The organism is Bacillus sp. KH172YL63, from assembly GCF_011398925.1.
Classification (GTDB): Bacteria; Bacillota; Bacilli; order Bacillales; family Bacillaceae_B; genus Rossellomorea.
On record NZ_AP022842.1, the window covers coordinates 820,738 to 936,080 of the forward strand.

Here is a 115,343-nt window from a genome sequence, read left to right on the forward strand (position 1 = left end):
ACGACGAAATCCAGCATATAACGGCGAAATTTTCATTTTAACGGCGAAAAATCCGATATAACGGCGATTTCCTGATTTTATCGAGCGAAATCACTAATTTAACGGCGAAACGCAAATTTCTCACACCCCTGCCCTTACAAAAGGGTCGCATGAATCAAACAGCCCCCAGCAAAGAACTACCTAAACACACGCAGAAGACCCTGAACTTATCCAGTTCAGGGCCATTCAAATTACCTGTCATCAATTCGTATGCAGTATCCCTTTATTCCCCAACACGCCTTCGACAGCGGCCCTGAAGTCTTCAACCGCTTTCTTTCTCCATTTCGCTTCTGATGGGTAGAACATTTCTTTATATCGCTCATGGACGATTTGTTCAGAGATGTTTCTGCTAGAGCCATTCCAGTACACTTGATTTTCATCAATTGTATTGTGGAGGGACTGGATTCCCGCGAGAGTGCCGTCCCCGAGTGTCCCGAATTCAAAAGTCGTCGAGTAGGCTTGTTTTTCCGGGGCAACCTTTTTAGCAAGCTGATGGAAGTATTCTGTATTATCTCCTTTGGTGACATAGAAGCCTTCCGACTCTGGTGTGAAGACGAGCGGATATTGAAACGCTTTTTCAGCTTCTTTTTCCGTCATCGTTTCATTGCTTGAACTGAAGATGCTCATTTGATATTTCGGACCATAACCGGTATGGAGGTCGATATGGACAATGTTTTCATAGTCGCTCTTGAGCCAGTCTTCGTATAAGCCTTTTAAGATGATGGTACTCGGTTCATCCTGGGCGCCTCCATAGTAAACCCCTTCAGGATGAGAGTATTGACCGGTTAATAACGCCTGTTCAATTTTGTCCGTTCCTGAGCTTAAAGCGGTATAGCCCACACTTGAGTAGAATCCGATCTCTTCAAGTGTCATGTTCCCGTATTTTTCATCCCTTTGAAAGAAGTCTGCCAGGTCAATATAGTCTTTGTTGGAAGCAAGGTTGAATTCGTCCCAGTCTTCAATGAAGTTACGGTTCAGGTCGACATTTTCTTCGTTATATCTCCTTTCGTTTTTCATTCCCCATGGGTTTACAGAGTGGACGAAAATGACTCCTGTTGTATCAGGATCAATGCTTTGAACATATTCGTTTTTAAAAACGTCCAGCATGGCGGAACCAACATAGCCCTCTATCCCGTGAACGCCGGTTGTGAAGATAAGTAAATTCTCTTTTTCTTGATTGGCTTCACTAGTCAGGACGTCGATGGCGAGCCCTGTGTCCCCAACTGGGTATTCGTTCGAACGGGTATCTTTCCAAATTTTCCTGAGCTCTTCTTCATATGTGGAAAAACGGTTCTTTGATTCTTCGTAACTTCCAATATAATAGCCCGTTTCATCCTCTTTGTCCGGCTTTGCGAGTTGTAAGAGAGAATAAGGGATCACCCATTCAATCAATACGCCTATGATTCCCGCAATCATTAAAAAACGAAGCGGTTTTTTCACAATTCATTCCCCCTCTAAAATTCTGGTCTCTAGTATTATCGTAATACATCGAAAGTTATAAAGTTTATGTCGATAATTGTCTTGCGATGTATTAGAATAATATATACCAAAATTATCTATTATTGGAGGTCTTTTGTAGTGGAATCTTCTTTGCAGTTGCAAAATGAACAGAATGTGAACCGAATTTTGTACAAGTTATTCACAATTGCAGCCTTGTTAATGCTCGCCAACAATATTTTGCAAATTGCATTATATGGTGTTCCGGATTTAACCGTCATCTTTTTCTTATATAACAGTTTATTCTTATTCTTTCTGTTACCTGTCCTATACTACAAATGGTCAGAAGCGAAAGATAAATTTAAATCAATGTCGACGTTCTCACTGCTTATCTTTGCGTTTATTCTTCATACTGATTCTTGGGTGAACGTTCCCTTTGTCTGGCTGATTCCCCTCGGGATCGGGGCTCTATATGCAGATTACAAACTGATCAAGCTGACATTCTTCTGGACGATTCCATTATTGGTGCTTGCCCAGTTCATGCACTTATGGTTTGCCGAGCCGATGGTCATCGAATCGAGCCTGTATCGTTCAATCATGACTTCTGTATACTATGGACTGCAATTCACGTTCATCGGGGTCATCTTTATGAACAGCACGAAGCGTTCGAATGATATGCTGAAGCAAAGTGAAATGCTGACAAAGGAAGTGAAGGCGATCCTTTCGAGTGTGGAAAATGCATCGAGCCAACTGCGGGATAATGTGTCAGATCTGAACCTCAATATCTCCGGCTCAACATCTGCCGTCCAACAAGTGGATGCATCCGTTCAGCAGATCAATCATGATAGTCATCTGTTTAGGGAAACCATCCATGAAACGGATCACAATGTCCAAAATATGATTCAAAAGCTGGATGAAACAGCTCAAGAGGCAAGTATCGTCGAAACTTATACGTCAAAGGTGATCAGTGTAGCTGACACGAGCAAGAAAGCCTTATCCCAGTCAATCAAACAAATCGAACGGGTAAAGGACTCTTCATCCAAAAGCAAAGAAACCGTCCAGACCCTGGATCAAAAAATCAATGAAATCAGCATGGTCTTAGCTTCCATCTATCAAATCGCCGAACAAACGAACCTGCTTGCACTCAACGCTGCAATTGAAGCGGCAAGGGCAGGGGAGCAAGGAAAAGGCTTTGCCGTTGTAGCAGGCGAAGTCCGGAAGCTCGCCGAAGAATCGAGCCGTTCTTCTTCCCTTATACAGGACCTATTAAAAGACGTGATGGATTCTAAAAACGAAGTGTTACGCACATTAGAGAATACCGATCACGTCATTGACGACAACGTATCGGCCATCGAGGAAACGACCGGTCATTTTGACGAACTGACCAGCTTGCAAGATGGAATGAAAACGAAACTGTTCGGCATTATTTCTTCCATCGAGTCTTTATCCACAGACAGCAAGAGATTGACAGAATCAATGTCCACACTGAAATACAAACATATGACCAACGATCAAAACATTTCTGAAATCGCCTCAGCCATCGAGCAGGTATCAGCGACATTCCAGGAAATCGGAGCCACAGTGGAAAACGTCCACCAGAGGGCAGAGCACTTAAATGAGCTGAAAGTGACAAGTGAAAAATCTTTTTGATGAGAAAAACAGCGGATCGATGTGGATTCGCTGTTTTTTCGTGGATTTTCACACGAGGATTGGGCTGGGAATAGCGCATGGGGATCGACTGTTTAAAGAGAGTAATGGAGGTGGAAGTTCATTTATCGGCGAAACGCAGCATATAACGGCGAAATCCTGATTTTATCCAGCGAAATCACAGATTTAACGGCGAAACGCAAATTTCATAAACCCCGTCTCGCGAACAAAAGAAAGGGCCTCTTATCTAAGCAACTCGCCCCTTCCGCAATCCTACAATTAAAGTTTTCTGAATATAATGTTGTAATCGTTTTCAACTTGTTGTATCATTCTTTTTAAGGAAATCCGAAACGTTTTGGGAGATGTGCAAGTTGACAACGATTAAAGATATTGCAAGAGTTGCCGGTGTATCCGTTACGACGGTGTCAAGGGCATTGAATGGTTATTCTGATGTAAATGAAGACACAAGGAAGAAGATCAGCCAGGTGGCAAAAGACTTGAATTATAGTCCGAATTCGATTGCCCGGAGCCTGGTGATGAAGAGGTCCAAAACGATTGGTCTGCTGGTTTCCGGATTCACGAAGGAAAGTGTGAAGGATAATTTCATCGTAGAGGTGATGGCGGGGATTAATGATTTCCTTTCCGGTTCTGATTATGACCTCGTGTTGTTCAACACAAATTCATCCAAGCAGCGGGAAAAGACGTACACTCAGCTTTGTAAAGAGCGCAGGGTGGATGGGGTGATCATTCAAGGGATCAGAACGGATGATCCTTATTTACAAGAGGTGGTTGAAAGCGATATCCCATGTGTGTTGATTGATATTCCTCTAGAATCTGAGAATGTCAGTCATGTGACGACGGATAATGCAATGGGGGCAGAAAGGGCGGTCGAGCATTTAATCCGGAATGGTCATACCAAGATTGGCATGATCAATGGTCATGAATATGCCTTTGTCAGCCAGCAGCGTCTGGAAGGGTTTAAAAAAGCGTTAAGGGAAGCACAGTTGGTGATAAATCCTGACTACATTGTGAATGGAGAGTTCACAGAAGAAAGCGGCAAAGATGAAGCACGGGCTTTGCTCTCTGCCCATCCAGAGATTACGGCCTTATTTTGTGCGAGTGATCTTATGGCGATTGGTGCGATGAGTGCAGCCAAAGAGATGAATTTACACATTCCAGATCAGCTGTCGGTCATCGGTTATGATGATATCTTGCTGGCTTCCTATGTAAGCCCGGCACTCACCACGATTCAGCAAAATAAGTTTGCGCTCGGCTTTGAAGGAGCGAGATTATTACTGGACTTATTATCAAACGCTCCTAAATCCCACAGGATGATATTGGAAACGCAGTTGATTGAAAGAGAAAGCACGAAACATATAGAGAAATAAAGGTTGGTGGATTGACAAATGTTAGCCAACTTTTATTTTTAAAAGAATCCGAAACGTTTTGGAATTTTTTGACAGTTTTCCAAAACGTTTCGGAAAAAGAATGGCAGGAGGATCAGCGGATGAACTACAGGGTGATTAAAGAAAATAACTTATTTCTTCTTACTGATGAACAGGGGGATATTTTATCAGAACACAGCTACGGACTTGGATTATATAAGAATGATACGAGGTACCTGAGTAAATTGAATGTCCGCATCAACCAGGATAAGCCTATTCTTTTGCACTCGGATGGGTCAGAGAACTATATGTCTACGATTCTATCAACAAATCCTCATCAGGAAGAGGATGGTGAACTCATTCTTTGGCGGGAGTCTGTGGAAATTGAGCGTAAGCGTTTTATATATGATGATGTCCTATATGAAACGATGACAGCGAAGAACTACTATCCAAAACCAGTTCGCTTTGATCTGAACATTATAGTCGATGCAGACTTTAACGATATGTTCATCGTCCGCGGTTTCCAAACAGGGAAGGTTGGAAAGAGGACTGGTCAGAAAGTGAAAGGGAGGTCGCTGACATTCCTTTATGAAGGAGCTGACGGGATTGACCGGTCGACACACATCCAGTGGGATACCGATGAAAAGACGGTAAATGAAAACGGAGAGATTACCTTCCAGGTCGAGCTGCAACATGGGGAAGAAAAGAGTATCACGTTGATGATTATGCCGATTGAAAATGGAGCGGGCAGGGATGATATTTTACCTGTCGATGAGGCTCTGCAGAAATTGAAAGCTTCCTATAAAGAATGGTCGACTGGTTTAACCAAGGTTGAAACAGATTATCAACCGCTTCAACGGCTGGTGGATAGAGGGTTATCGGATCTCAGGGTATTGTTGACTGATATGGGATACGGCAAATTCCCGGTAGCCGGCTTGCCGTGGTTCGGTGTCCCGTTTGGAAGGGATAGTCTGATCGCTGCACTGCAAATGATTGCCTTCCAGCCTGAAGTTGCAAAAGGAACACTGTTCACCATGGCCAGTCAGCAGGGGACGAAGGTAGATCCCTGGAGGGACGAACAGCCAGGCAAGATCATGCACGAAATCAGGTACGGGGAATTGGCGAATACAAATCAAATCCCGTTTACACCTTACTATGGAACCATAGATGCCACTCCATTATTCCTTGTCCTTTTAACTGAATATGTGAAATGGACGGGTGACTTGGATACATTCCATAAATTAGAAGATCATGTGGATAGAGCGCTCCAGTGGATTGATCAATACGGCGACCGTGATGGGGATTTATTCGTAGAGTATCATCAGGAATCGTCTAAGGGAATTGCCAATCAGGGATGGAAGGATTCTGGGGATTCCATCGTGCATCGTAACGGTGATTACGCAGACACTCCGATCGCTCTCGTGGAAGTACAAGGCTATGTCTATCAAGCGAAAATGGACCTTGCTTCCCTCTATGGTGCAATTGGAGACAGAGAAAAGTCTTCAAGATTAGAGGGTGAGGCAAAAAGGCTCCAAGAACGATTTGAGCAGGAGTTTTGGATGGAGGATTGCGAATTCTATGCGATTGCACTAGATCAGAAGAAAGAAAAAGTCGGCACGATCACATCGAATCCCGGGCATGTATTATATTCAGGCATGATGTCTGATGAACGGGCGAAGAAAGTGAGTCAGACACTGACGGATGATCGCATGTTTTCGGGGTATGGCATCCGTACAATGGGGAAAGGCGAGGCAGGCTATAATCCGATGAGTTATCACGACGGGAGTATCTGGCCCCATGATAATAGCATGACACTTCTCGGTTTAAGCAAATTAGGATTTACCAGGGAAGCGGGGAAAGTGATGAGCGGTCTGATCGATGCTTCCCGTCACTTCGAATATGACCGCCTGCCCGAATTGTTCTGCGGGTATGATGCTGCGATTGGGAAAGTCGTCAAGTATCCGGTCGCATGTTCTCCTCAAGCCTGGGCAGCCGGTACCCCGCTTGTGTTTATTCAATCACTACTCGGGCTTTTCCCTGACAGCCTGGCAAAAGAAATTCACTTGAATCCGACCTTGCTGGATGAAATGGACACCCTGACTGTCCATAACATCACGATCGGTGAAGGGGTGCTGTCACTGTCGTTGACCCGGCATGGGGAAAAAGTGGAGACGAACATTCTGGAGAACTCCACTGGTTATCGCATTGTAAAAGAAAAAGAAACGGTGTAGTCACATTTGGAAAACTTATTTCCAATGTAAATAAATCTAAAGGGGTTGTATGAAGATGGCGAAAAAGAAGTGGATGGCGAGTTTGGGCATTACGACGATGCTGGTGGGGACCGTTTTGGCAGGATGCGGTGGATCAGATGAAAAGGCGAGTTCAGGAGATGGCGGCAATGACGAAAAAGTGGAGGTCACGCTTGCCGGATGGGGTGGAAACCCTTCTGAGCAAAAATTGCTAAAACAGACGCTTGCTGACTTTGAAGAGAAGCATCCAAATATCCATGTCAAGCATGAAGTCATTTCAGAGCAGTATATGGATGTTTTGAAAACGAGGCTCATCGGCGGCGAAGGTCCTGACGTTTTTTATCTGGATGCACTGGAAGCACCTGCCCTGATAGATACTGGTGTAGTAGAACCACTGGATGATTATGTGGCAGAAGACTTTGATGTTGACGACTTCGAGAAACCGATGCTTGAAGCCTTTCAGGTTGATGGAAAGACATATGGCTTCCCTAAAGATTACTCAACCCTGGCTTTATTCTACAATAAAAAAATGTTTGAAGAAGCAGGCGTAGAGGTCCCTGCCACATGGGATGAGCTACGCGAAGTGTCTAAAGCGTTGACGAAAGACGGGGTGTATGGATTTGGTGTCGCTCCGGAGCTTGCCCGTCTTTACCACATCGCACAAGCTGCCGGCGGAGAAGTCGTGAAAGATGATCAGGCAAACTTTGCTTCAGATAAAGTCGTTGAGGCCCTTCAGCCGATTGTCGATCAGCACAACAAAGATAAAACCTCTGCACAGGCATCAGAAGTGGGTGCGAACTGGGGAGGCGAAATGTTTGGGCAAGGGAAAGCTGCCATGGTCATTGAAGGAAACTGGGCGATTCCATTCTTGAAGGACACATTCCCGGAAATCGAATACGGCACGGCTGAATTGCCTACCGTTAATGGGAAGAAAGGGACAATGGCTTATACAGTTGGATATGTGATGAATGCTGCTTCTGAGAAGAAAGAAGCGTCATGGGAGCTGATTTCTTATCTGACAGGGAAAGAAGGGATGGAAACATGGACATCTAAAGGCTTTGCCCTGCCAACCCGCAAATCGGTTGCTGAAAAGTTAGGATACGATCAGGATGAACTGCGCGGTGCACTTGTCGCCGGTGCACCATATGCAACGGTGTGGTCAGAAGGGAAAAATCTTCCGATCATCATGAACAATTTCAATAACCAATTCATAGCGGCATTCCTCGGTGACCGACCGTTGGATGAAGCATTGAAAGAAGCACAGGAGCAAGCGAATAGCGAAGTGCAATAATGTAGTCAACTTTGTACCTGACACGAGAAAAGGTGTCAGGTACAAAGTTACCATTGGCTGTATTCTTTCTTTTGAGGTCCCGGCACGTGGACCTCGGCAGAAAGAATACAGAGAATCGCTCAGGATTTCAGACAGTTAGAAGGTAGGGATGAGGATGAACAAACAATCTTCCAGAAAGAGATTACAAGATGCAGGACAAGGTTACTTATTTATGTCTCCCACACTGCTGGTGTTAGCGGTGTTCATTATTGGACCGATTCTTTATGCAATCTTTTTATCCTTTCATAAAGTACAGCTATTGGGTGAGATGAACTTTGACTTTGTAGCGTTCGAGAACTTTGCCCGGATCATGGAAGACAACCGGGCCATCATTGCGTTGAAGAACACTGCCAAATATGTGCTGATTGTTGTGCCGGCGCAGACCTTTCTTGCACTCATACTCGCAGCCACATTGAATGCCGGTTTAAAAGGTGAGAAGTTCTTCAGGATCGTTTACTTCTTGCCTACTCTGACCTCTTCAGCAGTTTTGACGCTCATATTTATGTGGATGTATAACAAAGAAGGGTTGATCAATAACCTGTTAGATATGGTGGGACTCCCCACATATAATTTCCTCGGTGATCCCGATATTGCCCTTAATGCAATCATGCTGATGAACATCTGGGCGACGGCACCGTTCTTCATGGTCATATATCTTGCAGCCCTGCAGGATATTCCCGATTCTTTATACGAAGCAGCTGAACTGGACGGGGCAAACACAATCCAGAAATTCTTCTATGTGACCGTACCGTTTCTCCGTCCGGTGACCTCCTTTGTAGTGATTATGGGCGTCATCGGTACGTTTCAGCTGTTCGACCAATCCTATATTTTCTCCGGTGGATCAGGCGGACCGAATAACTCAACCTTGACAGTTGTCCTATTAATCTATCAGTATGCCTTCAAATCATTGGGAAGCATGGGGTATGCAGCAGCCCTGGCATTTGCCCTGGCCTTGATCATTCTAGTGGCCACACTGATCCAAAGGAAATTTTCTAAAGAAGAATCACTCTACTAAGGAGGGTGGAAGCATGAAATCTAAGAAAAAGACGTTCGGTAAACGTCTCCTGTATATTGTCCTGATCGGGTATGCCATTACGACGCTTATCCCTTTCTTATGGGCACTGTCATCTTCTTTCAAAACATTAGAAGAAATCATCAGCGGAACGATGAATTTCATTCCGAAGCAGTTCACTCTCGATAACTACAAACAAATCTTCATCGAACAGGAATTGTTCCCAAGATGGCTGTTCAATAGTCTATTTATCGCTGTGATTGGAACGGCCTTGAATATCATCTTCAATTCCATGGCCGGGTACGCACTGGCACGATTAAGTTTCCCTGGCAAAAAAGCGCTGTTTGTCATCATCCTTGCTGTTCTGATGATTCCTGCACAAGTGACGATGATCCCGAACTATTTAATTCTGAAAGAAATCGGCTGGCTGAACTCCTACCAAGGAATGATCGTGCCGGCAATGATCAATGCCACGTTTATCTTCATGATGCGCCAGTTCTTCATCAACTTCCCGAAAGAACTTGAAGAAGCTGCGCAAATCGACGGCCTCAACCGTTTTGGTATCTTTTTCAAAGTCGTGCTGCCATTGGCGAAACCCGCACTTGCAGCCCAGGCAATCTTTGTTTTCATGGGTTTCTGGAACAACTTCATGACCCCGCTCATCGTCATGACCGATACTGAAATGTACACGCTGCCCCTCGGATTGAACACATTCAAGGGCCAATATGTAAGCTACTGGAATTACATCATGGCTGCTTCTATGGTATTTACGTTGCCGGTACTGCTTTTATACGCCTTCTTCAATCGGTATTTTATCAAAGGGATATCGTTTACGGGTGGAAAATAGAATGGAAATGCCTTCTCTATGTGGGAAGGTGTTTTTTTATGGGGATGCCGTACGGGAGGGACGGCTTTGTTTTTCGGCATGATTTTATACCGGGTGAAGCCTTTGTTTTACGGAGTTTTTGACAGTGAAAAGGTGTAATTGAGTGGGAATATGGTGACTTAACGAGTAAATAGATGATCCGGGAACGATTGAAGAGGATTCGGAGGGAGCTATGACTGGCGGAAGATGCGTTTAACGGCGAAATCCAGCATATATCGGCGAAATTTTTATTTTAACGGCGAAAAATCCGATATAACGGCGAAATCCTGATTTTATCGAGCGAAATCACCAATTTAACGGCGAAACTCCAAAATCACATGTCTCGCAACACTGAACTCACAAAGATAGGCCCATCTCAAAGCACGATCACCTAACAATCATCCCATCCCAAATCCCCGCAACAAGCCCCCCCCATAAACAAAAAAAAGCAAACCTGCCTCCACAGGTTTGCTTTCATATGTCTATTTATCATCCTTAACCGACTGCCTTACAACGAGCTCTGTCGTCAATTTATAGGATGGGTCGACTTCTTCCTTCGCGAGCTTTTGGAAGATGAGGTGGACGGCGAGTGCACCTGCTTCGTATTTTGGCTGTCTCATGGTGGTGAGGGGAGGGGAGACGTATTCGGCCAGCTGGATATCATCGAAGCCGATGATGGAGATATCATCGGGAACCTGGATGTTTTTTTCCGAAAGGGCCTGCAAGCCGCCAATGGCCATTTCGTCGTTTGCATAGAAGATCGCATGTGGGATGTCCTGCTGGGCGATGAGCATTTTGGTCGCCTTGTAGCCGCCTTCCCGTGTGAATCCCCCTGACGTTTTCCATTTGGAGCGGTAGGGGATATCGTAGGTTTCCAGTGCTTTTTTGTATCCTTGGAAGCGGAGTTCGTTGTCATGGGAATTATAAGGTCCGCTGATATATGCGATATCCCGGTGCCCGTTTTGAATCAGGTGTTCGGTTGCCATGAATGCACCTTCGACATTGTCGACCTCGACTTGCAAGACGTGTTCATGTTGCAGGTCACGGTCCAATACGACGATCGGGAAGCCTTCCCGGACGGATTCCAGGATGGTTTCATCTGAAATATTGTGGGCGAGGATGATGACACCGTCCACCCGCTTTTCTTTTAAGAACTTGATGGCGGTCGACTGAGGCCCGCCGATCGAGCTGCAGGCAATGAGGTCGTAGCCGTTGGTGGCGGTCACATCCTGGACGCCCTTGATCAGTTCTGAATAATAGGGACCTGACAGGTCGCTCAGTATCAAGGCGATGGTATTGGTGCTCGTCCGCTTCAAATCGGAGGCAAGTCCGTTTTTCTGGTAGTTCAATTGTTTCGCTGCATCCAATACTTTCTTTCGCGTTTTTTCACTTACTTTGGTGCTGTTATTTAAAGCGTAGGAGGCCGTGGAAACGGCGACACCGGACAGCTTTGCTACATCTTTGATTGTTGCCATTTTGTCACATCCTAATATATTCGTACGCAGTTCTCATTATTTTCATTATACCTTCAAGCTGCCGTCAATCATACTGTGGCGGTCGTTATTTGATGCCAGACATCGTAAAGCCTTCAACAATGTACTTTTGGAAGAAGGAGAAGATGATGATGATCGGCACGACCATGAAGGCGGCGCCGGCCATCTGCAGGCCGAAGTTATTTCCATACTGTCCCTGAAGGAGGGATAGTCCCACCGAGAGGGTATAAAGGCTTTCGTCGTTGGCGATGATCAATGGCCACAAGAAACTGTTCCACGCACCGATGAAGGTCAGGATCCCTTGTACGGCAAAGATCGGCTTTGCGATCGGGACAATTAATTTGAAGAAGATATAGAACTCCCCGGCCCCGTCCAGGCGCGCTGCTTCGAGGAGGTCAGTCGGAATCGTCGTCATGAATTGCCGGAACAGGAAAATACTGAAGGCCGCAGCCAGTCCAGGCAGAATGATCCCGGCCATCGTATTCGTCAATCCCATTTCGTTCAAAATCAAATAGACGGGAATCATCGTGACCTGGGCAGGGATCATCATCGTCGCAAGAACGATATAGAAGATTCTTTCCTTCCCTTTGAAATGGAATTTGGCAAAGCCGTATCCTGCCATGGCGTTAAAGAATAATCCAAGGAATGAGAACAGGACGATGATAATCGTATTCCGCAGATAGACACCGAAGTTCATGCTTTCAAACAGGTTGACATAGTTTTCGAGAGTAGGGTTCTCTGGCAATATGCTAGGCGGTATTTGCAGTACTTCACTTTCAGGTTTGAATGAGCTGGAGATCATCCAGATGAATGGAATCGAAACAATGACGCCTCCGATGATCATGAAGAGAATAACCGCTGATTTTTCGATCCGCCGTTTCATTATATTTGCTTTCATAGTTTCAGCCCCGATACTAAGAGATTTTCAGACTTAATATTCTGTATCAGATTTTCTGATTTTGAATTGAGCTAGTGTGATGAAGATGATAAAGATAAACAAGATAAAGGAACCAGCCGCGGCATATCCGAATTCACTGAATTGGAAGCCTTTTTGATAGATGAAGAGGGCCATGGAGATCGTTCCGTCCAGTGGTCCGCCGTTCGTCATGACAAAGGGCTCTTCGAAGAATTGCAGCCAGCCGATCAAGGTCGTGACGGTCACGAAGAAGGTCGCGTACCTGAGAAGGGGGATCGTCACGTTGAATAAGACTTGCAATCTATTGGCCCCGTCCATTTCAGCGGCTTCATAATATGACTTCGGGATTCCCTGTAAGGCAGCGAGAAAGATGATCATATTAATTCCGATACCCTTCCATACAGCTAAAACAATCAACGATAACTTGGCAATCGTTGGCTCTCCTAACCAAGGAATTTTCTCCACATCAAGGAGTGACAGGATGTAGTTGAATAAACCGTATTCTGTGTTATACAGGAAGCCCCATACAACAGCGACTGCAATGATGTTTGTAATGGATGGCATGTAGTAGACGCTTCTGAATACCTTGAAGAGGGAACTTGTCCCGTAATTCAGCAATAATGCAATCCCCAGTGAGAAGACGATGACAAGCGGGACGCCGATCACTACGTAAAACAGGGTATTCAGGATCGACTTATGAAACAGCTCATCCGTAATCAGTTTTGAATAGTTCTCCAGGCCGATAAAGCTGATATTCGACCAATCGGCAAGACCTTTTAAATCCAGATCTGTAAAGCTGATAAAGAATGCCACAATAATAGGGATGATACTGAAGACTGCTAAAATGATGACCGCAGGCGCTATAAACACATATGGATGTGTATTGTTTGTGATTCTTTTGAATCCATTGCTCATAATATCCCACCTCACGAAAACCTCGACTTGCTCAGATTCTAAAAAAATGGAGCTCAGGCTTTCACCGAACTCCATCTCCCTTTCTGTGACTTCCACTGAGAAGCGATTGTTTCACAAATTTAGTTATTGAACGTTAATCTTCCACGATTTCTTCTGCTTTTTTATTGAATGCTTTCAATTCTTTGTCCAAGTCAGCGCCGCCAACCGTCACCTTTTCGATGGTTGAGAGGAATTCCTGTGCAATCTTTTCGAATTCAGTGATTTGTGGTGAAGCGCTTGTTGATTTCAGCTGCTCACCAAACACGGATAACAGTGGATCATCTTTTAATTTCGGTTCTTCCCATGCTTCTTTCCTTGAAGGAAGTGTATTCGACATGTCCAGCCATTCCATTTGTGTGTCCACTTCATTGACGAATGAAATGAATTTCAACGACTCATCCACATTCTCGGAATTATGGAAGATTGAGAAGTTAGCCCCACCCATGCTGGATGTATTCTTTTCTTTCTTAGGCATGACGGCCGCTGACCATTTATCTTTCAGGTCAGGTGCCTGGTCATTGATGATATTGATCATCCATGGACCGCTGAAGAACATTGGCTTCACGCCGTCTTTAAAGGCCTGGATGATATCCATCCCTTCAGTGGTCGGGCTGAGTCCTTCTTTAAAGAAGCTTGTGTAATATTCCATCGCCTCTTTGAATTCAGGGCTGTCAAAGTTCATTTGATCTTTTCCTTCAAACTCATAACCATTTTGCCATGCGAAAATGAATGGAGTGATTTGGTCGTTCCGGTCGATATCAAGACCGTACACGTCATCGCCTCTGTCATTTAATTTCGTCGCAGCGTCCTTTAATTCCTCCCACGTAGCGGGTGCCTGATCGTAGCCGACTTCTTTCAGTAAGTCAGTACGGTAGTATAATACCCGGGTATCGATGTACCATGGGATTCCGACGATTTGATCGTCATACGTCATAGAGTCGGCCGAACCTGCAAAGTAGTTATCAGGTTTGAAATCCGGATAATCCTCCAGGTAAGGGGTCAAATCAAGCAATGCCCCTGCATCAGCGAATTCAGGTACCCATGTGGTGCCAAGCTGCAGGACATCAGGGCCGTTTTTCGAAGCGACAGCGGTCAAGAGTTTGTCATGAGCCGTATCCCAAGGAATGGCCTGTACCTTTACTTTAATATCTTCGTTTTCCTTTTCGAATTGATCAGCGAGCTTACTCAGTTTCTTTCCTTCTTCACCCATTGCCCATACAGTGATCGTTTTCTTTCCGTCTTCAGATTCACCATTTCCGCCGCATCCGGCAAGTACAGCCGACAGGGCAAGGAGGCAGGTCATGAAGACAGCCCATGTTTTCTTTTTCATTCCGTCATCTCCATTTCTATTAGATTATGACACTATTAAAAAATTGAATCAGGGTGGAAATTTCTTGCTTGGTGTTATTGAAACGTTTCGATGACTATATTATAATCAAAGGTGAATCCGCTTTCAATACTTTTTCTGAAAAATACTAAAAATTAAGATGAAGCACCAAAATAACCCAAGTCAACATTTTTATAACCGTTTATATATAAGGTTTTTTGAGGAATATATAGATTTGGATATCCAGTTGACCATTCCCGTTTTTACCTTTATACTTTTCATCAATTGTTTGTCGAAACGTTTCAAATGAATAGCGAAACCCAAATTGGAGGTTCTAAAATGAATAACAGCAAACTGACTCGGCTGCTAGATCAAATGACGCTTGATGAAAAGGTCGCCCAGCTTACCCAACTGGCTACTCCGTTCTTTAAAGGGGCCGGTGATCAAGGGGAAATCACAGGTCCGATGGAGGACATGGGAATTGATGAGGATGCAGTACGGAATTGTGGATCTGTATTGGGCGCATCAGGTGCCAGGGAAGTCAAAAATATTCAACGGGCCCATTTGGAAGATAACCGGCTCGGGATCCCTTTGTTGGTCATGTCGGATATCGTGCATGGTTTCAAGACGATATTCCCTGTGCCGCTTGCAATCGGTTGCTCGTGGGATTTGGAGTTGGCAGAGAAGAGTGCGGAAATTGCAGCTAGAGAGGCTGCCGTGTCAGGGGTACATGTGACGTTTGCCCCGATGGTTGACCTCGTCCGGGATCCCCGCTGGGGCAGGGTGATGGAATCGACAGGGGAAGACCCGTTTTTGAATAGTCAATTTGCAAGGGCGTTCGTAAGAGGATTTCAAGGGAATGATCTCACCGGTGATCATATGCGGGTGGCAGCGTGTGTAAAACACTTCGCCGCATATGGAGCAGCTGAAGGGGGACGGGACTATAACACAGTCGATATGTCTGAGCGGGAACTTAGGGAAACCTACTTGCCTGCCTATCAAGCGGCGTTGGATGAAGGCTGTGAAATGGTGATGACGGCATTTAATACAGTGTTCGGAATTCCGGCCACCGGGAATGAAAAGCTGATGCGTTCGATTCTCCGGGAAGAAATGGGGTTTGACGGCATTCTGATTTCCGATTGGGGGGCGGTCAAAGAAATGATCCCCCATGGTGTGGCAGAGGATGAGAAGGAAGCTGCCCTGAAAGCGATCAAGGCAGGAGTCGATATTGAAATGATGACCGCTGCGTATGTGAAATATTTAAAAACGCTTGTGGAAGAAAAGCAGGTAGATATATCGGTCATTGATGAGGCTGTCATGCGTATTCTGACGCTGAAAGAAAAACTCGGATTGTTCGAAAACCCTTATCGGGGTGGTGATGAACAGCTTGAAAAAGAGTTGATCATGAGCCCTGAACATCGAGCGTCTGCCCGGAAGCTTGCGGAAAAGTCCACCGTTCTGTTGAAAAACGACAATGTGCTCCCATTGAGACCCGATCAGAAAGTGTCACTCATAGGGCCGTTTGCTCAAAATCCTGATATATTGGGGCCTTGGTCATGGCTTGGATCGAAAGAAGAGGCAGTGACATTGTGGGACGGGATGAAAGGAAAAGCTGCCTGTGACTTCCTGAACTCAGCAAAGGGGGCTGACATTGAATCGGTTTCAGAAGAGCAGTTGCAGGAAGCGGAAAGAGCAGCGATGGAAGCAGACGTCATCGTCCTTGCCCTCGGTGAGGATTCTGACATGAGCGGAGAGGCAGGATGCAGGGCAAATATTCAACTCCCTGATGCCCAATTGAAACTTGTAGAAAGAATGAAATCATTGAATAAACCGATGGTCGCTGTTCTGTTTAATGGAAGGCCGCTTGATCTTCACGGGGTGATCGACAAGGCTGATGCGGTCCTCGAGGCCTGGTATCCGGGAACCGAAGGCGGTGCGGCAATCGCTGAACTCCTATACGGGGATGCAAATCCTTCCGGAAGGCTGACGATGTCGTTTCCTTATAGTGTCGGGCAAGTTCCTGTTTACTATAATCATTTCAATACAGGCAGGCCAAAGGGGGCACCGGATGCCCAAGTCCGTTATGTATCCCAATACCTGGACATCCCCAATGATCCGCTCCTGCCTTTCGGTTTCGGATTGAGCTATACCTCTTTTCAGTATCGTGATTTGGCTGTTTCAGGAGATGAACTGACACTGGACGAACCGCTGTCAGTCTCAGTAAACGTTACGAACAGCGGAGATTTAGAGGGAGAGGAAGTCGTCCAGCTGTATATCCGGGATGTGAGCGGTGAGGTCATCCGCCCGATCAAGGAGCTGAAAGATTTCCGGAAAATCTCCCTGAAGCCCGGAGAGACGAAGAAGGTCACCTTCACCGTTTCAGAAGAACAGCTCCGGTATCATCATTCAGATTTGCGGTATGAAAGCGATCCGGGATTGTTCACGTTTTTTGTGGGACCGAACTCTCATGAAGGAATGAGTCATCCATTTACATTGGTAAAATAGAAGAAACGAGGGGAACAGAATGAATGCTACACATCAGCTTGTATCGGGAGATCTTCAATTCACCTTTTTAAATAGTGGTGATATTTTTCAAATCAGCCATTCATCCACGATGGTCAATCAATTATTGACCAATCCGATCGATGGTTCCTTAAATAATCTATATCTACGTATCTATCAGCCTGATGGATACGAATTTATTCCTTTAACCGGGGTAGGCTCACCTGGGGAAGTCCGATTTTCCCGGTCTCAGGTGAAATGGTCCGGGAGCTGGAAACAGCTTCAGTATCATGTCACCTTTACATTATCACAAACCGGTATTTGGTTTTGGGATGTATCTGTAGAGGGAGATGATGCAGAGATCGATGTGATTTACGGCCAGGATTTAGGTCTGGCAGATGCAGGTGCAGTCCGTTCCAATGAAGCTTACATGTCCCAATATATCGACCACAAAGTATTTGCGGATGATGAGAGGGGATATGTTGTGTGCTCCCGTCAAAATCAGCCCCAGTCCAGTGGATTCCCTTATGTCCAGCAAGGATCAATCGGAAAGGCGGCAGGCTACTCAACGGACGGATTCCAATTTTTCGGGCTGTCATACAAGGAGACGAATCAGCCTGAAATCCTGTCGAAACCTACGCTAGCAAATGAGGTTTATCAATATGAATTTGCTTATACGGCACTTCAGTCCAGGAAGGTCAAATTAGCAGGGAAAGAACGGTTTGTCTTTTATGGATTATTTAAGGAAAACCATCCTGAAGCGGTCACCACGCTTGAATTCCAGGAAGAAGTAGAGAGGGAATGGGAGGAAGTGCAGGAAATGAATGAATCTGTCACTGATGTTCCCGGAGGCAAGGTGAGGCGGTCCCTGGAATTGGGAGATCCCCTCTTTACACAAGAAGTGACCAAAGAAGAAATCGAGGAATTGTTTCCTCATCGCCATACGGAGGAGTGGGAGGATGGACGGCTGCTGTCTTTCTTCACTGACACCCATGAGCATGTGGTGTTGAAAGCAAAAGAATTGATTGTTGAACGCCCTCATGGACATATCCTGATGTCAGGGGGGAATCATGAGCGTACGGAGGGCACGATCACATCCACATCTTTCATGTATGGGGTTTTTAATTCTCAGCTGGTGATAGGAAATACTTCATTTAACAAGATGCTGACAAATACAAGGAATCATCTCAATATCATGAAAACATCCGGCCAGCGCATCTATGTTGAAATGGAGGGGGAATATCGTCTGCTGACCATGCCTTCCCTGTTTGAACTGGGCTTTAATTATGCCCGCTGGTACTACAAGACCGGTGACGAGACGCTCATCGTCACCAATTATACGACCGTTGATTCACCTGAAGTCCGCCTGAATGTCAGGTCCAGGACCGGGAAGGAGTACCGCTACCTCGTTTCAAATCAGATCGGGATGAACAACAATGAATATGAAGTACCTTATCAGCTTGATAGAGAAGGAGAAATCCTCACTATCACTGCAGAACCCCAATCAGACAGCGGTACGACTTACCCAGATCTTTGCTATCATATCAAGGTCGATGGCTCATCTATGACAGTAGAGGATGAGGGGAGACTGGCGGAGAATGTCGAGTCTGGCAGTGCATCGCTTTGTGTCATGTCCCTATCAGAGACATCTGATTGGACGATGACGATCCAAGGCAACCTTTGTGGAGGGAAGGCATCGTTCGAAACACGTGATGTGAATAAGGAAATTGAGCGGTACCGTAAGTATTATCATGAGGTGATGAATCGATTCCACCTTTCACAACACGGAGAGGAGACGGCTGGATTGGCGAAAGTCAATGCTCTTGCCTGGTGGTACACCCATAATATGCTTGTTCATTATTCAGTGCCCCACGGGTTGGAACAATACGGCGGGGCTGCCTGGGGGACGAGGGACGTATGTCAGGGACCGACGGAATATTTCCTTTCGACCCATAACTACAAAGCGGTGAAGGATATTATCAAAACGGTCTATTCCCATCAGTATGAAGACGAGGGCAACTGGCCACAGTGGTTCATGTTTGACCGCTATTATCAGATCCAGCAGGATGACAGTCACGGGGATATCATCGTATGGCCGTTGAAAGTCGTCGGTGATTATATTGCGGCGACCGGTGATGACAGTATCCTTCATGAAGAGATCCCCTATACGATCAGGGGCAGCTTTGACTTTTCTGAGGAAGGGGCAACACTCCTCGATCATATTCATAAACAAATCGGCTATATGAAAGGTCATTTCCTTCATGATACATTCCTTTCCTCATACGGGGACGGTGACTGGGATGATACGCTGCAGCCGGCAAATGCCCAGCTTAAACAGTTCATGGCAAGCAGTTGGACCGTCGCCCTGACTTATCAGGTTTTGAATCAACTGGCAGAGGTGCTGGAAGGGAAGCTTGATGAAGAAGCGGCCGGATTGAAAGAACTTGCTGCAGGGATACAGAATGACTATCATCGCTATATATTGCAGGATGAAGTGATTCCCGGCTTTGTCTACATGGAAAATCCCGATCATCCGGAATGGATGCTGCACCCGGCCGATACGAAAACAGGCATAGATTACCGCCTTCTGCCGATGAACCGGAGCATCATTTCTGAATTGTTCACTCCTGAACAGGCAGCATCACATTATCAATTAATCAAGGAGCATCTCTATTGTCCTGACGGGGTCCGATTGATGAACCGGCCTGCAAACTATGACGGCGGGGTCAGTACACATTTTAAGCGGGCAGAACAAGCAGCCAACTTCGGACGGGAAATCGGCCTCCAATATGTGCATGCCCACATCCGTTTTGTAGAGGCGATGGCGAAACTCGGGTACAAGGAAGAAGTGTGGAAGGGGCTTGAAATCATCAATCCTGTCGGGCTGAAAGATGTCGTTCCTCATGCTGAAAGAAGACAAAGCAACACGTATTTCAGCTCTTCGGACGGAAAGTTTAACACGAGATATGAAGCACAAGAACGTTTTCATGAACTACGGGAAGGAACGGTGCCGGTTAAGGGCGGCTGGAGAATTTACTCGAGCGGACCAGGTATCTATATGAATCAATTGATCTCCAACTGTCTTGGCATCAGGCAAGAAGCAGAGGGTCTGATCATTGATCCGGTATTGCCGGATACATTAGACGGGCTGACCTTTCACTTTAGCTGCATGAACCACCCGGTTGTTTTCACTTACCACTTGGGACAGGGGAATTCCCGCATCTTAGTGAATGGTGAACAGGTGGAGACGGAAAACGTTTCGAACCGATACCGCAGTGCCGGGGTGAGGATCAACCGGAAGGACCTTGATCAACTCCTCCATGAAGAAGAAAATAAGATTGAGATATATGTATAAGAAAAAGGAGCAAGCGTTGCGGCGCTTGCTCCTTCCTGCTTTTATTTAACCATTCACCTCAAAATGTCTTCTCCCTGTTCCCCTGGATCCTCTGGTAGGCATGCTTAATTACAAGAATGACACCGGCCAACCCGATGTAAATGAAGAAAAAGACGATATATCCCCATAAACCGATGATGGCATCAATGAATTCCATCTGTCCCCGGTTTGTGATGGCCTGCTGAATTTCGATGGCAAAGACGAGGACAAACATAAATGTCAACGTATAGAAGAAAGCCAGTGCTGTGATGCCGAACCGAAGCTTCGACAGAATCTTAGAGATTACATAAACAAAGAAGAATACAGAAATCCCGATGCCGCCCATAATCCAAAAATGAAGATCTTTGTCCGTAAGTGTAAATCCAAGGTCAGCTGCCAGTACGATGAGCATGTCGTGAAGGTTATTGATGATGTCTACAATAAAGGTAATGCCTTCTTTCATTTTAAATCACATCACTTTTTATGGAATTAATATGTTAAGAGTATAACAGGAATGGAGGGTGAAAGGGCGGAGTGTCTTTTTAACTGTGAAACTCTTTTAAAGTTTTTTATGAAAAAGTGTAGTGATTCTATTATTCCATTCGTCTATTACTATGAGTCAGGCAGAAAGGAGGGGAGAGGTTGGTGGATCAGCTAGTTGAAAAAGCAAGGAATGGCAGTGAGCATGCATTCAGGATGTTAATCGAAAAACATAAGCAGTATGTGTTCACCTGTGTGTATGGGGTTTTGAGAAATCAGAAGGATGCTGAAGATGCGTCGCAGGAAGTATGGATGAAGATCTACTCCTCTCTTCCCCGCTATGAGAATCAAGGCTTCAAGACATGGGTAACAAGGATTGCAGTGAATCATGCGATAGATTGCAAGCGAAAGGTTGGGAGAAAGAGAGCCGAGCTTACAGAAGAGCTTCCCGAGAAGGAAATGAGGGATTCTGTCGAAGTCAGGCTGCTAAAAAAAGAACAAAAGGAGCTTGTGCAGAAGCATCTTGAGGATGTACCTGATTCGTATAGAAGGGTGATCGAAGGGTTCTACATAGAAGACAAAACGTATCAGCAGCTGGCAAAAGAAGAGCATGTCCAGGTGAAGACGATTGAAATGAAATTGTACCGTGCCAGGCGTTGGATCAGGAAGCATTGGAAGGAGGAGGATTTCATTTGATGCATGTAGCGTTGGAAGAATGGAAGCGATATGCGAGAGACGAGCTGGATGAGGACAAACGGGATATGTATGAAGAACATTTGTATGCTTGTGATCAATGCATGGGTCTTTACATGGAAGCAATGGAAGATGTCGAGGATGATCTTCCTTCCATTGAAGGTCCGTCCCTCTATACAGATGAGGTAATGGAGAGGATTCCGTTTGAAAGGGCGGCTGTTGGGAAGCAGTCCCGGAGGCATTGGTATGAAGAGAAGATGTTCCATTATGTGATGGCTGTCGCGATGACGCTGATTTTAATGGCGACCGGTATTTTTGGGGAGCTTGTAAAGGTCACGGCACAGTTTGAACACAATCCGAAAGCGACATCGTTTACACAGTCGATTATGGATAAAACCTCGTCACTATTGGATGAGATCGAAGACATTGAAGAACAGGAGGCAAAATGAAATGGCGAGTGAAAAAAATCCGATTATTGCATTTTTATTGGCGTTCATACCCGGGGGCGGGTTGATGTACCTCGGGAAAGTATTGAGGGGGATCATCCTCTTTATGGTCATCCTCGGTACGATCCCGGCAGCCTTCATCATTTCAGACTTTATGATGAGTCCATGGCCTGCGATTCTATTGATAGGCATGGCATTCCTTGCTTATCTGGTCAGCATCGTATACACAGCCCTGCTTGCATCAAGAGGACTGAAGGATAGGGAAAAACCGGTTACACAGGATGACACTTTGAGCAGGGAAAGATTTTATTCGATCATCCTCTCTATGATTCCCGGGCTGGGTCATTTCCAGCTTGGATTGATGAACCGGGGCGTTACATTCCTGGCAACATTCCTTGGGGTGGCGGCGATGATTCTGTTCGTCACTGCAATGACAGGAAGAGGGGAATTCATGGTTTTCCTGATCGTCCTCCCGGTGATATGGGTATATAACTTTTTCGACACCATGCAGCTGCTGAATAAAAAGCAGGCAGGCGAGGTGCTGACGGATCGGTCCGTATTGGAAGACCTTGAAGCACAGCATGAGGGAGGAAGGAAAAGTAAGGCATTCGCCACTTTCTTATCGATGTTCCCAGGGGCTGGCCATTTATATCTGGGCTTTCAACGGAGGGGCATCCAGCTGATGGCTGCGTTTTTATTCTCCATATATATATTGGATGTCCTCAGGTTGGGGATCTTTCTTTTCCTGGTTCCAATCATCTGGTTTTACAGTTTCTTCGATGGCCTGCAACGGGCATCGAAACATGGGAAAGAGCCTCAGGAAGATACGCCGATCGTCTCATACCTGATCAATCAGCAGAAATGGGTAGGGATCGGACTGATGGTGTTAGGTGTGTATTATTTGGCAGTGAATATCCTGCTGCCCCTCTCATACCCGTTGTTGGACGTATACGGCATCGATCCTTATCATGTTATGAACAGTTATATTCAGCCGGGCATCGTCTGTCTTCTCCTGATCGGCGGAGGAATCAAATTAATTGCAGGAAGTAAAAGAGCCAATTCTGAAAGGGAGGTGTCTGAATGAGGACGTGGAGAGTCGGATCGATATCAATGGGGACCCTGCTCCTATTCCTGGGAGTGCTATTGCTGCTTTCCCAACTGGCTGGGTGGGATTCATCCCATGTGCTGGCAGGATGGTGGCCGGTGCTCCTGATCGTGTTGGGTGCGGAAATACTGGTGTATCTGTTTCAATCGAAGGAGGAAAAGCCTCTATTAAAATATGATTTCCTGAGCATTCTTTTTGTAGGATTCATCGGGATGATTGGAATCGGATTCACAGTCCTGCAGGCGACCGGACTGATGGATCAGGTGCACAGATTGTATGAATCTGAAGTGAAAACCGGGAATCTCCCTGTTTATGAACACAAAGTGGGGGATGACATCAAGCGGATTGTCGTGCGTGCAGAACATCAACCTCTGACAGTCGAAACGAATACAGGTAAAGAATTGAGCGTATTCGGGACGTACCGTTCCGATCAAAGCGGAAAAGGTTCACTGCTGTCCGGCCCGGAAGATTATCTCATGGCGAAGGAAAAAGGGGACACGCTTTATATCACGTTAAAAAGTCTCCCAGAAACCAATGGGTGGATACAGGCAAGAAATGAAATGGAACCGACTCTTATTGTACCGGCTTCCGTGTCCCTTGAAATTTCCGGTGACTACAACGAAATCACCCTGAAACCGAGAACTCTTTCAAGCTCATGGGCGGTATCGAGTGTATCAATCGTCAACCTGCTCCTCTCCTCAACAGAAAATGCAAACATCTCTGCAGAAAATGTAGGTAGCATTCACGGGGAAGACGAGAATTGGCAGCCTGCACAAACCGCTGAAGCCGAAGCAGGCGAAGGCGACTACAGTGATGGCAGTGGATACCACAGCGGTACCCTCACACTCGGGAATGGCCAACACCCCATCACCATCACCAACGCAGATCAGCTGAACGTATCCATTAAAGACTGACGTGAGGGACGGACCTCCACACAGCAATCATTTCCGGAAGGTGGGCGGGGGGAAATCCCTTTAGAATAAGGATTCTGATAAGGGGACGGACCTCAAGCACGGTCCCATTTCCTTCAAAATGACCCTATTTCAGAGGTCCGTCCCTCATCCAAATGGGCTAAACCATATCTTCCCATGGGGCTTCTTTTGTGTTAGAATGGGGATAATTTATATGAAATGGAGGTTTTCCTGTTGATTTTAATCAGACTTCGCATCCGCAATTTGAACGCATAATTGAATATGTTCAAAGGCTCTGCCTGTGCGCAGGGTAAATGGGATCGGTCTGACTATTTCTATGGAAAGCTTCATTTGACGTGGAAGGGGGAAGGGATGCTGATTGGCTCTCTTCCTTGTCTTTATAGAGATAGAATTGAATAGTTGACGGGTGATCGTGATGGGTGCATTCACAGGATGCGCCAGAAGAGATGCGGGCTTCTTCATGCCACCTTGATGATTCAATACCATTTACAAAACACAGGCAGATGTCTGTGTTTTTTTCTGCGCTAATAAATGAAATGAATGGGAAGTGACGAAATGATGGAAGAACGTTTAAAAGCGATAGCAATAGGCGTCAATACAAAAGATAAAAATAATGACTTCGACTACTCCATGCTTGAATTAAGGGGACTTGCCGAAGCGAGACATATGGATGTGGTCGGTGAACTGACTCAGAATCTGCCAAGACCGAATCACGTTCATTATATCGGGAAAGGGAAGATTGAAGAACTGGAGCCACTGGTGGAAGAATGGGAGGCGGATGTACTTATCTCGAATGATGAACTCTCACCTTCGCAGATCCGGGTGCTGGAAGAAAAGCTTGATATCCGGGTCATGGACCGGACGATGCTGATCCTGGATATTTTCGCTGAGCGCGCAAATACGAGGGAGGCCAAACTGCAGGTCGAGGTCGCCCAGCTTCAATATATGCTGCCGCGCCTGATCGGCCGCCGGGAATCACTTGGACGCCAGGGAGGCGGATCGGGACTTTCCAACCGTGGAGCCGGTGAAACGAAGCTTGAACTTGACCGCCGCCGGATCGAGGATAAGATCTCTGCGCTCAATAAAGAACTGGATTCACTCGTCGACCTCAGAACGACTCAGCGCAAACAGCGCCAGAAGAGTGAAATCCCGGTTGTATCCCTTGTCGGTTATACGAATGCTGGGAAATCGACGACGATGAATGCATTCGTGGAAACATTCCATCCGAATGAGAATAAGCAGGTATTCGAAAAGGATATGTTGTTTGCCACGTTGGAGACATCGGTGAGAAACATTACTCTGCCGGACAAAAAGGCATTCCTGCTCACAGATACAGTCGGGTTTGTGAATAAGCTTCCCCATCAGCTCGTGAAGGCGTTCAGGTCTACCCTTGAAGAGGTGGTCGAAGCAGACCTCATCATCCATGTGGTCGACTATTCTGATCCCCATTATGAGAAACTGATGGAAGTGACAGAGCGTACCCTTTCAGACATCGGTGGCGGCGATATCCCTGTTATTTACGCTTTCAATAAAGCTGAGCTTGTAGACGAAAATGTCCCTCGTGTCGAGAAGGACCGCATCTATTTCTCAGCTAAAAATAGAATCGGCATCGATGAACTGCTGACTGCTGTGAAAAGTCATATTTTTAAAGATTACAAACGCTGTGAAATGCTCATTCCCTTTGACAAAGGACACTTGATTTCATATTTCAATGAGAATGCCAACGTGCTGGACACCCAGTATGAAGAGAACGGTACAAAGCTGACCCTTGAATGCAAGCTGGTTGATGCTGAGAGGTATCGGGAGTTTATCGTTTAATACAATGAATGGAATAACCCATCCCTGCAAGAATGAGGGATGGGTTATTTCGTTATGTAATTGAAAATACTGTCGTTGGAATTAGCATGGGCGGCATAGTCAGGACGAAATCAGTTTATAAAAACCCCAGCGTGAACTTCACACCGGGGACCTGTTAACTTGCTTTTCTATGCGATTTGACTTCCATCATAGGCAGATATTCGTTAAAGTAATGGTTCGTTTCAGAAACGATCACTTTATAAAGCAACAATAAGGCGATCAGGTTCGGGATCATCATCAATGCGTTGGACATATCGGCAAACGCCCAGACAAGTTCGAGGTTTGCAACGGCTCCTAGTCCGGTCGCAAGAATGTAAATGACCCTGTATGAGTTGGCGAATCGATAATCGGTTAAATACTCGAAACATTTTTCTCCATACATATACCATCCGACGATTGTTGAAAATCCGAAGAAGATGACCGAGAATGAGACGATATATTCACCGACGACACCAAGGGCATGTCCGAAAGCTGCGCTTGTCAGGGCACCCCCATCAAGGCTCGGGGCATGCTCGACACCTGAAATCGCTCCGCCCGTCGGATCCCAGAAGCCTGTCATCAATAGGACAAGCCCCGTCATCGTACACACGACGATCGTGACGATGAACGTACCTGTCATCGCAACCAGCGCCTGCTTGACCGGGTGATCCGTCTTGGCGTTTCCGGCGATCAGTGCTGCTGTACCAAGGCCTGCTTCATTTGAGAAGATCCCGCGAGATACACCGCTCCGGACCGCTTCAGATATAATGATACCCGTGAACCCGCCGGCAGCTGCGACAGGGTTGAAGGCGTAATAAAAGATCATTTCAAACGCAGGGATGATCATATCGTAATTGAGTACGATGATGATCAATGAGCCTCCTACATACAGAAATGCCATGATCGGCACGAAGAAAGACGCGACCGTAGAAATACGCTGAATCCCTCCGAAAATGATGAGTCCTGTCAGGACGGCGAGGGCAATCCCGGTGACCAGGTTGTCAATGTGAAAGCTTGTGGTCATGACATCTGCAATCGTGTTCGATTGGACGCTGTTTCCGATGCCGAGCGCGGCAAATGCCCCGAAGGAAGCGAACGCCACGGCCAGCCACTTCCATTTGCTGCCCAGTCCTTTTTCGACATAATACATCGGGCCTCCGGAATATTCCCCGTTTTTATTCTTTACACGGTACTTCATGGCAAGAAGGGCTTCGGCATATTTCGTCGCCATTCCAAGCAGCCCCACGATCCACATCCAGAAGATCGCCCCGGGTCCCCCGATCGTCAGGGCCGTTGCGACGCCGGCGATATTCCCGTTCCCGATGGTGGCAGAAAGCGCCGTCATCAATGTCTTGAAGTTACTGATGTCCCCTTCGGATTCCGATGAAGACTTCGCAGTAGCATCCTCTTTTGTAAATGCCAGTTTAAAAGCATACATCAACTTTCTGAACTGAAGCCCCTTCAGCATGAAGGTTAAAAAAAGGCCCGTCCCGAATAACAGTACTAAACTTGGTGTTCCCCATAAGAATGAATTAATCTTGTCTAGCACATCTAACATAAAATCCTCCTCGTCATCTCTAGTTGTAAACGTTTTCTTGAGTGATTCCATCTACTATTTATATAGTATTCCGAACAATCTGTCCATAAAAAATACCTTCATTTCCAGAGATTGAGCCTTTTTCAGTAGGGACGGACCTCTCACTTTGAGTGTGGCAGCCTTGTAGAATAAGGGTTTTGGAGAGGAAAGAGGGCTAAAAATGGGGACGGACCCCCTAAATCAGCTCCTGGCCGCAGGCCAGCGCTGATTTTGGAGGTCCGTCCCTACAATTATAGAAGTGTGATGAGCAATATGACGAGAAGCGGTCCGAATAGGATGAGGTATCCGAGCGGACGGGCGAAGTTCAGGGTCCAGCCGACTCCGAAGCGCTTTTCGACGAAGATGGAAGGGTCTTCGGGATTGTAGTAGATGAGCCCGCCTTTCCAGTAGCGGTCGTCGTCTGCATTGATCACTTCACCGTTTTCTTCTTGTATGACTTCTACATCGAAATCTGAATCCTTCTTTCCAACTTTTACAGCCATCAAAACGGTGCCGATCAGGACAAGGGCTGTGAAGGCGAGCGGCACGGTCAACATCAGCAGATCACTTACGCTATTTTCATAAAGTGTCGTGAACTGCAGGAAGGTGAACAGCATGGACATCAGGATGGAAATGAAGAGCAGTAGCCAGCTTGTGTATTTACGAAGCCGAAGCTGACGGATCCGTGAGGCCTTTACATTCCCTGCGCTCAGCTTGATCCCTGAATTCCTTGTCAATTCATTGATGCCGAGGAACATTCCGCTCATGAAGAGCAGCACAATCGGCAGAGTCAGAGCAGACAGATATGTTTTCGTTGTGAACGCATCAGGCTTTCCGTCTGGTCCCCAATGGGTAGGGAACTTATCAGGAAATCCATTATAGTTAACGAGCGTAAATACAATCAGCCCGATGGCGATGACCATCGGAATCGTAAGTACGAACCAAGGCAGCATCTCATCTTTCGTCCGTAGGTTCAATTCTGATACATTCACCTGCCGGCGGTCTTTGAACCATTGCTGCTGCTGTTTGTAGGCAGTCACTTTCATGTGAAAGTAGAAATAGAGCGCCAGCGATATAAAGAGAATCACAAAGGGCAGGAATAAACCTGCGAAGATCAAGTGATTTTCGGTCATATCCACAGTGGATGACCAGATAAAAAAGATTGCGAGAACGAGTAGTGACAATATACATGTTAAGATAGCATAGATTTTTTTGTATTGTAAAAGCTGTTTGTTCCTTACTTCATCGACCGGTATGGTGACGCCGAACACGACCGTCCGTTTTACGATGAAAGGAACGGCGATCTGGATTGCCATGAGGAAACCGACCGTGATGAATAAGAGCAACATTTCCATTTATTTCTCCCCCTTAACTTTCAAAATGATGGACGTTACGAATTCTTGAATGTCCTGTTCGCTCATGCCGATCACCAGTGATTCAACCAAGAGCGGCCGCAGTTCTTCTGACAATTGATCAAGGCGGGAAGGAGCGATTTCTCCTTCGGCAGGAGGACAGATGACAGCCCCTGATTTCGGGACGATCCGGATTACGCCTTTATCTTCCAATTCGTGATAGCTTTTGTTGACGGTGTGCATGTTCACCCCAAGGTCTCCTGCCAGGCTCCGAACCGATGGCAGAATGTCTCCTGGAGACAGCTCTCCCCTTACAATTCCTTCCATGATGCCGTTTTTCACCTGTGCATAGATGGGTATATCCGACTGAGGTTCTATTTGGATAAACAAGATTTCACCCCCTACTTTGTTATATGTTAAGTATAACAGAATTGTTCTATAAAACATATAACAAAATGTTTCTTTTTTCAAATGACCCAGAAGTGACAAACAGCGTGATAGTATAGAAAGAACGGAAGCATACGTGAAGAAAGAATGTGAAGGTGACACAAACATCAGCTTCACGATACATAGATAAATAGAATCCTAGTTGAGGTGAAAGAGATGGTTGAAAACTTGAAGATTGAAGAAATAACGGATATCGGGCCACATGTGAACGAACTTTCCGAATTGCTGTGCAAAGTGGTGGAGGACGGTGCATCGATTGGTTTCCTGTCACCAATAGCCCGTACGACGGCCACAGACTATTGGGTGAATGCGTTGGAATCTCACGTCATACTCTTCATCGCAAAGGTCGGTGATCACATCGCAGGTACCGTCCAGCTACACCTCTGTACCAAACAAAACGGAACCCACAGAGCCGAAATCGCCAAAATGATGACCCATCCTCACTTCCGCCAAAAAGGAATTGCTCGCCGCCTCATGCAAGCAGCAGAAAGCAGAGCAAAAGGTGAGGGACGGACCTTGCTCATCCTCGATACGGTGGAAGGGGCGCCATCAAACCATCTCTACACGTCACTCGGCTATATAAAGGGAGGGCGCATCCCGGATTACGCTGCATCCCCACAGGGGGAACTGGAAGCAACGATTCTATATTATAAGCGGTTTTGAGGGTGAGGGCTGGAGAGGGACGGACCTCGAAAATATCCAAATTCAAGAAAAAATACAGGTTTAGAGGTCCGTCCCCCAAGGGAATTAAATGATAGGAAAATAGAATCAGAAACCCTATATAGGTTTGGTACGTATGGATAGGCAGGTTATTTTTTGGAGGAGGAAGAGATGGAGAAGAGAAGAAGTGTGTTGTTGGTGAGTTTGTTGTCGGGGTTTTTGTTTCTGACGGGGTGCAGTGATTCGAGTGCCGGCGGCGGGGAATCACAGGCTGAGAAGAAAGAAGATCCTTATGAAAAAGAAGTGAAGAAAAAGAACGAGGAAATCGGGGAGCTTGAGCCTCTGCTTCTCACTTCCTACAGTGAAGAAATCGGTGTTTCCTTAGATGAACCTGTTTATAAAGAGTTCGCCGCGAACGGGCAAGTGACGGTCGACGGGGAAATCGAACAATATACCGAGCTGAAGTCAGATTATGCCTGGATCAAGGTCAGGGCAGAAGAGGAAGGTCCAGCAGGCAGGCAGCTGGAATATTACACACCGATTGAAGACGGAAAGTTCAAGCAGGATATCCATTTCTTCAATGGTGAAGGTGAGTACAATGTGTCTGTGCAACTGCCGGATAAGGACCGTGAAAATTATTACTACGACACGGCAGCCTTCACCGTTCATAATGTGAATCCTGAAGGGAAGCGGGATGTGACCCTCACCCCGTTCGGACATGATGCAGGACTGCGCTTTCAGTCCGATGCAAGTTTTGTCCAAGGGGATGAAGTCTTTTCCTTAAGGGGAGAGGCAGATAACCTGAAGGATGAGGACACTCTCATGATCAGATTAAGAAAGGATTCGGATGTTTATACCCATGTGATTCCTGTCGCAGGCGGACAGTTCAGCTACGATGTTCCGCTGTTTTATGGAAAAGGAGTCCATGAGCTTGAGGTCCTTGTCCCCGATGAAAAGCGGGAGGGTTATTATCAGACTGCAAGCACACTCCTTATCGACAATCAATCGGACCGTCAAATGAGCCCGATCGATTACGGGGAAACCTATCGCGAACGGGGTGTGACGCTCGAATCCCCGAGGTTTGGCGGTGAAAAGGCAGACGGAACCTATTCAATCAAAGGGAGCATCGATCCACAAGCGCAGTTCGGTCCGGAAACCACCCATATTTACATTACGACGAAAAAAGGTGACGATGAAGCGCTAGATGTGATCCCTGTCGAAGATTTCACCTTTGACGATTCCTTTTATCTCCGCTTTGGTCCAGGTACATACGAGGTGACTCTGAGCGTACCTGAAATCAAGGAAGAGAACAGTGACTATTTCAGATATTTCGGCTTTGCGAAGTTTGAAGTGGAATCAACCGGCGAAGACAAACGGGATCTGCTGCCATCCCGCGGGGTACAGTCGGATGCACCTGAAATAAAGGAAAAGGCAAACGAAGTCACGCAGGGAATGGAGACTGACCGGGATCAAGCGAAAGCGATCTACGACTATGTGGCGAAAAACGTCTCCTATGATGTAGAAAAGTATGAAAACGATGATTTCAACTGGGATGACAGTGCGATGAAAACACTGGAGACAAAAACAGGTGTGTGTCAGGATTACGCATACCTTGCGATTGCCATGCTCCGGGCAAGTGACATTGAATCGAGGTTCGTCGAAGGCCGTGCAGGCGGAATCTTCCCTGGGAGACACGCGTGGGTGGAAGCGAATCTCGACGGGGAATGGGTCACCCTTGATCCGACCTGGGGATCGGGATATTTAAAGGACGGGAAATTCGTACCGGCCTTTAATGAGGATTATTTTGATCCAAGTATGAATGAATTTAAGAAGACACATACCCGTACGGGCGTGTCATACTAAAGGAAAAAGGTGTCAACTCCTGTAAAAGGGGATGCCGCCTTTTTTACTATGTGAAAAAACATCATGACATTGTCGTCGATAGTCAGAAATAGTACACTTATAATATGAAAAATGACATAGAGATCATAGGAGAAGATGGAATGGATTTTATTCGGAATAAGAAAACCCTCATCCTACTTTTTATGACGATGATTGTACTAGAATTAGCCGAAATCGTGTGGAAGGCCACCAACCCCGATCATGAAGGCATTTCTTCTTTTCTTCATGTTGGATTAGTAGTCTGTATGCTTGCAATTCTGCTTCTATTATTTAAAGGGAACTCCCTTGCTTCAAGGGAGCTTACCCAAACGAATAGAAATTTAAATAACATTTTTGAAACGCTGGATGTGGCGATATGGTCCCACGATATGAAGGAAGATGTCCTGTTGATCACGCCTGGTATCGAAAATTTGTACGGATACTCGTTGAAGGAATTTTACCGTGATTCACTTCTTTGGAAAAAAGTCATCCATCCAGAAGACAGCGACGTGTTAAAGGAAAGGGAAGAAACGCTTGCATCCGGACAGTCATGTGTGAGTATTTATCGCATCATTAAACCTGACGGGCAGGTCCGCTGGATCCAGGACAGGGGGATTCCGACATTTGATGAAAGTGGAGAGATGGTGTCCTTTACAAGTGTACTGTTTGATATCACAGACCGAAGGGAAAGTGAAGACAAGTACCGGAGTTTAGTGGAAATGTCCCCCGATATCATCGCGGTGATCAGTAATGAAAAGTTTGATTACATCAACGAAGCCGGCAGCAAGTTGGTCGGTGCGGAAAGTCCGCAGGATATCATCAATGAAGATGTGGCCCTATTCACAAGGCCGGAGGATATTATCACAGTCAGGGAAAAGGCCTACGGCTCCATGACGGGCGAACGGTTTGAGCTGACAATCAAACGGCTGAACGGCGCAGAAATAGATGTGGAGGTATCAGCCATGCCCATCCTGTATGGGGGCCGGACTGCCATCCAATTGGTTGGACGTGATATTACGGATCGGAAAAAAGCAGAAAAGACGATCCACACCATGGCCTATTACGACACGTTGACCGGCCTGCCGAACCGGAATAAATTCAAGCAGTTCTTAAATGAATCGATCTCCATGTCCCCGGAACAATCCATTGCGATTTTATTCCTGGACTTAGACCGATTTAAGGTCATCAATGACACAAAAGGGCATTCTACCGGTGATATTATCCTGGAGCAGGTTGCTCTTCAGTTGAAAGCTGTAGTCCTTGATCATGGGACCGTCTTTAGGCAGGGCGGGGATGAATTTATCATACTTCTTTCAAATTTAAATGTAGCTGCTGTTGAAGAAATTGCCGGGGATATTCTTGAAAGCTTCATAAGTCCGATCACGATTGATGAACAGGAATTCTTCGTGACGCCAAGCATCGGGATCAGCATGTACCCATTCGATGGGGAGGATCAGGAAAATTTGATCAAACATGCCGATACAGCGATGTACTTGGCGAAAGAACGTGGCAAGAACAATTACCAGTTTTATTTTCCTGAGCTTGAAACAAATTCGTCACGACATATGGAAGTGGAAAATGGTTTAAGGAAAGCGTTGGAATTCAACCAATTCACTCTTTATTATCAGCCTAAGGTGGACTTGGAGACTCATACTGTCCTGGGTGTGGAAGCGTTGATCCGCTGGGTACACCCTGCGTTGGGATTGATTCCGCCAACGGAATTCATCCCCTTGGCAGAAGAGACGGGGCTGATCAATCCGATCGGTAAGTGGGTGCTCCGGGAAGCTTGTCAGCAAAGCAAGAGCTGGGAAGAGCAGGGACTCGGCGTCATTCCCGTTGCCGTGAATATATCCGTCAGACAGATTAAAGATGACGGATTCGTTGATATGGTGAAAGAAACGCTGGCTGAGATGGCATTCCAGCCAAGTCGTCTGGAACTTGAAATCACCGAAAGCATCATGCAGGATTTCGAAAGATCCACCGAAGTGCTCAACAGGCTGAAAGAGGTCGGGGTGACGATTTCAATGGATGACTTTGGAACGGGCTATTCCTCTCTCAATAACTTAAGGCATTTGCCGATCGACAGCATCAAGATTGATAAATCCTTCGTTGATGATATCGCGAAAGCTTCCCCTCAAGTATCGATCGTCAAAGCGATCATAGACATGAGTCAGAACATGAACTTTACGACCATTGCAGAAGGAATCGAAACGGCTGAACAAGTGGCATTCCTGAGAGGAAACGGCTGTCAGGTGGGGCAAGGGTATCATTTCGGAAGGCCAATGCCTGCATCAGAGCTTCATTCGTACTTGCTTGACAGGAAAAATCTATAACCGTTCCCGCTGGTCCTGTATAATAAATGACGAAGTGTCACAACGAAATCACTATTGGAGGATCAACATCATGTCACAATGGCCAAATTGTCCTAAATGCAACTCAGCATACACGTACGAAGACGGAAGCCTGTATGTTTGCCCAGAGTGTGCCCACGAATGGACCACAGAAGTGGAGCAATCGGACCAAACTGAAAAAATATTCAAAGACGCCAACGGAAATATTCTGACCGACGGCGACTCCGTCTCAGTCATCAAAGATTTGAAAGTAAAAGGAAGCTCATCGGTACTCAAAATGGGAACCAAAGTCAAAAACATCCGACTCGTCGAAGGCGACCACGACATCGACTGCAAAATCGACGGCTTCGGCCCCATGAAACTCAAAACCCAATTCGTTAAAAAGATATAGTAAAGATGAGGGACGGACCTTCAACAGGCTTTTCAGATGGAAAATGAGCCCTGTTGGAGGTCCGTCCCTCTTTTCCGATTTTATTTCAAAGGAGGGTTTCGATATGAAAGATGTTTCAATGGAGCCAACTATACACGTTGGCGATCGAATCATTGAAAGGAAAGTCCAATATGACGGGAAAGTGGTAGAACATGATTGTCGTGTGTTGAAGGCAGATCATGGTGGCCTGGTCCTTTTTCATGAAATCGCTGTTCCATTTACGATGATGGCGAATGGGGAAAGCCTGACCATACCACAGGGAAGTTACACCATTGCACATTATTGGTTTGACCGACCGTATAATCTGTATATTTGGAGAGATCACAAAGGGGGATATTTAGGGTCCTACTTTAATATTGTAAGAAATACAACGTTGCATGCTGGAGTGATATCGTTTGAGGATTTGATTGTGGATGTGTTGGTAACCAGTGACGGAGAAGTTGCAGTGCTCGATCTGAATGAGTTGCCGGAACCGTTGCAACAATTTGAAAAAGGCGATGTTTACCGAGCTTTGCAGGAGTTGGTAGAATCACTTGACATACTGCTTCTTCAATTACGTAATGAGGCAGACGCGGATTTTGAACATGAAAAGCTGGTTCAGTGGTTGGCATAATCATGTGGGAATGGTAAAGAGAGGGTAAAAAGAGGGACGGACCTCCGACAGGGCTTTTCAGGTTGAAAAAAGCACTGCTGGAGGTCCGTCCCTCATTACGTTAAGATGCTAAAGACTGGTCGGAATATTCATCCCGGCTTTTTTTATTCCCAATATAGATGAAGCGAAGGGCGATCATCATAAGGATGATGGCTGCGATTCGTTTGAAGTCGAAGGGAACGTGAAGGCCTCCAAACCAGCCAAAGTGGTCAATCAGCATCCCCATGGACAGCTGTCCGATCACGGTTGAGACGTTGGCGGCGATGACCCCGATCTTTGGAACGGCGAGAATTGTCAGGAACAAATACCCCACTCCGAACCAGACGGCACTTAGCTGCCAGGTTGGGGCATCCAGTATCGCGAGGATATCTCCGTGACCAAAGAATAAGACAATGATTGATAACATCAGGGCCCCGGTGCCGAAAGTCAAAAAGGTGCTTTCATAGGTCCCGGCTTTTTTGCTGAATGCACCGTTGATGGAGGACTGTGCACTCAAGGTGATACCCCCGATGACGGATGCAAGTAAAATCAAGATACTCATGTTGTCAACTCCTTAATAGATTAGGACCAATGAAATGGCCATCAACACTGCGGCCGTGATTTTTTCTTTGTTCATTTTGACTTGGCGGCTTCCGAGCCATCCTTTATGCTCGATCACCATGCTCATCACCATCTGACCGACAATGACGCTGATCATCGACAACCCGACACCTACGATCGGTACGCTGATGATGAGGATGGTAAGGTAGATGATTCCAAGGAACCCACCCGACAGCTGCCATTTAGGGGCCTTGAATGTATATGATAATGAACCTCTTCCAAGAAAAAGCAACACGATGGAAAGAATGATTGTCCCGACAAAAAAGTTGTAGAAACTGCTCTCCAATTTTCCAATCGATTTGCCCAGTTCCCCGTATATCGCCCCTTCAATGCTCAAGGACGCACCTGCCAATAATGCTACAATGTAAACCCAAACTTTCATTTGGTATCCCTCCTGTTTTATATATCTATAATTCGAAAAACATCGATATGTTATCTAAAAAAAAGAGAGCTTAAAGCTCCTTTTTCATAAACTCTGCGACTCGTTGGATGTTGGCTTCATGTCGTCGGTAATAGGTCCATTTTCCATGGCGCTCCGACTCCAATAACCCAGCCTTTTGCATCATCGATAAATAATGAGAAACCGTGGATTGTGACATATTCGCTTTTTCCTGAATGTCACCTACACACACGCCCCCTTTTTCATTTATGGTCCTTGAAAGATGTGCAGAAGATTTGTCGAAGTGGACATAAGGCTCCTTCAACCACAGTAACATTTCCAAACGCGTCTCGTTTGCCAGCACCTTAAAAACATCTACGTAGTTTTCCATGACTGTATACTAATCGATGATCATCGATATGTCAAACGGAAGGGGGTGAGGTTGATGAGGGACGGACCTCCAACAGGGGCAGAAATGCCACTTTTATACCCTTTTGGAGGTCCGTCCCCATAAAGACTCCCCCAAAAGGTTTCCCACAAATCCCTCAACAAACCGTCAAAAATCCCCATGCTCCATCCCCCATGAATGCATTTGTTTCAGGATCGGCATGAGGGTCGTTCCCAACGGTGTCATGGAGTATTCAACTTTTGGCGGGATGGTGTCGTATTGGGTGCGGAGGATGAAGCCGTCTTCTTCGAGCTCCTTTAACTGCTGGCTGAGCACTTTATGGGCAACGCCGGGCAATAATTTCCGCAATTCGTTGTAGCGAAGCGTTCCGTCGGTCCCGAGGTGCCAGAGGATGACGGTCTTCCACTTGCCGCCGATTTTCTTCAGTGTATATTCAATGGAACATTTTAGTTTCCCGTTGTGGTCGGTCGGTGTATTCAAGTCTCTCAGTCCTTTCTTACTTCCAGGTTAGTTTCTCACAAAAAAGTGCATTCTTACATCGGGAAGTCCTGACCCGTATAATGGGGGCATGTTAGATTACACTAAACGAAAACAGGAGTGATGAACGATGTTACCATATCCACGATCTTTTTCACATATCGGACTATCGGTCCCGAATTTAGAAGAGGCGATTTCATTTTATACGAAAGTGTTCGGATGGTATACGATCATGGAACCTTCCGACGTTGAAAACGATGATACGGCAATCGGCCAGATGTGCCGTGATGTATTCGGTGATGATTGGGAAAAGTTCAGAATTGCCCACCTTGCAACCGGGGACAAAATCGGGGTGGAACTATTTGAGTTTCCACATAATGAAAAGCCAGAAAACAACTTCGAGTATTGGAAAACAGGATTATTCCATTTCTGTATCCAGGATCCGGACGTAGAAGGCATGGTGGAGAAAATCAAAGAGCATGGCGGGAAACAGCGCATGCCGATCCGTGAGTATTATCCAGGTGAAAAGCCTTATCGGATGGTCTATGTGGAAGACCCATTCGGCAATATATTTGAAATCTACTCCCACAGTTATGAATTGACATACTCTGACGGAGCGTATTAACAGCACGATGGCATGTTCAACAAAGAACATGCCATTTTTTTTATGAAAAAGGGTTTCCACTTCATTTGGAGAACATATTAACGAGACACAAGCATCGAGGGAAGAGGGGAGACGCAGTGAAGATATTGGAACTGGAAAGAACATCTGCATGGTTTGAGGAAGCGGTGAAAACATTTTGGGGACAATGGGGGAATGAGGACAACTATCCATTCTACTATGACTGTATGTTTCAGTCGTGCCGTACAGATGAAGACCTTCCGCGATTTTATATCGCGCTGAAAGATGATGTCATCATCGGTACATACGCCCTCCTCAGGAATGATTTGAACAGCCGGCAGGATCTTTACCCCTGGCTTGGCTGCCTTTACGTGGAAAAAAGTCAAAGAGGCAGCGGGGTCGGTCCCATGCTGATGGATCATGGCCTGCAAGAAGCACGAAAAAAAGGTTATCACCAGCTGTATCTTTCGACTGACCTAGACGGCTTCTATGAAAAATATGGGTGGATTCACGATGGGAAAGCGATTGGACTGGGCGGCGGAGCTTTAAAGGTATACCGGAAATCGACTGATTAAGAAAGGGGGACGGACCTCACATTAACAATGTGAGGTCCGTCCCCCTTCTTTCAGGTCTGCCCTCCCTGCAACTAGAATAAACATGAACAAAGGAATGCAATAGGGAGGGGAGACTTTGAAACAAGTAGCGGCGGCGGTTTATTTATCTTTTGGGATGCTGTTCGTATTTTTGCAGGGGTTTGACGGATATACGGCTCCTGACAATATGAATTTCATTATTTTCCTTTTCTTTATGGCCGGTATTTTGAATGTGTATCATGAGGTGAAAACCCACTTTGAGAACAAAATGAAAGAAAAATAAGGCACGCCTGAGAAACAGCGTGCCTTACTCTTTTTAAAGTCCCACGGAAATGTACTTCACTTCTAAATACTCCTCGATTCCATGGTGACCGCCTTCACGGCCGAGTCCGCTTTGCTTGAATCCGCCAAATGGTGCCTGCGGGGTGGAAGGCAAACCGTCATTTAAACCGACGATGCCATATTCCAACTGTTCGCTGATGCGGATGCCGTTGGTGATGTTTTCGGTGAATACATAAGCAGCAAGTCCGTAAATGGAGTCATTTGCCCGCTGAATTGCTTCCTCTTCCGTTTTGAATGAGGTGATCGGAGCGACTGGACCGAACGTTTCGTCCTTCATGCAAAGCATGTCGTCATTAACGTTGGTAAGGACGGTCGGTTCGAAATACAATCCGTTTTTTCCATTGCCGCCGCAGGCGATGGAAGCTCCTTTGCTCACGGCATCTTCCACATGTTTCTCCACTTTCTCAACTGCATGCTCATCGATCAACGGTCCGATGTCGACCCCTTCTTCCAAGCCGTTCCCGACTTTCAGCTCCTTGACCTTTTCCACGAGCTTTTCTGAGAAGGCCTGCTGGATTGATTCATGAACGTAAATGCGGTTGGAGCACACGCATGTCTGTCCGGCGTTCCGGAATTTCGAGGCGACGACGCCATCCACTGCTTTATCAAGATCCGCATCTGCCATCACGATCACAGGCGCGTGACCTCCGAGCTCCAGTGAAATCTTCTTGACCGTCTCAGCAGATCCCTTCATCAGCACCTTGCCGACTTCGGTTGAACCGGTGAAGGTCAATTTCCGTACCCGGGCATCTTCCATCCACGCTTCGCCGATCGCTTTCGAATCACCGGTCACCACGTTGATGACCCCTTTGGGGATTCCCGCTTCTTCCGCAAGGGCCGCCATTTTTAAAGCCGTCAGAGGTGTTTGGTTGGCTGGCTTGACCACGACGGTACATCCTGTAGCAAGTGCAGGCGCCACTTTTCGTGTGATCATTGCAGCAGGGAAATTCCAAGGTGTGATGACTGCCACGACCCCAACCGGCTGCTTGTGGACAAATAACCGCTTGTTTCGCTGAGTGGCCGGAATTTGTTCACCATACACCCGTTTCCCTTCTTCGGCGTACCAGGAAATGAAGCCGTTGGCGTATTGGATTTCACCGCTTGCTTCTTTTAACGGTTTTCCTTGCTCGATAGTCATGGTACGGGCAAGATCTTCCTTGTTTTCGTTAATCAGATCATGCCATTTGCGGATAAGTTCACTCCGTTCGTATGCTGAGTACTGGGACCAGTCCTTAAACGCATCATATGCTGCGTCGACGGCACGTTCCGCCTCCTTTTTCCCGCCGTATGGAATCGTAGCGACGACTTCAGAGGTGGCAGGGCTCGTCACATCCCTCTGCGACAGATCCGATCCGACTTGTTCTCCATTGATAATCATATTGTAATGTTGCATCGTGTTCCTCCTTTTAAAAAATAGATTCCCATATGCTGATGACTATGTAGGTTTGTCTTAAATTTACAATAGTGGAAAGCAGGAATCCAGCAATTCACCCTTTAATCATATATACGTCCTTCCTACAGTTAAATTACCCACATCGGATGGGGATATAAACAGAGGAGGGGGACGGACCTTTGTGTCAAAGGTCCGTCCCCCCCGTTCTGCTTATTTATGGATCAGTAAATAACGTTGTACACCCCTTGAAGCACTGATTGCGTTTTGTCTGTGAAGACGTGCTTGATCGTGCCGGCCTTTCGCTTCTGCTGCCGTGGATAAGATGTCCTCTTTCATCCATTTCTTTGAGAGGGAATTCGCGATTTGCTCGGCTTCGGTCATGTGATTTTCTTTTATTAGAAGCAAAGCTTCATAGTAAGCCCTCACATGTTCTTGTTTAATCTTCGAGATTTCTGCTTTCACCGTTTCTAATTGAGACTGAAATGCAGCATAGGTAACGATCAAAGGGGCCTGGATGTGAGGCGATGTGTATTTTTTCTTTGCCACATCTAAAGCAGCTTTTAATGCCGTTTCATCTTTTTGAGCCAGCTGTTAATAAAAGTCAAAGTAAGGGTGCTTCTTTCTGCTTTGTAAATAGCGTTTTACCGTTTCCGTGTTTTTGGTAAGGTACACGGCCCACACAAGTGGGAGGATGACGATCCCAAGGATACCGACGAAAATGGTGACGCCGATGGTCCAAAAAGGCAGTTGCATGATTCCGCCAAGCAATCCTGCAGACACTCCGATGAAGATGATAAGGAGGTATTGTGTTTTAGCCAGCATAATCCTTCGTTCCTTCTTCCTGCATAAAATGGAAAATAGTATTGAGATCAGTATAATAAAAGGTTGGAAGTAAAGATAGCTTTTATTAAGAGGGACGGACCTTGCCTGGCAAGGTCCGTCCCTCTCACTTTATTTCTTTTTCACTATGTGTTTCCCATCGATGCCATCATAGATGAGCAGGAATAGGATGGCTCCGAGGAGGGCGCACATGGCCACCGGTGGACCTATAAATGCGAAAATCCCGCCAAGGATGAACCCAAGCAGGATAAACAGTAATCTCACTTCATCATCTCCCATTTGTTTCTGCCCATAAATGGTAACATGGCAGGGGAGGAGAGAGAAGGGGCAGCAGCGACTTATTTATTTCCCTCTCCTTGATCTTCGTCTTCCGCAATGATTTCTTGTTCCTCATGAAAGGACACCTCTGTCTGACCGGTAACTTGATCGAAAGGTGTATAAAAGAGAGAAATGCTCTTCTTTTTGATAAATACTTTATAAAAGCCGATCAGGACAAGGAGGGTGATTGCCAGAGGAAATCCGACGGCAAACATGTTGATGCCATTCATCATGCATCACCCCCTGTCGTTGATGCGCTTACCGCTGAAACAGTGGCGATCATTGTTGCCTGTTGGGCCTGGATGAGCGTTTCAATCGCTGTCGATAATTTTGCCTGCAATAGATCAGTATGCTCAATTTTATCACTCATCAAAAAAGTCACTGCCATCATCCCATTCAGGTCTTTTTGCCACTTAAACAGCTTTTCAGAATTGAGTTCATCCCATAATGCCTTCACTTCAGTGACGAGACCAGGATTTACGTCGACGTAGGAAAGAAGGGCGATATGTGGATAGAACATTGCCTTCGTCTTTATGCCTTCCTTCTTGAACAGGTCGAATAACCGTGCGCATCGACTGACGAGTTCATCTGGATTCGTTCCGTTGTGAAGGGAGAGGATGTGACTCATGCTCTGCAGGTCGTTTCCTTTCCTGAACCCGGCTGCATGCAATTGTGTGTAGAAGTCTTCAATGGTTTCAATCAACGATTCATGATCCTCTTCCCGTTGAGCGAGCAGCAATGCAAACGGGTAATCACTGTGACCGGTTAAAAAGAAATGCTTTTCCCGCATTTTTTTATACACATTCATCCCGTGCTCGGCGAGGGGTGTTGGGGCATCTTCAGAGAGCATTGTCATCGCACCGATATAGGAAAAAGCCCCCCTGGAAAACCCGGCATCTATCAATGAATCGTAAACCGCATGAAAATCATGGAACTTGGTGTGTGGATCGTCATATCGTATATCAAGCATCGCCGCGATGGTATAGCGGAGGTCATGTTTCAAGGTTGAAAATGTGCCTACTTCGCTTTTTATATAGTCACTGATCTCAAGGAAACGATCGAGATGAAAAGGGCGTTGACTCGTGACGTACAACGAGGCGACCATCATAATGGAACGGGAATCGGCCACTTTCCATCGCAGGGATTTTTTCAATTGGCCGTAAATGTCCTTGTACTGATCAACCTTGTGATTCACAGCTTCCACTCCTTCATTTTACTGTTGATACATATACGGATGAAACGGAAGAAAGTTTCGTCTTTAAATGTAAAGGGTGCTTGACGTTAAGTTTCCTTTACATTATGATATGGAAATATAAGGAGGGATCCTGCTTTGGAAAATAGACTGGTGGAATACCGCAAAACATTTGGTTTCTCCCAGGAACGGCTGGCAGCTGTTTTAGGCGTTTCAAGACAAACCATCATTTCAATTGAAAAGGGGAAGTATGATCCTTCGCTGAATCTCGCTTTTCAATTGGCCAAAGTATTTGATACGTCAATTGAAGAGCTTTTTGTTTATGAAGAGAAAGGGGGAAAGAAATGATGTATACAAAGGCATATTTGTATTTAGGCTGGATATTGGCGGTGCAAACGGCATTTTTGTTCTTCGTCGGAATCTCTGCCGGGGAATTTCCGTACTTCGCCCTCACACCGTTGTCGATGACGGTGTTAAGCTTCTGCATGTATTTCCTTCATCCGCAGTTTAAAGAAAAAGATGAGCGGATGAAACTCATCCGGGAAAAGGGAATGTTCTACTCTTATTTTGTCATTCTAGCCTTTCATATTGTGTTCATGATGATCCTGCAATTTGATGTGATTGAGCTGACAGCAATGAATCTATTAAACATCCTCACAAGCCTCACCATTATGACAGTCTTCATTTCCATGGTGGTCATGTCGAAGGTTTACTAGAAGAGGGACGGACCTTGCAAGGCAAGGTCCGTCCCTCTGGATTCAGTCGGTTCTGTTGTTCACTTCGTAGGCAGCGCGGATGGCGGATTCGATGGCGCCCTCGACCCAGCCGTGGAAGGGGGAAGTGTGTTCGCCGGCGAAGTGGATGCGGTGTTCTGGCAGGTAGAGGTGGTCTGAGAAGTCGGACGCCTGATTCGGGGCGAAGAGTGTGAAGCACCCTGCCGAGAACTGATTTTCTCCCCAGCTGTAGGAAGCCCCCTTCGAAAATTCTTTGTACACCTGTTCCCCGTATATGCGATAAAGCCCTTGCAGTGCCTCCCGGATCCGTTCGTCCTCCGGGAGACTGTTCCAGAGGTTCGCATTCTGCCCCCAGCTGTAGCTGCCGAGCATGACGCCGGGTCCTGCCTGCCCTATATTATGACTCGGACGAAACGTATAGCGTATCGGAAGGTCTGTGATGATATTCCCGATGTTGACCGCTTCCCAGAATTTTGTTTTAAACTCCAAACCGATTTTCACTGACGAGACATAATTCAATTCCCTGATCGCTTTCCATTTTTGAAAAGAAAGAGATTGATAGGGCTGGATGTCGATGAATTGAAAGACAGAATAGGGGACCGTGACGACTGTATAGTCCCCTTCAAAACGGTGATAGCGGTTTGTTCTCCGGTCACGTGTGATGACCGTGACCCCGTCGTCTTTCTGGATGATCTGGTGGACCTTTTGTTCAAACAGTATGTCTGACTGGAGCTCCGGCATAAAAGCTTCGGGGAGCTGATCATTCCCGCCGGTGATCTCATAAAACGTTAAATCTTTGTTAAATACGGTTCGGACGATGTCCAATAAAATATCCACAAACGATAACTCCGGAAAGCCCTCGATGCCCAAAATTACCTTCACAATCCGGATCGCCTCAGGGGAGAGTGAAGTGCCGAGCGGGTTGACCCGCAAGAATACATCGAAAGAATAGTGATCAAATTTCTTTCTCAACCGTTCCTGCTCTTCAGGGTCTGCTCTATCATATAAATCCAAAAAGGGCTGAACGGCGGAAGAAAGCAGTTCAACGGCGGTTTTCCCCTGTTCTTCAGGGGGCAGGGGGTAGTTGAATACATCCGGATTTTGACTGTAATAAGTGTTTGTCGTCTTAATTCCATTCACGAGGTACAGGTCGCTTTCGTTGAAAAATTCATTGATGGGTAAATGGAATTTCCGGATGTACTCTAATACCAATTCATGTGTATCCGGAAAGCGCATCGCCCCGACATCCAAATACTGCCCTTCGGAGAAAGGTTCCCTGAGTGTATATACCCTGCCCCCGATCCGGTCGTTCCCTTCAAGGATGGTGACGGAGTGGCCGGCTTGCTTTAATAGGGAAGCTGCTACCAGCCCAGCCATGCCGGCGCCGATGATGATCACATTTTTGGGATTCTTGCTCGGTTCCAGCCCATTCCTGATGATCGACCTCATATCGTCCGGATAGGAAAGGTCACCGTAACTATAAGTATCTGCTCTATTCCTCATTGCATCATCCCTCCTTACGCCAAACTATATTACCCATATATATGAGGGAGGGAGGGTGGAATAGACGATTTCTATAAAGAACCGGCTTCATTTTAAGCCTTTAGTTGCACGTCAGGCTGCTGTATCGCCCCGTCCTCTTGAAGATGGGGCAATACCAGAAATCACTTTCCAGGCGTCTTCAATGCGTTCAATATCACTTCCTTCAATGTCGGTGTCATGTCTCGTAAAGCATCGGCACTGTATACACCGAGGAAGTATTGAACGACCAATCCATCCACCATTGACACCAGGATGGAAGCGCCATGCTTTGAATGAAGGAGTGGATAGTCATGAGTGTGATCCAATGCTGCCAACTGATGCTGCAAGTGTTCCACCATCCTGTTAAAAGAATCCCGGAAAGTTGGAGTCGTGATCTCCCCCCGGCTGTAACGGCTCATCACAGTAGTGATTAAATCCATATTCTGCTCATTATAATCCCATGAGTCATAGAGGAAAGAGTCAATGAATTCCTCAACCGTGCTGCTCCCATTTGAATCGAGCGCCTCTATATAGTCATCCTCTAATTTCTTCAAATTTTTATCCATACTGTCTTTAGGATTCATTGTTTCGACCGCCTTTCACTTTGATGGGAGTTGAATTCCCTTTATTCCAATCAATAAACATTTTATGCGGCAAAGCTTTAAACAGGAGGAGTCGGCAGGGAGAATGTAGAAGTAGGAGGGGGATGTAATCGAAAGGGTGATTCTTCCGGTCATACAAGCGCACGAAATGACAGGAGAATGATCATTCAGGATGATACATTGGTTGTGAGGGGAGGAAGTAAGCGATGGAAATGCTTAACAGAATGAATGACTGCATTCAATATATCGAGGACAATCTTGAAGGGGATATCCGTATGGAGGAGCTTGCCAGGCTGTCACTCAGCTCGAAGTTCCACTTTCAGCGACTGTTCTCACTCGTAACCGGCTGTACAGTCGCTGAATATATCCGTAAGCGAAGACTGACACGGGCTGCCCAGGATCTGCTCAACACAGATGCAAAGGTCATCGATGTGGCTTTCACCTACGGATACGAAACGCCGGAATCTTTTTCAAAAGCCTTCCGGAGGGCCCACGGCGTTTCACCATCACAGGTGAGGGCACCTGGGACGTCCCTTAAAGCATTCCCGCGCATTTCCTTCCAAATCCAGCTAAAAGGAGAAGTCGAAATGAATTATAAAATTGTGGACAAAGAAGCATTCCAGGTAATCGGAAAAGGGAAAAGGGTATCCACCCGGGACGGGGAGAATCTGACTGATATTCCTGCCTTTTGGGGAGAAGTGAACAGTTCAGGTCTCGACAGGAAAATCTGTGAAGCAGCAGGGACTGAGGAAATGCTCGGGATTTGTATGGAGTTTGATCATCCGAACGAAGCATTCACATATTTCATCGGAGCGGGCAAGAAGGGCAGCGGTGATCCATCTCTTGTGGTAAAAGAGATCCCAGCAGCAACATGGGCCGTATTCGAATCGGTCGGCCCGATGCCAAATGCGATCCAGGCTGTATGGAAGAGGATTTTCTCAGAATGGTTCCCGTCAACAGGTTATGAACATGCCGGCGGACCGGAATTTGAATTGTATCCGCCAGGGAACCCCAACAGTAAAGACTACCGCTGTGAAGTGTGGGTGCCGATTGTAAAAAAATAAGAAAGTGAGCCTCCGATGAGCATCGGGGGCTTTTTTATAGGGGGGATAGAGGAGGGGAATTGAATTTTGGTGGCTTGGATGTGGTGTGCCTTATCGTGGTAGAAGCCAGGAAATGCTGAGAACTAGCGTATTTAATTGTGGTTGTCGGTATAAATGGGTGATTTCTAGCGTATGATGACCCTGTTGCCTGTTTGGGGATCGAATCTGAAAAATTAATATCGCTTTCAGCTGGGATCTGTTCTAGTTTGAAGGTTATATTATCGACTTCGCCTGGGATATTATCGAGTTTCAGGATATATTATCGACTTCGGCCAGAATATTATCGAGTTTCATCATATATTATCGACTTCGCCCAATATATTATCAACTTTCAAAATCCATAAGGAATCCCCCACCGGTCGCAAGAATCTGCAGTATAATTGAATCTTTAGTGAAAGAAATCCGCACGGTATTGGTTTTCAATACCATGCGGATTTTTTAGGGCCCTCTTTTGGTCCACCCTCATCCTTTTCCCTCACCTCACCACCACATAAGGCCGCATCATCTCTTCATCTTCATGCTCCAGAATGTGACAATGCCAGACGTAGAGCCCTGTATAAGGTCCGAACGGCACGATGATCCTAGTCATTTCCCATGGATTGGCGCAAACGGTATCCTTCCAGCCTTGTTCGGTTTGGGGTGGCTTTTTCCGCGGAGAAACCGGGACGAATCTGCCTTCCCTCCGGTAGATATCCTGATCGAAACGCTGCCTGTCGAGGATTTGAAAGCGGACTAAGTGTAAATGAATCGGATGGGATTCTTCGGTGACGTTCATCAGGTTCCAGATTTCCATGCTCCACAGCCTGGGCATTTCCGTGATCGGATCCGACCATTTCTGGTCATTTAAAAGGTGTATTTCCCGGTTGTACTGGTCCCGCCTCATATTTAACAGGAGGGTCCTTGTTACTGTCGCATGGTGCTCGGGTAATCGGGGGACAGCGGATAGCACTTTAGGAATGTCACGATTCTTTTTTTCTGACAAAGCTTTCACGACACGGAACTGCATCACGGATCCTGTCGTATCGGGATCAGGGGCGGGGCCATTAGGGAACGGGGCCCGTGCATGATTCTCGAGGGTGATGCTTTTTCCTTCCATAGAAGAGAAATCGATGATCACATCGGCACGTTCTGCAGGAGCAAGGAGGATTTCCCGGACAGGGACCGGAGCAGACAGAAGCCCCTGGTCGGAGCCGATCTGGATGAAAGAAGCGCTGTTTGACAATGAAAAGCGGTATGTCCGGGAGTTGGATCCATTGATCAGCCTGAAACGGTAACGGCGGTTTTCCACTTCCAAATAGGGCCAGACCATCCCATTCACAAGGATGGTGTCTCCGAAGAAATGGGGGACGAAAGAGGGATCGATTTCAGGGACAGGCGGGTCCGGCTGGGAAGGATAGTAGAGTGAACCATCTTCGTTAAAGGAGCGGTCCATGATCAGCAAGGGAATATCGTATGGTTCATCAGGCAGTTGTAAAGCGTCTTCTTCATCGTCATGGATGATATATGCCCCTGCCAAACCTGCGTAAATATTAAGTCGGGTGATCCCGATGGCATGATCGTGGTACCAGAGGGTGGTGGCCCGCTGCTGATTTGGGTAGACGTACGTTTCGGAATTGAAGAATGGACCGACTTCTTGAAAGCCTTTTGTAAACCATGCGTCAGGATATCCATCGCTCGTATCCGGCGTCACGCCTCCATGAAGGTGAACGACGGTGCGCACCTCAGGCTTATCCTTTTCCGCTCCGTGGACGGTGGTGTCGACCGGTAATAGGTGACGTTCAGGAAGATCATTTTTCCATGTGACATAGACCGGTTGATTCCGTTTTACTTGGAACAGAGGGCCGGGAAATCGACCGTTGTATCCCCAGATCCTTGTCGGAGGCAGATCCCGGTGCAGTTTCTGCATGTTTTCGGTCATTGTGACTTCATAATATTGACCGTCCCTCCCGATTGATGTGGGAGAAAGAGTTTCCATGATCGGCAGTGGATCCACGAATTTTTCCAACATTGAATTCCTCCTTATAAGGCCGTTTATTGATATGTATGATTCAGGTGGGTGAATGATCGATTTTTTATGAAAAAGTTTAAATCCGCGATAATAGATGATGAATTTGTTACACTATGATAGTTGCCAAATTCTTTTGAGACAATACTATTGGCAAAAGGTATTGGAGGATCATATGTCAAATCGAAATAAAGGAATACTTCTATTACTTCTGTCTGCGCTCGGTTTCTCGTTGATGGCAGCATGTGTGAAGCTGTCGGGAGATGTGCCAACGATTCAAAAAACATTTTTCCGGAACATCGTATCCGCATTCATCGCATTCGGGTTTGTCCGGTATCATAAAGAACGACTATTTGGTAAAAAGGAGAACCAGAAGCTGTTATTGCTCCGGTCTGCACTCGGCGCGGTAGGAATCGTATTATTCTTCTATGCGATCGATCACCTCGTTTTATCCGATGCCGATATGCTGAACAAGCTGAGTCCATTTCTGACGATCATTTTCTCGGCACTATTTTTGAAGGAGCGGACACGGGTGTTTCAGGTAGTGGCAATTATCATTGCATTCATCGGAACGCTGTTCATCATCAAACCGGCCTTCTCATTTGATATCATCCCGTATCTTGCAGGCGTGTTCTCTGCCATCTTTGCGGCGGGTGCCTACACCGTACTCCGGGTATTGGGAAGCAGGGAGAAATTTTACACGGTCGTCTTTTACTTTTCATTCTTCACCACCGTCGTCCTTCTCCCGTTTGTCATCGGATTTTACGAGCCGATGAGTGTAGAGCAGTGGATTTATCTGCTGGCGGCAGGTGTGTTTGCGACAGTTGGTCAATTCGGGATCACGATTGCCTACAAGTTCGCCCCGGCAAGGGAAATTTCGATATTCTTCTACTCAACCGTCGTATATTCAGCCATGATCAGCATCCTCCTGTTCGGACAGGTTCCTGATGTATACAGCATCATCGGCTATATCATCATCTTTGCGGCTTCGTTATATATGTTCTTGAAAAATAATCAAGAGGGTAAAAAACAGGAAGCGTAAGGGAAAAACCATCCATTGTTTTTAATGGGTGGTTTTTTAAAATGAAATATTTCGGAGCGTGAAGGGTTAAGCCTGAAAAATATACGACGACCCGCTTTGACGGGGCATCGCCAATCTATCACATCTACAATTCCAATCCCTTTCCTTTCACCACCCATTCCTTTATCCTTAAACCATACATTCTGACTAAATGAGGGTTTAATATGAAAACAATACATAGCGATGTGATCCAGTTCCGCGGATCTCATTACGATTTCGGTTATATGCAGGGAGAGAGGATAAAGGATTCTGTGACGGTGCGGAATCGGGAGAATCAGTGGAAGGTGAGGAAGCCACGTTTCTCCATCTCAGTGGAGGAAACGAATGAAGCGATCAAGAGGTTTGCGCCGGGTATCTGGGATGAACTTCTCGGTTTGCAGGAGGCCCTTCAATGGCCGATGGAAAGGGTGCTGCAGGAGTTTGGCGGCTATCGGGTCGATTATGTGAAGTCGGGCTGTTCGATCATGACAGGTGAGGATTATTTGATCAGGAATTACGATTATCATCCGAAAACATATGAAGGAAGATATACGTTTTATCAGCCGACCGACGGAGGCTACAGCATCATCGGGCCGAGTCAGCGGGTAACCGGACGGATGGACGGGATGAACGAAAAGGGTCTTGCGGTCGGATATAATTTCATGCACAGGAAGAACCCGGGTGACGGGTTCATCTGCTGTATGATCGGGCGGCTGATTTTGGAATCATGCGGGGATGTGTCTGAGGCCGTTTCGATGCTGAAAGAGATTCCTCACAGACACTCTTTCAGCTATGTTGTGTATGACAGGAGCGGGGAAACGTTCATTGTCGAAACGTCCCCACGTGGCGTGGAGGTCCGTCAATCCCATGCGTGTACGAATCACTTTGAAGTGATGACACATGAAAACAGGCATCATCTTGTTGATTCGAAACGAAGATTGAGCATCATCGAAGAATATGGACAGGCTGATGCCCATCAAGCTTTCCGGTTGATGAACGACAGGGATAAGGGGATCTTCTCCGAATTATACGGAAGCTGGGCAGGGACGATCCACACATCGGCATATTTTCCTAAAGAACTGAAAGCCTGGTTCTCCCTCGGCGGAGACAGGCAGCCGGTTGTGTTTGATTTTGCCCAGTGGCTGAACGGGAAAGATAGCGATCGTGAGAAGATTGTCGGGGAAGTCGAGACCGATATTCCCTTTGTCCATATGGATGAGGGTGCGGATTGGTTTACGAATAAGTAGGTAGCTTCAGGGTAAAACCTGAGGCTCTTTTTTTTGGAAAAACCTTCGAGGTTATCATGCTATTTAACTAGAAATATTTTCTGTATTTTTCCTTATTTATAAGTCTTTTAGGTGATTTTACGGTATTTTGCAATAGTGACAAAATAGTCACATAGTTTTTGATTTTCGAATCAGTATAATAGAACTAGTAAGGTTTTTTGTTGGAGGAATGCGAATGAATTATCAGAAGAGGATTTGGCTTGAGAGGTTGAGAAAGTTAAAGGGTTATAGCCAAGAAGACATTGCGGCTTTCATTCATATTGACAGATCCTACTATTCAAAGATTGAAAATGGTGTCAGGGTACCGAGCAGAAAGCTGGCAGAGAATCTGGCAGAATTATTGAGTTTCCATGTGTCCATCTTCGAAATAGAGGATAGTCCGTTTTATTTTGCCCTGCAGGACTCCCCCATGGTCATCGCCCATTTTGACTTAGAACTTAGATACACATGGATATTCAATCCCCATCAGGACGTTGACCCTGATTTTATGATAGGTAAGCGGGATGCGGAAATAGAGGATAATGCGGGGACGAGGGCTTTGATGGAGATGAAGCAAGAAGTCATCAACATCCGTCAATCTCTAAGAAAAAAAATTTCCTTAACCGTAGCGGATGCCACATTCGAGTATGACATCACTTGTCATCCGTTGTTTAATCATAAAGGAGAGCTGATCGGTGGAAGTTCGGCTTCCATTCAACTGCTTCAAGAAGAGATATCAGATACCAATCATGAAATTCACTCCTGACAGATCGTACGAAAGATAGGGGCGTTCATATGGATAGTTCTATACTGACCAATTTACTGTTAAATTTCCTATTCATTATAATAGGACTGTTATTTCTCGCCCTTTATTATGATTTCACGAAGAAGCCGCCCGCTAAAGGAATCGTGATCCTGACTTCAGCCATCACGATTCTGCTGTGTGTGCTGTTCAGCATTAAATTGACCAACGGTGTGTACATAGATTTAAGGATGATCCCGTTTTTCCTAAGCAGTTTATACTTCGGTCCTGTTGTCTCGTTTGTGTTGATGATCGCCATCATCGGATTCCGGTACTTGATACTCGGCGGTGAACTCATTTATTTGGTTATGTTAAATTATGCGGTGGCATTTATGATTTTATGGTTATTTTCCAAAAGGTTTCAACGGGCTGACCGAAATGAAAAATTGATGTTCATGGTGATGGTTTGTGCAAGTATGACAACATTGAACCTGGCATTGGGCTCGATTCATCAGGCGGAGATTACGGTCGATGAGTGGGTGTATCTTGTGCTCATCCCGTTAACGGCAGGAATTATCAGTGTCCTTGTTGCAGAAATGATGCGGAAGTTAATGGTGATGAAAAGAAAGGTCAATCAAGAAGAAAAACTTCAGGTTGTAAGTCGACTGGCAGCGAGCATATCCCATGAAATACGGAATCCCCTGACCACCTCGAAAGGGTTCTTGCAGCTAATGAAGGAAGAAAAGAATGAAGAGATGCAGAGGGAATTTGTGGATTTGTCGTTAAGCGGGATTGAACAGGCTACAAATGTTATCGAAGAATACCTGACCTTTACCCGCTCTTCTCCTGAAGAACAAGAGCGGATCGATGTGAGGCAAGCCATTGTTGAGCTCTTCGAAAATTTACGGCCGCTGTCACCGCACATTTCATTTCACTCTCAGCTTATGGAAGGCATCTATGTAGATGGCCATCCCCACAGTTTCCGAAAATGCATGGGGAATATTATGAGAAATGCAATTGAGGCAATGCCCCGTGGTGGCGAGTTGACTGTCAATATGACAATGGAGAAAAACTTGACCATTGCCATTTCTGATTCCGGCTGGGGCATGACGAAGGAACAAATCGCCCGTTTCGGTGAACCGTTTTTCTCCACTAAAGATGAGGGAACGGGTCTTGGAGTAATGGCAGCAAACATCATCGTACATTCCATGGAGGGAAATATCCGGGTGAAAAGTGAACTGAATAAAGGGACAACTGTATATATTGAATTGCAGGCTCACGTCTGACCAATCAAAAAGAAGGAATCTGGATTCGTGTCCAGATTCCTTCTTTTATTATACAAACTTCACGATATCTTCATAAGGTCGTCGTGATTTTGGTGCAGGATCCTTGACCCGGTAACCGAATGCGACCATGACGGAAATACTGAAGCTTCCGTTTTCGAGTAAGCCTTCCCCGTCCAACAGCTCATTCATCTTTTCGATATCAAAGCCTTCGATCGGGCAGGAATCGATGCCGATCTGGGCAGCGGCGGTCATCATGTTACCGAGGGCGATATAGGTCTGCTTTCCGGCCCAATCGTATAGTGGACGCTCCCCTTCCAGCAGATCGAAATCTTCTTTCTGGAACTGTTCGATTCTTTCCAGGTATTTCTTCATATGCTCTTCCGGCAGGTTTTTTACCCTTTTAAAATGATCCTGCAAGTAGTCGGAATCGTATTTCGTATCTTTCTTTGTCCGTGCGAGGATGACGACGAAATGACTCGCTTCAGGAAGCTTTCCGTATGCACCCCAGGCAGCCTGTTTGATTTTCTCCCGCAATGCAGGACTCTGGATAACGACAAACCTCCAAGGTTCAAATCCGAAGGAACTCGGTGACAGGCGTGCCGTCTCCATGATGAAATGAAAATCCTCATCGGTTACTTTCTTGTCTGGATCGAACTCCTTTGTCGCATGTCTGAAATGATAAGCATCTAAAATGTCCTGCTTGCGTTTTTCTTTGTCGGCCATCGACCATTCACTCCTTATCCATTGATTTCAACATACTTAACGTACCACAAAACCTGGAAGATAATCATGTTCTGCATCTCGGGAATCTCTCTTTTGACAGAACTCTATGAAGATATAAAACTTTGATTGACATTTCGGTGGGGAAGGGAATAAGATGAACATATAATTTGCGTATAGGAAACTTTTTAACATAAAGACAATATACTTTACCGGAGGAATGAAACATGTCCGAAGTCAAGACAATGCTTCTTTCAGAGTGCAAGCCAGGGGAACGGGTCCTTATTACATCATTATCATTAGAAGGTACGATGAGGAGAAGATTATTGGATTTAGGCTTTGTGAAAGGGTCAGAAGTATACGTGATCCAGAAAAGCCCGCTTGGCGATCCGATGGCATTTCGTGTAAGTGATACGACGATCGCCCTCAGAAAAGAAGAAAGCTCAAAGATTCATGTACAGAAACTTGGAGGTGTGTGACATGAGCTCATACAGAATTGCGCTTGCCGGCAATCCGAATACCGGAAAAAGCACCTTGTTCAACCTGTTGACGGGATTGCGCCAGCATACAGGGAACTGGCCGGGGAAGACGGTCATCCATGCGGAAGGTGAATTCAGGCATCTTGATACGGATTTCACCATCATCGATCTGCCTGGTACGTATTCCCTCTATTCCAATTCAGCCGATGAAGAAGTAGCCAGGGATTATATCATTTTTGATAAACCGGATGTGACACTCGTCGTACTGGATGCGACTTCACTCGAGAGAAACATGAACCTTGCCCTTCAAGTGATGGAAATGACAGACCGGGTGATCGTATGCCTGAACTTGATCGATGAAGCGAAGAAAAAGGGCATCGAAGTGGACAGTGATCTTCTCAGCAAAAAGCTCGGCGTCCCTGTTTTGAAAACCTCAGCGAGAAACAAGACAGGCATCAAGGAACTGCTCGATACCGTCCACGAAATGGCCAAGGGGAATATAAAGACGAATCCGTATCGCATGACCTACTCAGACGAAATCGAAGCGAAAATCGAAGAACTCGCTCCTAAAGTGAGGGGGATGATCGGCGACGAATTCCCGGTCCGCTGGATTTCCTTACGGCTGCTGGATGGAGATGAAAGCATCCTGCATTCGTTGAATAACCATTTTAAAAAGGAACGAACGAAGGGAGGCTACTCCAATGTCTCAATCAATGCAACCACCTGAGGGGGATCAGGCACTCGTTCATTTATTCAATCATGCCAAAGGGATGTCGAGTGCCAATCTCCGGGATGAGATCGTGGAAAACATCTACTCTACAAGCAGGGGGATCTGCAGGGAAGCTGTCACCTACAAAAGCAAGGAACGTATCCACTCAGAAAAACTCGATAAAGTGCTGACTTCCCCGATCTGGGGATTCCCGATCATGCTTGCCATGCTCGGAGCCGTCTTCTACCTGACGATAGCAGGTGCGAACGTTCCGTCAGGCATGCTTGCAGAAAGCTTCGCATGGATGGAGGGCAAGCTGACACTGCTCTTTACCGCCATGAACGCACCGGAGTGGCTCCATGGCATCCTTGTCCTTGGCTTCTTCCGTGGAACCGGCTGGGTGATCAGCGTCATGCTCCCGCCGATGGCCATATTCTTCCCGGCGTTTGCACTCCTTGAAAATTACGGATATTTACCAAGGGTCGCATTCAACATGGACCGCCTGTTCAAAAAAGCGGGAGGTCACGGCAAGCAGTCACTGACGATGGCAATGGGGTTCGGCTGTAACGCAGCAGCAATCATGTCGACCCGGATCATCGAATCACCCAGAGAACGTATGCTTGCGATTCTGACGAATAACTTTGTTCCGTGCAATGGACGGTGGCCGACGCTCATCCTCCTTGCGTCACTGTTTATGGCAGCAGGATACGCAGGCGGGATCGCCTCACTCGTGACGGCAGCAACCGTCATGTCGATGGTGCTGATCGGAATCGTCGTGACCATCACCGTTTCATGGATCCTTTCCAAAACGGCACTTAAAGGAGTCCCGACCCACTATACGCTGGAACTGCCGCCATACCGTCGCCCTAAAATATGGAACACAGTGCTGCGCTCAAGCATCGACAAATCATGGTATGTACTAAAAAGAGCCGTGATCGTTGCAGCACCGGCGTCGATCATCACATGGATCATCGCCAATATTTACATCGGTGACACGAGCATCCTGATGCATTTCGTCAACTTCCTGGATCCATTCGGTCAGGCGCTTGGCATGGACGGCTTCATCATGGCAGCCTTCATCATCGGGCTTCCTGCCAATGAAATCGTCGTCCCGATCCTGATCATGGCCTACTTGTCACAGGGTGCGATGCTCGAACTTGATGACCTGACAGAATTGAAGGCAGTATTCGTCAGCCACGGCTGGACCTGGCTGACGGCCCTGAATATGATGCTCTTTTCACTGCTCCATTTCCCATGTGGAACGACACTTGTGAATATATACAAAGAAACCAAAAGCAAGAAATGGACGTTCCTCGCATTTGCGATTCCGACCGCGATTGCCATCGGCGTCACCTTCCTGGTCGCAACGATCGTCAAAGCGATGGGCTGGGTATAAAATCTATGAAAGCAAATCCTCTCTCCGACGAGGATTTGCTTTTTATATTCTCACTGAAAGAAACAGTGAAAAATGATACGATAATAAAAGATAAACCCACAAGGAGTCAAAAATGAAAGAATACTACTACGATAAATTATTGAATATCAAAACCGCACAGCAGCAAAAGGGGTTCCACCAATCCCTCCACTACCACCGCTATGAACCCACACCCTACGCTGCGCTCGAACAACTATTCCAACAATACGAGCTGAGCAGCACCGACAGCATCGTCGACTTCGGGTGCGGAAAAGGACGCCTGAATTTCTTCATCCACCACCAATTCCAATCCGGGGTCGTCGGTGTCGAAATGAATGAAGGATTCTACGAAGACGCCATGAAAAATCTCGCAAGCTATCAACAAAAAACAAAAGTGAGAGAAGGGACACTCACATTCCAACACTGCCTGGCAGAAGAGTATCTCATACAGAAACAGGACAACCGCTTCTACTTCTTCAATCCCTTTTCCCTTCAAATCTTCATGAAAGTCGTCAACAACATCCTCCAATCGGTGGAAACCTTCCCCCGGGACATTGAAATCCTGCTGTACTACAGCTCGGATGAATACGTTCATTACATGGAGGATCACCCGTTATTTCAATTGAGAAAAGAGATCGATCTGACAGGGGAGTATGAGAAGAATGAGTATGAGCGGTTTTTGGTGTATGGGTTGGGGTATTGACTGAGGTTTGTCAGTTTGTTGAATTGTCGGGGTTATTTGTCAGTTGAAAAACGGACTTTAGTTGTCTGTTAAAAAGACGAATACTTTTGTCTGTTAAATATTCCGGTTTATTTGTCAGGCAAATAGCGGGTGAGATTTAACAGGCAAAATCCGTTTGGGATTTAATAGTCAAAACAATCAATGGAATCAACATTTATTTCTGGCAAAATCAGCAGTTGTTTGTGTTTTATGTGCCGTCTAACATTGGGTATATTAGTGAAATTAAAGTTTATGTATTATTAAATCTTATTGAAATTTAATTTCGTCATCGCATATAATCATAGTGAATTAAAAGCCTTTTCATGACATATCTTTGGGAGGTGACCATGAAGGAGTTTCAGGTTCTAAAACACATCAAGGGTCAAATGGTCAACTATACTCCGTCTGAAATGGCGGTTGCTCAGTACGTGTTGGAGTATCCGGAGAAAGTGATGGAGATGACGACCAAGCAGCTGTCACAGGCATGCGGCAGCAGTGAGGCAGCCATCATCCGGTTCTGCAAACGGATCGGTATCAACAGTTTCAGCGGCTTGAAGATCGAGCTTGCGAAAAGCACGAACGGCGAAGAAATGCCGGGGCATGACATCAATACGCTTCTTCATTTTGAAGACGATCTTGAAACCGTCTTTAACAAAGTGCTCGTCAACACCCATCAGGCAATTAAAAATACGGAAAAGCTTTTTTCCATCTCTGAACTTGATCGTGCCGTCGAGGCGTTTCATCAAGCGGAGAGGGTTTATCTGTACGGGGTGGGCGGTTCAGCAATCGTCGCCGAGGATTTTACCCAGAAGTTGCTGCGGCTTAATTATCTGGCGTTTCAAGCGAGTGACAGCCATGTGCAAATGATGATGGCGGCCAATATGACCGAGCGTGACGTCCTGTTCGTCGTCTCTACTTCTGGTCAGACGAAGGAAATATTGAAGCTGATGAATGTCGCCGGGGAAAAGGGGGCGACCATCGTTCTGTTAACACAGCATGGCAAATCACCTGCACGGAAGCTTGCCGACATCGTGTTGACGATTTCAGAAGAAGAACACAATATCCGGATCGGGACGATGACGGCAAGGATTGCTCAACTCGTCGTAATCGATGCGCTGTTCGTCGCTTTATGCATGAAAAAAGGACATGGTGTCTACGAGCAAATCATTCATACACACGAAGTCGTTCAACGATTGAAAGAGAAGGAATAAGGGATTGAGTATTATTCGCATGCTCAGGGAGCTTCTCTGAGGAAGAAGTGGATAGGTTTTTACAATTATATTTGTAAGTTGGTGATATATTGGTGGAAGTCGATAATAAATCGGAAGAAGTCGATAATATAATGGGAAAGTCAATAATATTTCGGCCGAACCCGATAATATATTGTCCAAAGTCGATAATATATCTATTGGGCCCGATCATAACTCATGAAAAATGGTATAAAAGCAGGCGCGAGGGTTCCAAAATGGGCTCATGTGGGTTGTTTATTTTCAAATTGATCTTACTTATTTTCAAAAATAGCGTATTATTTTCAAAACCGGCCAACTTATTTTCAAAAACAGCAATATATTTTCAAAACCAGAAACTTAAGCCTAAAACCTACCACTGCCATAACCAAACAAAGAGCGTTCCCAAAAAGGGACGCTCTTTCTATTCACCTAACCCTTACCGCACGCGCATCCATACTTACAACGCCGGCTGCGATTAAATCTATATATTTGTGTAAATAAAAAGGGCCTTTTAATTCCCATGATACAATGTTTTCGACCAAGAAAATCTGTATATGGAAGAATTAAAAATGACCCAACTTAATCTTACTTTAAATATCGAAGAATTAAAAGACCAGGTAGCTAACTCTGACCTAGATGCCCTTGTTAAATCTTCCCTCGTTTTAGATATAAAACATTCTTACTAAGAGAGGGATGTAACACACCCCTTTTTGTCCAAACTTATTAAAAAGAAATTGACCCTGCAGTGCACCACATAGTTTAAAATGCAATTGTGAGGTGATCAGGTGTACAAGGTAAGTGAGTTTTCAAAAATGACCGGACTCAGCAAGGAAACGCTCCGTTATTATGCAGACATCAAGCTGCTGGAGCCGGTCTATATCGATCCTGCCAATCACTACCGCTATTATGATAATGGATCCTATCTTGTCGGCAGGTTGCTGGTTTATTTGAGGCGGTTCAACTTCACCATCCAGGAAATGCTGGAAGTGGTGAATGATGAATCCTTTGAAAATTTAGAGGAATTGATCCGGGCGAAGCGGCGGGATCTGCAAGCTGAAATACAGCGAATACAAACCGTGATCGAAGAAATGGATGATTTCTTTGAGATGGGAATAGGAGAGGGAAAAGATGATCACATGGCATGAAGAACGCATCATTCCAGTCAACATCGAGAAAGTTTGGCATTTGTTTGAACTTGAGAACATTCAACGCATTATGCCGAATGTTGTGGAGAATAAGGTGCTGGAGCAAAAAGAGGGCGTGGTCGGCTCGACTTATCAACAGAAATACAAAGAAGGCAAGAGGATTGAAACGTATATCGTGGAAGATCTTGAGTATGAAAATACGCCGGAGAAAAAGCATAACAAGATCGGTTTCACACTGGCCAAGGCCTTTGACATAAAAGCCGAGTTCACTCTCCATAAGATCGATGAACATCAAACGAGATTCATTTACAAAGGAGAAAACAAGGGACTGAACTTCCTCGGAAAAGTACTCCTCAAGCTCGGCGGCGAAAAAAACAACCACAAAGTCGTCACTGAATTCATGGACCGTGTAGAGCAGGAAGCCTTGAAAGAAGCGTAGGAGGGACGGACCTTGCCTTCAGGGCTCATTAAAGTACGCTTCCACGAGAAAAGAATGGGAATAAATTCAAAATTCCTGAATATTGTATAGAAAAGGAATTTTCGGTGCATGTGTACATGGTGGGGAAAGGTGCAGAGTATGGATATCAAAGAAAGCCCTTGAAGATCACTCATACAGGCTTCCCAGGGCCAGGTGAGGTAATAAAGAAAGGAAAGATTCTCCAAGGGCTTCCTGATATAAATAGTATTGGCCTACATAAGTAATTATGTCTGGGAATATATACCTAACAATATTCAAAAAGAGGGACGGACCTCCGAAAAGTTTCGGAAGGTCCGTCCCTCTTCACTATGGTTTGATTAGGCAAAAATCAGGGAATAGAAGAACAGTTTAAGGTTCTTTAACCTAATATTATTCCATCGGTGGGTCTCAGCAGGCATGTTTACTACATAAAAACGGAGGTCCGTCCCTCGAACGAAAGGCATGAAAACATGCAAATTTTTGTATGTAAAAAAATTTTTTTTAGTTATCATTTTGCATGAAAATTCATGTGGGATGGGCTGGATTTTGTTTCGGTTGCCAAAATATTGTAAGCGATTTCTTTATTATTTTATCAAGCTTTTAAACATTCTGAATATTGAGTGAAACGAAGTATTTACATAGGGGGACCCCACTCGTGTGTTCCATATATATTTTGAAAATATGCGGTTCTGCAGTTAACAAAATTTTTCGTTTTTTCTAAATTTCATGGTATACTAACGAAAATTAAGAAAATTTAATTAATCGGTTAATTATTCAAAAAATATACACGTCAGTAGAGGAGGACAATGGATGAAAACGAATCTTCCTGTCGCGCAGGGGATGTATGATCCTGCACAAGAACATGAAGCATGCGGTATTGGCATGATCGCCAATATCGACGGGACGAAGAGCCATAATATCGTCCAGAACGCCATTAATATTCTATGTAACTTAGAGCACCGCGGAGGACAATCCGCTGATACAAGTACCGGTGACGGTGCCGGTATCCTTACACAAATCCCTCATCATTTCTTCAAAAAACAATGTGAGAAAGAAGACATTATCCTTCCACGTAAAGGTGAATACGGAATCGGGATGGTATTTTTACCCGAGAATTATGAGAAGCGCTTGAAGAGTAAGGAAATCTTCGAACGCATCATCGCAGAAGAAGGTCAGAAGACGCTTGGCTGGAGACCTGTACCGCTGAATGATTCCTTTGTCGGGAAAGTCGCTTCAAAATCTAAGCCTTTCATTCGCCAGGTTTTCATCGGGGCATCTGAAGATATGGAAAACCGGATGGATTTCGAACGTAAACTTTATGTGATCCGGAAGCGGATTGAAAAGGAAGTTGGGACTGTCGAAGGGCAGGAGGATGTTTATCTTTGCAGCCTTTCGTCTACGACCATCGTGTACAAAGGGATGCTCATCCCGGAACAGCTCGATTCTTTTTATATCGACCTCAATCACCCAGAGTTTCGTTCCGCATTGGCGCTTGTGCATTCCCGCTTTAGTACAAACACTTTCCCAAGCTGGCAGCGGTCCCATCCAAACCGATATACGATCCACAATGGAGAATTCAATACGCTGCGGGGGAATGTAAACTGGATGCGTGCAAGGGAAAAACTGTGCCATTCAAGTGCGTTCAAAGAAGAAGATCTGGAAAAGATCCTTCCTGTCATCGATGAAACCGGAAGTGATTCATCCATGTTCGATAACTGTTTTGAATTCCTGCATTTATCAGGAAGATCCCTTGCTCATACAGCGATGATGATGGTTCCCGAACCTTGGGAGAATGATGACACGATCCATCCGAAGAAAAGGGATTTCTATGAATACCACAGCTGCTTGATGGAGCCTTGGGACGGACCGGCAGCCCTTGTCTTTACGGACGGAAACCAGATCGGTGCCTGCCTCGACCGGAATGGACTGCGTCCTGCCCGTTATTACGTCACGAAGGGCGGCATGATTGTCCTCGGTTCTGAAGTGGGGGCCCTGGATATTTTCGCCGATGATATTGTGTACAAAGACCGCCTGCAGCCAGGAAAGATGCTGCTCGTAGATTTGGAAAAGGGACGAATCATCCCGGATGAAGAAATCAAGCTTCGGGTCGCTTCAGAGCAGCCGTACAGACACTGGCTTGATAATAATAAATTTAAGCTTGAAGACCTGCCTGAGTCACTTCACGAACCGGTACACTATGATGCCGAAGAAGTGCTCCAGCAGCAACAGGCATTCGGCTACACAACGGAAGAGCTGAACAAAATCATCAAACCGATGGTGACGGACGGGAAAGATCCTGTCGGTTCCATGGGATATGATTCACCTCTAGCCGTTCTGTCCAAGAAGCCGCAGCTTCTTTATAACTACTTCAAACAATTGTTTGCCCAAGTGACCAACCCGCCGATCGATGCAATCCGTGAGCAGATCATCACGTCGGTCGGAACCACGATCGGGGCAGAGGGGAACCTGGTTCATCCAGGTCCGGAAAGCTGCAGGCATATTCATCTCGATACACCGATTATCACCGGTGAAGAGCTTGAAAAGCTGCGCCATCAAAACGAAAAAGGCTTTAAAGCGGAGACGCTGTCGATTTTATTTGATGTCACGGATGAAGAGAATCAGCTGGATGATACACTCAATGCCCTTTTTGAAAAAGCAGACGAAGCCGTCAGCGACGGCGCGACGCTCTTGATTTTATCTGACAGGGGCGTGACGAAGGAGAGAGCTGCAATTCCTGCCCTTCTTGCCGTATCCGGTCTGCATCATCATTTGATCCGCAAGGGGACACGTACGACGGTCAGCATCCTGCTGGAATCAGGTGAACCGAGGGAGGTCCACCATTTCGCCTCCCTGCTCGGCTACGGTGCTGAAGCCATCAGTCCATATCTCGCATTTGAAACACTGCGTGATCTCATTGAAAAAGGTGAGCTCCAAGGTGTCACCTATGAAGAAGCGGTGAATGCATTTGTGAAATCCGGGACAGACGGGGTCATCAAGGTTCTCTCGAAAATGGGGATTTCCACGATCCAGAGTTACCGTGGTGCGCAAATTTTCGAAGCAGTCGGAATCCATAAAGACGTCATTGATAAATATTTCACCCGTACCGCATCAAGGCTCGGCGGCATCGGGATGGACATCATCGAGAAAGAAGTGCTCATGCGTCACCGTAAAGCGTTCAATGAGCGTAAAGACCATCAGCAGACGCTGGAATCGGGTGACGAATTCCAATATCGCAAAAACGGTGAAGATCATGCGTACAATCCAAGCACGATCCATACCCTTCAGCATGCATGCCGGACGAATAATTATGAATTATTCAAGAAGTATTCCAGCATGCTGACAGATGAAAAGCAGAATCTCCAATCTTTACGCGGTCTGCTTTCTTTTAAAGAAACGAAGCCGATACCAATTGAAGAGGTAGAGTCTGTGGAAGAGATCTGCCGCAGATTCAAGACAGGCGCCATGTCGTTCGGATCCATCAGTCAGGAAGCCCACGAGGCGTTGGCGATTGCCATGAATAAAATCGGCGGACGCAGTAACTCCGGGGAAGGCGGGGAGCACCCGAGCCGATTCACACCTGATGAGAACGGAGATTCACGACGCAGTTCCATCAAGCAGGTCGCATCAGGCCGTTTCGGTGTTACAAGCCATTACCTGGTGAACGCCGATGAAATACAAATCAAAGTGGCACAAGGGGCGAAGCCTGGTGAAGGGGGACATCTCCCTGGTAAAAAGGTGTATCCATGGGTGGCAGAAGTCCGTGGCTCGACGCCTGGTGTGGAATTGATTTCACCTCCTCCACATCATGATATCTACTCGATCGAAGACCTTGCTGAGCTAATCTATAATTTGAAAAACGCCAATCCACAGGCACGCATCAGTGTAAAACTCGTTTCAGCTGTCGGAGTCGGCACGATCGCTGCCGGTGTGGCAAAAGGCCGCGCCGATGTGGTACTGATCAGCGGTTATGATGGCGGGACAGGTGCTGCACCGCGGACCAGCCTGAAGCATACGGGTCTTCCATGGGAAATCGGCCTTGCCGAAGCCCATCAGACGCTGTTGCTGAACCGCCTACGTGACCGGATCGTCGTGGAGACAGACGGCAAGATGATGACCGGACGGGATGTTGTCGTAGCTTCGCTTCTCGGAGCCGAAGAATATGGATTCTCGACGGCACCGCTCGTTGTACTTGGATGTGTCATGATGCGCGTCTGCCATATGAATACATGCCCGGTTGGGATTGCGACGCAAGATCCAGAGCTCCGTAAGAAATACACAGGTGATCCTGAACACGTTGCGAACTTCATGCGCTTTGTCGCCCAGGAAACAAGGGAGCTGATGGCTCAACTCGGTTTCCGCACAATCAATGAAATGATCGGAAGGACCGATATCCTTGAGGCGAACGAAGCGATCGATCATTGGAAAGGGAAGGGGATCGACTTATCGGCCCTCCTCTATCAGCCGGATGTACCGGAGAAAGTAAGCCGTTACGCAACCCGGAAACAAAATCATGAGCTGGAGAAGACGCTTGATTATCAAGAGCTCATCCCGCGCTGCCGTCAGGCGATCGAAACCGGTGAACCGGTTGAGTGGACGACGGCAATCCGGAACATTCACCGGGTGACGGGCACGATGCTCGGCAGCGAAATCACTAAGCGCTACGGCGCAGAAGGACTGCCGGAAGATACGATCCGGTTGACATTTAAGGGATCTGCCGGCCAGAGCTTTGGTGCTTACATCCCGAAAGGACTCACCCTTCGCCTTGTCGGGGATTCGAATGATTTCGTCGGAAAAGGATTGTCAGGCGGAAAGATCATCGTCCATCCGGATCCGACGGCCACATTCATTCCTGAAAGGAATACCATCATCGGAAACGTATCCTTCTACGGTGCTTCCGGTGGGGAAGCGTACATTTACGGTGTAGCCGGGGAACGTTTCTGTGTCCGTAACAGCGGTGCACAGGTAGTGGTGGAAAGCGTCGGGGATCACGGCTGTGAATATATGACCGGAGGAAAAGTCGTAGTCCTTGGACTGACAGGCCGGAATTTTGCCGCAGGTATGTCTGGCGGGGTGGCCTATGTCCTTGATGAAGATGAAAACTTCCGTTCAAGATGCAACCATGAACTTGTCCTCGTCCAGCCGTTGTTCGATCCGGAAGAAATGAAGGAAGTTTACGGTATGATCGAGCAATACGTTCATTACACAAACAGTACGAATGGTAAAAAAATCTTAGCGAACTGGGATTCATACGTGTCCAGATTTGTCCGTGTGATTCCGAAATCGTACCTCAAGATGAGAGAACGGATCAGTGAGCTTGAAAATAGCGGATTGGAAAAATTCGATGCAGAAATGGCAGCATTCGAAGAAGGTACGAAAGAAGAGAAAAAAATATTAGAAACAGCGAAATAAAAAGGGGAGGGGGATACGATGGGAAAAGCAACTGGATTCATGGAATACAGTAGACAAACGATGGCTGAAAGGCCACCGGCAGAACGGACGAAAGATTGGAAGGATTACACATCTCCTCTTTCAGAAGCGGAAGTCAAAAAACAGGGGGCACGCTGCATGGACTGCGGCGTTCCCACTTGTCAGTCGGGAATGGAAATCAACGGCGTGACGACCGGTTGTCCCGTTTATCACTTAATACCGGAATGGAACGACCTCGTCTATCAAGGACAATGGAAGGAAGCGCTCAAGCGGGAGCATCAGATGAATAACTTCCCGGAGTTCACAGGTTTTGCCTGTCCGGCACCATGCGAGGGAGCATGTGTGCTCGGTATCAATGAACCCCCGGTGGCAATCAGGACCGTGGAGCGTTCGATCATTGAAAAGGGGTTTGCAGAAGGCTGGGTCGTCCCGGAGCCTCCTGAACACCGCACCGGCAAACGGGTCGCTGTCGTTGGATCCGGTCCTGCCGGATTGGCATCTGCCGCTCAATTGAACAAAGCCGGTCATCTGGTGACCGTATTTGAAAAAAATGACCGGGTAGGCGGACTGTTGACGTACGGAATACCGGAAATGAAGCTTCCATACTCTGTCGTCAAGCGCCGCGTCGATATTTTGGAAGAAGAGGGAATTGAATTTGTCACGAATACGGAAGTCGGCAAGGACTACACGGTGGAAAATCTCCGTGAGAACTTCGATGCTGTCATCCTTTGCGGGGGAGCAGCCGTCCACCGTGACATCCAAGTAGATGGAAGGGATTTGAAGGGCGTCCATTATGCAATGGAATTCCTTCATGCCAATACGAAAAGCTTATTGGATTCCAATTTGCAGGATGGAAACTACATCTCTGCAGAAGGGAAAAATGTCATCGTCATCGGCGGTGGTGATACAGGTACAGACTGTCTGGCCACATCCATCAGACATAATTGCAAAAGTCTGACCCAGTTCGATATTTATGATAAAAAGGGAAGCATCCGTGATGAAGTGGGCAATCCCTGGCCACAATACCCGGTCATCCACCGGGTGGAGTACGGTCAGAAAGAAGCAGCCGAAGTCCTCGGTGAAGATCCCCGTGCATACGCTGTGCAGACAAAGAAATTTGTCGGGGATGAATATGGCTACATCAAGGAAGTACACACGGTGAATGTGAAGCTTCGATATGATGAAGAAGGAAACAAGATCCGTGAAGAAATCCCTGGCACAGAACAGGTGTGGCCGGCGGACCTGGTGCTGCTTGCAATCGGGTTCAGCGGTCCGGAACAAGACCTGATCAAAGGGCTGGAAGTCGAAACAAACAGCAATTCCACCGTCAAAGCCGAGTACGGTGACTACAAGACGAGCGTAGAAGGTGTCTTCGCTGCAGGAGACATGCGCCGCGGCCAGAGCCTCATCGTCTGGGCCATCAACGAAGGACGTGAAGCAGCCCGCGAATGCGACCGCTACCTCATGGGCACAACCGAACTACCTTAACCAAAAAACCAACCAACCTCCGCCAGGTCTGTACAAATGGCGGAGTTTTTGTATGGAAGAAGAGGGACGGACCTCCCCTGCATCGTACAGGGATGCCGTCAAATCAAGGTTTCTGCCTCGAAGAATGGCGTATATGGAGGTCCGTCCCTCTTCATCAGCCCCGCTGGGGAAAATGTACTTAACCGTACGCTTCTAAACCCTTCCCACCCGGAATATTTTAGTTGGGAGGGGTGTTGTCCGCATTTTTAGACAAAGTAGTGAGATAGGAACATAGACTGATAGGGGGAAAAACAAAATGATGAATTATTTACAGCGTATTGGTCGATCATTGATGCTTCCGGTTGCCGTCTTGCCGGCAGCGGCGATCCTGATGGGGGTCGGGTATTGGATCGATCCGAGTGGCTGGGGGGCTGACAGTCCGCTTGCCGCATTCCTGATCAAGGCAGGGGCGTCGATCATTGATAATATGGCGATCCTGTTCGCAGTCGGTGTCGCACTCGGGATGGCAAAAGCAAAGGACGGTTCCGCAGCGCTGAGTGGTCTTGTTGCGTTCCTGGTAATCAAGACGCTGCTGTCGACTGATTCGGTCGCACTGCTGCAAGGAGTGGATGCAGCGACGGTGAATCCGGCCTTTGACAAAATCGGGAATCAGTTTGTCGGGATCCTCTCAGGGCTTGTGGCAGCTGCCATGTATAATCGCTTCAGTGCTGTGAAGCTGCCCGATGCCCTGGCGTTCTTCAGTGGCAAGCGCCTCGTCCCGATCATGTCTGCCGTGGCGATGATGGCCGTTTCCGGCGTAATGCTGTTCGTGTGGCCGGTCATTTATACTGCGCTTGTGTCATTCGGTGAGCAGATCAGTTCTCTGAGCTTTACGGGTGCCGGTCTTTATGGATTCTTTAATCGACTGCTGATTCCGACAGGATTGCATCATGCCCTGAATTCTGTATTCTGGTTCGACGTCGCCGGTATCAATGACATCGGGAACTTCTGGTCCGGGAATGGCGAAAAAGGTGTAACGGGGATGTATCAGGCTGGCTTCTTCCCGGTGATGATGTTCGGTCTCCCGGCAGCGGGGCTCGCGATTTACCATGCAGCCAAGCCTCATAAGAAGAAACAAGTGGCTTCACTCATGCTGGCAGCAGGTTTTGCCTCGTTCTTTACAGGGGTGACAGAGCCGCTTGAGTTTGCGTTCATGTTTGTGGCACCGGCCCTTTATGTTGCCCATGCCGTGTTGACAGGGCTGTCACTGGCCATCGCATCCTTTTTCCACTGGACAGCAGGCTTCGGTTTCAGCGCAGGCTTCGTCGATTTCTTCCTGAGTTCAAGGCTTCCGTTAGCCAACATGCCGTATATGCTCCTTCTTCAAGGTGTCGTATTTGCCCTGCTTTATTATTTCTTATTCCGTTTCATGATCGCTAAATTCAATCTGATGACGCCTGGACGTGAAGAGGAGGGCGAACTAGCATCAGAAGAGGTTGCCGCCCTTTCTTCCGATGAAAAAATGGCTGCCATGGCAGCTGACATTTACGGAGGGCTCGGCGGGGATGAAAATGTCACGAGTATTGATAACTGCATTACACGATTGAGGGTGGAAGTGAAGGATATGGACGCTGTGGATCAGGAACGGATCAAGGCGACGGGCGTTCCGGGGATTCATATTGTAGGAGACAACAGCATCCAGGTGATCGTAGGGACGTCTGTCCAGTTCGTGGCCGATGAGATTGAGAGACTCCGACACTAGTATTCATACTTTGAAGAAGATGATGCGCAATGTCAGTTGAACATATCAGCCCCTCCCACCCCGGACCCTCTTGCAGGATCCGGGGTTTCTTTCTCTTAAACTGCAAAAATCCCTGCGATGGTCTATACTTTACTTAATAGAAATTATTCCGGAAAGGTTTTATCACTATGAAGCTAAAAGAATCGGATCTTTACCAACCGATCCAGAAACATTTTCATAAACAGGGTTATCAGGTGAACGGCGAAGTAAATGACTGTGATGTAACGGCCGTGAAGGAAGATGAGCTGATCATTGTGGAGCTGAAGCTTTCGTTGAATGTGGAACTCCTGATTCAGGCGGCAAAGCGTCAGCGTCTGACGGATCTTGTGTATATCGCCATCCCGAAACCGAAGCGTAAGGGGGCGAAACGCTGGACAGACGTTTGTCATTTAGTCAGGAGGCTCGAGCTCGGCTTGATCACCGTTTCCTTTACTACGAAAACACCAAAGCTTGATTTTGTCATCCACCCCCAACCCTTTGACCGAAAGAAAACCATGAACAACAGTAAGCGGAAGCGGGCGTCCCTCATCAAAGAGATCGAAGGGCGGAGTGCAGATTACAATGTGGGCGGAAGCAATAAGACGAAGATTATGACGGCCTATAAGGAAAATTGCATCCAGATCGCCTGTTACCTGGATCAGCACGGACCGATGTCCCCAAAGAACCTGGTCAAGATCGGTACAGGTAAAAAAACCCCTTCGATCCTTCAGAAAAACTACTATCGCTGGTTCGAGCGGGTGAAAAGGGGCGTATATGAGGTGAACGACCTCGGTAAGAAGGAACTCGAGAAGTACCCGGAACTTGTCAGCCATTATCTGAAGAAATTAGAAGAATAATAGAAAGAGCCTGCCTTCGGTTTGAAGGCAGGCTCTTCTTTACTTCCACTACTAGCCGATCCTTTCTTCACATATATATGACAGCAGGGAAGGTGATGGGAGGCTCGATGAATGAAGAAGAAAATAGAGGAACGTATCCGGAAGCTGGTGAGTGATCTTCAAGAGAGACAGGATAAAGAGGGAAGCTGGCATTTTTGCTTTGAGAATAGTGTGTTGACCGATGCATATATGATCATTCTCCTCTGTTCACTTGAAACGGGGGATGAGGAACTTGTCGGGAGGCTTGTCGGTCGCCTATGGAAGCTTCAGACCCGGGAAGGGACATGGAAGCTCTTTGAAGATGAGGAGGAAGGGAATCTTTCCTCTACGGTTGAAGCCTGTTTTGCCCTCACGTACAGCGGACTGGTGGAGGAAGGTGATAAGAGGCTGATAAAAGCCAAGCAGTTCATCGAGAAAAAGGGCGGATTCCACAAAGCCCATTCCATGACGAAATTCATGCTTGCCATCCATGGTCAATATGAGTGGAAGCATTTATTGCCGGTGCCGATTGAATTGTTGCTGCTCCCGAAATCATCTCCACTGAGTTTCTGGGATTTCAGCAGTTATGGCCGGGGACATATCGCACCGTTGATGTTGCTGAAAGACCGGGGCTATTCCTTCAAAAGCCCCCGTACACCGGACATACAGCATTTATCCAGGGCGCCGGAGGAGATTGGGTACAGCAGCAGGGAGATCGCCTTATTGAAGAAAATCAATGAGGGGCTCCAAAGCCTGCCGGACATTCCAGCTCATCTCCATCAGCAGGCACAGCAGTTTGCCCTGCACTATATGCTTCAGCGGATTGAATCAGACGGGACGTATCTCAGTTATTTCACTACGACTTTTTACATGATTTATGCCCTGCTCTCTTTAGGGTATGAGAAAAGTGACCCAATCATCGTGAAGGCGGTGGATGGCGTCAAAAAGATGGCCTGTGAAACGAAGAAAGGCACTCACATCCAGAATTCCCCTTCAACGGTGTGGGATACAGCCCTGATCAGCCATTCCCTTCAGGAGGCCGGTGTCGATGTGGGCGGAGGAACGGTACGGGAATCGGTTGACTTTATAATGAAGAAACAGCAATTCAAGTACGGGGACTGGGCGGTTGAAAGTGGCGTCACGCCTGGGGGATGGGGATTCTCCATCAGCAACAGCTTTCATCCGGATGTGGACGATACGACTGCCGCACTCAGGGCGGTCACCTATTCGGCAGCTAAAAAACCATTCGTACGGGAAGCATGGGAGCGGGGGACAGAGTGGGTCCTTGCCATGCAGAACCGTGACGGCGGATGGCCTGCCTTTGAAAAGAATAAAACGAAAGACATTCTTACTTCCTTTCCGCTGGACGGTGCGGAAGCAGCGGCGATCGATCCTTCCACCCCTGATCTGACAGGGAGGACACTGGAGTTTCTTGGGGGAAGTGCCGGATTGACACAGGAGCATCCCGGTGTGGAAAAGGCGGTCCGCTGGCTGAACCGGATGCAAAATGAAGACGGCTCGTGGTACGGGAGATGGGGAGTCTGCTACATTTATGGAACATGGTCAGCCATCACGGGGATGAGGGCTGCAGGCGTGCCATCCACCGACAGGTCTCTCCAAAGAGCTAAATCATGGCTCGAGGACATTCAGCAAAGGGACGGCGGCTGGGGGGAATCATGCTACAGCGACCAGAAAAAGACGTATATCCCCCTCCCATTCAGCACCGTGTCCCAAACGGCCTGGGCACTCGAAGCCCTCATTCACCTGGAAGATAAACCGACCCCGGCCATCGACCTTGGCATCACCGCACTTCTTGGTATGCTGGACGGAGCAGGGGACGCCCTTTCATGCACATATCCGACCGGCATCGGCCTTCCCGGACAATTTTACGTTCACTACCACAGCTATCAGTCCCTCTGGCCATTGCTGACTCTGAGCCTCTACCAGAAGAAATACGTGGAGGGACGGACCTCTTGAGGTCCGTCCCTCCATCGGGTAGAATGAAAGTAAGAATTTTCAAAAAAAGGTGGTGGTTGGATGGGAGGAGTTGGATCGTTTCCTTATCCTTTCAAGGGGGATGTGTACCGGTACTCGAATAATTCGATTCCTTTGAAGGACGGCTGCTGCGTGGAGGTGACCTCGAGGTACAGGGAGGAGATCGAACTGAAACGGACATTACTCAAGCGTCATCCTGAAAGGTGCTATCAGTCTCAGCCCCATACATTGAAGGCTCAATGGGAAATCCTCGAGCTGATCGCAGAACAGTTGGTTTCACAATACCCCGACCACTTTTCCCTTCTGAAAACCGGGACGGAATGGACATTCCATAACCGCTTATTACGTGAAAAGCATTCCTTTACGTTCGGGGATGAAGCGACTTTACCTTTAGAACCGCTCGACTTTATCGGTCGCCATGTACAAGAGGATGTGATCCTCATGATGCAGCGGGATGGGGATCTGTACCTGGACGGGGGGCAGCTGTGTTTTCCTGCGAATTGGTCCCTTGCCTTCAATACGGGGATGAGTTTCAGGGAAATCCATCATCCGATCCCCGGGTTTAAAGAGGAAGGGTTGGATCAACGGATTTCGACGTTTCTGATGAGAATGGAGGCGGGAGACCCGTGGGTCCGTCGCAATTGGTCGCTGATGGCGGGTGACAGGCTTGATTCGTCCCTGGAAACCTTCGATGAATGGGGAAAAGGGCGCACCGAAGTCACCGATGAAAATGTCGGGAAGTTCGTTCATATGAGGGTGGAAGTGCAGAAGCTCTTCCGGCTGCCAGGCAGCAATGCCATCCTCTTCACGATTCATACCCACCTTCTTTCGCTTGAAGCGTTGTCGGCCAATCAAGTGCGGAGAAATCAATTCCTTCATATCCTTGAGGAGCTTCCAGATGAAATTGCAACGTACAAAGGCATCACCCTTTTCAAAGATAAAGTCATACATTATTTGAGAAAAAAGCAGGTGATCAGTTGAAAGCTTCAACATCACCAACATATGTGCCGAATAAGCGGAAATATTTATTCGTTGGCGATCAAGCGGGCATGTCGATCCTCATGCCCCTGATGCAAAAGGCATTGAAGGAGGATACGCCCTTTGAAGCTGTGTTTACAGGGGACAGGGAAGAAACGGATCTCACCTCATGGCTTCAAAGTCAAAAAATGGGGTGTTATTTATACATAGCAATGAACTGGGATGCGCTGACGTTGATGATGAAGACAGCGGGGGCATGCGGGTTTTCGGAAGAGGAAGCCCAATATATCGGTCACGGTGTGAAGGAGATCCGGGTGTTCTGCTGCCGCTGTCATCATGTCACGACCGTGTATGAACACCTTTCTGGTGGAAAAGTGACGTGCAGGTCGTGCCAGGTTTTGCTGACGGTATCTGATCATTATTCCCCGCGAAGGGAGTCTTATCTTGGATATATAACGAGCGGAGGGGCTAAGGAGTGATGGACCGTTGAATCCACAGGAGAGAATATCTGTGCAGATCGATAGAATCATAGAGGAAACAAAGGGAGTGAAGCGGTTCTCCCTCGTTCCTGCATACGGTACCGGACCGCTTCCCCGTTTCAGCGGCGGTTCCCATATTACGACTTTTATAGAATCCGGGAATCAACTCATTGCCAGATCCTATTCCTTAACGAATTCCCCAAGTGAGAGGGAGTCTTATGAAATCGCCATTTCATTAAGCAAAACATCCCAGGGCGGCTCCAAGTACTGGCATGAGCAGGTGAAGAAGGGGGACGTACTGCAAATCAGCCATCCGAGAAATCATTTCCCATTAAGCTTCAAAGCCAAGCACCATGCCTTCTATGCAGCGGGAATCGGCATCACCCCCTTTCTGTCCATGATGGCAGAACTTAAGAGGGACGGACCTTCCTTCGAGCTCCACTATGTGACGAAATCCTGTCAGGATTGCCCATTTTATTCGTACCTGATGGAAACCTATCCTAAAGAAACACGTTTTTATTTTTCAGAGGAGAAAAGATTGACCGGCTCGAGCCTGTGGGAGCATCGGATCGGGACCCATGTCTATTTCTGCGGGCCGTCTTCGTTTATCGAAGCATTCACGAACACAGCATTGTCAATTGGCTACCCGGCCTCCGCGATTCATTTCGAGCGATTCACCCCACCGGAAACCTTGCACAGCCACGCTTTCATCGCAGAAGTGAGCAGCGGGTCCATCGCTGTCTCTGAAGGGGAAACACTGCTGGATGCACTGCTTGCAGCGGGGGTGGATGCCCCGTATTCATGCAGGGCAGGCAGGTGCGGTACGTGTGAGGTGAACGTATTGGAGGGGGAAATCCTCCACGGGGATTCATTTTTGAGTGAACAAGAACGGGAAGAAGGGCGATCGATTCTCACCTGTGTCTCCCGTGCGAAGAGGGAAAGAATCGTCATTGAGCTGTGAGAGATGATGGAATTGGCGTCTAAGAAACAATGAAACTTTAAAGGTGGTCGTTCATTTTGCAACAATGCAGCAACTGTGCTTCCTCATTTACATGGAAAAGCATCTACCGTTATATGCTGGGGCATTTATTCACCCCCCTGTCCTGCAGTCACTGTGGACAGGAGCATACAATCACAATAAGGGGACGGTTCATAAATAGCATACTGACCATATGCCCGGCGTTGTTATTCATGCTGTTCCTTTCCCCCTTCCATTCTATGTTTGCAACACTCGGCATCGGATTGTCACTGATATTCGCCGGAACGCTTCTGACACCTTTCATGGTGACATTTAAGAAAGCTGAAGAAAGTGTGGCAGATAAATGAGCAGCACCAATATTATTTTCACTATGTACCTCATGGTGTTTGTGTTGGCTGCTGTCATAAATGCTGTGTACTGTTCCATCATGATGAAAAGGACAGGTTTATTTTTCTCCCCTGCAGTGATTGGCGGATTGATCAATGGGTTATTGGTACTGGGAGCACTCTGGGGGTGGTTTTACTTCGCGTGGCCCCTAAATGAATTCCTGTTCTTTGGAGGAATGGTTCTGGGTGTGTGTATGTTTGTGGCAGGGGAATTCATCATAGTTGTCAGTTTGGTGATTAAAAAGAAAAAATCGTCATTGTAACAAAGAAATCTAAACCGGAAGTGATCCATTGTTAAAGAAAAGTTTCAAGTACCCTTTTATATATTTTGTTACAGCAATCATTTATCAAGTAATCGTATACAGACAAGTTCGTTGGATAGAAATTTTCAGCATCTTTTTTCTACTGTACCTGGCAGGTCTCTTCGTCCATTGGTCAGACAAGCCCTTCCAGTATAGGAGAAAAAAGCAGAATGAAAAGGAGGTAAAAGAATGATTAAAGGCATCGGCGGCATCTTTTGGAGAACGAAGAATATCGAAGTATTAAAGCAATGGTACAGTGACGTGTTGAAGATGGATATGGAAGCTTGGAATGGGACCATTATTCAACCTCAGCCGGAAACAGAAACGATTTTTTCTCTTTTTAAAGAGGACGACGATTACTTCCCGACAGGACAGCAGGTGATGCTGAACTTCCAGGTGTATGATCTGGACGAGGTGATAGAGCATCTCGGGAAAGTGGGGGTGCCTCTTGAGAAGGAAAAAGAGGTGAGTGAATTTGGACAGTTCACCTGGATCAAAGACCCTGAAGGCAGATTGATTGAGCTGTGGGAGAAGTAGGTCTTTGTCTTGATGCAATTCAATCGGGATGAGTGGATGCTAAAAAACACGCTCTAAAGGGCGTGTTTTTTTCGTATGTGAAAATTGATTTTCACCAAAATACGAACGAATCAGCAAAAACTTACCAATATATAATATCCACACAAAAAGGGGGATGAAGATTGGTAAAGGAAGAAGAGTTGAAGACAATCATTGCAAAAGTGAAATCCGGCAATCAAGAGGCATTCGAAGAGCTGTATGACGCGACGGTCGGCGATGTTTATAAAAACGTTTATTTTCTCCTGGATCATAAAGGCGTAATCGATGACCTTGTCCAGGATATTTACATCCATGTTTATCGCAGCTTAAAGAAGTACAATCCTGACCGGCCGTTTAAGCCATGGCTCATCGGTGTGGCTGTCAACCAGGTCAAATCATATAGGAGAAAGGACTGGATGCACGGACGTCTTTCGAGGAAAGCGGCAGAAAATGAGAGATGGAAGGAAACTAGAGCAGACATGATGGTAGAGGAAAACGATGACTTGTACAGGGCGGTCAACGCACTCCCATATAAGTTGAAGCAAGTCATCATTCTTCGCTACTTGAATGACTATACTCAAGAAGAAATCGCGGCCGTTCTCAATATCCCCCTCGGAACGGTAAAGTCCAGAATCCACGCTGGATTGAAAAGGTTAAGGACAGTATCCGGAGAACAGCAAATCCTGTTGAGAAGGGTGGATGAATTATCGTGACGATTGATGAAAAGTTGAAGAATTGTCTGCAGGAAAGGGGAAGTAGGGTCACGCCCCCACCGGGATTGAAAAGTGAAGTCATGGACCACATCAACAGCAGGCAGAAAAGATGGAAACGGAGATTGGCAACAGGTGCGGTACTGCTCATGTTCTTTGTCCCGACAACAACGATTGCATACCAGTCCTACGGGGCCGACAGCCTCTACGGGTCCTATGAAAATCTGAAAAAACATATTTCCACTGCGACAATGAAGGGCTATTTCCTCCTCGACGCCAAATTTGCACAGGCACAAGGGGAGTTGGAGGAAGAAGAGTATGAGGAATTTAAAGGATTGCTGAAGGAAGTCACCGAGGCAAAATTAACGTATGCCGATTCCTACGGGAACATCGACTACACAAAAATCCCTGCAGAACGTGTAAAGGAAATGCGGAACGTGCTTGTTGCGATCCAACCGTATTTTGATCAGTTGAACAGCCAGCCATCAAGCAAAGAAGTACTGACGGCAGAGGAATACAGCACATACATTGATGCTCTTATGCTGTATGAAACCATTCTTTCGCAAAATGAAATCGATACTTCGAACGGAGTGAACGTGGAGGAGTTACCAGAGGGATCTCAAGAGATCTTCCTAGAAGTAAGAAATTATCTAGAATATGTTAATGACAAACAAATCGACTCCGCTGAGTGAAACCAACAAAAAAAGACTCAGACAACATACATCTGAGTCTTCCAGCTTACTTGCCAAGCATGGCCATGACGCCTTTAAAGATTAGGAAGAGAGAAAAAATTAGAATTGCTAAAATGCCGATGATGTCAGTGACAGGAGCAACACTTTCTAAGAACGTGCCATCCAATGGAACTTTTAATAATGCAAAACCGGAAACAATTCCCGCAAGCAGTAAAAGTATAAAACGATCCATCTTGTCATCCCTCCTCTCAATGAATTATATGTATGTAAAGAGAGAAAGATGATGCCGGGAAAAAATAAATGCAAGATTTTCCGGAGGAGATCTATATCTTCTTTATCTGCTCCTCTTCCAATTCTTCCTGAGCGTCTTTTACCAGTTGAGGGGAATCCTTGATGACCTTCCCGATATAGATGAAGCCTGCCACAGCGATCCCTGTCATGATCCAGCTCAACGCCTGCTGCAGGATGATCCCTTTATCAAATGCTTCGACCCCGTATTCGATGATCAGCCATGCTTTAATGGTCGCGAGGATCCCGCTTCTTAGCGCAAAGCTTAATGTGATCCATTGAAAGATACGGTACACAGGCTTTTTATAGTAAAGTCTCTTACTGAAAGCCCGGTCAAACCCCTGGAGTTCAGCAAAATCTATCCCGAAGTACAGGGGAAGGGGCCTTCTGATGATCATGGTGAATAAGAAAATCAAGCATAGTGCAGCAGCATAATACACTTGATTCCACAGCAGCTGCAGGGAAGATCCGGCGAGTACATCGATGAGGGTACCGGCAATCAGCGTGATTAATATAAACAGGCCGAACACATTCAACTTCTTCATTTCAATAAAGCGGTACACGGTATAAATGATTCCTGGAACAGAGGATAGAAGCATGGCATAATAATCCCCGGTGTAATCCCGCGTTACATTCCACATGAACAACGGCAGGGCTACATAAATCATCAAATCAAGCAGTATGATATTTTTCTTCAACATAAACAGCCTTTCATATTGGGATGATACTATCGAAACGGTTGAAACGCTCATAAGTTTCAAAATGTTGTCGATTATTTCCATATGCTTATTATAACAGGATGGTATGATGGATAGTGGAGAGTGTGGTCAATGTCACTTGTACAGACAGCAGGCCATTTCCTAAATTGTTAAAATTCTTATTGAGATTCCTTCTCAATTACACTATACTAGTGAATAGTAATGAGAATCATTATCGGATGATTCGGAATGTTGAGAGGGGTTACATAGAATGAAAAGACCATGGAAAGTATTATCTGCATCTGTACTGGCTTCTTCACTGGTGCTTGCAGGTTGTATTAATGACAAAGAAGATACAAAAAAAGACGAACAAAAGGCAGAGGAAACGAGCAAGTCAGCAAGCAAAGTCGGTGTATCGGATTACTCATTCGATACGGCGGGCAATATGTTTGCGTATGCAGAGTTTGAATTATCAGGAGAGCCGCTTGCAGAAAGCCTTGGCCTGGATTTGGATATATTGGATATCAATGCGATCGATGAACCGACACCATTTGATTACACAGCAGGTGTTGAGTCCTATGAGTACTCAGAAGAAGCGATGTATGAAGTAGTCGAAAAATCAGGACTCGGCCTTCACCTGATCAATGGTCCTGCGGTGGGGACGCTTCAAAATGGCGCGACGGCCGAGGAAAAGCTGGGCAACCGTTTTTATGAGTTGGCAGATGCAGTCGGCTATCCAAAGGAAGAGATTTTCCGTAATATGTTCCCGACATTCATTGAATACTCAAAAGGTGATCCACACTATGCTGGCAAAGTCGATACGAGTGAGTACGCATCGAATGATGATGGCAGTTATGTACCTATGTATCAAGTAAACTTCGAATCTCTCCGCTGGGATCGGGATAAAATGGAGAAAACCCTCGTCCCTTCAGCGTACGGTGCAACTTTCCTTAAGCAGGCGCTGTGGGCTGGAGACTTCATGGGCGGATTCCATACAGTCGACGGAGATGAAGAACTTGCAGGTGAAACATCCAAAGATGATGACGATGCAAATGTTGCCCTTGGGGTAAGCTCGGCGGATGGATTCCAGGGTGCGGTCCTGACGGAAGAAATCTGGAATAAAGTGAATTACATTTCAAATGAACTGTTTGTGGATGGTTCGACAGGTGCATTGACGGCTGCCGGATCAGGAAGTCAATATGACCCTGCAAAAGGTTTCGTCTACCTGCCTCACAGTATAGAAGTGACGGAAGACGGGAAGCAGGCCCCGATGGCTAAGTCTCTTTCTGTCAAAGATTCAAACAGTATGCTTCAGGATCAATGGATGATGCTGTGGCCAAGCTCCGAGTTCTTTGGCATCACGGACCAACGGGAAAGCAATCCAAACAAGGTCCCTTCGTTCCAAGCATTATTTGACGGTGCCCCGTATCCTTCTGCACCAAAGGAAAATACGGATGACTCAGCTGATAACGACGTGAAAGGGACGGACCCGTTCACAGCAAATCAGAACGTCATGCTCCATGTGTTTAAAAATATCGATGCCATGCATTTCAACGATGAGTTGGGTGTGTTCGTCAACGAACATGATGGAAAAGAGCAAGGGACGTATATGGATACATTCCAGGCAGGTTACACAATGGAATCGATGCGTATCTTCCAGCGTGCCATTGATGGACTTCCAGTCGGATATGCTTCAGGTGAATCCGCGGAAGGATTAAAGACGTCTGAAGGCAAACGTGCACTTGATATGATCAGCAAGCAGGCAGACTTCATCATGAATGAATTGATGTTGGATTCAGGGCTTGTCGCAAAAGGCTATGATGTGAAAGACGGTGCCGACAAAGACGTAACGTTAGATGCCCAATTAGGTGCAATCAGAGGCCTGACAGCTGCTTACCTGGCAACAGATGAAGAGAAGTACCGTGAAGCGGCACGCTCAATCTACGCTGCGATGGATTCACAATTATGGGACAATGAAATGAAAGCATACGAAACATCGAAAGGGAAAATGGATTATACGCCTTATACAGCAGGTGCCCTTTCTGCAACGTACCGTGTTGCCCTGCAAAACTTAAGCAACAAGGAATCGGACGCTGAAGCGCCGGAAAGCCTGGAAATCGATGCAATCACGTCACGATACAGTGATTTTTACAATACAGTCATTGACGGTCCAAGCCTTGAAGAAGGCATGCAGGCAAGTGAATTCTGGGATACGGGAGATTACTATGAGAGTGACAATGCATCCGGAAATACTGATGGAGACAATGTCCCTCAGATTCAAGCCGGTCATGGTGAAAATGGCATCGCCCCAGTGTTGCTTCCTGTAACAGTCGAAAAACGATAAAGAAGGGATCCTATGAAAAAGTTGATAGGATATGCAGCGGCGTTTCTCTTAGCAGGAACGCTTGTTGCATGTTCCGTTCAAACCATAACCGATGACAAACCAAGCTTCGATTCAGTAAGAAAAGAAGCTGTGAACAGCGATAACATCCTTCAAAATCAAGAAGGCACAAAACTGTATGTCGCCAATCTTGATGCCAATACGGTTTCCATAGTGGATCAGGCGGGCAGGAAGGTAGAGAGGGAGATTCCGGTCGGAAGAGAGCCGGTGCAGGTGGCACTATCACCTGATGAAGACAGGCTCTATGTATCTTGCCGCTACGATAACCGGATCGACGTCATTTCCCTGAAAGAAGGGAAGGTCATAGATTCCTATGAAGTGGGCTCTGAACCGTTTGGGCTCACAACCAGTCAAGATGGAAAAACCTTATATGTGTCGAATTTTCGTGAAAGCACCATCATGCTCATTGATGTGGCAAGTGGAGAGGTGACAGATACGATCCCCGTCCACGATCGCCCGAGGACGCTGGCATTGACAGCTGACGGCAAAAAATTATACATTCCCCATTACCTAACCGGGGAAATATCGGTTATGGATACCGAAAAGAAAAAAGTGATGAAAACAATCAAACTGGCAGACTCGCCTGATGTATCAGACCGGAAAAAAAGCCAGGGAATCCCGAATACGCTTGAACAATTCGTGATCGCCCCTGACGGAAAAACGGCATGGGTCCCGCATCTTGTGACCAATGTAGATACGGCCATTCATTTTGAAGAAACAATCTTTCCCGCCATTTCAATTATCGACCTTGAAAAAGATGTGGAAATAGTGGATAAGAGGAAAGAACTCTTTGATGAAATCAATGTACTCGATTCCAAAAATGAAACTATGATCGTGTCTAACCCATACGATATCGCCTTTCAAAACGATGGTTCAAAGGCATATGCCATCATGTCGGGAAGTGAAGATCTGGTCGTCTTCGATCTAAAGCGGGGAGGAAATGCGACCCAGATCTTACGGAGAATCGACGGGGATAATCCCCGGGGAATTGCATTGAGTAAGGACGGGGAAACCCTTTTTGTCCATAATGCCATGAGCCATGATATTGCAACCATCGATTCAGGTGGTGCATCCACCCATTCAAGGGCGAGGAAATTGGACGACAATCTATCCCTGATCGAGAAAGATCCCCTTGATCCACAGGTGAGAAAAGGGAAAACGATTTTCTACAGTGCCAACAGCGACGAGTTTGAAGCAGACATCACAGGGAACAACTGGATGAGCTGTGCCTCTTGTCACAGTGACGGTGAAATCAACGGATTGACCCTGATGACCGGAAAGGGCCAGAGAAATGTCCCTACAAACACACGGACCGCCGAAACCGGCCTGTTCCTGTGGGACGGGAGCCGGGACGACTTCACCGATTATCTCTTGACCGTCCAGGGGGAAATGGGGGGCATGATGGATTATGAACCAGGTGAAGCATTGCCTCCGGAAGTCGAGAAGATGTATGACGATCTGTTCGCCTTCCTGAAAGAGCCGACATCTTTCCCTGTACCCCAAAGCCCGTATAAGGAAGACGGGGCATTGACAGCTTCTGCTAAAGAAGGAAAGGCTCTGTTTGAAGGGAAAGCATCTTGCATCTCCTGCCACAGCGGGAGCCAGTTCACAGACAGCGTAAAAGCGGTCGACGATGACGGAAAGCTGACAACGGACATAACCGCATACCTTCATGATATCGGGACGTCAAATCAGTATGATGTCTCATCAAAAGGGGACGCACGGGCAAAGTTTACCAATCCGCGGGATGGATTAAGCTTTGACACGCCAAGCCTTGTCGGCGTCTGGGCCACCGCTCCCTACTTCCACGACGGAAGCGCCGCAACAATCCAAGAATCGATCGAACGTCACCAATACGAAGAAAAAGCAGAACTAAGCAAAATCGAAATGTCCAAGATCGCTGATTATGTGCGGTCGCTGGATTGATTTATTAGAACCTGAGGAGAAATCCTCAGGTTTTTGTTATGTGCGGTGGAGTCTGTGCATGGAGATCCAAATTTTATCGGTGAGCGGGAGTTTTTTAGGGGAATCGTCATGAAGAGTGACACTTTATGAGCGGCAATTGTGACCTGTTGAATGGCTAGAGCCTTTTCAAGAGTTATAATCCGTCCTGCGATGAGCTTATCGGCGAAATAATCAATATAACGGCGAAATCCTCGATTTAACGGCGAAATTTCCAATATAACGGCGAAATACAGAATATAACGGCGAAATCCCAATTTTATCGGCGAACGGGGGTTTTTGGGGAATCATCATGAAGAGTGACACTTGGTATGAGCGGAAAATGTGATCTATTTAATGTCTACGGCCTGTTCAAGAGTTATAATCAGTCCTGCGAAGAGCTCATCGGCGAAATCCCGATTTTATCAGCGAACGCCCCATTTTCAGCAGCTCACCCCAAAGAAATATCCTCAGGATGAGCAGCTCAATATAACAATCCTTTTATAGAATAAGTGCCCGGTTCTTCCTATGCTCTTTCCGCAACGGGGCCGTTCTGTGGAGCCTTTTCTCTTCGTCCGATTGTGGGATGACTTTCGGGACGGGTTTCGGTTTTCCTTCCTCATCAACGGCGACCATCGTGAGGAATGATTCGGTTGTCAATGTTTTGACACCTGTCACCAGGTTGGTGGAGTGTACTTTCACATACACTTCCATGGAGGTTCTCCCAGTGGAAGTGACATAGGCTTCCAGGCTTAAGGCATCACCCACGGTAGCAGATGACAGAAAATCGACTGAATCGATCGATGCCGTGACAACGACCGAGCTGGAATGCTTCATGGCGGATAATGCCGCGATTTCGTCAATATAGGAAAGGACTTTTCCTCCAAAGATGGTTTGCATATGATTGGTGTCCGGAGGCAGCACCAACTTGGTTTGGACGGTTCTCGAACGTTCTGCAGAATGAGCCATGTTTTCATCTCCTATAAGTAGATTTGAAATAAAAAAGAGGCTGGGACATAACTAGCTTCTAATTAAAAAAAGATGAAATTGAGCTCGCTCAATTTCATCTTTTTCTATTTTCACGTGATCATTCTTCTATACCATTAGCTATTGGCAGTGAATTTTCTCAAATTCACTGCCAATAATGCCATGCCCATTTCATTTTCGACCTTCGATTTTCCTCGTACAGAAAATCGAGTGAAACGCAAATTAGCTTTCAAAAATCCAAAAACTGGCTCGACATCGATTTTACGTTTTCGATAGATGGCCCCAGTTTTTTCTTCTGAAAGCTTAGATTTTACATATTCTTTTTGTTGTTCCCACAGTTCATTCACCATGAGTTTTCGATTATTTCCTTCTTTTGCTTTCGTACATGATGAACGAAATGGACACCCAAAACAGTCTTCGCACTCATAAATTTTGAACTTCCGTTCATAGCCACTGCGATCACTGCGGAGAGAATGATTTTTAAATTGAAGACGCTTATGATTTGGACATGTATATGTATCCGTCTCCTCATCATACTCCCAGTTCTCAGGATTAAGTATACTTTGTTTGTACTTTTTCTTTTGTTCCTTTTGATACATGTTATACGTAATAAGCGCTTCGCGTTTCACTATAGTTTTGTTCGCTGCCATAACCCGCATCCGCGACGATGTGTTTTGGCAACTCGAAATAATCCTGCTCAATCTTATCAAGGAATGGAATTAATGTACGGGTATCTGTTGGATTTGAAAACAAACTATAGGCTAGCGTGTATTGACCTTCTGTGGCAATTTGTACATTATAACCAGCTTTCAATTGTCCGTTCTTCATATAATCATCTTTCATTCGCATGAATGTCGCATCGATATCTGTTTTAGAATAGCTATTTCGTGTTCCGAAGGTCTTAAAATCTTGTTGGTATTTCTGTTTGCGTATGAGAAAATCTATCAGTTTTTTTCGGACTTGCTTTGGATATTTACGCTCACTTCTTAATGCTTTTCGTTCTGAAGTATCAGAGGTAGCTTCAATGTGTTGATCATATTCATTTACGACTTCGTCTACTTTTCGAACTAATTGAGCGAGTTCTTCCACAGACAATTGTTCCGAGGTTTCACGTTCAATTTCGGGAATAATTTCATTTTTAAGCAGCTCAGTATATAACTCATTTGATTTTTCGATCAAACCTGTATGATATTTTTCGATGGACTTTTTCCATACAAATGTGAATTTATTGGCGTTCGCTTCAATTTTTGTACCATCAATAAAAATCGCTTCTTGGTCAATCAATTTTTCTTCAACCAATTGACAACGGAATTGGACGAAACATTCACGAATGACATCTTTCACTTCAGGCTGGACACGGAATCGGTTGATGGTGCGATAACTTGGTTCATATCCTTGTGCTAGCCACTTCATACGGATACTGTCTTTTAAAAGTGCTTCAATTTTACGTCCTGAAAAGACAGATTGTGTGTAGGCGCACAGAATAATCTTAAGCATCATGCGAGGATGGTAGGCAGGACACCCTTCATTTCGAAGAAATGGTTCAAATACTTCATGAGGGATGCTTTCAACTAAATGATGAACATGGAATGCAATATCATTTTTTTGCAAATTCACTTCTAAATCTAAAGGCAAAACAATTTGATTCATGTTATAATTTTTAAACATAAGGACCCTCTTTTCGGATGGAATTTTGTGTGGTAACTTTATTTTATCAGAAGAGGTCCTTATTTTAATTTAAAAATAATCAAAGCCGGTGAAATTTTACTTGTCGTAAAATTTCACCGGCTTTTTCATATCAGAGGAGGGTTTTGTCCCAGCCTCGGCTATTCCATCGGAACGATCAGGACCGTTTGGATTTCTGATCGATGTACCATTAGCGCAACACCCTCCTATCTCCCGTAGGATTTTCTGTGTTCTTCCCGATTGGCAGGTCTCCTGGCTCGGCTTCACCGCTCCCATATCCCTTCCCATTCCGAATCGGAACAGTGGTTTCATATGTGAACTCAGCCTTACAGTGGCGGGACCGCGCTGGATTTACACCAGCTTCCCTTTTAAGAAAATGATATAAGCATCATTTCCACCAATGAGCAATGATTAAATTGTGAACACTATCATTTTATCATAGAAATGCAAGGTGAGTGTGGCGTCCTATGATAAAATAAACCAAAAGGAGGCAGTCTAAAATGAAAACATATAAGAAATGCCAAAGCTGCAGCATGCCTATGAAAAAGGCGGAAGACCGTGGAACAGAAGCGAGCCTTGAGGTCAGTCCGATGTATTGCAAACATTGTTATCAAGAAGGGAAGTTTCAACAGGATGTTTCGGTTGATGAAATGAAAGCATTCGTCAAAGGGAAATGCATAGAAATGGGTGTGCCGTCTTTTTTATCAGGTATGTTTGTGAGAAATCTCCACAAACTTGAAAGATGGAAGTAAACCTTTCGGGGGTGTGGAAATCACATGTTGTACAGTGAACAACAGAGACAAATCAATAAAGTAGTCCATTACATAGATCATCATCTGACAGAAGACCTTTCTTTAACACGATTGGCAGAGGTCTCTACTTATTCCTCCTACCATTTTCAACGTTTGTTTAAAGAAATCATCGGGGAAACGCCGGCAGGATATGTGAAGAGAATCCGATTGGAGCTCGCTGCACATATGCTCATTTATGAACCGCAGCTTGGGGTTACAGACATTGCCATGAGCTGTGGTTTTTCTTCCCTCTCCTATTTCACTTACTCATTTAACGCATATTTCAAGGAGAGTCCAAGAAGCTGGAGGGAAGGAGCGTATTTGGAACGGTTTCCCCGGGAGTACTTCAACCGCAAGAAATCTAAACTTTTCAGCACAAAAACGAAAGAACCTGATCAGAAAGAATCTTATAATGAATTTAAATGGCTGGAGCTATCGAAAGTGAAGACGGTTGGTTTTCCGGAATGTGATACCGTCAATCGTTATCATCAGGGCTCGTACATCGATGCGATCCCGGAAACGTGGCAAGAGCTGTACCGCTGGGGGAATGCCAGAAATCGGATGAACGAAACTTCGTTCATATTCGGTGTCCCGAAGAGCAACCCTTATATCACCCCGCCGGAAAAAAGCAGATATGAGTGCCGGCTGGCGGTCAGTGACTTGGACCCGGCAGAAGGAGAAGACCTTGTGCATTTTCCAGGCGGGCTGCATGTGGTATATGAGTTCGATGAACCTGTGGGCTATGAGGAGAGAGGCATGCTGATTGAATGCTACTCAGAGCTTTACAGCTACTGGCTGCCGCAAAGCGGGTACAGGTATCTTGGTAATCCGGTTGAACTCATAATCTTTGATACGAAAAAAGGGACCCTTGAGGTTGACTGCAGGATTAAAGCGATCGCTTTGGCCATTGAACCGAATTAATGGAGGAATTGTCATGATGTTTGATGTGAATGTGTCCGCTTGGATAGCGGGAGCCGTGCTGTATATGGTGTACGGGGGAATTTATTATTCGATATTACTGGGGAAGAAAGACCAAGCGCAGGGCGGTGCGGTCAAATACGTGGTTGCCGTGTTGGTCGCCTTCATCAGTTCATTCTCAGTCGGCCTGCTTATACAGATGACAGGAGGAGAGAATGCCGCTGAAGGAGCTTTGGTTGGGGGAATCATTGGCCTGCTTATCGGGCTTGTTTATTTGAAAAATGCACTGTTTGGCATGATCACCAGACGTATGTTTATAGTCGCCATAGGTGATCACCTCGTCATTTTTACGCTGCTTGGAACGCTGCACGGATTATTTTTATAGTATTTCAGTTTGAATCTATCAATGGTTCAGATTTTTTTATGGAAAATCAGGGAATCCGCCTAATTTTTTGAAACTTTCCCCTCTTTGGCTCCGTATATAGTAGTGTAGCCAGCACTTTTATTTACGATTAAATCAGAGGAGAAGCTGATTTAAACAAAATGTCGAGAGGGGTTGTCAGAATGCTAGAATCATTGAGTGTGATCGGATTTTTGATTTTCCTGATTCCGATCCTTATTATTGCGGCGATCGTAGGGGTGGCGTATTATTTCTGGATGAGATTCCGCTACCGTACTGCGAAGTCGAATCAGGCACTGATTATCACAGGACCGAAACTTGGGGATCCTGAAAAAGAATCGAATATCTTCACCGACCAGGAAGGCCGTTCGATGAAAATCATCCGCGGCGGTGGTTACAGATTAAGACGTTTCCAGACGTCCACACCTGTCAATCTTACTTCCTTCCAATTAAAATTATCGACTCCGAGAGTCTACACGAACGGCGGGGTGCCGATCGTCGCTGATGCGGTGGCGATGGTGAAGGTTGCCGATACGCTGAACGGAATCGCAAACTATGCCGAGCAGTTCCTTGGCAAAGATCAAAAAGAAATTGAAGATGAAATCATCGAGGTACTCGGAAGTAACCTCCGGGCGATCCTTTCGAAGATGACGGTTGAAGACATTAACAGCAATCGAGAAAAATTCAATGCCGATGTATCTGAAATCGCACAGCAGCAGCTTGATTTAATGGGCTTCAAAATCACGTCACTGGGTCTTACCGACATTCGGGATGCCGACGAAGAAAATGGATACTTAAAAAACCTTGGGCGCCCACGTATCGCAGAGGTTCGCAAGCAGGCTGAGATAGCGGAAGCAAACACAGAGCGTGAAACTCGTATCCACCGGGCCCAGACCGATCAGGAAGCGAAGGAAGAAGAATACAAACGTCAAATCACGATTGCAGAATCGAAAAAAGAAAAAGATATCAAAGACGCTGCTTTCAAGGAAGAAACAGAGCGGGCAAGGGCGAAATCCGAACAGTCATATGAACTGGAAAGGGCAAAGCTTGCCAAGGAAGTAAAAGAAGAAGAATTGACCCTTCAATTCCTTGAGCGCGAACGTGCCGTCAAATTGGAAGCGGAAGAGTCCAAGGTACGTAAAACAAAAGCAGATGCAGATTACTACGAAACAACACGCCGGGCAGAAGCAGAAGCCCGGAAATCGGAAATTGATGGGGAAGCGAAAGCGAAGATCCGCAGGGAAGAAGGTTCTGCCGAAGCAGATGTCATCCGTGAACGTGGTAAAGCAGAAGCCGAATCCCGCAAGCTCCTGGCAGAGGCAATGGAAAAGCATGGAGATGTCATCATCACCGAGAAGCTGATCGAAATGCTGCCAATCTTCGCAGAGAAGATCGCCCAGCCGCTTAACAACATCGATTCAGTCAAGATCATCGATTCCGGAAATGGTCAGGGTGTGCCTTCCTTCGGGAAAAGCATCACGAGAACGATGCTCGATATGCAGGAACCACTCCGTGAAATGACTGGCATTGATGTAGGCGAATTGCTGAAGTCGTATGCAGGCAGAGCCAACGAAAGACCTTATCAGCCGGCCATTTCCGAGTCGGCAGACAATGAAGTGGCAGCAACGACCGAAGAGCAGGAAAAAGAGCCTGTGGAAGCAGGTCAGGGGAAGTAAACCAGTAGAAAAAAGAGATGTCTCGTGGAGGCATCTCTTTTTTTACATGTAAAGGGCAGCAGCTCCTCACTCTACAACCGCGACCTCAATATGCCTCGCTTCCTTCACATCAAATAACCCCATATCGGTCAGCTTGAGCTCTGGAATAACCGGCAGTGTAAGGAAAGAGAGGGTTAGGAACGGGTTGAAATCCCCTCTGAACCCCAATTCACCAAACCCACGCTTCAATTGTTGAAGGCCTGCAGCCACATCTTTATACGATCCGTCAAACATCAATCCCCCAATCGGTAAAGGAAGGGATGAGAGGACCTTTCCGTCCTTGACCATCACGAGACCGCCGTTCATTCCCTCCAGCTCAGAAATCGCTTTGAGGATATCGGCATCATTCGTACCTGAAGCCACGATGTTGTGGGAATCATGGGCAATGGTCGTGGCGATGGCTCCTTCCTTCAGGCGGAACCCTTTTACGATACCAAGGCCGATGTGACCGGTCAGCTTATGTCTTTCAACGACAACCATCTTCAGCTGATCCTCTGTCGTAGAAGGGATGAAGTTGCCGCCATCCACCTGCATAGTGTCAGTCCGTTTGATCGTACTGAGCTGGTTTGGGATGATTTCAATCATATGAGCTGAGTGAGAAGGACCAATCGGTATCATCAGGTCCTGTTCTGTGATATCCGGGATCTTCACCGTGGATGTAAGGGTTCGGGAAGGCTGCTGCTTCTTGATCTCCCCGCCTACCCAATGCCCGTGAAAGGCGACTTGTCTGCCGGCTTTATAGACTTCGGAAATGTCCAGTGTTTCAAGGTCATCAAGGAAGATGAAATCGGCTTCGAATCCGGGGGCAATGGCCCCTTTTTGAAGTAAACCATAGCATTCTGCTGCATTGAGGGAAGCCATGGATATCGCCAATAATGGATCAAGCCCCTCGGCGATTGCCAGTCTGATGCAGTGATCGATGCTTCCTTCTTCGATTAAGTCGTCAAGATGCTTGTCATCGGTACAGAACAGGCATCGCCGGGCATTTCGTTCATTCACGACGCCGATGAGTGAAGCCAAGTCTTTTGCAACAGAGCCTTCACGGATCAACACATACATCCCCCGCTGGAGGCGTTCCAACGCTTCAGACACGGTCGTGCACTCATGATCGGTCCGGATGCCAGCAGCCCTGTATACATTGATGGCGTTGGAGTCGAGTCCTGCCAGGTGCCCGTCCATGTGAGGGGAGGACGGTGTGGTGGCGATGATTTTATCCACGATATGGTCATCGCCCTTTTGCAGGGAAGGGTAGTCCATGACTTCCGCGAGACCGAGGACACGTTCATGCTCGTAGAAGGGTTTCAAGTCGCTTGCGGATAACGTGGCACCTGAATGTTCAAAGGGAGTGGCAGGCACACAGGACGGGAGCATAATGAACACATCCAACGGTATGCCTTCAGAATCGTCCAGCATAAATTGGATGCCTTTCTCACCGGCTACATTCCCAATTTCGTGTGGATCGGTGATGACCGTCGTGACGCCATGAGGCATGACGACTTTTGCGAATTCAGAAGGAGGGACCATCGAGGATTCGATATGGACGTGGGCATCGATGAAAGAAGGGCTCATATACCGTCCTTTTGCATCGATGACCTCCCTGCCCTCATACTCGCCGATCCCGACAAACATGCCGTCGGTCATCGCCACATCCCCTTCGATGATGGATAGGTTGAACACATCGATGATTTTTGCATTTTTTATCACGACGTCCGCCGGGATGGTTTTATTTGCAACTGCAATCTTTTTCTTCAGTGTTTCTTTTTTCGTACCCATGAAATCCTCTCCTTATCAATGAAAAAACCCCGGGATGGCCCCGGGGTTTGACATATAGAGAGAAGAGCAGGGACTTCTGTCGCTGCTCTCTCTCGTAGTCAAACCATTTACGGTGGCTTGGTAGAAACTTTTGGACCATATTTCCAATATTATACGAGTTTATAGATGAAAGTATTTATCAAGATTACCTCACATTTTATATGCACCGAAAGCACTGTGTCAATGGTCAGTTGATCGTGAATCAGCGGGGGTGTTGTGTGTCCTTCACGGCATGGGTCCGGGGTAACGGCAAGGGAGGTGAACTTTTACCATAAAAATCCTTTACAGCTCATAGTTTTCCTTTACTATTAAAGATAGAGTTTTCTGATAAAATATCCTGGAGGTAAACATGAAGCTGAAAATTTTACATACCAATGATGTGCATAGTCATTTCGATTCATTTTCAAAAGCAGCATCATTTATCAAGGAGAATACAGACGAACATACAATCATCCTGGACGGGGGAGACTTCGCAGACTTCCGGAGCATCGAGCTTCAGGGAACAAGGGGAATGGCCGCAATCGAACTGCTGAAAGAAGTGGGGTATGATGCTCTGACGGTCGGCAATAATGAAATGTTTAACGGACCCGGGACGCTGCAGCATATGGCAGGGAACAGTCCTGTCCCCTTCATCAGCAATAACCTGTACTTGAAAGATCAATCAGAGATCAACGGGGTGAGTCGGAGCATCATCCTCGAGAAGAATGGCTTGCGCCTGTTCATCACAGGATCATCGCCTGATTTAGGGGTTTTCAATGATGGGCTCGGTGTACATCTGACAGATTACAAAGCAGCCATTCAGGAGGAAATCGAACGGAATCGGGGGAAATATGATCTTGGCATCCTCCTTAATCATGTGGGCACGATGGCCGATGAAGAGCTTGCAGAAGAGCTTGATGGGATCGATGTGATCATTTCTGCACATGATCACGTCCTGTATCCACAAGCAAAGATCGTGAACGGAACGGTGATGAATAGTGCCGGCTGCTACGGGGAGCACGTTGGCGTCATTGAACTGGAGATCTCAGAGATTGGAATTGAACTGCTCCGGGGAGAGACGGTTTCCATCCAGTCCTATCCGGTTGATGAAGACATCACACACATCATGAAAAGAAATAAACAGCGGGCGATCGACGTATTAAGCGAGCCTCTGTATACATTGGCACAGCCTCTTTGGCATGATGTGATCGAAGAGAATCCCCTGAGTAACCTCATCGCAGACGGTCTCAAGGATATGCTGAAGTGTGACATTGGGTTGATTAACGGCGGGATCGTGAATGCCGGGATCTTTGATTACATCAGCAACAAGAAACTCATTGAAATCTGTCCATCACCGCTAAATCCGACGTCCTTTGAAATTCAAGGCAAACATCTTAAGCAGGCGATCGAGGAATCAATGGACAGCCAGGTGTGCTTGGCAGATGGAAAAGGACCGGGCTTCCGGGGCAAATTCGTCGGCAGCCTCCACCTGTCTGGGGCGGAGATCATTCATGACGGAAAAGAGGGAATCCGCATCCTGATTGGAAACGCACCTTTAGAAGAAGACACATGGTACTCTGTTGCATCTTCCGATTATTTGCAGCGGGGATCAGGTTATCCATCTCTCGCTCATGGACGCAATGACCGCTATTTGCCTGAAGAAATCCGTGATGTGATCCGCCTGTATGCCGAGAAGAAAGAGTGTGTGGAAAAAGCGCAGGTGAAACGTTGGAAAAAGGCGAGTAACGTATTGGCATAGGTCAAAAGAAGAGAATGGACATGGAGGAGCATAATGATGGGAGAATTCACACTGATCGACGCATATCAAAAAGCCGAGCATTCACTGCAAGGCCATGGAAGACGAAATCTCGATGTGTTGAAAAGAGCATTGGAGTCCGTGGACGGAGAGATGGAAAGTGATATTTACGGCGCGGGTAAAATAATCGAAGACTTTCAAAAGAAGATGGCACAATACCTGGGAAAAGCGTCTGCTGTATTTTTCCCAAGCGGGACGATGGCTCAGCAGATTGCCCTCAGGATCTGGTGTGATCAAAAGGAACTTTATAAAGTGGCATACCATCCGCTCAGTCATCTTGAAATCCATGAAGAAGATGGCTTGAAGAAATTACACGGTATCGAGCCGATCCTGCTTGCCGATAAGGACCAGGTGATCACTTTGGAAGACGTGGAGGATATGGGGGAAGAGGTTGCCTGCCTGCTGCTTGAGCTTCCACAGAGGGAGATCGGGGGCCAGCTGCCGACATATGAGACACTCCAATCGATTTCAAGACACTGCAGGGAAAAGGGGATCAAGCTTCATTTGGATGGTGCCCGGCTCTATGAGATCCTTCCGTATTACAGGAAAACGGCGGAAGAGATCTGTTCCTTGTTTGACAGCGTGTATATTTCATTTTACAAAGGAATCGGCGGACTTGCCGGGGCGGTCCTGGCGGGGGATGAGAAATTCACCGAAGAATCGAAGGTGTGGAAAAGGCGGCACGGGGGAGATTTGATCAGCCTTTACCCGTACATCATCAGTGCGGATTATTACTTTGACGAGCGGATCAGCAAAATGGAAGAATACTATGACGGGGCAAGGGAACTCTCTGCTCACTTCAATGCTTGCGAGGGCGTATCGACAGTACCTGAAATCCCTGTCTCCAACATGTTCCACGTCTTATTCCAATTTCCCAAAAAACAAATCGAAGAACTGTTAATTCAGTTGTACGAAGCAACAGGAATCGGTATGACCGGCTACGTAAAAGAAGTCAGCCAGCACGAATGTACCTATGAAGCCACCATAGGCGACCAATACGCACACATCCCAAAACAAAAACTGGAAAACTTCTTCACCCTGCTGGACAGAAAACTGAAAGAACTGCAGGCGGAATAAAAACAGTTATCAACATACCAATGAACAAAAAGCATCGGGAAAAGCCCGATGCTTTTTTGTTGGGTGAGGGACGGACCTCCTCATTTTTCACCCAAACTGCGCCATTAAAGGATTTCTTGGCTGAATAAGGGTGGGGAATGAGGTCCGTCCCCAAAACAGGTATTGAAATATTCTGATTATTAGGTATAATCCGTTACAATATACATTTTTTTGAAGGGGAGAGGTTGTATGGGTATGGGTGTGTACGGGAGTGGTGTAGGTCTGGTGGATGATTTGAGGGATGTTGTTGGAAGTGGGGGTGTAACGGTGAATGAGACGGTGTTGGAGCAGCATGGGAGGGATGAGTCGTATCACCGGCCAAGTTCCCCTGATGTGGTGGTGTTTCCGAAGAATGCGGGGGAGGTAAGCCGGATCGTGAAGTTGGCGACGGCCCATCGTACACCGATCATCCCGTTTGGTCTCGGGACGAGCCTTGAAGGACATGTGATTCCGTATGATAAAGGGATCACCATCGATTTCTCCCAGATGAATAAGATTCTTGAAGTCAGGGAGAAGGACTTCCTCGTGAAGGTTCAACCAGGGGTGACCCGCACTCAATTGAATAAAGAATTGAAGAAGTACGGTCTCTTTTTCTCGGTGGATCCGGGGGCAGATGCAACGCTCGGAGGCATGGCTGCCACGAATGCGAGCGGGACGACATCTGTTAAATACGGCGTCATGCGGGATCAGGTAAGGGATCTGGAAGTGGTGCTGCCAAGCGGAGAAGTGATTCATACCGGGAATATGGCCCAGAAATCGTCGTCCGGATATCATCTGAACAGCTTGTTCGTCGGGTCAGAAGGGACATTGGGATGTATTACAGAATTGACCCTCCGAGTGTATGGGATTCCGGAGCATATCGTGGCAGCCCGTGCCTCTTTCCGTCACGTTGATGATGCAGTGGAAGCGGTCGTTTCCATCCTGCAGGCGGGAGTTCCGATCGCCAGGGTGGAACTGGTGGATGAACCTTCCATGGTTCAGGCCAACCTGTTCAGCGACACAGATTATAAAGAAAAGCCGACTCTGTTCCTTGAGTTCCACGGAAATGAAGCGGGATTGAAACAGGATGTTGAATTTACGAAGGACATTGTAGCAGACCATCGTTGTGAAGATATCATCTTTGAAGAAGATACGGCTGCCCGGAACAAACTGTGGGAAGCAAGGCATAACCTCGCTTATGCGTATGTACATGGAAATCCTGGAAGGAAGCTGATGGTGACAGATGTGTGTGTACCGATTTCAGAATTGTCCGGTGCGATCCAGTATGCGAGGAAGAGGCTCGATGAACTCGGGTTGATTGGAGGACTCCTTGGACATGTAGGAGACGGGAATTACCACACCTCCTTAATGATTAACCTTCAAGATGAAGATGAAATGAAGAGAGCCGAAACCTATAACGAAGACATCGTGGAGTACGCCATTGAGAGAAACGGGACTTGTACAGGTGAACACGGAGTTGGGGTCGGAAAGATGAAATATCAGCAGCGGGAACACGGGGCTGCCCTCGGGGTGATGGAGCAGATCAAGCGTGCCATCGATCCCCATGAAATCTTCAATCCCAATAAGCTCATACATAAAAAGAAGGAGGAACAGGCATGAAGCTACTCGAAACAATCAGTGATCTGGCAGGGAAGTATTTCGCTCTATGGGTCATCCTCGTAGCGGGAGTTGCTTATTTGGTACCTGCACCTTTCCTGTCTTTGGGGAGTTATATCACGATCCTCCTAGGTGTCGTGATGTTCGGGATGGGGCTGACGCTGAAGCCGGTAGACTTTCAGCTCATACTGAAAAAACCACTGCCAGTCATCACGGGGGTGACGGCGCAATTCCTTATCATGCCCCTTGGTGCCCTGTTGATTGCCTATCTCCTTCGCTTGCCTGATGAGTTGGCGGCAGGGTTGGTTTTACTCGGATCGGTTCCGGGAGGCACGTCTTCCAATGTGATGGTGTATTTGGCAAGGGGCAATCTTGCCCTGTCTGTTGCGATGACATCCCTGTCTACACTTCTTGCGCCAATCCTGACTCCGCTCATATTGCTTGCCCTGGCAGGACAGTGGCTGCCGGTTGATCCGGTCGCCATGTTCCTTTCGATCGTTCAAGTGATCATCCTTCCGATTACGATTGGATTGGTCCTCAGAAAGCTGTTTCCGGCCACGGTGGAAAAAAGTCTGGGTGTCGTACCGCTCATCTCTGTACTGGCGATCATGATCATCGTATCAGCGGTCGTCTCGGCAAATGTAGAGAACATAGCAGCATCAGGTGCGCTCATCTTCACAGCCGTCATGTTGCATAATCTCTTTGGACTGGGGCTTGGGTATGGAACCGGAAGTCTCATGAAGCTGGATGAAGGGAGCAGGCGGGCGATTTCAATCGAAGTGGGCATGCAGAACTCTGGTCTCGGCGTTGCACTCGCTTCTGCACACTTTGGTCCCCTTGCTGCCCTGCCGAGTGTGATTGCTGCAGTATGGCATAATATTTCCGGACCGATCCTGGCTACGCTTTGGAGCAAGAAGCCTGTGAGAGAGAAAGGGAAAACCGGAAGATCTATCAAATCTGCCGTCAGTACGACGACAGGACAGTAAAACAAAACAAAACAAAATCGATGCCGTCATCCACTGGGCATCGTTTTTGCTTGTGTAGAGTTGGTAAAGAGATGAAGAGTTTTCCTTTAATTGGATCAAAAGTAATAAGGAGAGATGACAATGGTTGAAGTGAAAAAATTGATGAGGTTCACATTCTTCGAAGAAGTTGAGGTACCAGAAGACATACAATCTCTGTTGATTGACGGAGAAAGGGCAGAAGCAGCCTACAAAACCATCAGGGATGTAGCGGTCGTGACGAATAAAAGAATTCTGATCGCAGACCGGCAAGGCATCACAGGTGACAAAACAGAGATCTACACGATCCCTTTCAAATCAATCATCCTCTACTCAAGCGAAAACGGAGGGGCACTCGACATCGACGCCGAACTCGAACTATGGACAAAAGTCGGCAAGCTCAAACTCAGCCTCAACAAAGGAGTCGACATCCGCAAACTCGACCGCCTCATCGCTTCCCATATTTTATAGTTTTTTGAGGGACGGACCTCACTTTTTACAGCTGAAGGCCCGTCCTTAACACATTTCTTATGAAAAACAGAGGTCCGTCCCCTTATTTCTTCAGCAGCAGGTACATGAAGTAGGGGGCGCCGATGAGGGCGATCATGATGCCTGCGGGGATGCCGTCTGGTTCAAGGATGTTGCGGCCGATTGTGTCGGCAAGGAGCAGGAGCCATCCTCCAAGCAGTATTGCGACCGGGATGAACAGTTGATTTCTCGGTCCGACCAGCGCTTTGGCCATATGGGGCGCCATCAATCCGATGAAGGCGATCCCGCCGGTGACGGAAACGGCTGAAGCGGCAAGGGCGACAGCAACTAAAAGCATGATGAAGCGCTCACGGTTGATGGATACCCCTACACCGATTGATACTGGCTCGCTTAGCCCCAACACATTGAGCATCTGCGCCTTATAGAGTGCAAGCGGGATCAGAATCAGTAACCACGGGAGGATGGCCCATATGAATGGCCAGTCGGTTCCCCAGATGTTACCTGCAAGCCATTTGGCGATGAAATCCACTTTCGCCCGTTCAGCACTTGAAATCAGGATGATCATGAGTCCTGAAAGGGCCATCGAGAATCCGACCCCGATCAGCACTAATCGGACCGGCTGGATCCCATTTCGTTTGCTGTAAGAAAATACATAAATCAAGCAGGCGGTTACAAGCGCACCTCCGAATGCGACGAGGGGCAGTGCATACGCAAATGAAGCCGCATCGATCGGGAAAAACAGAAAGAAGACGGCGATGGATACGCCTGCTCCTGCATTGATTCCGATGATTCCAGGGTCAGCGAGATCATTGCGGGTGATGCCCTGCAGGATGGATCCTGAAAGAGAAAGGGCCATGCCGGCAAGGATCGTAATGATGATCCTGGGCAGGCGGATTGAAAACAGGATGAATTCTTCTTTAAATGTGCCTTCCCCTAAAAGGGTGGGAAGGAGCCTGTCATATGATACCGATGAATAACCTAATCCGATGCTGACAAAGGCAGTCGTGATGATCAGGATGAAAAGTGCGATTAAAAGATATCTTTGTTTTTTTATCAATTCTGGATGAATCATGAGAAGCCTTTTCCTCCTTTATGTACGATGAATAGGAAGAACGGTAAGCCAAGCATCGCGACAATCGCGGCGACCGGCGTTTCGTACGGGGCATTGATTGTGCGCCCGAGCGTATCTGCAAGCAGCATGAACGAAGCACCAAGCAATGTCGCGACAGGGAGGATGAAGCGATAGTCGGTTCCGACGATCGCCCGCACGATATGAGGGATCATCAGCCCGATGAACACCATGTTCCCCACCAATGCCACTGCAGCACCTGCGAGCAGGACAATCACCACGAACAGAAGCGTTTTGACAAACGCTGTCCGCTGTCCCAAACCGATGGCGACTTCCTCATTCAGACTCAAGATCGTAAGCTGCCTCGATAAAAATAATGAAACAGCAATGCCGGTCAAGATGATTGGACCGATTACCTGCAGCTGTTGCCAGGTTGTGCCGATCAGCCCGCCTGCGGTCCACATCGAAACATCCTTCGAAAGCTTGAAGAAGAGACCGACCCCTTCGGAAATAGCAAACAAAAAAGCAGATACGGCCGCACCGGCGAGGACGATCCGAAATGGGGAAAAGCCTCCCCTTTTCATCGAGCTGATCCCGAATACCATCAGAGCCCCGACGCCAGAGCCGATGAAGCAGGCAATCATGATTCCGTAGTAGCTCATGGAAGGGATAAAAGCGAGGGCAACGGCCAGAGCGGCGTTTGCACCGGCTGTCAGACCGAGCAGTCCGGGATCGGCAAGGGGATTTCGCGTCATCCCCTGCATGATCGCCCCTGAAACAGCTAACGATGCACCGACCACAACGGCTGCGACCTCACGGGGAAATCGGATTTCGTGCAATATTGTGATGGTACTCCCGGTACCGGACAATGTGAGGGCCTGAAAGACATCCTTCATGGAGGTGTCGGCAGCCCCGTACATAACTGAGATCAGAAAGGACGCAACAAATAGGAGGGACGTACCAATCATTTTATAGATAAAAGGGATTTTTGTGTTGTGGGTTGTCATCATCAATCATCTTTTCTTTGATAGGATAGTAAAAGGGAATTCTCATCGAAAGAATTCCCTTTTTGAAAGTTAGTTGCCTAGAAAGTTCTCTTTGAAGAAGTCCAGCTGATAATCCAGTGTAAGCGGATCGTTGAAGTAGAACTCCATCATATTGACTTCATACACATGGTTGTTTTTCACAGCAGGAATATTCTTGTAGGTGTCTGTGTCCATGAAAGAATTATCTGCATTTGGATCTTTACTTAAGATCAGGTAGTCACCGGCAAACTCAGGCATCACTTCTGTTGAAAGGGCGAAGTATCCTGGTTCCAATGCTTCTTCTTTTACTTTTTCAGGCATCTTCAGGTCCATTTCCTGATAAAGGATCTCTGTGCCGCGCCCCCAGTTGTTACCATAAACATATAATTGCTTGTTGAAGCTTTCAATGACAGATACGGTCGCATCTTCACCGATTTTCGCTTTAATGTCTTCGCCTACTGTTGCTGCACGCTCTTTGAAATCATCCACCCATTTTTGGGCTTCTTTTTCCTTGTTTAACAGTTTTCCAATTTCAATGTGCTGAGTTAAGTAATCTACTTTTCCATAAGTGTACGTAACCGTAGGGGCAATCTCATTCAGTTTATCCACATTTTTAATGTTGGATAGCCCAATGATCAAATCTGGATCAAGCTCGATAATCTTCTCCAGGTTCTCATCCGTCACTTCTTCCACGTCTTTCAGATCTTCTTCCCAGCGTGGGTTCATTTTCGACCAAGTATCGACACCGACAAGGTTTACATCAAGTGCCATGACGTTACCGGCAAATGAAGATAGGACGATGACGCGCTGTGGATCAGCAGGTACTTCCACGTCTCCATTTTCAGATTGGTAGGTGATGGTATCTGATTTGCTTTCCTTTTCTTTTGAATCAGACCCTTCGTCTGATGTAGAGCTGTTGCTGCAGGCGCTAACAAGTAGCACCAATAGCAGAGTAAACGGGATTATCCATTTCTTCATGTTGATTCTCTCCTTTTAGTAGGTTATATGTGATACACATTGGCTTGTTTGTTCGAGGATCTCTTCCGATTTCAGCATCGATTTGAAATACTTTTCTCAGTACCCCATGGGTGATGACATCTTCACAGCTGCCGGATTTAACGATTTCTCCTTCTTTCATGGCGACGATATGATCAGCGAACCGGGCAGCCTGATTTAAATCATGGAGGACCATGACGATCGTCCGCTCCTGTTCACGGTTCAGTTTTTGCAGAAGTTCGAGGACTTCAAGCTGATGGGCCATGTCTAAATATGTAGTCGGTTCATCGAGGAAGATGATGTCGGTTTCCTGTGCAAGGGCCATGGCGATCCAGACACGCTGACGCTGTCCGCCTGATAAGGCATCGACTTCCCTGAATTTGAAATCTGCCGTACCTGTGACTTCGAGGGCCCAATTGATGACGTCGTAATCCTTTTTCGTCAATCTGCCCATCCCTTTTTGGTGTGGGAAGCGTCCATATGAAACCAATTCGCCGACAGTCAACCCGCTTGCACTTTCAGGAGTCTGAGGCAGAATCGCCATTTTCTTGGCTAATTCCTTCGTATCTCCCTTTGAAATAATTTCACCGTCTAATACGACATTGCCGGACTGATGAGAAATGATCCGGGTAATCGCTTTCAGTAAGGTGGATTTTCCGCATCCGTTTGATCCAATGATCGTTGTGATCTTTTTATCGGGGATGTCGACACTCAAATCTTTAACAATCAAGCGTTCGCCATAGCCAATGTTTAAATCTTCCGTATAGAGGCGTACCATAATATGACCTCCGTATTCAGTATAGTAAATGTGGTACCCATTGATAATGATTATCAATCTCGAACAATTTCCATACTATAATCCTTTTTTACTATTGTCAATAAAATTTTTATTGTCACAGAAGTGAAAACAATGTAGGATGTAATTGAGAATGATAATCAATTATAGTTGATTACCGGGGAGTGATAGGAATGGATAAAGAAATATACGACGTAACTGTCATCGGGGGAGGCCCCGCGGGACTTTATTCGGCTTTCTATAGCGGACTTAGAGAAATGAAGACAAAAATCATTGAATTTCAGCCCATGCTCGGCGGGAAAGTCCATGTTTATCCTGAAAAAATGATTTGGGATGTGGGCGGGCTTACGCCAGTGCCAGGGGCAAAACTGATCGAGCAGCTCGTTCAGCAAGGTTTGACGTTCGATCCGACCGTCGTCTTGAATGAAAAGGTGGAATCAATCACCCGAAATGAGGATCGTCTATTTGTATTAGAGGGCTCGTCCGGCGAAATCCATTACTCGAAAACGGTCATCGTCGCGGTGGGCAGTGGAATCATCAATCCACAGAAGCTCGACATAGAAGGAGCAGAACGGTTCGAAGTCTCCAATTTGAATTATACGGTTAAATCATTAAAGAGATTTAAAGATAAGACGGTCATCATTTCCGGCGGGGGGAACTCTGCGATTGATTGGGCAAATGAATTGGAACCGGTCGCCAAGAAGGTTTACATCGCCTATCGCAAGGAAGCCCTGAAAGGCCACGAAGCACAATGCGCCCAGTTAATGAACAGTTCGGCGACGTGTTTACTGAATACATCGATTTCTAAATTAATGGCAGGCGCGGATCATGAAACGATCGAAAAGGTTGAATTGACGAATCACCAGACAAATGAAATCACCTATTTGCCGATTGATGAAGTGATCATCAATCACGGTTATGAAATTGATACATCACTGCTTAAGAACAGTTCGTTAAAAATAGATATGGTCGACCAGCATTACATTGCAGGTTCGACAAACAGTGAATCATCGATCGATGGTCTTTATGCTGCAGGGGATATTTTGAAGCACGAGGGGAAGGTCAACCTGATCGCCGGTGCATTCCAGGATGCGGCCAACGCCGTCAACAAAGCAAAGAAATACATCCAGCCCGATGCCAACGCTGCCGCCATGGTATCCTCCCATAATGAAGTGTTTAAGAAGCGGAATAGAGAATTGGTTAAGGCGATGATGAAATAATATATATAAAGCAGGCAGTTGCTCAACACCAGCCCGTGGAAAGCGAGCATCCTTCGTTGCAATCAGCCACATTTCGCTTGTTTAAAAGGTTTTAAATCCAACAATGTTTACGAAAACATACTTATATAAAGGGAGCATGGGAGTTATGTTAAAGAGCAATGGAATGGATGAAAATGAATTCTGGAAAATAATCGATATGTTTGAGTGGAAACATTCAGGTGATGATGAAAAAGTATTGGCGAAGGCGCTCAACTATTTATCAAAAAAATCGAATGAAGACATTTATACGTTTGACGATATTCTATCCAAGCTGCTCTACGATTTAGATGGGAAAAGATATGCAGAAAATATTGGTGAATGTTCATTTGGTGGAAATGATTTTACAGAGGATGATTTTCTGTACACGAGATGTGTAGTTGTTGCGAACGGTAAAGATTTTTACTATGAAGTGTTTGAAAATCCTGCATCGATGCCAGAAGAGATGGAATTTGAATCTCTTCTTTATATCGCCAGTGAAGCTTTCGAGATGAAGAACGGTGAAGAGTATGAACATGTTTCCCGATTTGATTATGAAACTTACAGCAATAAGAGCAATTGGTAAAATAACTGTAAATGGGATAAAGTCATGAAACAAAGAAAAATCCGAACGACCTGGAGATTCTAACTAGAACCTCGAAGTCGTTCGGATTTTTTACTATTCATTAAGCATGATGCTGTCCTACATTCTCCCGATGATCAGACCCAGCCCGTTTGTTGACCAGGTAGCCGGTCAATAGGATTGCAACAGTGAGTAAGAGCGTGATCGCCGTTGTGACAGGACCGTGTTCCAAGTTGATGAGATTCAGGAATTTCTCATCAGACACGATCATTTCACCTGCTGTATATGCAAGGATCCCGGCTCCGAGATAGGCAATCCAGCGGTAACGTTCCAGCATTTTTACAATCGCTTTCGATCCGAAGATCATGATCGGGATCGAGATGAATACGCCGAGTGCGATCATACCGATATGCCCATGAGCTGCACCGGCTACTGCGACTACGTTATCCAGGCTCATCGCGGCATCTGCAATGACAATCGTAATAATGGCCTGCTTAAGTCCGCTGTGTGATTGGATGTTCGTTTCTTCTTCGCCTTCAACGAGAACTTGATAAGCAATCCACAATAACAGGACGCCCCCGATGAGATGTACATAAGGAATCTGCAGTAAATAAACGATAATGGCTGCGAAGAAAATACGCAGTATGACAGCCCCTGCCGTACCCCAGAAAATCGCTTTGTTTTGGAGATCCTTCGGTAATCTTCTTGTCGCCATGGCAATGACGATCGCGTTATCCCCAGATAGAATGATATCGATGGCTATGATTTTTATAAGTGCGATGATGGCACCGCTTGAAATGGCAAGTCCAAGTGGAAATAAGAAATCCATATTCATTCCTCCTTGCTTCTATTAAACTGTAAATACTAACTAATCTATAGTACCATAAATGCTAGATGAATAAACGATGATCCTTTTGAGCAGGTTTTCCTTATCCTATGAAGGAATTGTGAGAGGATTAAAGAAAGAATAGAGAGAGAGGAGTGGTGGACATGAACGGGCAATATCATATGAAGCATCCGGTTCCGATCTTAAGAATCTTTGATGTGGAAAAAGCGAAGGAATTTTATTTGAATATCCTTGAATACAAACTTGACTGGGAACACAGGTTTGAACCGGCACTGCCTCTTTATATGCAGGTGTCAAAAGGCGACTGCGTGCTGCATCTGTCAGAGCATCACGGCGACTGCAGCCCAGGGGCTGCGATCAGGATCGGGGTGGAAGGGATAGAGGATTTCCATGCCGGGATCACGGCAAAGAATTACCCATACGCCAATCCAGAAATAAAACCGACCCCGTGGCAGACACTTGAGTTCCAGATGACGGATCCGTTTGGAAATAAGCTCATATTCCATGAGGGCCGTTAACGGAAGAATCCCCGACTTGTATGAAAAGTCGGGGATTCTTTTTGTTTTAATATTGAGGGTATGGTGGCGGGTACGGGTATGGATACGGATAAGGATAGGCAGGAACCGGTACCGGATAAGGGCCGGGTGATGCCGCCGCTCCAACTGCCAAGCCGGTCAGGGTCCCAGCGGCAAAACCTGGATAACCCCACCCGTGATTCCAGTTTCCTCCGTGATTCCAACCCGATCCATGGCCCCAGGATGCATGGCCGTGACCGTGCCCATTGCTCCATCCGGCATGCCCTCCGCCGCCATGAACGGGTCTGTACATCTGGAATGGTTGTTTCACTATCAATCTCACCTTTCTCATAAAACGGAGATGGTTTATCATATGTGAACATTTAAAAAGTGGAAGTGAAAACTGGAATCTGAACCAGGCAGGGGGTACCGGTGCTGTACAGAAATGGTTTGATAGACCTCACTGCCGGGTTCGCCGATAAAATCCGGATTTCGCCGTTATAATGAAAAATTCGCCGTTATATTAGAGATTTCGCCGATAAAATAAAAATCAAGCAAAAATCCAGCCGAAATCCAGCCACTCAACAGGCGCACAACTTAAAAGACCGCCCCATTGAAGCTGAATAAGTCCAAACCAACAAGAAATCCTGTTTTCAATGCATGTCATATAAGAAAAAATCGAGATATCTGCGTTTTAAACATCATGCAGGTGGTATAGAGAACGTACGAAGAATAAAGGAGGAATCACACCGTTTTGGCAACCATCGTTACATTGGCAGCAATCATTTTCATCATTGTAAATTTAATTTATTTCTTTAAGGATAAGCATTTTAAATACAGTTATTTCAGTACAACGCTGTTTTATAAACTGTTCTTCGTGCTTTTAAGCATCATGGTCGGTTTTGCCGTCCTCTATTATTTCCTGTCCTTTGATCATCCAATGCTCAGGGTCAGTTCACCGAGCGGTAAACCGGTCGAGCATACCTTTCTCAATTATCTTTATTACAGTGGCGTCACGATCTTATCTGTCGGATATGGGGATTATATCCCGACAGGCCATCTGAGATTCTTTGCCCTGCTGGAAGCTGCCATCGGATTACTGCTTCCGACCGCTTATTTTATGAAGGTATTGGATTCCAAAGGGAAGAATGAATAGAGAAGAGGGGGCGTACAGGGACTGCTGCCCCTTTCTGCTGTTTGGCTACGTACACTTCCCAGTCCCTTCTGCATGATCGTCACAACTTCCTCGTTTTGCAGGTATCTCCAATTGCTTTCCCATTTGATTTTCCCAAAACTTCACTCTTGTCCGTCCTTTTCATTACTGGCACATATGGCTTCCTTGATTGTTTAACGGAAGAATTTTCTATTTCATCATCTTTTTTACTCGCAGGTCATGCTTGATGGTGCTATGATGGGGTGACAATATGACATAGAAAGAAGGCTGCTGTGGTCTTGAAAAAATGGCAAACGTATTTGGTACTGGTGTTCATCATGTTGATTTGGGGTTTCAATGTCCCTGCACTTAAGACGCTCGTAAGCGAATTTACACCGGTGACGATCACTTCACTCCGCATCTTCACGGCAGGGGTCACTGTGTTCATCGTCCTCGGTTTTATGAAGAAAATCAGGAGGCCGACCGCAAGAGAGCTTTCCTTCATTGCAGCGGGAGGATTATTGAATGTTGTGAGTCATCATTACTTCCTATCTGTAGGATTAACCGGGACTTCATCCACAAACGGGGGACTGATCCTTGGTACAGGACCGCTGTTGACGGCATTGATGGCGACGTTCATTCTCCGTAACCGGCCGACCGTCATCAAAGTGCTCGGATTTCTGTCAGGGAGTGTGGGCGTGACGATCATTGTCTTATCAGGTGGGGAAGGGATCGGAGGATTGAAGATGGGGGACTTGTTCATCTTCATTTCGATCTTTTCACAAGCGCTCAGCTTCATCATCATCAGCAAGGCGGCGAAAACGCTGGATCCCCGATTGTTGACCGGCTATATGCTCGTTTTCGGTTCGATCGTCCTCTTCCTGATCAGCCTCGTGACAGAGCCTGGTGGATTAAAGCAGCTTGGGGATGCATCCGTTTCAATCTGGCTATTGTTTTTTGCTTCGGCCATACTTGCAACAGCAGTTGGGCATATGATTTATAATCATTCAATCGGGAAAATCGGCGCGGCCGAAACGTCGATCTTCCTCAATCTCAACACGTTTTTCTCCCTTGTGGGGGCTGCCATCTTCCTCCATGAATCCGTGACGGTTCATCATCTCGTGGGGCTGGTATTCATTGTGCTCGGAGTAGTGTGCGGATCCGGGACACTTGAGGAATTCGTCATCAGAAGAAAACAAAAGAGGTTTTTGGAAGAAAAGCAGAGACATCACATGTAGGTGTCTCTGCTTTTTTGATGATTGCCGGATGGATGTCAACTGACAACCTTTCTATATGAATCTCTCTAAATAGCAGTCCCATATTTTGTTCATCACTTTGGGGGTGTTTTCTAAATATACATTGATTTGTTCCGTATTCGATTCGTATTTATCGGCGTTTCTTTCATCTGTTGGAAAATCCGAGATCCCTTTGATAATGATGCATTTAACATTATTTTTTGCACAAATATAAGCTATGGCCCCCGCTTCCGTATCGGCTATTGTGATGCCGTTTTCTTTCAGCTCCAGATAGTCCTTCCACATCACCACTGCTTTATCGGCGGTACCGATTGTTCCGGTATGAAAATCATTTCCGTACTGTGATAGATCCATATCGACGATGAACGATTGCTTAATAAGAGGCTCAACCTCTTTTACTGTGCAATCATACTGAACGGCTTGATCTGGTATGAAAATGTCTAAAGCACTAAAGTGATCGTCTATTCCTGCACATGTTCCGGCAACGATTACTTTGGTTAAATGAAAGGTAGAAATCATATACTGATTACCACCAACACCATTTACTTTCCTTACACCAGTGCTGTAAAAAACAAGTTCAGCACCATTCATTGTTCTCATGAAATACTCACCATATGGATAACTGAAACGTTCGTCATCTTTTACGGAGAAGTATGTCAATGTTGCTTCGTATTCCCACTTTGTAGCTATGCTGATTCCGATCATCTTCTTATCACCCTAAATCTATCATTTATGATTTTATTGTGTTCGTGCTGATTTAATATATTGAGTATTAGACCTAAATAAATATCGCTCTCTGAATGAGGTGGTATGTGTGTGATGAAACTGTGCAAGTCGGCGGTCTCTTTATTTACTCAGGAGTATGTTCAAAATGAAAGAGGTGATCATTCCTGATAAGGAAAGGACGAAGCAGACATAACTTAAACTGCCTAAAGCCATACCATTCCAAGAACCTACACCTAAACCGGCGAAGAAAAGCAATACTGAAAGAATAAGGCTGACTGAAAAAAACTTAAAGTTGAAGAACGGCTTCACGGCGTCTTTTTTTTGAAGAATTTGAAGTATGAGGGCTGATACAATCCCTAAGACAATCATCCATGTCATCTTCATAAGTAACTTCAATTCCTTTCTAAAACTTTATGTGTTTACATTATATAACATTTTTGTGTTTTATTGAGAAACATAAAAAAATTCCACCCGTCATGACAGCCATACATCCAGATGCTTTTATGATGAAGGGGTTCGTTGGAAAAAAATCATTTCACTGAGAAAAAGGATTCATCGACAAAATGAAGAATAGTATCATAAGTAAATACTACTAGATAAAACACTTATTTTGGTAACTGTTTTTAGGATAAAGTCTTGTTCAAAGGTCATACTAGATGAAAATCGGAGGTGTCTACATTGGAAGGTAAACCATTGCACTTTGACGGGAGTCATACATTCACTTCAGGAGAAGGAAAAGAAACGGCGCCGTTTGAACTGACAGATGAGATGAGAAAAAATATCGGCGGGAATCCGTTCGAAGCATGGCAGGAAGAAGAATAAAGAGGACCATGGAGAATGTTGTCGTTCAGCAGACAGCATTCTTTTTTTATGGATAATTCCTGCATCATTTTCACAAAATACATTCGTGGATAAACTAGTGAAAAGGATGGATGGAAAATGGCACAGGTGCTCTATATCACAGCCCACCCCCATGATGATACCCAGTCATACAGCATGGCGGTGGCAAAAGCTTTCATCAATACATATCAAGAAGTGAATCCGGATGATCAAATCGTCCACCTTGATCTGTACAATGCGCACATTCCCCACATTGATGCGGATGTGTTCAGCGGCTGGGGAAAGCTGCAGTCGGGAAAAGGGTTTGAAGAGCTTACAGGGGAAGAGCAGAAGAAGGTGAATCGTTTGAATGAGTTATCAGATCAGTTCATTTCTGCCGATAAATATGTGTTTGTGACGCCGTTTTGGAATTTCTCGTTCCCGCCGCTCATGAAGGCGTATATCGATTCAGTGGCAGTGGCAGGCAAGTCATTTAAGTATACGGAGCAAGGACCCGTGGGGTTATTGACGGATAAGAAAGCGATCCATATCCAGGCCAGGGGCGGAATTTATTCTGAAGGACCTGCTGCGGGAATGGAAATGGGGCATCGGTATCTGAGCATCATCATGCAGTTTTTCGGAGTGCCTTCTTTTGAAGGGGTATTCGTGGAAGGACATGCGGCCATGCCGGAAAAAGCAGAAGAAATCAAAGAAAATGCGATTGCCAGGGCAAAGGATGCGGCCCAGTCCTTTTAAAAGCCAAAAGCCTGAAGTCATGGACTTCAGGCTTTTTCTTACATAATCGCGGGTTTCTCAATCTCATTTCCTTTTGGTTCCGGAACAAAAGCTAGAATCACAAGACCGATGATAAACAGGATGACGAGACTGAAAACACCGCTGCTGGAATGGCCCGTTACTTGAGCCGTGACGGCCACCAACAAAGGTCCGAGAATGGAAGCGAATTTGCCGAATATGTTGTAAAAGCCGAAGAATTCATTGGCATTTTTCTTCGGAATCAGTTTTGCGAAGTAGGCACGGCTGAGTGCCTGTATCCCCCCTTGGGAAGAAGCGACCAGCATGGCCAGGATCCAGAAGTCCAATGTCGTTTCCAGGAAGTAAGCGTAGATGCATACAATGATATAAATAAAGATTCCTACATACAGCATCTTCTTCCCGGTGAATTTCTCCGAAAGCCTTCCGTATAGAATGGCGAACGGCCCCGCTACGACCTGGGTCGCAAACAGGATGATCAAGAGATTCGTGGAGGATATGCCGAGGTCAGTCCCGTAGGCAGTGGACATCGTAATGATCGTCCCGACTCCGTCAATATAAAAGAAATAAGCGAGTAAAAATAGAAAGAGTGCCCTGTATTTCCTGATTTCTTTCATCGTTTTCCCGAGGCGCTTGAAGCTGTTGACGACAGGATGCTGTTCACGCTGGATGAAATAGCGCTGCTGCACGTTCTTTAGCAGGGGAATGGAGAAAAGCCCCCACCATAGTGCGGTGATGATAAAGGCCACTTTACTTGCGATGGTGACCGAAAAGGGAAGCATGCCGTTTTGTGCAAGGATGATGATGGCGATGCTGATCATGAAGGGGATTGTGCTTCCAATATACCCGAGTCCGAATCCCCTGGATGATATACGGTTCATGCGGTCTTCTGTTGTGACGTCTGTCAAGAAGGCATCGTAGAAGACGTTGGAACCTGCCGAACCGACTGCAGCAACTGTATAAAAGATTAACAGGAGCAGCCAATGATCACTCGGGACGAAAGCAAGGAGGGCGGTAAAGGAAACCCCGAGGGCAAAGAAAAACGTAAAAAATCTTTTCTTATAGCCTTCATAGTCAGCAATCGTCCCCAAAATCGGTCCGATCATGGCAAGGATAAAGGTGGCGATGGCAACCGTATAACCTAAATATGCCGTGGAATCTGACGGGCTGACCCCGGCTTTTGTAGCCGCCGCTTTATAGAAAAGTGGAAAGACGGCGGTGGAAATGATAATGGAATAGGCGGAATTCGCCCAGTCATAAAAGATCCAGCTGTTTTCTTCTTTCGAGAAACGTTTCATCATTTTTCCCCCTCAAGAAACGAAGTCATACGTCCAGTATGTCGTCGATCGTTTTTCCGTCTGTATCCCCTAAGCTGAGACCGAGTAATCGGGCAAAGGTCGGCCCTTCATCGATCAGTCCCATGGAAGGGATGTCAACATGCGGTCGGATCCCTTTGCCTGCTGCCATGAAAATGGTGGCATAGTTCTCCTTTTCAGGGGAATATCCATGGGATCCGTACGTATATCGTTTTTCCTTTACATCCTCCGGGGTGATCCGGTGGATGAACTCGCCTTGTAGCGCATCTTTGAAGTAAAACCCGTGCCGTGCCTCCAGCATGAAAGCACAATGTTCATCGGCACCTTTTCTGCCGGCTTCTTCACCTGTTAAGACGGTTTCAATCCCATTTGAGGGATCTTTTTGCAACATGTCTAAAAGGGAGCGGACTTCTTCCGTCGTTTCCTTGCTCTTTGTATACACATAGGCAGAACCGTCGCAACCTTTACAATACGCTTTCCAATCGGTCACTTTTCCACGGCCGGATACGGTGATCAGGCCATTTTCCTTTAACAGCACATTAAGCTGCACGGCTTTCGATTCATCCAGTGCGCTGTGATCACCGAGGGCGACGATTGTTGAGTTGTCATAAATCCTATTTTCTTTCATGGCTTTTATGATCCTTCCAAGTCGTGCATCGTGACGTCGTAGGGCGGCATGGGCTTCTTCAGACGAAAATCCGTGGTAATGGCGCTGTGTGTCGAGGTCAGTGAAGTGGATAAGAAAGAGATCAGGCTTTTTTTTGATCGTTTCAACCGCCGATTCAAGAACGAAGTCATCAAGCGCAGGCTGATCCAAGCCTTTACGGATATGTCCGAATCGCCGATTCATCTGCCATTGGTACAATGGACTGCCGTTTAAGAGGGATACGAGGATTTGATGTTGCCAAGGGCGGTTTGCAAAGATTTCAGGCATATGAAAATCAATGTCCGCCTTGGCCGTCACAGGCCAGAGCAGGGCGGCAGTCGTCATTCCTGCCTTTTTGGCTTCATCATAGAGGGTCGTGCCCTTTATCGATTTCCGGTGCCAATGCCAATCGGGGGAATCACGTCCCGGCTGCAGCAGGGTGTTATTCACGATCCCGTGGCGGTTCGGGTACTTGCCGGTGACGATGGTGGCGTGACAAGGGTAGGTCACTGAAGGATAGATACTGTCCACCCTTTTACAAAAGGAGCCACGGTCGAGCAGTTCCCTGAAATGGGGAAGCTCCTTTATGATACTGTAGTCGAGCGCGGATAGGCAGTCGAATGAAATGATGATCAAATGGTCTGTCAGACGATTCATATTGTACCCCGGCTTTCTTCGAAGATTGTACTATATACCTATTAATATAACAGACTATTCAGAATAAAAATATCGATTTTCAACGGTGTTCTGTAAAAGCTCGGTAAACCTCTGAAAAAACGAAAAAACAGGGAAAGATTCCTCCTCCCCTGGACCACATTAAATCTTTATTGAATGACCTACCCGGCTCTCCGGACTTACCTCAAGGGAGCCTGAATATTCCACTGTATCAATGACACAATTTTCCCCGATCACTACGTTTTTTCCTCTTACAAGTTTCGCTTTCGTGTACTCAAGAAGTATTTCATCACCTTCAATCAGGTCGCTGAACAAATAATCCTCTTTTTGGAGAAAAAAGTTGACCATCTGCTTGAACAGCCTGTGTGCCCGGTGATGGGTCACGGCAATCGTTTCACCGCCGATTTCTTTGATCGAAGATTCATGATTGATCTCGAGCTGGACTTTATCCGCATTAAGCAGACCGTTGATATGAACAGAACCGGAAGAGGAGAAGTTCTCTACTTCGCAATCCCTTCCGACCTTCAGGGAACCGCTCGTTTTAATAGAACCCCCTTGGATTTTCCCGCCGACTTTACAGGATCCGCTCACTTTGAATTCCTTGAAAATCAGGTCTTTTTCGACCTTGCTTGATCCACTCGTATGCATTTCTTCCACCGTGACCGATCCATTGTATTTGGAACTGCCGCTTGTCGTGATCGTTTCCGCTTTTGTATCCCCCTTGATGGTGGATGAACCGCTCGTTTTGATGTACCCGGCATTCACGTTCCCTGTAAGGGTGCCGGATCCGGAAATCTTCAGCTCATGGCAGTCCACGTCACCTGCAATCGTACCGCTTCCGCTGATCTTTACGGTGTCAAACTGCCCGCCGCCTGATGTGCCTGAGCCACTTATCTTCAAATCGTGCAATTCTTTCTTATCGATTGTCGTCATATCGTTTTTCCTCCAATTCAGGGCATTACATCCCTTTAGTATCCGATAATGTGATTTTCAGTTCTTCCGTCATTTGCTGCAAATCGAATCTCCATGCGACCGTTGCTGACGGGTCAAAGTAAATGTTTGCCTGCAGGGGCAGGAGCAACCAGATAACGGTGCCCTCTTTACGGAGACCCACAAGCTCAAGGGACGATTCTTTCAACGGAGTGAACTGCTCATGAAGAAATTGAAAGAGGGTCCGCTGATCCTCAGGCGGCACGCGTAACTGTTCTGCTTTTTCAATCACCATCATATTTAAAATATCCGGGAATTCAAACGTATCCTGCTGCGGCAGCAGGGGACTGCAAAGTGCAAATGTGTGATCTGTCAGGATGCGATACGAACGAAGTGCACTTTCGTCGATTTCGATCCTGGTCGGATTGGGTGAAAAGAATTCAGAAAGCTCATCAAGGGAGTAACCATCTTTCATTTCCTTGATGGCGTCGATCCTCGATAGCATCTTCTCACGAGGAAAGAACGTTTCCTGTCCCGTGTAGCTCGATTTCTTGATGAACCATTCTTCGGGGATGATGTTTTTCCGTTTCCACCGGTAGAGCTGCCCATATGAAATGCCGGTCAACTCCAGTACTTCCTTCTTGGATATCAAATTTTGATCCAATGAGGGGTCACCTCGTTTCTGTAACAAAACATTGTTACGTTACTTTGGATTCAGTTTAACAGAACAATGTTACGTTCGTAAAGGGGTATTTACATATTTTCTAAAAATAGGCAGAAAACCATTGTTATTTTCATCCAATTGAAGTATAGTACATTACAACAGTAATGCACTATGGAGGTGTTTGTTTGATTCTTGATTCCAATAGCATGAAACCGATCTATATCCAGCTGTCAGAATGGCTGGAAACGGAAATATTGTCAGGGAACTTTCTCCCGGATGATAAAGTGTATTCCCAATATCAGCTTGCAGAGATGTATAACATCAATCCGGCTACAGCCGCCAAAGGATTGACGATTCTTGCAGACGAAGGGGTTTTATACAAAAAGAGGGGGCTGGGCATGTTTGTTTCATCCTCAGCGAGAAGCATCATCCTGAAGAAACGGAAAGATCAAACATTGGTTGCACTTGTAAAGGAAGTTGTCAAAGAAGCGGTTTACCTGAATGTGACAGAAAAAGACCTGATTACGATGATCCATGAAGAAATGAAAGCGGGGGATTCAAAATGAGCGTAGTCGAATGCAGGGGTTTGGTGAAAGCATTTGGCCGTAAACAGGCATTGAAAGACCTGACGTTTTCGTTGGGAGAAAATAAGATTACCGGGTTAATAGGAAGGAACGGGGCAGGCAAAACGACACTGTTAAAAATCATGGCCGGCTTCTTCCGTGAAACGGACGGTGAAATCAGCGTCTTCTCTGAACGGCCGTTCAATAACCTGAAGGTTTCGGCAAACATGATTTATATAGATGATGAGATGAGTTTTTCACCATATTTGAGTTTATCCGAGATTTTGGAAGTAATGGGGTCGTTTTATCAGGATTGGGATATGGATATTGCCATGAGGTTGTTTTCTTATTTCGGTTTTGACCCCGATGCCCATCACAGCTCCATGTCTAAAGGAATGAAAAGTACCTTTAATATGATCGTGGGTCTCGCTGCCCGCTGTCCGCTCACCATTCTTGATGAGCCCACAACCGGCATGGATGCTGCGGTGAGGAAAGACTTTTACCGGGCCCTCCTGAAAGATTATATCGCGTATCCCCGTACCATCATCCTGTCCAGTCATTTGCTGACAGAAATCGAAGACCTTTTGGAGGACGTCCTCCTCATCAAAGAAGGGGAGAAATGCCTGCACCTGCCTTTAGATGAACTGCGGCACTACGCTGTAGGGCTGACCGGGAATACAGAGCGAATGAATCATGCCATCCCAGAAGAGGCGATTCTCTTCAGGAAGAATGTTGGAATGGATTCCACCTATGCCGTTGTAAAGAATGAAGGGGAAAAGTGGATGGAAGGCTTTCATCCCACACCGGTTTCTACTGAGGATGTATGCATGTATTTGACATCACAGTCAAAAGGGGGGATAGACGATGTATTTAGCTGATATGAACTTTTGGGATATTGTCAGAAAACAGTTTCTATATAAAATCAAAGCCTATCGGGGTGTGTACTCCTCGCTCATGGTGATCCAGATCCTGGCCATCCTCTTCTCTTTCCTCGGCACCGGGATGCATGGCGGTGGAGCAGGAACGATTTCATTTGAGGTCCGTACGTATTCAAGCAGTGTCATCATCGGTTTCATGATGATCTGGGCATTCATCATCTCGGTCATCATGACGACCAAAGCGTATCGATACGATGATTTCACCTTTATTACGAATCGGTTGACCGGTCATCTATCAAACATCCTGTTTTTACTGTTTGCAAGTATGATAGGTGGGATCACTACCTTTATGGCAGATTTCCTGGTGAAGGACTTCATGATGATCATGCATTCCTCACAGTATGTTTTTATTGAAGCGGAACCATCATTATTTGGCGTACTCGGAGCTGTATTGTACCTGTTCCTTTTCAGTGCATTCGGATATGCGTGCGGCATGCTCGTCCAGATCAGCAGGCTTTTCCTGATCGTCATCCCACTCTTAATGGTGGGTACATCCATTATCACATCTTTCATCACCGGTGATATGGTCACAGGGGTTGATGTTGCCGGTGTTTTCTTTGATGAGTCATCGTTTATGATTTTTTTCATGAAGGTTGTATTGACTGCTCTACCCCTATTGGCGGTCGTGACGTATTTGTCCAATAAACTGGAGGTGAGACAATGACTGTGATAGGTGCAATATTTCCTCTCCTATTCTGGGTGGTGATCTTGATAGGCTTATACATTTTTAAACCATTTGCGAAATTAAATCAGCTTAAAGGATTTCAGTGGATTTTCGCAGGATATGTAAGCTTCCTCCTGCTTTCGGTCATCCTCTATTACATTTTCCCGTTTGATCATACAAAAGCTGAATTGGAGAAGATAAACTGGAATGAGGACGATCCGGAAGTGTCTTTCATTGATCAAGCCTATGACGATCAAATCGGAGAAAGTCAGGAAGGGGTACTGAAAAAAGAATGGGCATTTCCTCTTAAAGAGAGCGGGATGAACATTTCAATGGAGGGAGAATCATCGGGTAAATTATACGGGGCAATCCTCCTGGCTGAACGGACGGAAAAAGGCTCGCCGATGAAAGTGGAGCATTATGTGACGAGGAGCATCATTGATGGATTTGACGTCACGGAGGCAATGAAGTCCCCGGAAATCAGGATGGAAGGGGAGACCCTCCTGATCCGATACCCTGATCCGGTAGAGTTGAATATCTCACAATATATAAGCAGTTTCACGACCCGTCAATTCAATGGAGAGGAACTGTGGGAAAGTGAGAGTTTAATAGGAAGTGACATAATCTATTTGCGTATTCCGGAAGGCGTTGAAGTCACTGGTCCCGTGGACTTCATTGAAGGAGACCAATGATGGATGCTTTCCACTATGACATGACTGGTTGAAAAAAGTTTATCGTGTAATAAGAAATCCGAATGATGATTCGTCTTTTGTGAAGAGTGAATCAATTCGGATTTTTTGTTTTTATGGAGGAGTTTCCGGCCGACCATCTATCGAATCGCCAACGAGGAACAACTTAAAGTAACATGCCATAAACAAAAAAATCCAAAAAATGTTTACAATTCAATCTCAGGGGTACTAGAAAGGCAGGATGTTTTACATACTAAACATTAATAACCGTAGAGAGGGATGAAAGAATGGCAGACGAACGTCGTACGAAAGTGAATGGCAATAGCAAAGATGAACAGCTGGAGCAATATCGGGTCGAGGATGAAGGAAAGCACCTGACCACGAATCAGGGGCTTAAGGTGTCTGAAGATGAATTCTCCCTGAAAGCCGGTGAACGTGGCCCGACCCTGATGGAAGATTTCCATTTTCGTGAAAAGATGAC

At 46.4% G+C, this 115,343-nt stretch carries 109 protein-coding genes, 1 pseudogene and 2 riboswitches (1 of these 112 running past the window's edge); of the genes and pseudogenes, 71 read left to right on the plus strand and 39 right to left on the minus strand.

The window, feature by feature from the left end:
* Window positions 1–240 precede the first annotated feature (240 nt).
* Window positions 241–1,479, minus strand: coding sequence for a M14 family metallopeptidase (locus KH172YL63_RS04055; protein ID WP_173104913.1), 1,239 nt, complete (start codon window positions 1,477–1,479; stop codon window positions 241–243).
* Window positions 1,480–2,373: 894 nt separating this feature from the next.
* Here KH172YL63_RS04055 and KH172YL63_RS21830 point away from each other — a divergent pair.
* The 6 genes from KH172YL63_RS21830 to KH172YL63_RS04085 all read left to right on the plus strand — a co-directional run bounded on the left by KH172YL63_RS21830 (window position 2,374) and on the right by KH172YL63_RS04085 (window position 9,946).
* Window positions 2,374–3,126 carry a methyl-accepting chemotaxis protein gene (locus KH172YL63_RS21830; protein ID WP_442858767.1) on the plus strand — a complete coding sequence of 251 codons (753 nt, stop codon included), beginning with the start codon at window positions 2,374–2,376 and terminating at the stop codon, window positions 3,124–3,126.
* 368 nt (window positions 3,127–3,494) lie between these two features.
* Complete coding sequence (locus tag KH172YL63_RS04065) at window positions 3,495–4,511, plus strand: LacI family DNA-binding transcriptional regulator (protein WP_173104915.1); 1,017 nt, start codon at window positions 3,495–3,497, stop codon at window positions 4,509–4,511.
* A 119-nt stretch (window positions 4,512–4,630) separates the two neighbouring features.
* Window positions 4,631–6,739 carry an amylo-alpha-1,6-glucosidase gene (locus tag KH172YL63_RS04070; protein WP_173104916.1) on the plus strand — a complete coding sequence of 703 codons (2,109 nt, stop codon included), beginning with the start codon at window positions 4,631–4,633 and terminating at the stop codon, window positions 6,737–6,739.
* A 55-nt stretch (window positions 6,740–6,794) separates the two neighbouring features.
* Entirely contained in the window at window positions 6,795–8,048 is a 1,254-nt protein-coding gene (locus tag KH172YL63_RS04075; RefSeq protein ID WP_173104917.1) for an ABC transporter substrate-binding protein, read from the plus strand.
* A gap of 154 nt (window positions 8,049–8,202) precedes the next feature.
* On the plus strand, window positions 8,203–9,102 hold the full coding sequence (locus KH172YL63_RS04080) for a carbohydrate ABC transporter permease (RefSeq protein WP_173104918.1): 900 nt from the start codon (window positions 8,203–8,205) through the stop codon (window positions 9,100–9,102).
* Window positions 9,103–9,115: 13 nt separating this feature from the next.
* Window positions 9,116–9,946, plus strand: a complete 831-nt coding sequence (locus KH172YL63_RS04085) for a carbohydrate ABC transporter permease (protein WP_173104919.1) — start codon at window positions 9,116–9,118, stop codon at window positions 9,944–9,946.
* Between the two features lie 500 nt (window positions 9,947–10,446).
* Here KH172YL63_RS04085 and KH172YL63_RS04090 read toward each other — a convergent pair whose 3' ends face one another.
* The 4 genes from KH172YL63_RS04090 to KH172YL63_RS04105 all read right to left on the minus strand — a co-directional run bounded on the left by KH172YL63_RS04090 (window position 10,447) and on the right by KH172YL63_RS04105 (window position 14,657).
* Window positions 10,447–11,439, minus strand: coding sequence for a LacI family DNA-binding transcriptional regulator (locus KH172YL63_RS04090; RefSeq protein WP_173104920.1), 993 nt, complete (start codon window positions 11,437–11,439; stop codon window positions 10,447–10,449).
* Between the two features lie 85 nt (window positions 11,440–11,524).
* Window positions 11,525–12,355 (minus strand): carbohydrate ABC transporter permease, encoded by an 831-nt coding sequence (locus KH172YL63_RS04095; protein WP_173104921.1) that lies wholly within the window; start codon window positions 12,353–12,355, stop codon window positions 11,525–11,527.
* 33 nt (window positions 12,356–12,388) lie between these two features.
* Window positions 12,389–13,288 (minus strand): carbohydrate ABC transporter permease, encoded by a 900-nt coding sequence (locus tag KH172YL63_RS04100; RefSeq protein WP_173104922.1) that lies wholly within the window; start codon window positions 13,286–13,288, stop codon window positions 12,389–12,391.
* A gap of 133 nt (window positions 13,289–13,421) precedes the next feature.
* On the minus strand, window positions 13,422–14,657 hold the full coding sequence (locus tag KH172YL63_RS04105; protein ID WP_173104923.1) for a sugar ABC transporter substrate-binding protein: 1,236 nt from the start codon (window positions 14,655–14,657) through the stop codon (window positions 13,422–13,424).
* A gap of 336 nt (window positions 14,658–14,993) precedes the next feature.
* On the opposite strand from KH172YL63_RS04105, the gene bglX reads away from it, so the two are divergent.
* Both bglX and KH172YL63_RS04115 read left to right on the plus strand, forming a co-directional pair.
* On the plus strand, window positions 14,994–17,159 hold the full coding sequence (gene bglX / locus KH172YL63_RS04110) for a beta-glucosidase BglX (RefSeq protein ID WP_173104924.1): 2,166 nt from the start codon (window positions 14,994–14,996) through the stop codon (window positions 17,157–17,159).
* A 19-nt stretch (window positions 17,160–17,178) separates the two neighbouring features.
* Entirely contained in the window at window positions 17,179–20,511 is a 3,333-nt protein-coding gene (locus KH172YL63_RS04115; protein WP_173104925.1) for a GH36-type glycosyl hydrolase domain-containing protein, read from the plus strand.
* A 58-nt stretch (window positions 20,512–20,569) separates the two neighbouring features.
* Here KH172YL63_RS04115 and KH172YL63_RS04120 read toward each other — a convergent pair whose 3' ends face one another.
* On the minus strand, window positions 20,570–20,992 hold the full coding sequence (locus KH172YL63_RS04120) for a hypothetical protein (protein ID WP_173104926.1): 423 nt from the start codon (window positions 20,990–20,992) through the stop codon (window positions 20,570–20,572).
* 182 nt (window positions 20,993–21,174) lie between these two features.
* Between KH172YL63_RS04120 and KH172YL63_RS04125 the strand changes: the two genes are divergently transcribed.
* The 5 genes from KH172YL63_RS04125 (at window position 21,175) to hflX (ending at window position 26,003) form a co-directional block, all read left to right on the plus strand.
* Window positions 21,175–21,705 (plus strand): sigma-70 family RNA polymerase sigma factor, encoded by a 531-nt coding sequence (locus KH172YL63_RS04125; protein WP_332066979.1) that lies wholly within the window; start codon window positions 21,175–21,177, stop codon window positions 21,703–21,705.
* Window positions 21,705–22,151 carry an anti-sigma factor gene (locus tag KH172YL63_RS04130; protein WP_173104927.1) on the plus strand — a complete coding sequence of 149 codons (447 nt, stop codon included), beginning with the start codon at window positions 21,705–21,707 and terminating at the stop codon, window positions 22,149–22,151. The genes KH172YL63_RS04125 and KH172YL63_RS04130 overlap by 1 nt, the downstream gene beginning before the upstream one ends.
* 1 nt (window position 22,152) lies before the next feature.
* Window positions 22,153–23,232 carry a hypothetical protein gene (locus KH172YL63_RS04135; RefSeq protein WP_173104928.1) on the plus strand — a complete coding sequence of 360 codons (1,080 nt, stop codon included), beginning with the start codon at window positions 22,153–22,155 and terminating at the stop codon, window positions 23,230–23,232.
* Window positions 23,229–24,167 carry a LiaF transmembrane domain-containing protein gene (locus KH172YL63_RS04140; RefSeq protein ID WP_173104929.1) on the plus strand — a complete coding sequence of 313 codons (939 nt, stop codon included), beginning with the start codon at window positions 23,229–23,231 and terminating at the stop codon, window positions 24,165–24,167. Before KH172YL63_RS04135 ends, KH172YL63_RS04140 begins: the two co-directional genes overlap by 4 nt.
* Window positions 24,168–24,743: 576 nt before the next feature.
* A complete protein-coding gene (gene hflX, locus KH172YL63_RS04145; protein WP_173108050.1) occupies window positions 24,744–26,003 on the plus strand; it encodes a GTPase HflX in 1,260 nt (419 codons plus the stop codon).
* 154 nt (window positions 26,004–26,157) lie between these two features.
* Here hflX and KH172YL63_RS04150 read toward each other — a convergent pair whose 3' ends face one another.
* The 3 genes from KH172YL63_RS04150 to KH172YL63_RS04160 form a co-directional block, all read right to left on the minus strand.
* Window positions 26,158–27,579 (minus strand): alanine/glycine:cation symporter family protein, encoded by a 1,422-nt coding sequence (locus KH172YL63_RS04150; protein ID WP_173104930.1) that lies wholly within the window; start codon window positions 27,577–27,579, stop codon window positions 26,158–26,160.
* 269 nt (window positions 27,580–27,848) lie between these two features.
* The gene (locus tag KH172YL63_RS04155; RefSeq protein ID WP_173104931.1) at window positions 27,849–28,952 is read right to left on the minus strand and encodes a DUF1648 domain-containing protein; all 1,104 of its coding nucleotides are present in this window, start codon (window positions 28,950–28,952) and stop codon (window positions 27,849–27,851) included.
* Window positions 28,953–29,339, minus strand: coding sequence for a GntR family transcriptional regulator (locus tag KH172YL63_RS04160; protein ID WP_173104932.1), 387 nt, complete (start codon window positions 29,337–29,339; stop codon window positions 28,953–28,955).
* A 213-nt stretch (window positions 29,340–29,552) separates the two neighbouring features.
* Between KH172YL63_RS04160 and KH172YL63_RS04165 the strand changes: the two genes are divergently transcribed.
* The 5 genes from KH172YL63_RS04165 (at window position 29,553) to KH172YL63_RS04185 (ending at window position 35,331) form a co-directional block, all read left to right on the plus strand.
* Window positions 29,553–30,059 (plus strand): GNAT family N-acetyltransferase, encoded by a 507-nt coding sequence (locus KH172YL63_RS04165; protein ID WP_173104933.1) that lies wholly within the window; start codon window positions 29,553–29,555, stop codon window positions 30,057–30,059.
* A 168-nt stretch (window positions 30,060–30,227) separates the two neighbouring features.
* Window positions 30,228–31,919 carry a transglutaminase domain-containing protein gene (locus KH172YL63_RS04170; RefSeq protein ID WP_173104934.1) on the plus strand — a complete coding sequence of 564 codons (1,692 nt, stop codon included), beginning with the start codon at window positions 30,228–30,230 and terminating at the stop codon, window positions 31,917–31,919.
* A 140-nt stretch (window positions 31,920–32,059) separates the two neighbouring features.
* On the plus strand, window positions 32,060–34,270 hold the full coding sequence (locus KH172YL63_RS04175; protein ID WP_173104935.1) for a sensor domain-containing protein: 2,211 nt from the start codon (window positions 32,060–32,062) through the stop codon (window positions 34,268–34,270).
* Window positions 34,271–34,340: 70 nt separating this feature from the next.
* Window positions 34,341–34,679, plus strand: a complete 339-nt coding sequence (locus KH172YL63_RS04180) for a zinc ribbon domain-containing protein YjdM (RefSeq protein WP_173104936.1) — start codon at window positions 34,341–34,343, stop codon at window positions 34,677–34,679.
* A gap of 103 nt (window positions 34,680–34,782) precedes the next feature.
* On the plus strand, window positions 34,783–35,331 hold the full coding sequence (locus KH172YL63_RS04185) for a DUF402 domain-containing protein (RefSeq protein WP_232066119.1): 549 nt from the start codon (window positions 34,783–34,785) through the stop codon (window positions 35,329–35,331).
* Between the two features lie 100 nt (window positions 35,332–35,431).
* Here KH172YL63_RS04185 and KH172YL63_RS04190 read toward each other — a convergent pair whose 3' ends face one another.
* The 4 genes from KH172YL63_RS04190 to KH172YL63_RS04205 all read right to left on the minus strand — a co-directional run bounded on the left by KH172YL63_RS04190 (window position 35,432) and on the right by KH172YL63_RS04205 (window position 37,247).
* Window positions 35,432–35,911 carry a DMT family transporter gene (locus KH172YL63_RS04190; protein WP_173104937.1) on the minus strand — a complete coding sequence of 160 codons (480 nt, stop codon included), beginning with the start codon at window positions 35,909–35,911 and terminating at the stop codon, window positions 35,432–35,434.
* 12 nt (window positions 35,912–35,923) lie between these two features.
* The gene (locus KH172YL63_RS04195) at window positions 35,924–36,352 is read right to left on the minus strand and encodes a DMT family transporter (protein ID WP_173104938.1); all 429 of its coding nucleotides are present in this window, start codon (window positions 36,350–36,352) and stop codon (window positions 35,924–35,926) included.
* A gap of 70 nt (window positions 36,353–36,422) precedes the next feature.
* The gene (locus tag KH172YL63_RS04200) at window positions 36,423–36,740 is read right to left on the minus strand and encodes an ArsR/SmtB family transcription factor (protein WP_173104939.1); all 318 of its coding nucleotides are present in this window, start codon (window positions 36,738–36,740) and stop codon (window positions 36,423–36,425) included.
* 165 nt (window positions 36,741–36,905) lie between these two features.
* Window positions 36,906–37,247 carry a winged helix-turn-helix transcriptional regulator gene (locus KH172YL63_RS04205; RefSeq protein WP_442858768.1) on the minus strand — a complete coding sequence of 114 codons (342 nt, stop codon included), beginning with the start codon at window positions 37,245–37,247 and terminating at the stop codon, window positions 36,906–36,908.
* 118 nt (window positions 37,248–37,365) lie between these two features.
* On the opposite strand from KH172YL63_RS04205, the gene KH172YL63_RS04210 reads away from it, so the two are divergent.
* From KH172YL63_RS04210 to KH172YL63_RS04220, 3 genes are all read left to right on the plus strand, one after another.
* Window positions 37,366–37,860, plus strand: a complete 495-nt coding sequence (locus KH172YL63_RS04210; RefSeq protein WP_173104941.1) for a lactoylglutathione lyase family protein — start codon at window positions 37,366–37,368, stop codon at window positions 37,858–37,860.
* A gap of 116 nt (window positions 37,861–37,976) precedes the next feature.
* Window positions 37,977–38,432 carry a GNAT family N-acetyltransferase gene (locus tag KH172YL63_RS04215; RefSeq protein ID WP_173104942.1) on the plus strand — a complete coding sequence of 152 codons (456 nt, stop codon included), beginning with the start codon at window positions 37,977–37,979 and terminating at the stop codon, window positions 38,430–38,432.
* A 115-nt stretch (window positions 38,433–38,547) separates the two neighbouring features.
* Entirely contained in the window at window positions 38,548–38,733 is a 186-nt protein-coding gene (locus KH172YL63_RS04220; protein ID WP_173104943.1) for a hypothetical protein, read from the plus strand.
* Window positions 38,734–38,766: 33 nt separating this feature from the next.
* On the opposite strand, the gene KH172YL63_RS04225 is transcribed toward KH172YL63_RS04220, so the two are convergent.
* The 6 genes from KH172YL63_RS04225 to KH172YL63_RS04250 form a co-directional block, all read right to left on the minus strand.
* Window positions 38,767–40,185 (minus strand): NAD-dependent succinate-semialdehyde dehydrogenase, encoded by a 1,419-nt coding sequence (locus tag KH172YL63_RS04225; protein WP_173104944.1) that lies wholly within the window; start codon window positions 40,183–40,185, stop codon window positions 38,767–38,769.
* A 210-nt stretch (window positions 40,186–40,395) separates the two neighbouring features.
* Entirely contained in the window at window positions 40,396–40,731 is a 336-nt protein-coding gene (locus KH172YL63_RS04230) for a hypothetical protein (RefSeq protein ID WP_173104945.1), read from the minus strand.
* A gap of 45 nt (window positions 40,732–40,776) precedes the next feature.
* Complete coding sequence (locus KH172YL63_RS04235) at window positions 40,777–41,007, minus strand: hypothetical protein (RefSeq protein WP_173104946.1); 231 nt, start codon at window positions 41,005–41,007, stop codon at window positions 40,777–40,779.
* 129 nt (window positions 41,008–41,136) lie between these two features.
* Window positions 41,137–41,289, minus strand: coding sequence for a hypothetical protein (locus KH172YL63_RS04240; protein WP_173104947.1), 153 nt, complete (start codon window positions 41,287–41,289; stop codon window positions 41,137–41,139).
* Window positions 41,290–41,363: 74 nt separating this feature from the next.
* On the minus strand, window positions 41,364–41,573 hold the full coding sequence (locus tag KH172YL63_RS04245; protein ID WP_173104948.1) for a DUF3951 domain-containing protein: 210 nt from the start codon (window positions 41,571–41,573) through the stop codon (window positions 41,364–41,366).
* On the minus strand, window positions 41,573–42,538 hold the full coding sequence (locus KH172YL63_RS04250) for a DUF4003 family protein (RefSeq protein WP_232066120.1): 966 nt from the start codon (window positions 42,536–42,538) through the stop codon (window positions 41,573–41,575). The genes KH172YL63_RS04245 and KH172YL63_RS04250 overlap by 1 nt, the downstream gene beginning before the upstream one ends.
* Before the next feature lie 135 nt (window positions 42,539–42,673).
* On the opposite strand from KH172YL63_RS04250, the gene KH172YL63_RS04255 reads away from it, so the two are divergent.
* The gene (locus tag KH172YL63_RS04255) at window positions 42,674–42,883 is read left to right on the plus strand and encodes a helix-turn-helix transcriptional regulator (RefSeq protein ID WP_173104950.1); all 210 of its coding nucleotides are present in this window, start codon (window positions 42,674–42,676) and stop codon (window positions 42,881–42,883) included.
* A gap of 116 nt (window positions 42,884–42,999) precedes the next feature.
* Window positions 43,000–43,251, plus strand: coding sequence for a permease (locus KH172YL63_RS04260; protein ID WP_442858769.1), 252 nt, complete (start codon window positions 43,000–43,002; stop codon window positions 43,249–43,251).
* Between the two features lie 42 nt (window positions 43,252–43,293).
* On the opposite strand, the gene KH172YL63_RS04265 is transcribed toward KH172YL63_RS04260, so the two are convergent.
* Window positions 43,294–44,772, minus strand: a complete 1,479-nt coding sequence (locus KH172YL63_RS04265; RefSeq protein WP_173104952.1) for a flavin monoamine oxidase family protein — start codon at window positions 44,770–44,772, stop codon at window positions 43,294–43,296.
* A gap of 161 nt (window positions 44,773–44,933) precedes the next feature.
* Window positions 44,934–45,374, minus strand: coding sequence for a hypothetical protein (locus KH172YL63_RS04270; protein WP_173104953.1), 441 nt, complete (start codon window positions 45,372–45,374; stop codon window positions 44,934–44,936).
* A 224-nt stretch (window positions 45,375–45,598) separates the two neighbouring features.
* Here KH172YL63_RS04270 and KH172YL63_RS04275 point away from each other — a divergent pair, with 224 nt between their 5' ends.
* On the plus strand, window positions 45,599–46,456 hold the full coding sequence (locus KH172YL63_RS04275; RefSeq protein WP_173104954.1) for an AraC family transcriptional regulator: 858 nt from the start codon (window positions 45,599–45,601) through the stop codon (window positions 46,454–46,456).
* Window positions 46,457–46,970: 514 nt separating this feature from the next.
* On the opposite strand, the gene KH172YL63_RS04280 is transcribed toward KH172YL63_RS04275, so the two are convergent.
* Entirely contained in the window at window positions 46,971–48,503 is a 1,533-nt protein-coding gene (locus KH172YL63_RS04280) for a multicopper oxidase family protein (RefSeq protein ID WP_173104955.1), read from the minus strand.
* Between the two features lie 172 nt (window positions 48,504–48,675).
* Between KH172YL63_RS04280 and KH172YL63_RS04285 the strand changes: the two genes are divergently transcribed.
* The 4 genes from KH172YL63_RS04285 to KH172YL63_RS04300 all read left to right on the plus strand — a co-directional run bounded on the left by KH172YL63_RS04285 (window position 48,676) and on the right by KH172YL63_RS04300 (window position 52,853).
* Window positions 48,676–49,542, plus strand: a complete 867-nt coding sequence (locus tag KH172YL63_RS04285; RefSeq protein ID WP_173104956.1) for a DMT family transporter — start codon at window positions 48,676–48,678, stop codon at window positions 49,540–49,542.
* A 203-nt stretch (window positions 49,543–49,745) separates the two neighbouring features.
* Window positions 49,746–50,807 carry a C45 family autoproteolytic acyltransferase/hydrolase gene (locus KH172YL63_RS04290; protein ID WP_173104957.1) on the plus strand — a complete coding sequence of 354 codons (1,062 nt, stop codon included), beginning with the start codon at window positions 49,746–49,748 and terminating at the stop codon, window positions 50,805–50,807.
* A gap of 214 nt (window positions 50,808–51,021) precedes the next feature.
* Window positions 51,022–51,591, plus strand: a complete 570-nt coding sequence (locus KH172YL63_RS04295) for a helix-turn-helix domain-containing protein (protein WP_173104958.1) — start codon at window positions 51,022–51,024, stop codon at window positions 51,589–51,591.
* Between the two features lie 29 nt (window positions 51,592–51,620).
* Entirely contained in the window at window positions 51,621–52,853 is a 1,233-nt protein-coding gene (locus tag KH172YL63_RS04300) for an ATP-binding protein (protein WP_173104959.1), read from the plus strand.
* Between the two features lie 48 nt (window positions 52,854–52,901).
* Here KH172YL63_RS04300 and KH172YL63_RS04305 read toward each other — a convergent pair whose 3' ends face one another.
* Window positions 52,902–53,576, minus strand: a complete 675-nt coding sequence (locus KH172YL63_RS04305; RefSeq protein WP_173104960.1) for an NAD(P)H-dependent oxidoreductase — start codon at window positions 53,574–53,576, stop codon at window positions 52,902–52,904.
* A 224-nt stretch (window positions 53,577–53,800) separates the two neighbouring features.
* Here KH172YL63_RS04305 and KH172YL63_RS04310 point away from each other — a divergent pair, with 224 nt between their 5' ends.
* From KH172YL63_RS04310 to KH172YL63_RS04405, 20 genes are all read left to right on the plus strand, one after another.
* The gene (locus tag KH172YL63_RS04310; protein WP_173104961.1) at window positions 53,801–54,052 is read left to right on the plus strand and encodes a FeoA family protein; all 252 of its coding nucleotides are present in this window, start codon (window positions 53,801–53,803) and stop codon (window positions 54,050–54,052) included.
* Between the two features lies 1 nt (window position 54,053).
* Window positions 54,054–54,779, plus strand: a complete 726-nt coding sequence (locus KH172YL63_RS04315) for a FeoB small GTPase domain-containing protein (RefSeq protein ID WP_173104962.1) — start codon at window positions 54,054–54,056, stop codon at window positions 54,777–54,779.
* 43 nt (window positions 54,780–54,822) lie between these two features.
* Window positions 54,823–56,157 (plus strand): nucleoside recognition domain-containing protein, encoded by a 1,335-nt coding sequence (locus KH172YL63_RS04320; RefSeq protein ID WP_442858770.1) that lies wholly within the window; start codon window positions 54,823–54,825, stop codon window positions 56,155–56,157.
* A gap of 112 nt (window positions 56,158–56,269) precedes the next feature.
* Window positions 56,270–56,878: a methyltransferase gene (locus tag KH172YL63_RS04325; RefSeq protein ID WP_173104963.1), complete on the plus strand. Its 609-nt coding sequence runs from the start codon at window positions 56,270–56,272 to the stop codon at window positions 56,876–56,878.
* A gap of 365 nt (window positions 56,879–57,243) precedes the next feature.
* Window positions 57,244–58,107 carry a MurR/RpiR family transcriptional regulator gene (locus KH172YL63_RS04330; protein ID WP_173104964.1) on the plus strand — a complete coding sequence of 288 codons (864 nt, stop codon included), beginning with the start codon at window positions 57,244–57,246 and terminating at the stop codon, window positions 58,105–58,107.
* Window positions 58,108–58,910: 803 nt separating this feature from the next.
* Window positions 58,911–59,270: a MerR family DNA-binding transcriptional regulator gene (locus KH172YL63_RS04335; protein WP_173104965.1), complete on the plus strand. Its 360-nt coding sequence runs from the start codon at window positions 58,911–58,913 to the stop codon at window positions 59,268–59,270.
* Window positions 59,254–59,709: an SRPBCC family protein gene (locus KH172YL63_RS04340; RefSeq protein WP_173104966.1), complete on the plus strand. Its 456-nt coding sequence runs from the start codon at window positions 59,254–59,256 to the stop codon at window positions 59,707–59,709. The genes KH172YL63_RS04335 and KH172YL63_RS04340 overlap by 17 nt, the downstream gene beginning before the upstream one ends.
* A gap of 828 nt (window positions 59,710–60,537) precedes the next feature.
* A complete protein-coding gene (gltB, locus tag KH172YL63_RS04345; protein ID WP_173104967.1) occupies window positions 60,538–65,136 on the plus strand; it encodes a glutamate synthase large subunit in 4,599 nt (1,532 codons plus the stop codon).
* A gap of 18 nt (window positions 65,137–65,154) precedes the next feature.
* The gene (locus KH172YL63_RS04350) at window positions 65,155–66,642 is read left to right on the plus strand and encodes a glutamate synthase subunit beta (RefSeq protein WP_173104968.1); all 1,488 of its coding nucleotides are present in this window, start codon (window positions 65,155–65,157) and stop codon (window positions 66,640–66,642) included.
* Between the two features lie 295 nt (window positions 66,643–66,937).
* The gene (gene nagE / locus KH172YL63_RS04355) at window positions 66,938–68,383 is read left to right on the plus strand and encodes an N-acetylglucosamine-specific PTS transporter subunit IIBC (RefSeq protein WP_173104969.1); all 1,446 of its coding nucleotides are present in this window, start codon (window positions 66,938–66,940) and stop codon (window positions 68,381–68,383) included.
* Between the two features lie 167 nt (window positions 68,384–68,550).
* A complete protein-coding gene (locus KH172YL63_RS04360) occupies window positions 68,551–69,258 on the plus strand; it encodes a DUF2161 domain-containing phosphodiesterase (protein ID WP_173104970.1) in 708 nt (235 codons plus the stop codon).
* 111 nt (window positions 69,259–69,369) lie between these two features.
* The gene (locus KH172YL63_RS04365) at window positions 69,370–71,253 is read left to right on the plus strand and encodes a terpene cyclase/mutase family protein (protein ID WP_173104971.1); all 1,884 of its coding nucleotides are present in this window, start codon (window positions 69,370–69,372) and stop codon (window positions 71,251–71,253) included.
* Between the two features lie 60 nt (window positions 71,254–71,313).
* On the plus strand, window positions 71,314–72,252 hold the full coding sequence (locus KH172YL63_RS04370; protein WP_173104972.1) for a heme-dependent oxidative N-demethylase family protein: 939 nt from the start codon (window positions 71,314–71,316) through the stop codon (window positions 72,250–72,252).
* Complete coding sequence (locus KH172YL63_RS04375) at window positions 72,249–72,728, plus strand: dimethylamine monooxygenase subunit DmmA family protein (RefSeq protein WP_173104973.1); 480 nt, start codon at window positions 72,249–72,251, stop codon at window positions 72,726–72,728. The genes KH172YL63_RS04370 and KH172YL63_RS04375 overlap by 4 nt, the downstream gene beginning before the upstream one ends.
* Before the next feature lie 31 nt (window positions 72,729–72,759).
* Window positions 72,760–73,689: a PDR/VanB family oxidoreductase gene (locus KH172YL63_RS04380; RefSeq protein ID WP_173104974.1), complete on the plus strand. Its 930-nt coding sequence runs from the start codon at window positions 72,760–72,762 to the stop codon at window positions 73,687–73,689.
* Between the two features lie 56 nt (window positions 73,690–73,745).
* On the plus strand, window positions 73,746–74,054 hold the full coding sequence (locus KH172YL63_RS04385; RefSeq protein ID WP_173104975.1) for a TIGR04104 family putative zinc finger protein: 309 nt from the start codon (window positions 73,746–73,748) through the stop codon (window positions 74,052–74,054).
* Window positions 74,051–74,356, plus strand: a complete 306-nt coding sequence (locus KH172YL63_RS04390) for a hypothetical protein (RefSeq protein WP_173104976.1) — start codon at window positions 74,051–74,053, stop codon at window positions 74,354–74,356. Before KH172YL63_RS04385 ends, KH172YL63_RS04390 begins: the two co-directional genes overlap by 4 nt.
* Window positions 74,357–74,584: 228 nt before the next feature.
* A complete protein-coding gene (locus KH172YL63_RS04395) occupies window positions 74,585–74,932 on the plus strand; it encodes a VOC family protein (RefSeq protein WP_173104977.1) in 348 nt (115 codons plus the stop codon).
* Window positions 74,933–75,093: 161 nt separating this feature from the next.
* The gene (locus tag KH172YL63_RS04400) at window positions 75,094–75,663 is read left to right on the plus strand and encodes a sigma-70 family RNA polymerase sigma factor (RefSeq protein WP_173104978.1); all 570 of its coding nucleotides are present in this window, start codon (window positions 75,094–75,096) and stop codon (window positions 75,661–75,663) included.
* Window positions 75,660–76,352 (plus strand): DUF3600 domain-containing protein, encoded by a 693-nt coding sequence (locus tag KH172YL63_RS04405; protein ID WP_232066121.1) that lies wholly within the window; start codon window positions 75,660–75,662, stop codon window positions 76,350–76,352. The genes KH172YL63_RS04400 and KH172YL63_RS04405 overlap by 4 nt, the downstream gene beginning before the upstream one ends.
* Before the next feature lie 46 nt (window positions 76,353–76,398).
* On the opposite strand, the gene KH172YL63_RS04410 is transcribed toward KH172YL63_RS04405, so the two are convergent.
* Entirely contained in the window at window positions 76,399–76,584 is a 186-nt protein-coding gene (locus KH172YL63_RS04410; protein WP_173104979.1) for a hypothetical protein, read from the minus strand.
* 91 nt (window positions 76,585–76,675) lie between these two features.
* Complete coding sequence (locus KH172YL63_RS04415; RefSeq protein WP_232066122.1) at window positions 76,676–77,341, minus strand: VC0807 family protein; 666 nt, start codon at window positions 77,339–77,341, stop codon at window positions 76,676–76,678.
* Window positions 77,342–77,609: 268 nt separating this feature from the next.
* Between KH172YL63_RS04415 and KH172YL63_RS04420 the strand changes: the two genes are divergently transcribed.
* Both KH172YL63_RS04420 and KH172YL63_RS04425 read left to right on the plus strand, forming a co-directional pair.
* A complete protein-coding gene (locus tag KH172YL63_RS04420) occupies window positions 77,610–79,682 on the plus strand; it encodes a hypothetical protein (protein WP_173104980.1) in 2,073 nt (690 codons plus the stop codon).
* Window positions 79,683–79,694: 12 nt separating this feature from the next.
* Window positions 79,695–81,665 (plus strand): c-type cytochrome, encoded by a 1,971-nt coding sequence (locus tag KH172YL63_RS04425; protein WP_173104981.1) that lies wholly within the window; start codon window positions 79,695–79,697, stop codon window positions 81,663–81,665.
* Between the two features lie 516 nt (window positions 81,666–82,181).
* Here the strand turns inward: KH172YL63_RS04425 and KH172YL63_RS04430 are convergent.
* Both KH172YL63_RS04430 and KH172YL63_RS04435 read right to left on the minus strand, forming a co-directional pair.
* Window positions 82,182–82,649, minus strand: a complete 468-nt coding sequence (locus KH172YL63_RS04430; protein WP_173104982.1) for an acyl-CoA thioesterase — start codon at window positions 82,647–82,649, stop codon at window positions 82,182–82,184.
* Between the two features lie 134 nt (window positions 82,650–82,783).
* Window positions 82,784–84,335, minus strand: a pseudogene (locus tag KH172YL63_RS04435) (IS1182 family transposase).
* A 243-nt stretch (window positions 84,336–84,578) separates the two neighbouring features.
* Window positions 84,579–84,770: riboswitch (cobalamin riboswitch) on the minus strand.
* Between the two features lie 83 nt (window positions 84,771–84,853).
* Here KH172YL63_RS04435 and KH172YL63_RS04440 point away from each other — a divergent pair.
* The 4 genes from KH172YL63_RS04440 (at window position 84,854) to KH172YL63_RS04455 (ending at window position 88,138) form a co-directional block, all read left to right on the plus strand.
* Window positions 84,854–85,105 carry a zinc ribbon domain-containing protein gene (locus KH172YL63_RS04440; RefSeq protein WP_173104983.1) on the plus strand — a complete coding sequence of 84 codons (252 nt, stop codon included), beginning with the start codon at window positions 84,854–84,856 and terminating at the stop codon, window positions 85,103–85,105.
* Between the two features lie 24 nt (window positions 85,106–85,129).
* Window positions 85,130–86,065 (plus strand): AraC family transcriptional regulator, encoded by a 936-nt coding sequence (locus KH172YL63_RS04445; RefSeq protein WP_173104984.1) that lies wholly within the window; start codon window positions 85,130–85,132, stop codon window positions 86,063–86,065.
* Window positions 86,066–86,078: 13 nt separating this feature from the next.
* On the plus strand, window positions 86,079–86,447 hold the full coding sequence (locus KH172YL63_RS04450) for a DUF1761 domain-containing protein (RefSeq protein WP_173104985.1): 369 nt from the start codon (window positions 86,079–86,081) through the stop codon (window positions 86,445–86,447).
* Between the two features lie 179 nt (window positions 86,448–86,626).
* Complete coding sequence (locus KH172YL63_RS04455) at window positions 86,627–88,138, plus strand: flotillin family protein (protein ID WP_173104986.1); 1,512 nt, start codon at window positions 86,627–86,629, stop codon at window positions 88,136–88,138.
* A gap of 66 nt (window positions 88,139–88,204) precedes the next feature.
* On the opposite strand, the gene ade is transcribed toward KH172YL63_RS04455, so the two are convergent.
* Complete coding sequence (ade, locus tag KH172YL63_RS04460; RefSeq protein ID WP_173104987.1) at window positions 88,205–89,950, minus strand: adenine deaminase; 1,746 nt, start codon at window positions 89,948–89,950, stop codon at window positions 88,205–88,207.
* A 75-nt stretch (window positions 89,951–90,025) separates the two neighbouring features.
* Window positions 90,026–90,127, minus strand: a riboswitch (purine riboswitch).
* 211 nt (window positions 90,128–90,338) lie between these two features.
* On the opposite strand from ade, the gene KH172YL63_RS04465 reads away from it, so the two are divergent.
* From KH172YL63_RS04465 to KH172YL63_RS04485, 5 genes are all read left to right on the plus strand, one after another.
* Window positions 90,339–91,727, plus strand: a complete 1,389-nt coding sequence (locus KH172YL63_RS04465; RefSeq protein WP_173104988.1) for a bifunctional metallophosphatase/5'-nucleotidase — start codon at window positions 90,339–90,341, stop codon at window positions 91,725–91,727.
* Between the two features lie 33 nt (window positions 91,728–91,760).
* A complete protein-coding gene (locus tag KH172YL63_RS04470; RefSeq protein WP_442858752.1) occupies window positions 91,761–92,861 on the plus strand; it encodes a threonine aldolase family protein in 1,101 nt (366 codons plus the stop codon).
* 234 nt (window positions 92,862–93,095) lie between these two features.
* A complete protein-coding gene (locus KH172YL63_RS04475) occupies window positions 93,096–94,499 on the plus strand; it encodes an FAD-binding oxidoreductase (protein ID WP_173108055.1) in 1,404 nt (467 codons plus the stop codon).
* On the plus strand, window positions 94,496–95,482 hold the full coding sequence (locus tag KH172YL63_RS04480; RefSeq protein WP_173104990.1) for a bile acid:sodium symporter family protein: 987 nt from the start codon (window positions 94,496–94,498) through the stop codon (window positions 95,480–95,482). Before KH172YL63_RS04475 ends, KH172YL63_RS04480 begins: the two co-directional genes overlap by 4 nt.
* Window positions 95,483–95,602: 120 nt before the next feature.
* Window positions 95,603–95,968, plus strand: a complete 366-nt coding sequence (locus tag KH172YL63_RS04485; RefSeq protein ID WP_173104991.1) for a PH domain-containing protein — start codon at window positions 95,603–95,605, stop codon at window positions 95,966–95,968.
* Window positions 95,969–96,050: 82 nt separating this feature from the next.
* On the opposite strand, the gene KH172YL63_RS04490 is transcribed toward KH172YL63_RS04485, so the two are convergent.
* The 4 genes from KH172YL63_RS04490 to KH172YL63_RS04505 all read right to left on the minus strand — a co-directional run bounded on the left by KH172YL63_RS04490 (window position 96,051) and on the right by KH172YL63_RS04505 (window position 99,854).
* Window positions 96,051–97,058 carry a FecCD family ABC transporter permease gene (locus tag KH172YL63_RS04490; RefSeq protein ID WP_173104992.1) on the minus strand — a complete coding sequence of 336 codons (1,008 nt, stop codon included), beginning with the start codon at window positions 97,056–97,058 and terminating at the stop codon, window positions 96,051–96,053.
* Entirely contained in the window at window positions 97,055–98,065 is a 1,011-nt protein-coding gene (locus KH172YL63_RS04495) for a FecCD family ABC transporter permease (protein WP_173104993.1), read from the minus strand. Before KH172YL63_RS04495 ends, KH172YL63_RS04490 begins: the two co-directional genes overlap by 4 nt.
* A gap of 66 nt (window positions 98,066–98,131) precedes the next feature.
* Window positions 98,132–99,058, minus strand: coding sequence for an iron-hydroxamate ABC transporter substrate-binding protein (locus tag KH172YL63_RS04500; protein ID WP_173104994.1), 927 nt, complete (start codon window positions 99,056–99,058; stop codon window positions 98,132–98,134).
* A complete protein-coding gene (locus KH172YL63_RS04505; protein ID WP_173104995.1) occupies window positions 99,009–99,854 on the minus strand; it encodes an ABC transporter ATP-binding protein in 846 nt (281 codons plus the stop codon). The genes KH172YL63_RS04500 and KH172YL63_RS04505 overlap by 50 nt, the downstream gene beginning before the upstream one ends.
* A gap of 191 nt (window positions 99,855–100,045) precedes the next feature.
* Between KH172YL63_RS04505 and KH172YL63_RS04510 the strand changes: the two genes are divergently transcribed.
* Window positions 100,046–101,092 (plus strand): NAD(P)/FAD-dependent oxidoreductase, encoded by a 1,047-nt coding sequence (locus KH172YL63_RS04510; RefSeq protein ID WP_173104996.1) that lies wholly within the window; start codon window positions 100,046–100,048, stop codon window positions 101,090–101,092.
* Window positions 101,093–101,237: 145 nt separating this feature from the next.
* Window positions 101,238–101,693 (plus strand): DUF4240 domain-containing protein, encoded by a 456-nt coding sequence (locus KH172YL63_RS04515; RefSeq protein WP_232066123.1) that lies wholly within the window; start codon window positions 101,238–101,240, stop codon window positions 101,691–101,693.
* Window positions 101,694–101,793: 100 nt separating this feature from the next.
* Here KH172YL63_RS04515 and KH172YL63_RS04520 read toward each other — a convergent pair whose 3' ends face one another.
* Window positions 101,794–102,519 (minus strand): TerC family protein, encoded by a 726-nt coding sequence (locus KH172YL63_RS04520; protein ID WP_173104997.1) that lies wholly within the window; start codon window positions 102,517–102,519, stop codon window positions 101,794–101,796.
* 161 nt (window positions 102,520–102,680) lie between these two features.
* Between KH172YL63_RS04520 and KH172YL63_RS04525 the strand changes: the two genes are divergently transcribed.
* Window positions 102,681–103,055 (plus strand): glyoxalase superfamily protein, encoded by a 375-nt coding sequence (locus KH172YL63_RS04525; RefSeq protein ID WP_232066124.1) that lies wholly within the window; start codon window positions 102,681–102,683, stop codon window positions 103,053–103,055.
* 46 nt (window positions 103,056–103,101) lie between these two features.
* On the opposite strand, the gene KH172YL63_RS04530 is transcribed toward KH172YL63_RS04525, so the two are convergent.
* Complete coding sequence (locus tag KH172YL63_RS04530) at window positions 103,102–103,383, minus strand: hypothetical protein (RefSeq protein ID WP_197747087.1); 282 nt, start codon at window positions 103,381–103,383, stop codon at window positions 103,102–103,104.
* Between the two features lie 423 nt (window positions 103,384–103,806).
* Between KH172YL63_RS04530 and KH172YL63_RS04535 the strand changes: the two genes are divergently transcribed.
* Window positions 103,807–104,208 carry a potassium channel family protein gene (locus KH172YL63_RS04535; protein ID WP_173104998.1) on the plus strand — a complete coding sequence of 134 codons (402 nt, stop codon included), beginning with the start codon at window positions 103,807–103,809 and terminating at the stop codon, window positions 104,206–104,208.
* A gap of 290 nt (window positions 104,209–104,498) precedes the next feature.
* Window positions 104,499–105,443 (plus strand): DMT family transporter, encoded by a 945-nt coding sequence (locus KH172YL63_RS04540; RefSeq protein WP_332066922.1) that lies wholly within the window; start codon window positions 104,499–104,501, stop codon window positions 105,441–105,443.
* A gap of 51 nt (window positions 105,444–105,494) precedes the next feature.
* Here KH172YL63_RS04540 and KH172YL63_RS04545 read toward each other — a convergent pair whose 3' ends face one another.
* On the minus strand, window positions 105,495–106,166 hold the full coding sequence (locus tag KH172YL63_RS04545; RefSeq protein ID WP_173105000.1) for a 5'-methylthioadenosine/S-adenosylhomocysteine nucleosidase family protein: 672 nt from the start codon (window positions 106,164–106,166) through the stop codon (window positions 105,495–105,497).
* Between the two features lie 699 nt (window positions 106,167–106,865).
* On the opposite strand from KH172YL63_RS04545, the gene KH172YL63_RS04550 reads away from it, so the two are divergent.
* On the plus strand, window positions 106,866–107,009 hold the full coding sequence (locus KH172YL63_RS04550) for a hypothetical protein (RefSeq protein WP_173105001.1): 144 nt from the start codon (window positions 106,866–106,868) through the stop codon (window positions 107,007–107,009).
* Between the two features lie 117 nt (window positions 107,010–107,126).
* Window positions 107,127–107,762, plus strand: coding sequence for an FMN-dependent NADH-azoreductase (locus KH172YL63_RS04555; RefSeq protein ID WP_173105002.1), 636 nt, complete (start codon window positions 107,127–107,129; stop codon window positions 107,760–107,762).
* A 38-nt stretch (window positions 107,763–107,800) separates the two neighbouring features.
* Here the strand turns inward: KH172YL63_RS04555 and KH172YL63_RS04560 are convergent, their stop codons facing one another.
* The 4 genes from KH172YL63_RS04560 to KH172YL63_RS04575 form a co-directional block, all read right to left on the minus strand.
* The gene (locus tag KH172YL63_RS04560; RefSeq protein WP_173105003.1) at window positions 107,801–109,078 is read right to left on the minus strand and encodes an MFS transporter; all 1,278 of its coding nucleotides are present in this window, start codon (window positions 109,076–109,078) and stop codon (window positions 107,801–107,803) included.
* 22 nt (window positions 109,079–109,100) lie between these two features.
* Window positions 109,101–110,396 (minus strand): alkaline phosphatase family protein, encoded by a 1,296-nt coding sequence (locus tag KH172YL63_RS04565; protein ID WP_173105004.1) that lies wholly within the window; start codon window positions 110,394–110,396, stop codon window positions 109,101–109,103.
* 159 nt (window positions 110,397–110,555) lie between these two features.
* Window positions 110,556–111,347: a polymer-forming cytoskeletal protein gene (locus KH172YL63_RS04570; RefSeq protein WP_173105005.1), complete on the minus strand. Its 792-nt coding sequence runs from the start codon at window positions 111,345–111,347 to the stop codon at window positions 110,556–110,558.
* A gap of 25 nt (window positions 111,348–111,372) precedes the next feature.
* Entirely contained in the window at window positions 111,373–112,008 is a 636-nt protein-coding gene (locus KH172YL63_RS04575) for a DUF4004 family protein (RefSeq protein ID WP_173105006.1), read from the minus strand.
* A 185-nt stretch (window positions 112,009–112,193) separates the two neighbouring features.
* Here KH172YL63_RS04575 and KH172YL63_RS04580 point away from each other — a divergent pair, with 185 nt between their 5' ends.
* From KH172YL63_RS04580 to KH172YL63_RS04600, 5 genes are all read left to right on the plus strand, one after another.
* Complete coding sequence (locus KH172YL63_RS04580) at window positions 112,194–112,574, plus strand: GntR family transcriptional regulator (protein WP_173105007.1); 381 nt, start codon at window positions 112,194–112,196, stop codon at window positions 112,572–112,574.
* Window positions 112,571–113,449: an ABC transporter ATP-binding protein gene (locus KH172YL63_RS04585; RefSeq protein ID WP_173105008.1), complete on the plus strand. Its 879-nt coding sequence runs from the start codon at window positions 112,571–112,573 to the stop codon at window positions 113,447–113,449. The genes KH172YL63_RS04580 and KH172YL63_RS04585 overlap by 4 nt, the downstream gene beginning before the upstream one ends.
* Window positions 113,436–114,173 carry a hypothetical protein gene (locus KH172YL63_RS04590; protein WP_173105009.1) on the plus strand — a complete coding sequence of 246 codons (738 nt, stop codon included), beginning with the start codon at window positions 113,436–113,438 and terminating at the stop codon, window positions 114,171–114,173. The genes KH172YL63_RS04585 and KH172YL63_RS04590 overlap by 14 nt, the downstream gene beginning before the upstream one ends.
* Entirely contained in the window at window positions 114,170–114,865 is a 696-nt protein-coding gene (locus KH172YL63_RS04595; RefSeq protein ID WP_173105010.1) for a hypothetical protein, read from the plus strand. The genes KH172YL63_RS04590 and KH172YL63_RS04595 overlap by 4 nt, the downstream gene beginning before the upstream one ends.
* A gap of 284 nt (window positions 114,866–115,149) precedes the next feature.
* Window positions 115,150–115,343, plus strand: the 5' end (the start) of a protein-coding gene (locus KH172YL63_RS04600) for a catalase (protein ID WP_173105011.1). Its footprint extends 1,858 nt past the window's final position; only the first 194 of its 2,052 coding nucleotides appear in the window; its start codon is at window positions 115,150–115,152; the stop codon falls past the right edge of the window.

Coding starts and splice junctions, on each gene's coding strand:
- KH172YL63_RS21830 (WP_442858767.1), top strand. CDS start 2,374: ATGATTCAAAAGCTGGATGAAACAGCTCAAGAGGCAAGTATCGTCGAA.
- KH172YL63_RS04070 (WP_173104916.1), top strand. CDS start 4,631: ATGAACTACAGGGTGATTAAAGAAAATAACTTATTTCTTCTTACTGAT.
- KH172YL63_RS04075 (WP_173104917.1), top strand. CDS start 6,795: ATGGCGAAAAAGAAGTGGATGGCGAGTTTGGGCATTACGACGATGCTG.
- KH172YL63_RS04080 (WP_173104918.1), top strand. CDS start 8,203: ATGAACAAACAATCTTCCAGAAAGAGATTACAAGATGCAGGACAAGGT.
- KH172YL63_RS04085 (WP_173104919.1), top strand. CDS start 9,116: ATGAAATCTAAGAAAAAGACGTTCGGTAAACGTCTCCTGTATATTGTC.
- KH172YL63_RS04090 (WP_173104920.1), bottom strand. CDS start 11,439: ATGGCAACAATCAAAGATGTAGCAAAGCTGTCCGGTGTCGCCGTTTCC.
- KH172YL63_RS04095 (WP_173104921.1), bottom strand. CDS start 12,355: ATGAAAGCAAATATAATGAAACGGCGGATCGAAAAATCAGCGGTTATT.
- KH172YL63_RS04100 (WP_173104922.1), bottom strand. CDS start 13,288: ATGAGCAATGGATTCAAAAGAATCACAAACAATACACATCCATATGTG.
- KH172YL63_RS04105 (WP_173104923.1), bottom strand. CDS start 14,657: ATGAAAAAGAAAACATGGGCTGTCTTCATGACCTGCCTCCTTGCCCTG.
- bglX (WP_173104924.1), top strand. CDS start 14,994: ATGAATAACAGCAAACTGACTCGGCTGCTAGATCAAATGACGCTTGAT.
- KH172YL63_RS04115 (WP_173104925.1), top strand. CDS start 17,179: ATGAATGCTACACATCAGCTTGTATCGGGAGATCTTCAATTCACCTTT.
- KH172YL63_RS04120 (WP_173104926.1), bottom strand. CDS start 20,992: ATGAAAGAAGGCATTACCTTTATTGTAGACATCATCAATAACCTTCAC.
- KH172YL63_RS04130 (WP_173104927.1), top strand. CDS start 21,705: ATGCATGTAGCGTTGGAAGAATGGAAGCGATATGCGAGAGACGAGCTG.
- KH172YL63_RS04135 (WP_173104928.1), top strand. CDS start 22,153: ATGGCGAGTGAAAAAAATCCGATTATTGCATTTTTATTGGCGTTCATA.
- KH172YL63_RS04140 (WP_173104929.1), top strand. CDS start 23,229: ATGAGGACGTGGAGAGTCGGATCGATATCAATGGGGACCCTGCTCCTA.
- hflX (WP_173108050.1), top strand. CDS start 24,744: ATGGAAGAACGTTTAAAAGCGATAGCAATAGGCGTCAATACAAAAGAT.
- KH172YL63_RS04150 (WP_173104930.1), bottom strand. CDS start 27,579: ATGTTAGATGTGCTAGACAAGATTAATTCATTCTTATGGGGAACACCA.
- KH172YL63_RS04155 (WP_173104931.1), bottom strand. CDS start 28,952: ATGGAAATGTTGCTCTTATTCATCACGGTCGGTTTCCTCATGGCAATC.
- KH172YL63_RS04165 (WP_173104933.1), top strand. CDS start 29,553: ATGGTTGAAAACTTGAAGATTGAAGAAATAACGGATATCGGGCCACAT.
- KH172YL63_RS04170 (WP_173104934.1), top strand. CDS start 30,228: ATGGAGAAGAGAAGAAGTGTGTTGTTGGTGAGTTTGTTGTCGGGGTTT.
- KH172YL63_RS04175 (WP_173104935.1), top strand. CDS start 32,060: ATGGATTTTATTCGGAATAAGAAAACCCTCATCCTACTTTTTATGACG.
- KH172YL63_RS04180 (WP_173104936.1), top strand. CDS start 34,341: ATGTCACAATGGCCAAATTGTCCTAAATGCAACTCAGCATACACGTAC.
- KH172YL63_RS04185 (WP_232066119.1), top strand. CDS start 34,783: ATGAAAGATGTTTCAATGGAGCCAACTATACACGTTGGCGATCGAATC.
- KH172YL63_RS04190 (WP_173104937.1), bottom strand. CDS start 35,911: ATGAGTATCTTGATTTTACTTGCATCCGTCATCGGGGGTATCACCTTG.
- KH172YL63_RS04195 (WP_173104938.1), bottom strand. CDS start 36,352: ATGAAAGTTTGGGTTTACATTGTAGCATTATTGGCAGGTGCGTCCTTG.
- KH172YL63_RS04200 (WP_173104939.1), bottom strand. CDS start 36,740: ATGGAAAACTACGTAGATGTTTTTAAGGTGCTGGCAAACGAGACGCGT.
- KH172YL63_RS04210 (WP_173104941.1), top strand. CDS start 37,366: ATGTTACCATATCCACGATCTTTTTCACATATCGGACTATCGGTCCCG.
- KH172YL63_RS04225 (WP_173104944.1), bottom strand. CDS start 40,185: ATGCAACATTACAATATGATTATCAATGGAGAACAAGTCGGATCGGAT.
- KH172YL63_RS04235 (WP_173104946.1), bottom strand. CDS start 41,007: ATGCTGGCTAAAACACAATACCTCCTTATCATCTTCATCGGAGTGTCT.
- KH172YL63_RS04245 (WP_173104948.1), bottom strand. CDS start 41,573: ATGAATGGCATCAACATGTTTGCCGTCGGATTTCCTCTGGCAATCACC.
- KH172YL63_RS04260 (WP_442858769.1), top strand. CDS start 43,000: ATGACGGTGTTAAGCTTCTGCATGTATTTCCTTCATCCGCAGTTTAAA.
- KH172YL63_RS04265 (WP_173104952.1), bottom strand. CDS start 44,772: ATGAGGAATAGAGCAGATACTTATAGTTACGGTGACCTTTCCTATCCG.
- KH172YL63_RS04270 (WP_173104953.1), bottom strand. CDS start 45,374: ATGAATCCTAAAGACAGTATGGATAAAAATTTGAAGAAATTAGAGGAT.
- KH172YL63_RS04275 (WP_173104954.1), top strand. CDS start 45,599: ATGGAAATGCTTAACAGAATGAATGACTGCATTCAATATATCGAGGAC.
- KH172YL63_RS04280 (WP_173104955.1), bottom strand. CDS start 48,503: ATGTTGGAAAAATTCGTGGATCCACTGCCGATCATGGAAACTCTTTCT.
- KH172YL63_RS04285 (WP_173104956.1), top strand. CDS start 48,676: ATGTCAAATCGAAATAAAGGAATACTTCTATTACTTCTGTCTGCGCTC.
- KH172YL63_RS04290 (WP_173104957.1), top strand. CDS start 49,746: ATGAAAACAATACATAGCGATGTGATCCAGTTCCGCGGATCTCATTAC.
- KH172YL63_RS04295 (WP_173104958.1), top strand. CDS start 51,022: ATGAATTATCAGAAGAGGATTTGGCTTGAGAGGTTGAGAAAGTTAAAG.
- KH172YL63_RS04300 (WP_173104959.1), top strand. CDS start 51,621: ATGGATAGTTCTATACTGACCAATTTACTGTTAAATTTCCTATTCATT.
- KH172YL63_RS04305 (WP_173104960.1), bottom strand. CDS start 53,576: ATGGCCGACAAAGAAAAACGCAAGCAGGACATTTTAGATGCTTATCAT.
- KH172YL63_RS04310 (WP_173104961.1), top strand. CDS start 53,801: ATGTCCGAAGTCAAGACAATGCTTCTTTCAGAGTGCAAGCCAGGGGAA.
- KH172YL63_RS04315 (WP_173104962.1), top strand. CDS start 54,054: ATGAGCTCATACAGAATTGCGCTTGCCGGCAATCCGAATACCGGAAAA.
- KH172YL63_RS04320 (WP_442858770.1), top strand. CDS start 54,823: ATGTCGAGTGCCAATCTCCGGGATGAGATCGTGGAAAACATCTACTCT.
- KH172YL63_RS04325 (WP_173104963.1), top strand. CDS start 56,270: ATGAAAGAATACTACTACGATAAATTATTGAATATCAAAACCGCACAG.
- KH172YL63_RS04330 (WP_173104964.1), top strand. CDS start 57,244: ATGAAGGAGTTTCAGGTTCTAAAACACATCAAGGGTCAAATGGTCAAC.
- KH172YL63_RS04340 (WP_173104966.1), top strand. CDS start 59,254: ATGATCACATGGCATGAAGAACGCATCATTCCAGTCAACATCGAGAAA.
- gltB (WP_173104967.1), top strand. CDS start 60,538: ATGAAAACGAATCTTCCTGTCGCGCAGGGGATGTATGATCCTGCACAA.
- KH172YL63_RS04350 (WP_173104968.1), top strand. CDS start 65,155: ATGGGAAAAGCAACTGGATTCATGGAATACAGTAGACAAACGATGGCT.
- nagE (WP_173104969.1), top strand. CDS start 66,938: ATGATGAATTATTTACAGCGTATTGGTCGATCATTGATGCTTCCGGTT.
- KH172YL63_RS04360 (WP_173104970.1), top strand. CDS start 68,551: ATGAAGCTAAAAGAATCGGATCTTTACCAACCGATCCAGAAACATTTT.
- KH172YL63_RS04365 (WP_173104971.1), top strand. CDS start 69,370: ATGAAGAAGAAAATAGAGGAACGTATCCGGAAGCTGGTGAGTGATCTT.
- KH172YL63_RS04370 (WP_173104972.1), top strand. CDS start 71,314: ATGGGAGGAGTTGGATCGTTTCCTTATCCTTTCAAGGGGGATGTGTAC.
- KH172YL63_RS04390 (WP_173104976.1), top strand. CDS start 74,051: ATGAGCAGCACCAATATTATTTTCACTATGTACCTCATGGTGTTTGTG.
- KH172YL63_RS04395 (WP_173104977.1), top strand. CDS start 74,585: ATGATTAAAGGCATCGGCGGCATCTTTTGGAGAACGAAGAATATCGAA.
- KH172YL63_RS04410 (WP_173104979.1), bottom strand. CDS start 76,584: ATGGATCGTTTTATACTTTTACTGCTTGCGGGAATTGTTTCCGGTTTT.
- KH172YL63_RS04415 (WP_232066122.1), bottom strand. CDS start 77,341: ATGTTGAAGAAAAATATCATACTGCTTGATTTGATGATTTATGTAGCC.
- KH172YL63_RS04420 (WP_173104980.1), top strand. CDS start 77,610: ATGAAAAGACCATGGAAAGTATTATCTGCATCTGTACTGGCTTCTTCA.
- KH172YL63_RS04425 (WP_173104981.1), top strand. CDS start 79,695: ATGAAAAAGTTGATAGGATATGCAGCGGCGTTTCTCTTAGCAGGAACG.
- KH172YL63_RS04430 (WP_173104982.1), bottom strand. CDS start 82,649: ATGGCTCATTCTGCAGAACGTTCGAGAACCGTCCAAACCAAGTTGGTG.
- KH172YL63_RS04440 (WP_173104983.1), top strand. CDS start 84,854: ATGAAAACATATAAGAAATGCCAAAGCTGCAGCATGCCTATGAAAAAG.
- KH172YL63_RS04445 (WP_173104984.1), top strand. CDS start 85,130: ATGTTGTACAGTGAACAACAGAGACAAATCAATAAAGTAGTCCATTAC.
- KH172YL63_RS04450 (WP_173104985.1), top strand. CDS start 86,079: ATGATGTTTGATGTGAATGTGTCCGCTTGGATAGCGGGAGCCGTGCTG.
- KH172YL63_RS04455 (WP_173104986.1), top strand. CDS start 86,627: ATGCTAGAATCATTGAGTGTGATCGGATTTTTGATTTTCCTGATTCCG.
- ade (WP_173104987.1), bottom strand. CDS start 89,950: ATGGGTACGAAAAAAGAAACACTGAAGAAAAAGATTGCAGTTGCAAAT.
- KH172YL63_RS04465 (WP_173104988.1), top strand. CDS start 90,339: ATGAAGCTGAAAATTTTACATACCAATGATGTGCATAGTCATTTCGAT.
- KH172YL63_RS04470 (WP_442858752.1), top strand. CDS start 91,761: ATGATGGGAGAATTCACACTGATCGACGCATATCAAAAAGCCGAGCAT.
- KH172YL63_RS04475 (WP_173108055.1), top strand. CDS start 93,096: ATGGGTGTGTACGGGAGTGGTGTAGGTCTGGTGGATGATTTGAGGGAT.
- KH172YL63_RS04480 (WP_173104990.1), top strand. CDS start 94,496: ATGAAGCTACTCGAAACAATCAGTGATCTGGCAGGGAAGTATTTCGCT.
- KH172YL63_RS04485 (WP_173104991.1), top strand. CDS start 95,603: ATGGTTGAAGTGAAAAAATTGATGAGGTTCACATTCTTCGAAGAAGTT.
- KH172YL63_RS04490 (WP_173104992.1), bottom strand. CDS start 97,058: ATGATTCATCCAGAATTGATAAAAAAACAAAGATATCTTTTAATCGCA.
- KH172YL63_RS04495 (WP_173104993.1), bottom strand. CDS start 98,065: ATGATGACAACCCACAACACAAAAATCCCTTTTATCTATAAAATGATT.
- KH172YL63_RS04500 (WP_173104994.1), bottom strand. CDS start 99,058: ATGAAGAAATGGATAATCCCGTTTACTCTGCTATTGGTGCTACTTGTT.
- KH172YL63_RS04505 (WP_173104995.1), bottom strand. CDS start 99,854: ATGGTACGCCTCTATACGGAAGATTTAAACATTGGCTATGGCGAACGC.
- KH172YL63_RS04510 (WP_173104996.1), top strand. CDS start 100,046: ATGGATAAAGAAATATACGACGTAACTGTCATCGGGGGAGGCCCCGCG.
- KH172YL63_RS04515 (WP_232066123.1), top strand. CDS start 101,238: ATGTTAAAGAGCAATGGAATGGATGAAAATGAATTCTGGAAAATAATC.
- KH172YL63_RS04520 (WP_173104997.1), bottom strand. CDS start 102,519: ATGGATTTCTTATTTCCACTTGGACTTGCCATTTCAAGCGGTGCCATC.
- KH172YL63_RS04525 (WP_232066124.1), top strand. CDS start 102,681: ATGAACGGGCAATATCATATGAAGCATCCGGTTCCGATCTTAAGAATC.
- KH172YL63_RS04545 (WP_173105000.1), bottom strand. CDS start 106,166: ATGATCGGAATCAGCATAGCTACAAAGTGGGAATACGAAGCAACATTG.
- KH172YL63_RS04555 (WP_173105002.1), top strand. CDS start 107,127: ATGGCACAGGTGCTCTATATCACAGCCCACCCCCATGATGATACCCAG.
- KH172YL63_RS04560 (WP_173105003.1), bottom strand. CDS start 109,078: ATGATGAAACGTTTCTCGAAAGAAGAAAACAGCTGGATCTTTTATGAC.
- KH172YL63_RS04565 (WP_173105004.1), bottom strand. CDS start 110,396: ATGAATCGTCTGACAGACCATTTGATCATCATTTCATTCGACTGCCTA.
- KH172YL63_RS04570 (WP_173105005.1), bottom strand. CDS start 111,347: ATGACGACAATCGATAAGAAAGAATTGCACGATTTGAAGATAAGTGGC.
- KH172YL63_RS04585 (WP_173105008.1), top strand. CDS start 112,571: ATGAGCGTAGTCGAATGCAGGGGTTTGGTGAAAGCATTTGGCCGTAAA.
- KH172YL63_RS04590 (WP_173105009.1), top strand. CDS start 113,436: ATGTATTTAGCTGATATGAACTTTTGGGATATTGTCAGAAAACAGTTT.
- KH172YL63_RS04595 (WP_173105010.1), top strand. CDS start 114,170: ATGACTGTGATAGGTGCAATATTTCCTCTCCTATTCTGGGTGGTGATC.